Source organism: Streptomyces sp. PL-25, assembly GCF_058344915.1.
In genome coordinates this window covers 2,680,023-2,794,078 of sequence record NZ_CP136997.1, presented here as the reverse complement: position 1 = coordinate 2,794,078, position 114,056 = coordinate 2,680,023, and the positions used below count along the sequence as shown (strand labels likewise).

At 72.1% G+C, this 114,056-nt stretch carries 99 protein-coding genes, 2 tRNA genes, 1 other RNA gene and 1 riboswitch (2 of these 103 cut by a window edge); of the genes, 72 read left to right on the top strand and 30 right to left on the bottom strand.

What is annotated here, in order from left to right:
• From R4Z62_RS12400 to R4Z62_RS12390, 3 genes are all read right to left on the bottom strand, one after another.
• Positions 1–647 carry the 5' portion of a carbohydrate ABC transporter permease gene (locus R4Z62_RS12400; protein WP_064537456.1) on the bottom strand. Its footprint begins 634 nt before the window's first position, so the window shows 647 of its 1,281 coding nt (coding positions 1–647); its start codon is at positions 645–647; its stop codon lies off the left edge, out of view.
• 82 nt (positions 648–729) lie between these two features.
• Complete coding sequence (locus R4Z62_RS12395) at positions 730–2,238, bottom strand: ABC transporter substrate-binding protein (protein ID WP_491519831.1); 1,509 nt, start codon at positions 2,236–2,238, stop codon at positions 730–732.
• 210 nt (positions 2,239–2,448) lie between these two features.
• On the bottom strand, positions 2,449–6,066 hold the full coding sequence (locus R4Z62_RS12390) for an FHA domain-containing protein (RefSeq protein WP_491519830.1): 3,618 nt from the start codon (positions 6,064–6,066) through the stop codon (positions 2,449–2,451).
• A 507-nt stretch (positions 6,067–6,573) separates the two neighbouring features.
• Here R4Z62_RS12390 and R4Z62_RS12385 point away from each other — a divergent pair.
• The 4 genes from R4Z62_RS12385 to R4Z62_RS12370 all read left to right on the top strand — a co-directional run bounded on the left by R4Z62_RS12385 (position 6,574) and on the right by R4Z62_RS12370 (position 12,206).
• The gene (locus tag R4Z62_RS12385; RefSeq protein ID WP_491519829.1) at positions 6,574–8,367 is read left to right on the top strand and encodes a serine/threonine-protein kinase; all 1,794 of its coding nucleotides are present in this window, start codon (positions 6,574–6,576) and stop codon (positions 8,365–8,367) included.
• A gap of 135 nt (positions 8,368–8,502) precedes the next feature.
• The gene (locus R4Z62_RS12380; protein ID WP_491519828.1) at positions 8,503–9,747 is read left to right on the top strand and encodes a serine/threonine-protein kinase; all 1,245 of its coding nucleotides are present in this window, start codon (positions 8,503–8,505) and stop codon (positions 9,745–9,747) included.
• Between the two features lie 127 nt (positions 9,748–9,874).
• The gene (prfB, locus tag R4Z62_RS12375; RefSeq protein WP_064533401.1) at positions 9,875–10,990 is read left to right on the top strand and encodes a peptide chain release factor 2; all 1,116 of its coding nucleotides are present in this window, start codon (positions 9,875–9,877) and stop codon (positions 10,988–10,990) included.
• A gap of 298 nt (positions 10,991–11,288) precedes the next feature.
• Positions 11,289–12,206 carry a hypothetical protein gene (locus R4Z62_RS12370; protein ID WP_491519827.1) on the top strand — a complete coding sequence of 306 codons (918 nt, stop codon included), beginning with the start codon at positions 11,289–11,291 and terminating at the stop codon, positions 12,204–12,206.
• Between the two features lie 127 nt (positions 12,207–12,333).
• On the opposite strand, the gene R4Z62_RS12365 is transcribed toward R4Z62_RS12370, so the two are convergent.
• Positions 12,334–12,528: a hypothetical protein gene (locus R4Z62_RS12365; protein WP_064533399.1), complete on the bottom strand. Its 195-nt coding sequence runs from the start codon at positions 12,526–12,528 to the stop codon at positions 12,334–12,336.
• A 229-nt stretch (positions 12,529–12,757) separates the two neighbouring features.
• Here R4Z62_RS12365 and ftsE point away from each other — a divergent pair, with 229 nt between their 5' ends.
• The 3 genes from ftsE (at position 12,758) to R4Z62_RS12350 (ending at position 15,754) form a co-directional block, all read left to right on the top strand.
• Positions 12,758–13,447, top strand: coding sequence for a cell division ATP-binding protein FtsE (gene ftsE, locus R4Z62_RS12360; RefSeq protein ID WP_064533398.1), 690 nt, complete (start codon positions 12,758–12,760; stop codon positions 13,445–13,447).
• A gap of 33 nt (positions 13,448–13,480) precedes the next feature.
• A complete protein-coding gene (ftsX, locus tag R4Z62_RS12355; protein WP_382851257.1) occupies positions 13,481–14,398 on the top strand; it encodes a permease-like cell division protein FtsX in 918 nt (305 codons plus the stop codon).
• 90 nt (positions 14,399–14,488) lie between these two features.
• A complete protein-coding gene (locus tag R4Z62_RS12350) occupies positions 14,489–15,754 on the top strand; it encodes a S41 family peptidase (RefSeq protein ID WP_385504458.1) in 1,266 nt (421 codons plus the stop codon).
• A 46-nt stretch (positions 15,755–15,800) separates the two neighbouring features.
• Here R4Z62_RS12350 and R4Z62_RS12345 read toward each other — a convergent pair whose 3' ends face one another.
• Together R4Z62_RS12345 and R4Z62_RS12340 are read right to left on the bottom strand one after the other, a co-directional pair.
• On the bottom strand, positions 15,801–16,253 hold the full coding sequence (locus tag R4Z62_RS12345; protein ID WP_385504455.1) for a hypothetical protein: 453 nt from the start codon (positions 16,251–16,253) through the stop codon (positions 15,801–15,803).
• Between the two features lie 268 nt (positions 16,254–16,521).
• Positions 16,522–16,965, bottom strand: coding sequence for an ATP-binding protein (locus R4Z62_RS12340; protein WP_385504453.1), 444 nt, complete (start codon positions 16,963–16,965; stop codon positions 16,522–16,524).
• A gap of 164 nt (positions 16,966–17,129) precedes the next feature.
• Here R4Z62_RS12340 and R4Z62_RS12335 point away from each other — a divergent pair, with 164 nt between their 5' ends.
• The 8 genes from R4Z62_RS12335 to R4Z62_RS12300 all read left to right on the top strand — a co-directional run bounded on the left by R4Z62_RS12335 (position 17,130) and on the right by R4Z62_RS12300 (position 28,510).
• Positions 17,130–18,449 (top strand): NsdA family TPR-like regulatory protein, encoded by a 1,320-nt coding sequence (locus R4Z62_RS12335; protein WP_385504451.1) that lies wholly within the window; start codon positions 17,130–17,132, stop codon positions 18,447–18,449.
• Entirely contained in the window at positions 18,449–19,012 is a 564-nt protein-coding gene (locus tag R4Z62_RS12330) for a GNAT family N-acetyltransferase (RefSeq protein ID WP_382851273.1), read from the top strand. Before R4Z62_RS12335 ends, R4Z62_RS12330 begins: the two co-directional genes overlap by 1 nt.
• A gap of 133 nt (positions 19,013–19,145) precedes the next feature.
• Positions 19,146–19,625, top strand: coding sequence for an SsrA-binding protein SmpB (gene smpB / locus R4Z62_RS12325; protein ID WP_018565526.1), 480 nt, complete (start codon positions 19,146–19,148; stop codon positions 19,623–19,625).
• A gap of 157 nt (positions 19,626–19,782) precedes the next feature.
• Positions 19,783–20,183, top strand: a transfer-messenger RNA (tmRNA) gene (ssrA, locus tag R4Z62_RS12320).
• A 474-nt stretch (positions 20,184–20,657) separates the two neighbouring features.
• Entirely contained in the window at positions 20,658–25,508 is a 4,851-nt protein-coding gene (locus R4Z62_RS12315; RefSeq protein WP_491521863.1) for a ricin-type beta-trefoil lectin domain protein, read from the top strand.
• 45 nt (positions 25,509–25,553) lie between these two features.
• Positions 25,554–26,795, top strand: a complete 1,242-nt coding sequence (locus tag R4Z62_RS12310) for a hypothetical protein (RefSeq protein WP_491519826.1) — start codon at positions 25,554–25,556, stop codon at positions 26,793–26,795.
• Positions 26,796–26,876: 81 nt separating this feature from the next.
• Positions 26,877–27,167: an antitoxin gene (locus R4Z62_RS12305; RefSeq protein WP_491519825.1), complete on the top strand. Its 291-nt coding sequence runs from the start codon at positions 26,877–26,879 to the stop codon at positions 27,165–27,167.
• A gap of 173 nt (positions 27,168–27,340) precedes the next feature.
• Complete coding sequence (locus tag R4Z62_RS12300) at positions 27,341–28,510, top strand: uroporphyrinogen-III synthase (protein WP_064533391.1); 1,170 nt, start codon at positions 27,341–27,343, stop codon at positions 28,508–28,510.
• Between the two features lie 198 nt (positions 28,511–28,708).
• On the opposite strand, the gene R4Z62_RS12295 is transcribed toward R4Z62_RS12300, so the two are convergent.
• Positions 28,709–29,227 (bottom strand): anthrone oxygenase family protein, encoded by a 519-nt coding sequence (locus R4Z62_RS12295; protein WP_491519824.1) that lies wholly within the window; start codon positions 29,225–29,227, stop codon positions 28,709–28,711.
• Positions 29,228–29,429: 202 nt separating this feature from the next.
• Here R4Z62_RS12295 and R4Z62_RS12290 point away from each other — a divergent pair, with 202 nt between their 5' ends.
• The 4 genes from R4Z62_RS12290 to R4Z62_RS12275 all read left to right on the top strand — a co-directional run bounded on the left by R4Z62_RS12290 (position 29,430) and on the right by R4Z62_RS12275 (position 35,126).
• Positions 29,430–30,059, top strand: coding sequence for an ABATE domain-containing protein (locus R4Z62_RS12290; protein ID WP_064533390.1), 630 nt, complete (start codon positions 29,430–29,432; stop codon positions 30,057–30,059).
• A gap of 129 nt (positions 30,060–30,188) precedes the next feature.
• On the top strand, positions 30,189–32,624 hold the full coding sequence (locus R4Z62_RS12285; protein ID WP_355477106.1) for a HelD family protein: 2,436 nt from the start codon (positions 30,189–30,191) through the stop codon (positions 32,622–32,624).
• Positions 32,625–33,005: 381 nt separating this feature from the next.
• Positions 33,006–34,445 (top strand): NAD-dependent malic enzyme, encoded by a 1,440-nt coding sequence (locus R4Z62_RS12280; protein ID WP_064533388.1) that lies wholly within the window; start codon positions 33,006–33,008, stop codon positions 34,443–34,445.
• A gap of 399 nt (positions 34,446–34,844) precedes the next feature.
• Positions 34,845–35,126: an HU family DNA-binding protein gene (locus R4Z62_RS12275; protein ID WP_003990598.1), complete on the top strand. Its 282-nt coding sequence runs from the start codon at positions 34,845–34,847 to the stop codon at positions 35,124–35,126.
• Positions 35,127–35,325: 199 nt separating this feature from the next.
• On the opposite strand, the gene murA is transcribed toward R4Z62_RS12275, so the two are convergent.
• Positions 35,326–36,672 carry a UDP-N-acetylglucosamine 1-carboxyvinyltransferase gene (gene murA / locus R4Z62_RS12270; RefSeq protein ID WP_491519823.1) on the bottom strand — a complete coding sequence of 449 codons (1,347 nt, stop codon included), beginning with the start codon at positions 36,670–36,672 and terminating at the stop codon, positions 35,326–35,328.
• Between the two features lie 273 nt (positions 36,673–36,945).
• On the opposite strand from murA, the gene R4Z62_RS12265 reads away from it, so the two are divergent.
• The 10 genes from R4Z62_RS12265 to R4Z62_RS12220 all read left to right on the top strand — a co-directional run bounded on the left by R4Z62_RS12265 (position 36,946) and on the right by R4Z62_RS12220 (position 49,891).
• Complete coding sequence (locus tag R4Z62_RS12265; RefSeq protein ID WP_389598740.1) at positions 36,946–37,518, top strand: YqgE/AlgH family protein; 573 nt, start codon at positions 36,946–36,948, stop codon at positions 37,516–37,518.
• Between the two features lie 28 nt (positions 37,519–37,546).
• Positions 37,547–37,831 (top strand): DUF3039 domain-containing protein, encoded by a 285-nt coding sequence (locus tag R4Z62_RS12260; RefSeq protein ID WP_026252153.1) that lies wholly within the window; start codon positions 37,547–37,549, stop codon positions 37,829–37,831.
• Positions 37,832–38,065: 234 nt separating this feature from the next.
• Positions 38,066–39,376 (top strand): extracellular solute-binding protein, encoded by a 1,311-nt coding sequence (locus R4Z62_RS12255; protein WP_064533386.1) that lies wholly within the window; start codon positions 38,066–38,068, stop codon positions 39,374–39,376.
• On the top strand, positions 39,373–40,335 hold the full coding sequence (locus R4Z62_RS12250) for a carbohydrate ABC transporter permease (protein ID WP_064533385.1): 963 nt from the start codon (positions 39,373–39,375) through the stop codon (positions 40,333–40,335). The genes R4Z62_RS12255 and R4Z62_RS12250 overlap by 4 nt, the downstream gene beginning before the upstream one ends.
• A complete protein-coding gene (locus R4Z62_RS12245) occupies positions 40,332–41,177 on the top strand; it encodes a carbohydrate ABC transporter permease (RefSeq protein ID WP_355477100.1) in 846 nt (281 codons plus the stop codon). The genes R4Z62_RS12250 and R4Z62_RS12245 overlap by 4 nt, the downstream gene beginning before the upstream one ends.
• 4 nt (positions 41,178–41,181) lie before the next feature.
• A complete protein-coding gene (locus tag R4Z62_RS12240; protein ID WP_491519822.1) occupies positions 41,182–42,825 on the top strand; it encodes a beta-N-acetylhexosaminidase in 1,644 nt (547 codons plus the stop codon).
• 341 nt (positions 42,826–43,166) lie between these two features.
• On the top strand, positions 43,167–44,060 hold the full coding sequence (locus R4Z62_RS12235) for an FAD binding domain-containing protein (RefSeq protein ID WP_018565542.1): 894 nt from the start codon (positions 43,167–43,169) through the stop codon (positions 44,058–44,060).
• A complete protein-coding gene (locus tag R4Z62_RS12230; protein ID WP_491519821.1) occupies positions 44,057–46,261 on the top strand; it encodes a 2Fe-2S iron-sulfur cluster-binding protein in 2,205 nt (734 codons plus the stop codon). The genes R4Z62_RS12235 and R4Z62_RS12230 overlap by 4 nt, the downstream gene beginning before the upstream one ends.
• On the top strand, positions 46,258–48,582 hold the full coding sequence (locus R4Z62_RS12225; protein ID WP_491519820.1) for a xanthine dehydrogenase family protein molybdopterin-binding subunit: 2,325 nt from the start codon (positions 46,258–46,260) through the stop codon (positions 48,580–48,582). Before R4Z62_RS12230 ends, R4Z62_RS12225 begins: the two co-directional genes overlap by 4 nt.
• Before the next feature lie 136 nt (positions 48,583–48,718).
• On the top strand, positions 48,719–49,891 hold the full coding sequence (locus tag R4Z62_RS12220) for an SUKH-4 family immunity protein (protein ID WP_491519819.1): 1,173 nt from the start codon (positions 48,719–48,721) through the stop codon (positions 49,889–49,891).
• Between the two features lie 78 nt (positions 49,892–49,969).
• Here the strand turns inward: R4Z62_RS12220 and R4Z62_RS12215 are convergent, their stop codons facing one another.
• The gene (locus R4Z62_RS12215) at positions 49,970–50,701 is read right to left on the bottom strand and encodes a DUF4365 domain-containing protein (RefSeq protein ID WP_064533380.1); all 732 of its coding nucleotides are present in this window, start codon (positions 50,699–50,701) and stop codon (positions 49,970–49,972) included.
• Positions 50,702–50,872: 171 nt separating this feature from the next.
• Positions 50,873–51,268: a restriction endonuclease gene (locus R4Z62_RS12210; protein ID WP_491519818.1), complete on the bottom strand. Its 396-nt coding sequence runs from the start codon at positions 51,266–51,268 to the stop codon at positions 50,873–50,875.
• A 296-nt stretch (positions 51,269–51,564) separates the two neighbouring features.
• Here R4Z62_RS12210 and R4Z62_RS12205 point away from each other — a divergent pair, with 296 nt between their 5' ends.
• Positions 51,565–53,427: a DUF262 domain-containing protein gene (locus R4Z62_RS12205; RefSeq protein ID WP_491519817.1), complete on the top strand. Its 1,863-nt coding sequence runs from the start codon at positions 51,565–51,567 to the stop codon at positions 53,425–53,427.
• A gap of 30 nt (positions 53,428–53,457) precedes the next feature.
• Here the strand turns inward: R4Z62_RS12205 and R4Z62_RS12200 are convergent.
• Positions 53,458–53,529: transfer RNA gene (locus R4Z62_RS12200), tRNA-Cys, on the bottom strand.
• Between the two features lie 218 nt (positions 53,530–53,747).
• Here R4Z62_RS12200 and R4Z62_RS12195 point away from each other — a divergent pair.
• From R4Z62_RS12195 to R4Z62_RS12180, 4 genes are all read left to right on the top strand, one after another.
• A complete protein-coding gene (locus tag R4Z62_RS12195; RefSeq protein ID WP_491519816.1) occupies positions 53,748–55,298 on the top strand; it encodes an MFS transporter in 1,551 nt (516 codons plus the stop codon).
• A 118-nt stretch (positions 55,299–55,416) separates the two neighbouring features.
• Entirely contained in the window at positions 55,417–57,210 is a 1,794-nt protein-coding gene (locus tag R4Z62_RS12190; RefSeq protein ID WP_064533376.1) for a DEAD/DEAH box helicase, read from the top strand.
• A 349-nt stretch (positions 57,211–57,559) separates the two neighbouring features.
• On the top strand, positions 57,560–58,201 hold the full coding sequence (locus R4Z62_RS12185; protein ID WP_018565548.1) for an IclR family transcriptional regulator: 642 nt from the start codon (positions 57,560–57,562) through the stop codon (positions 58,199–58,201).
• A 30-nt stretch (positions 58,202–58,231) separates the two neighbouring features.
• Positions 58,232–59,026 (top strand): S16 family serine protease, encoded by a 795-nt coding sequence (locus tag R4Z62_RS12180; RefSeq protein WP_491519815.1) that lies wholly within the window; start codon positions 58,232–58,234, stop codon positions 59,024–59,026.
• On the opposite strand, the gene R4Z62_RS12175 is transcribed toward R4Z62_RS12180, so the two are convergent.
• The 3 genes from R4Z62_RS12175 to R4Z62_RS12165 form a co-directional block, all read right to left on the bottom strand.
• Positions 59,023–59,238, bottom strand: coding sequence for a hypothetical protein (locus R4Z62_RS12175; protein ID WP_491519814.1), 216 nt, complete (start codon positions 59,236–59,238; stop codon positions 59,023–59,025). The genes R4Z62_RS12180 and R4Z62_RS12175 overlap by 4 nt on opposite strands.
• Positions 59,239–59,249: 11 nt before the next feature.
• Positions 59,250–59,897, bottom strand: coding sequence for an ArsR/SmtB family transcription factor (locus R4Z62_RS12170; protein ID WP_237305352.1), 648 nt, complete (start codon positions 59,895–59,897; stop codon positions 59,250–59,252).
• A gap of 105 nt (positions 59,898–60,002) precedes the next feature.
• Positions 60,003–60,470 carry an Lrp/AsnC family transcriptional regulator gene (locus tag R4Z62_RS12165; protein ID WP_018565552.1) on the bottom strand — a complete coding sequence of 156 codons (468 nt, stop codon included), beginning with the start codon at positions 60,468–60,470 and terminating at the stop codon, positions 60,003–60,005.
• Positions 60,471–60,593: 123 nt separating this feature from the next.
• Here R4Z62_RS12165 and hppD point away from each other — a divergent pair, with 123 nt between their 5' ends.
• Positions 60,594–61,742: a 4-hydroxyphenylpyruvate dioxygenase gene (gene hppD / locus R4Z62_RS12160; RefSeq protein WP_064533373.1), complete on the top strand. Its 1,149-nt coding sequence runs from the start codon at positions 60,594–60,596 to the stop codon at positions 61,740–61,742.
• Positions 61,743–61,841: 99 nt separating this feature from the next.
• On the opposite strand, the gene R4Z62_RS12155 is transcribed toward hppD, so the two are convergent.
• On the bottom strand, positions 61,842–63,296 hold the full coding sequence (locus R4Z62_RS12155; protein WP_491521862.1) for a tetratricopeptide repeat protein: 1,455 nt from the start codon (positions 63,294–63,296) through the stop codon (positions 61,842–61,844).
• Between the two features lie 372 nt (positions 63,297–63,668).
• Between R4Z62_RS12155 and R4Z62_RS12150 the strand changes: the two genes are divergently transcribed.
• Positions 63,669–65,075, top strand: a complete 1,407-nt coding sequence (locus tag R4Z62_RS12150; protein ID WP_064533372.1) for an FAD-binding oxidoreductase — start codon at positions 63,669–63,671, stop codon at positions 65,073–65,075.
• Positions 65,076–65,124: 49 nt separating this feature from the next.
• On the opposite strand, the gene R4Z62_RS12145 is transcribed toward R4Z62_RS12150, so the two are convergent.
• Positions 65,125–65,538 carry an SsgA family sporulation/cell division regulator gene (locus R4Z62_RS12145; RefSeq protein ID WP_064533371.1) on the bottom strand — a complete coding sequence of 138 codons (414 nt, stop codon included), beginning with the start codon at positions 65,536–65,538 and terminating at the stop codon, positions 65,125–65,127.
• A gap of 291 nt (positions 65,539–65,829) precedes the next feature.
• On the opposite strand from R4Z62_RS12145, the gene R4Z62_RS12140 reads away from it, so the two are divergent.
• Positions 65,830–67,440 (top strand): RDD family protein, encoded by a 1,611-nt coding sequence (locus R4Z62_RS12140; protein WP_491519813.1) that lies wholly within the window; start codon positions 65,830–65,832, stop codon positions 67,438–67,440.
• Positions 67,441–67,606: 166 nt separating this feature from the next.
• On the top strand, positions 67,607–68,353 hold the full coding sequence (locus R4Z62_RS12135) for an RDD family protein (RefSeq protein WP_382848385.1): 747 nt from the start codon (positions 67,607–67,609) through the stop codon (positions 68,351–68,353).
• A 65-nt stretch (positions 68,354–68,418) separates the two neighbouring features.
• Here R4Z62_RS12135 and R4Z62_RS12130 read toward each other — a convergent pair whose 3' ends face one another.
• A complete protein-coding gene (locus R4Z62_RS12130; RefSeq protein ID WP_382848387.1) occupies positions 68,419–68,715 on the bottom strand; it encodes a hypothetical protein in 297 nt (98 codons plus the stop codon).
• Between the two features lie 450 nt (positions 68,716–69,165).
• Here R4Z62_RS12130 and R4Z62_RS12125 point away from each other — a divergent pair, with 450 nt between their 5' ends.
• Together R4Z62_RS12125 and R4Z62_RS12120 are read left to right on the top strand one after the other, a co-directional pair.
• On the top strand, positions 69,166–71,517 hold the full coding sequence (locus tag R4Z62_RS12125; protein ID WP_382848388.1) for an immune inhibitor A domain-containing protein: 2,352 nt from the start codon (positions 69,166–69,168) through the stop codon (positions 71,515–71,517).
• A gap of 121 nt (positions 71,518–71,638) precedes the next feature.
• The gene (locus R4Z62_RS12120) at positions 71,639–71,995 is read left to right on the top strand and encodes a hypothetical protein (RefSeq protein WP_064533366.1); all 357 of its coding nucleotides are present in this window, start codon (positions 71,639–71,641) and stop codon (positions 71,993–71,995) included.
• Between the two features lie 38 nt (positions 71,996–72,033).
• Here R4Z62_RS12120 and R4Z62_RS12115 read toward each other — a convergent pair whose 3' ends face one another.
• Positions 72,034–72,621, bottom strand: coding sequence for an isochorismatase family protein (locus tag R4Z62_RS12115; RefSeq protein ID WP_064533365.1), 588 nt, complete (start codon positions 72,619–72,621; stop codon positions 72,034–72,036).
• Between the two features lie 81 nt (positions 72,622–72,702).
• Positions 72,703–74,049 (bottom strand): nicotinate phosphoribosyltransferase, encoded by a 1,347-nt coding sequence (locus R4Z62_RS12110; RefSeq protein ID WP_491519812.1) that lies wholly within the window; start codon positions 74,047–74,049, stop codon positions 72,703–72,705.
• 88 nt (positions 74,050–74,137) lie between these two features.
• Between R4Z62_RS12110 and clpS the strand changes: the two genes are divergently transcribed.
• The 9 genes from clpS to R4Z62_RS12065 all read left to right on the top strand — a co-directional run bounded on the left by clpS (position 74,138) and on the right by R4Z62_RS12065 (position 82,395).
• The gene (gene clpS / locus R4Z62_RS12105) at positions 74,138–74,455 is read left to right on the top strand and encodes an ATP-dependent Clp protease adapter ClpS (RefSeq protein ID WP_026252159.1); all 318 of its coding nucleotides are present in this window, start codon (positions 74,138–74,140) and stop codon (positions 74,453–74,455) included.
• Between the two features lie 61 nt (positions 74,456–74,516).
• On the top strand, positions 74,517–75,122 hold the full coding sequence (locus R4Z62_RS12100) for a DUF2017 domain-containing protein (RefSeq protein WP_064533364.1): 606 nt from the start codon (positions 74,517–74,519) through the stop codon (positions 75,120–75,122).
• A gap of 401 nt (positions 75,123–75,523) precedes the next feature.
• The gene (locus R4Z62_RS12095; RefSeq protein ID WP_385501716.1) at positions 75,524–76,945 is read left to right on the top strand and encodes an amino acid permease; all 1,422 of its coding nucleotides are present in this window, start codon (positions 75,524–75,526) and stop codon (positions 76,943–76,945) included.
• A 183-nt stretch (positions 76,946–77,128) separates the two neighbouring features.
• Complete coding sequence (locus R4Z62_RS12090) at positions 77,129–77,551, top strand: M67 family metallopeptidase (protein WP_389598723.1); 423 nt, start codon at positions 77,129–77,131, stop codon at positions 77,549–77,551.
• 88 nt (positions 77,552–77,639) lie between these two features.
• A complete protein-coding gene (locus R4Z62_RS12085; RefSeq protein WP_018565569.1) occupies positions 77,640–77,735 on the top strand; it encodes a putative leader peptide in 96 nt (31 codons plus the stop codon).
• Between the two features lie 120 nt (positions 77,736–77,855).
• Entirely contained in the window at positions 77,856–78,134 is a 279-nt protein-coding gene (locus R4Z62_RS12080; RefSeq protein WP_018565570.1) for a MoaD/ThiS family protein, read from the top strand.
• 17 nt (positions 78,135–78,151) lie between these two features.
• On the top strand, positions 78,152–79,102 hold the full coding sequence (locus tag R4Z62_RS12075) for a PLP-dependent cysteine synthase family protein (RefSeq protein WP_355477065.1): 951 nt from the start codon (positions 78,152–78,154) through the stop codon (positions 79,100–79,102).
• Positions 79,103–79,479: 377 nt separating this feature from the next.
• Positions 79,480–81,552 (top strand): putative Ig domain-containing protein, encoded by a 2,073-nt coding sequence (locus R4Z62_RS12070; protein ID WP_491519811.1) that lies wholly within the window; start codon positions 79,480–79,482, stop codon positions 81,550–81,552.
• A gap of 252 nt (positions 81,553–81,804) precedes the next feature.
• Positions 81,805–82,395 (top strand): hypothetical protein, encoded by a 591-nt coding sequence (locus R4Z62_RS12065; RefSeq protein ID WP_491519810.1) that lies wholly within the window; start codon positions 81,805–81,807, stop codon positions 82,393–82,395.
• Positions 82,396–82,437: 42 nt separating this feature from the next.
• Here R4Z62_RS12065 and R4Z62_RS12060 read toward each other — a convergent pair whose 3' ends face one another.
• On the bottom strand, positions 82,438–82,902 hold the full coding sequence (locus tag R4Z62_RS12060; RefSeq protein WP_018565574.1) for a type II toxin-antitoxin system PemK/MazF family toxin: 465 nt from the start codon (positions 82,900–82,902) through the stop codon (positions 82,438–82,440).
• A gap of 211 nt (positions 82,903–83,113) precedes the next feature.
• Between R4Z62_RS12060 and R4Z62_RS12055 the strand changes: the two genes are divergently transcribed.
• Complete coding sequence (locus tag R4Z62_RS12055) at positions 83,114–83,866, top strand: MBL fold metallo-hydrolase (RefSeq protein ID WP_064533358.1); 753 nt, start codon at positions 83,114–83,116, stop codon at positions 83,864–83,866.
• Between the two features lie 101 nt (positions 83,867–83,967).
• On the opposite strand, the gene R4Z62_RS12050 is transcribed toward R4Z62_RS12055, so the two are convergent.
• Together R4Z62_RS12050 and R4Z62_RS12045 are read right to left on the bottom strand one after the other, a co-directional pair.
• Positions 83,968–85,224 (bottom strand): PTS transporter subunit EIIC, encoded by a 1,257-nt coding sequence (locus R4Z62_RS12050; RefSeq protein ID WP_018565576.1) that lies wholly within the window; start codon positions 85,222–85,224, stop codon positions 83,968–83,970.
• 238 nt (positions 85,225–85,462) lie between these two features.
• On the bottom strand, positions 85,463–86,767 hold the full coding sequence (locus R4Z62_RS12045) for a PTS transporter subunit EIIC (protein WP_491519809.1): 1,305 nt from the start codon (positions 86,765–86,767) through the stop codon (positions 85,463–85,465).
• 192 nt (positions 86,768–86,959) lie between these two features.
• Here R4Z62_RS12045 and R4Z62_RS12040 point away from each other — a divergent pair, with 192 nt between their 5' ends.
• The 4 genes from R4Z62_RS12040 (at position 86,960) to rdgB (ending at position 89,198) form a co-directional block, all read left to right on the top strand.
• Positions 86,960–87,193: a PTS sugar transporter subunit IIB gene (locus R4Z62_RS12040; RefSeq protein ID WP_018517946.1), complete on the top strand. Its 234-nt coding sequence runs from the start codon at positions 86,960–86,962 to the stop codon at positions 87,191–87,193.
• Between the two features lie 93 nt (positions 87,194–87,286).
• Entirely contained in the window at positions 87,287–88,024 is a 738-nt protein-coding gene (gene rph, locus R4Z62_RS12035) for a ribonuclease PH (protein ID WP_491519808.1), read from the top strand.
• 141 nt (positions 88,025–88,165) lie between these two features.
• Positions 88,166–88,573, top strand: a complete 408-nt coding sequence (locus tag R4Z62_RS12030) for a hypothetical protein (protein WP_064533354.1) — start codon at positions 88,166–88,168, stop codon at positions 88,571–88,573.
• 22 nt (positions 88,574–88,595) lie between these two features.
• Positions 88,596–89,198 (top strand): RdgB/HAM1 family non-canonical purine NTP pyrophosphatase, encoded by a 603-nt coding sequence (gene rdgB, locus R4Z62_RS12025; RefSeq protein ID WP_382847859.1) that lies wholly within the window; start codon positions 88,596–88,598, stop codon positions 89,196–89,198.
• Between the two features lie 40 nt (positions 89,199–89,238).
• On the opposite strand, the gene R4Z62_RS12020 is transcribed toward rdgB, so the two are convergent.
• The 3 genes from R4Z62_RS12020 to bcp form a co-directional block, all read right to left on the bottom strand.
• Positions 89,239–89,321, bottom strand: a tRNA-Leu gene (locus R4Z62_RS12020).
• Positions 89,322–89,357: 36 nt separating this feature from the next.
• Positions 89,358–90,008, bottom strand: a complete 651-nt coding sequence (locus tag R4Z62_RS12015) for an HNH endonuclease signature motif containing protein (protein ID WP_491519807.1) — start codon at positions 90,006–90,008, stop codon at positions 89,358–89,360.
• Between the two features lie 159 nt (positions 90,009–90,167).
• Positions 90,168–90,635 (bottom strand): thioredoxin-dependent thiol peroxidase, encoded by a 468-nt coding sequence (gene bcp, locus R4Z62_RS12010; protein ID WP_064533350.1) that lies wholly within the window; start codon positions 90,633–90,635, stop codon positions 90,168–90,170.
• A gap of 142 nt (positions 90,636–90,777) precedes the next feature.
• Here bcp and R4Z62_RS12005 point away from each other — a divergent pair, with 142 nt between their 5' ends.
• The 3 genes from R4Z62_RS12005 to sugE all read left to right on the top strand — a co-directional run bounded on the left by R4Z62_RS12005 (position 90,778) and on the right by sugE (position 92,017).
• Positions 90,778–91,107: a DUF3618 domain-containing protein gene (locus R4Z62_RS12005; protein WP_064533349.1), complete on the top strand. Its 330-nt coding sequence runs from the start codon at positions 90,778–90,780 to the stop codon at positions 91,105–91,107.
• Positions 91,108–91,150: 43 nt separating this feature from the next.
• Positions 91,151–91,507, top strand: coding sequence for a GroES family chaperonin (locus R4Z62_RS12000; protein WP_018565584.1), 357 nt, complete (start codon positions 91,151–91,153; stop codon positions 91,505–91,507).
• Positions 91,508–91,570: 63 nt separating this feature from the next.
• Positions 91,571–91,634: riboswitch (guanidine-III (ykkC-III) riboswitch) on the top strand.
• A gap of 62 nt (positions 91,635–91,696) precedes the next feature.
• On the top strand, positions 91,697–92,017 hold the full coding sequence (gene sugE, locus R4Z62_RS11995; RefSeq protein WP_018565585.1) for a quaternary ammonium compound efflux SMR transporter SugE: 321 nt from the start codon (positions 91,697–91,699) through the stop codon (positions 92,015–92,017).
• Positions 92,018–92,114: 97 nt separating this feature from the next.
• On the opposite strand, the gene R4Z62_RS11990 is transcribed toward sugE, so the two are convergent.
• Positions 92,115–94,931, bottom strand: a complete 2,817-nt coding sequence (locus R4Z62_RS11990; RefSeq protein WP_491519806.1) for a transglycosylase domain-containing protein — start codon at positions 94,929–94,931, stop codon at positions 92,115–92,117.
• 215 nt (positions 94,932–95,146) lie between these two features.
• Here R4Z62_RS11990 and R4Z62_RS11985 point away from each other — a divergent pair, with 215 nt between their 5' ends.
• From R4Z62_RS11985 to R4Z62_RS11960, 6 genes are all read left to right on the top strand, one after another.
• Positions 95,147–95,947, top strand: coding sequence for an ABC transporter permease (locus R4Z62_RS11985; protein WP_078510157.1), 801 nt, complete (start codon positions 95,147–95,149; stop codon positions 95,945–95,947).
• Between the two features lie 161 nt (positions 95,948–96,108).
• Entirely contained in the window at positions 96,109–96,912 is an 804-nt protein-coding gene (locus R4Z62_RS11980; protein ID WP_382847896.1) for an ABC transporter permease, read from the top strand.
• A gap of 18 nt (positions 96,913–96,930) precedes the next feature.
• Positions 96,931–98,070 carry an ABC transporter ATP-binding protein gene (locus R4Z62_RS11975; protein ID WP_491519805.1) on the top strand — a complete coding sequence of 380 codons (1,140 nt, stop codon included), beginning with the start codon at positions 96,931–96,933 and terminating at the stop codon, positions 98,068–98,070.
• 33 nt (positions 98,071–98,103) lie between these two features.
• Positions 98,104–98,961 carry a DUF1707 SHOCT-like domain-containing protein gene (locus tag R4Z62_RS11970; RefSeq protein WP_491519804.1) on the top strand — a complete coding sequence of 286 codons (858 nt, stop codon included), beginning with the start codon at positions 98,104–98,106 and terminating at the stop codon, positions 98,959–98,961.
• 332 nt (positions 98,962–99,293) lie between these two features.
• Positions 99,294–100,640 carry a DUF445 domain-containing protein gene (locus tag R4Z62_RS11965; RefSeq protein ID WP_491519803.1) on the top strand — a complete coding sequence of 449 codons (1,347 nt, stop codon included), beginning with the start codon at positions 99,294–99,296 and terminating at the stop codon, positions 100,638–100,640.
• Between the two features lie 75 nt (positions 100,641–100,715).
• Positions 100,716–102,245, top strand: coding sequence for an MFS transporter (locus R4Z62_RS11960; RefSeq protein ID WP_064533346.1), 1,530 nt, complete (start codon positions 100,716–100,718; stop codon positions 102,243–102,245).
• Between the two features lie 227 nt (positions 102,246–102,472).
• On the opposite strand, the gene R4Z62_RS11955 is transcribed toward R4Z62_RS11960, so the two are convergent.
• Positions 102,473–102,778 carry a hypothetical protein gene (locus tag R4Z62_RS11955; RefSeq protein WP_064533345.1) on the bottom strand — a complete coding sequence of 102 codons (306 nt, stop codon included), beginning with the start codon at positions 102,776–102,778 and terminating at the stop codon, positions 102,473–102,475.
• Positions 102,779–103,024: 246 nt separating this feature from the next.
• Here R4Z62_RS11955 and R4Z62_RS11950 point away from each other — a divergent pair, with 246 nt between their 5' ends.
• The 5 genes from R4Z62_RS11950 to R4Z62_RS11930 all read left to right on the top strand — a co-directional run bounded on the left by R4Z62_RS11950 (position 103,025) and on the right by R4Z62_RS11930 (position 106,104).
• Positions 103,025–103,498 carry a carboxymuconolactone decarboxylase family protein gene (locus R4Z62_RS11950; RefSeq protein WP_491521861.1) on the top strand — a complete coding sequence of 158 codons (474 nt, stop codon included), beginning with the start codon at positions 103,025–103,027 and terminating at the stop codon, positions 103,496–103,498.
• 158 nt (positions 103,499–103,656) lie between these two features.
• Positions 103,657–104,517: an alpha/beta fold hydrolase gene (locus R4Z62_RS11945; RefSeq protein WP_491519802.1), complete on the top strand. Its 861-nt coding sequence runs from the start codon at positions 103,657–103,659 to the stop codon at positions 104,515–104,517.
• 87 nt (positions 104,518–104,604) lie between these two features.
• Positions 104,605–105,024: an Hsp20/alpha crystallin family protein gene (locus R4Z62_RS11940; protein WP_064533342.1), complete on the top strand. Its 420-nt coding sequence runs from the start codon at positions 104,605–104,607 to the stop codon at positions 105,022–105,024.
• Between the two features lie 123 nt (positions 105,025–105,147).
• Positions 105,148–105,636, top strand: a complete 489-nt coding sequence (locus tag R4Z62_RS11935; RefSeq protein ID WP_491519801.1) for a DUF2267 domain-containing protein — start codon at positions 105,148–105,150, stop codon at positions 105,634–105,636.
• A gap of 153 nt (positions 105,637–105,789) precedes the next feature.
• Complete coding sequence (locus R4Z62_RS11930; RefSeq protein WP_355477035.1) at positions 105,790–106,104, top strand: DUF2568 domain-containing protein; 315 nt, start codon at positions 105,790–105,792, stop codon at positions 106,102–106,104.
• 252 nt (positions 106,105–106,356) lie between these two features.
• Here R4Z62_RS11930 and R4Z62_RS11925 read toward each other — a convergent pair whose 3' ends face one another.
• Positions 106,357–107,343: a helix-turn-helix domain-containing protein gene (locus tag R4Z62_RS11925; RefSeq protein ID WP_491519800.1), complete on the bottom strand. Its 987-nt coding sequence runs from the start codon at positions 107,341–107,343 to the stop codon at positions 106,357–106,359.
• A gap of 369 nt (positions 107,344–107,712) precedes the next feature.
• On the opposite strand from R4Z62_RS11925, the gene R4Z62_RS11920 reads away from it, so the two are divergent.
• From R4Z62_RS11920 to R4Z62_RS11905, 4 genes are read left to right on the top strand one after another with little or no spacing between them, the layout of a single operon-like run.
• A complete protein-coding gene (locus R4Z62_RS11920; RefSeq protein ID WP_491519799.1) occupies positions 107,713–108,369 on the top strand; it encodes a KpnI family restriction enzyme N-terminal domain-containing protein in 657 nt (218 codons plus the stop codon).
• 18 nt (positions 108,370–108,387) lie between these two features.
• Positions 108,388–109,809, top strand: a complete 1,422-nt coding sequence (locus R4Z62_RS11915; protein WP_491519798.1) for a hypothetical protein — start codon at positions 108,388–108,390, stop codon at positions 109,807–109,809.
• Positions 109,806–111,623, top strand: coding sequence for a DEAD/DEAH box helicase (locus tag R4Z62_RS11910; protein WP_491519797.1), 1,818 nt, complete (start codon positions 109,806–109,808; stop codon positions 111,621–111,623). The genes R4Z62_RS11915 and R4Z62_RS11910 overlap by 4 nt, the downstream gene beginning before the upstream one ends.
• A gap of 44 nt (positions 111,624–111,667) precedes the next feature.
• Positions 111,668–112,135: a very short patch repair endonuclease gene (locus R4Z62_RS11905; RefSeq protein WP_355477025.1), complete on the top strand. Its 468-nt coding sequence runs from the start codon at positions 111,668–111,670 to the stop codon at positions 112,133–112,135.
• Here the strand turns inward: R4Z62_RS11905 and R4Z62_RS11900 are convergent.
• Together R4Z62_RS11900 and R4Z62_RS11895 are read right to left on the bottom strand one after the other, a co-directional pair.
• Positions 112,061–113,368 carry a DNA cytosine methyltransferase gene (locus tag R4Z62_RS11900; protein WP_355477023.1) on the bottom strand — a complete coding sequence of 436 codons (1,308 nt, stop codon included), beginning with the start codon at positions 113,366–113,368 and terminating at the stop codon, positions 112,061–112,063. The two genes, R4Z62_RS11905 and R4Z62_RS11900, sit on opposite strands and share 75 nt — an antisense overlap.
• Before the next feature lie 451 nt (positions 113,369–113,819).
• Positions 113,820–114,056, bottom strand: partial view of an SEC-C domain-containing protein gene (locus R4Z62_RS11895; RefSeq protein WP_491519796.1) — the 3' portion only. Its footprint extends 891 nt past the window's final position; 237 of the gene's 1,128 nt are visible here — the last part of the coding sequence; the start codon falls outside the window, past its right edge — the gene reads right to left on this strand; it ends in the stop codon at positions 113,820–113,822.

Below are 114,056 nucleotides of genomic sequence, written 5' to 3'. Positions count from 1 at the left end.
CCGCGGGTGAAGTCCTGCCAGGCGGTGCCGGTGATCTTCCCCGGATCGGCCGTCGCCTCGACGGCCCGCTTCGCGCCGTCCGGCATCTGGTCGGGGGCGACCCCGACCAGCGGCAGCGCCACCGGCCGGCCGGTGTGCACCGGCTCCGTGGTGAGGAAGCCGCCGTGGTCGGGCCTGAGCGGCGAGTCGCGGCCCGGGTGGGCCTTCGGGAACGCCGAGGACCGCGCGAACGTGTCATGGACGCCGACCCACACCGCGTTGGCGACGCCCTTGTCCGGGTCCTGGTCGTAGACCAGCCGGAAGATGATCCCGGCCGCGAGCATCGAGATGGCCATCGGCATGAAGACGACCAGCTTGAACGCCGTGCCCCAGCGCACCCGTTCGGTCAGCACCGCGAAGACCAGCCCGAGCGCGGTGGCCACCGCCGGGGCGGCCACCACCCAGATGATGTTGTTCTTCAGCGCGGTGCGGATGCCGTCGTCGGTGAACAGGGCCCGGTAGTTGTCGAACCCGGCGAAGGAGTCGCCCGAGGAGTCGTAGAAGCTGCGGACGAGCGAGTACCCGATCGGGTAGACCACGAGCGCGCCGAGCAGTACCAGGGCGGGCAGCAGGAACAGCACCGCCACGGTCCTGCGGGTGCCGGTCACGCTCTTGCGCTTCGGCGGAGGGGCGGAGGGGGACGCGGTGCTCCCGGCGACCCCCTCGGCGGCGGCCGGCGTCATCGCCGGATCAGCTCCCGCCGCCGTACGCAGCCGCCGCGTCCTTCTCCAGTCTCGCCTGGGCGCCCGCGACGTCCGACGGGTTCTTCAGGAAGTCCTGGAGGTCCTTCCACTCGCCCTTGCCGGGCGTGCCGCCGAACGCCTGCGGGGCCTGGTCGGACATGTCGAAGCGGAAGTCGTCGCCCGACGCGACCAGCGCCTTGGCGATCTTGCGCTGCACGTCGTTCGGGTACGCCGACTCCGGCACGTTCTTGTTCGGCGAGAGATAGCCGCCGAGCTTCGCCTGGATGGTCGCCGCGTCCGACGAGGCCAGGAAGGTGACCAGGGCCTGCGCCGCCTTGGAGTCCTTGAAGATCACCGCCGCGTCGCCGCCGGAGACCACCGGTGCGCTCGCGCCCACGGCCGGGAACGGGAACACCTTGGCGTCCGTGCCCACCTTCGCCTTGGTCTCGCCGATGTTGACCTGCGCGAAGTCGCCCTCGTAGACCATGGCGGCCTTCGGCTGGTCGCCGCCGGTGAAGGTCTGGGTGACCGACGCCGGGAACTCCACCTGGAGCGCGCCGCTCTGCCCGCCCGCGACATAGTCCTTCCTGGACCAGATCTGCGCGAGCGTGGTGAGGGCCTGCCTGACGGACGGGTCCGTCCACTTGATCTTGTGCTGGGCGAGCTGGTCGTACTTCTCCGGGCCCGCCTGGGACAGATAGACGTTCTCGAACCAGTCGGTGAGGGTCCACCCGTCGGCGCCGCCCACGGAGAACGGGGTCACCCCGGAGTCGTAGACCGTCTGCGCGGTGGCCAGCAGGTCCTTCCAGGTCTTGGGCTCGCCCGCCCCGGCGTTCTCGAAGACCTTGGCGTTGTACCAGATCAGCGACTTGTTGGCGGCCTTGTAGTAGGCGGCGTACTGCTTGCCGTCGACCTTGCCGATGTCCTGCCAGCCCTGCGAGTAGTTCTTGGCGAGCTGCGCCTGTGCCTCGGCGCCGAGCGGCTTGGCCCACTTCTTCTCCACGGCCTGCCTGACGGCGCCCGGCTGCGGGAGCAGCGCCACGTCCGGCGGCTGGCCGCCGGCGATCTTCGAACCGAGGAAGTTGACGATCGGGTCCTGCGCGGGGACGAAGGTGACCTTGGCGCCGGTGCGCCGGGTGAACTCCGCGAGGACCTTCTTGAAGTTGGCCTGCTCGGCGCCGGTCCAGACGGCGGCGACCTCCAGGGAGGCGCCGTCCAGCCTGGGCAGGGTGACGGTGGCGCCGCTCCCGCCGTCCCCGCCGGTCGCGCCGCTGCTGGGGCTCGCGTCGGTCTTCTTGTCGTCGTCCGAACCGCCGCACGCGGTCAGGGAGAGCGCCAGCGCCCCGGCGACGGCGACCGCCGCGAGCCTGGCGGAGGATCGGCTGGTGCGGCTGGTGCGGCTGGTGCGGCTGGTGCGGCTGGTGCGGCTGGTGCGGGTGGACCGGCTGGATCGGGTGGTTCGGGTGGTGGACCTGGCGGACCGCACGGTCCGGATGGTGCCGCTCGTGCTGCGCATCACTGCCCCGTTCTTCGTCCTCGTCGAACGTCCGAGCACTGTCCCGTGGTGCACTGTCCTACGCCGGGGCCCGCGGGTCGGCAAGAGCGCCCGGCACGTCAACGCCCCGATCGTGACCAGGTCGTGACGGCGCGTCAGCGCAGTTCGAGAGGGAATCGCGCGCGGCTCGCCGGGGCGACGAGCCGCACCGGAGCGGCGCTCGCGATTCCCTTAGATCAGGGACGGCACCCGGGCCGCCGACACCTCACGCGCCGCCCGCTCCAGCGCGCTCGCCAGCAGCGCCAGATCGGTCGGGCCGTTGCCCAGCTCCCGCACCGAGCGGCGGGTGGGCGGATCGCCCATGCGGTGCCAGTCCAGCGGCACCACCGTGGGGCGCTGGGTCGCGGTGCGCGGGATACGGCCCGTCACCCGGCCGCCCTGGAAGGGCGTCGCCCGCCCGTCGGCGGTGGTCAGCCGGCCCCGCCCCGGCGCCGGGCTGCCCGCGGCCTCCGGGCCGGGCGCACCCGCCGGGGCACTCCCGCGGCCGGACACCGGCGGCTCCAGCAGGACGCGCAGCGTGGCCCGGCGGACCGGTTCGGTCCGCTCCGTCCGGCCGCCCGGCGCGGTGGCCGCCACCAGATGGACGCCCAGCCGCTCGCCCTCCCGGGCCACCGCCTCCAGCGCGCGGACCACCGAACCGGCGGCGGGCCGGCCGGGCGAACCGAGCGCCGGGGAGACCAGGGCGTCCAGATCGTCGACGACCACCACCAGCCGGGGCAGCGGCGGCGCCGCCTCGGCCCGCGCCCGCGCCGCCGCGGGCCGCAGCCGCAGGGTGGAGCTGGGCGGCGTGTCGAGATCGGCCGCTCCCGCCCCGGCGCCCGCCGGGGTGCCCGGGGGCGCGGTGCGCTGGGCGACGACCCGGCCGCTTCCCGTCCGCCGCCCGTGCCAGGCGGCGAAGTCGGTTATCCCCAGCAGCTCCGCCCGCCGCTTCAGCTCGGCGCTCAGCGACTGCGCGAACTCCCGCATGCGCACCGGGTCGTTGGCCGTGAGATGGGTGGTCACATGCGGGACGTCCGTGCACACCCGCAGGCCCTCGGCGGGTCCGCCGGTGCCGGTGCCGTCGCGGCCGTCCACCAGCACCACGCCGAGCCGGTCGGGACGCTCGGCGGAGGCCAGCGAGGCCACGACCGAGCGCAGCAGCTCCGTACGGCCGCTGCCCGCCGGTCCCTCGACGAGCAGATGCGGCCCGTCGGCCACCAGGTCCGCGCAGACCGGCCCGCGCGGACCGGCCCCGAGTATCGCGCAGGCCCGGCCGCCCACGGCCCCGCTGTCGTCGGCGGCGTCCGCCCAGCGCGCCTGGAGGGAGGCCGGGGTGGCACGGGCCAGCCCCAGCTCGTCCAGCAGGCGGGCCGACAGCGGCAGCGGGGCCGACACCCGTGCGGGCCGGTTCCCCTCCGGGCCCTCCGGCCCGTCCGCCGGCCGCAGCGGCGCCAGCGCCCGCGCGAACCGCTCGGCCCAGGCCGGGGAGACGGCGTCGAGCACGGCCACGGTGCCCGGAGCCACCGGCCCGCGCGCCCGGCCGTCCGCGCGCGCCACCCGCATCAGGTGCAGCGCCGTCGCCACGTCACCGCTGAGCAGGGCGACGGCTCCGCACTCCCGGAACACCGGCGACACCGCGCACGCCGCCTCGTACGTCTCCGTCACCGGCGAGGCGGGCGAGGCGGCCTCCGCCTCCGCGAGGCAGACCACGTGGATCCCGGCCCGGGGGCCCTCCTGCGCCAGCCGGACCAGCGCGTCGCGCACCGTGGCGCCGCCGGGGTCGCCGTCCACGACGACCACCGTGTACGGCCCGGTGTGACCGGCACCGGCTCCGGTGGCCTCCTCGTCCCGCGCCCAGGAGGGACGGCGGGCGGGCGGGGCGGAAGCGGGGCCGGCCTCCGCCGGGGTGCCGGGGGCGGAGTCGGCCGCGGTCCGCGGTGCGGGCACCGCTTCCGGCGCGTACGGCGTGATCGCCTCGGCTCTTCCGGCTCCCTCGGCGGGTGCCGCCCGGCCGGTGGCCGGATCCGCGGCCCGGTCCGCGGCCTGGCCCGTCGCTCGGTCCGTGGTCCGGTCCGGGGTCCGGGTGTCGGTGAGGTGGTCCTCCAGGCGGCGCAGCAGTTCGCCGGTGCGGGCCGCCGCCTGCTCGCGGTCGTAGGCCAGCAGGAGCCGGCAGTCCTGGCCGTGGCCTGGACGCACCTGGGGGAGCCAGCCGAGCCAGGACCACTCCGCCGCGCGCTCCTGCGGCGAGCGGGCCCGGTCGGTGCTGAGCAGCACGATCTCCAGCGTGCCGGGGGAGTGCAGCGCGGCGAGCTGGGCCAGCACCGCGCGGGCCAGCCCGGACAGGCGGGCGCGCGGCCCGGCCAGGCCCAGCGCCCCCACCTCGCGCAGGTCCGCGGTCACCGGCACCGCGGGCAGCAGCCGCCCCGAGCCGTCGGGGGCCGGCCGGTCGGCCGTGCCCAGGCGCACCGTGAGCGCCTCGGGGTGGCCGGGGCCGCGCTCCCACAGCCGGGGGCCGGGGCCCAGCGCGGTCAGCAGCAGCGCCGCCGGGTCCGGCCAGGTCTCCGGCAGCCGGCCGGCCGTCCCCGTCCCGGGCACGGCCGGGTCGGGCAGGCCGGCCGCCTCGGCGTCGTAGTCGTCGTAGCCGCCGTAACCGTCGTACGCCTCGCCGCGGGCCGCCGCCGGTTCGCCGCGCCCGCCGGTCAGCCGCCGCGCCCAGGCGCCCAGCCCGCCGCGCCTGCGCAGCCCCTGGGGCACGTCGGTCCCCCGGAGGGGCGTGCCCTTGCGGCCGCTCCCGCCGAGGCCGCCGTCCGGAGCACCGGCCCGGTCCGCCGGATCGCCGTACTCCGCCGGATCGCCGTACTCCGGGTGGGCGCCCGGTTGGGTGCCCGGGTGGGTGGCCGGCCGGCCGGTGGCTCCGAAGCGTCCCGCGTGGGTGTCCCCGCCGCGGCTCTCGATCCGCGGCGCGCCGCCCTGCGTGGGCACCACGGTGGGGTCGGAGGGGGTGTGCGCGGGGGCGGCCCAGGCGGCGGTGCCGGTGCCGGACGTGGTCACCGCGCCCGCGGGCACACCGGCCTCCGGGCGGTCCGCGGCGCCGTCCCCGGCTCGGGCGTGCGCCGTGTGCGCCACGCGCGCGTGGCCCTCGCCGTCCGGGGCCGTCTCCAGGCGGTCGGCGGGGCCCGCCGACGGTGTCAGCCGCAGGACCGACTCGCCGACGCGCAGCAGCGCGCCGGGGACGAAGCGGACCGGGCGCGGGTCCACGGGCCGGCCGTCCAGCACGGTGCCGTTGGTGGAGCCGAGGTCGGCGACCGAGACCCGGCCGTCCGGGGCCAGGGTGACCGCGCAGTGCACGCGGGACACGTCGGGGTCGTCGAGCGGGACGTCCGCGTCGGCGGAGCGGCCGACCGTGATCTGGCCGCCGTGCAGCAGATGGACACCGCCCGCGTCCGGACCGGCGACCACATGCAGCCGGGCCGGGGCCTCGTCCAGCTCGGGGTGCGGCTCGGGCTGGGCGGGGGCGCCCACGGACAGCACCGCGCCGTCCAGCAGCGGGGGCTCGCCTAGCGTGCAGCGCTGGGCGTCCAGCCGGTCCGCGCCCGCGTACAGCACCACCGGTCCGGCTCCCGGCTCCCGGGCGCCGCGCTCGGACGCCGCGCCGCCGTCCCCGGCGACGGCGGCGGCCAGGGCGGACACCACCGCGGCAAGGGCCGTGCCCGCGGGGGCCGTGACCAGCACGTCTCGGCTCGCGGCGCGCCCTGGGGCCATGGGGGAGGGCGGGCCCAGCGGGTCTACGACGGTCAGCCGGATCTGCATCGCCGTCAGCGGTCCCTTCTGCGCGGGCGCCCGCGAACGGGGGAGGGACGATGCCGCTCCGCGGCCCCCCAACCGCGGACATTCCCCCCACCGCCGCACGGGCACGTCGGCCAGTACTGGGGGCATCCTCGCACCTGCCACTGACACCGCGCCCGCCGCCCACCGCGAAGTGATCTTGAATGGTCGGCTCTGCCCCCAAAAGTGCCTGGCCGATGCCCCGTGGCCGACCGTTTGAGATCGGTCACGTCCGCTTTCCGGCAACCTGAGGGCCCCGATCGGACGTCTTGCCTTCGAACGACGACAGCGGACGACGACAGCGGACGGCGGCGTCGGACAGCGGCGTCGGACGGTGGGACCGGACGGCGGCAGCGGCATCGGACAGGTCACCGACGGTGTCGCCGCCCGGCACCGCGGCGGAGCCGGGCACCGGATCTCCGACAGGTCGGTGCCGGGCAGGACGGCACTACAGTGTGTCGGAACGTAGGCAAGCGACAGGGAGCGCATGACGTGCGGCCGGTAGGCAGCAAGTACCTCCTGGAGGAACCGCTCGGACGCGGCGCCACCGGGACCGTCTGGCGAGCCCGCCAGCACCAGAGGGCCGGAGCCGAGGCGGCCGTGCCCGGCCAGCCCGGCGAGACCGTCGCGATCAAGGTCCTCAAGGAGGAGCTGGCCAGCGACGCCGACATCGTGATGCGCTTCCTCAGAGAGCGCTCGGTGCTGCTCCGGCTCACCCACCCGAACATCGTGCGGGTGCGCGATCTGGTCGTCGAGGGCGATCTGCTGGCGCTCGTCATGGACCTCGTCGACGGCCCGGACCTGCACCGCTACCTGCGCGAGAACGGCCCGCTCACCCCGGTCGCCGCCGCGCTGCTCACCGCCCAGATCGCCGACGCGCTCGCCGCGAGCCACGCCGACGGCGTGGTCCACCGGGACCTGAAACCGGCCAACGTGCTGCTCAAGCAGGACGACGGCCGGATGTACCCGATGCTGACCGACTTCGGCATCGCCCGGCTGGCCGACTCGCCCGGACTGACCCGCACCCACGAGTTCGTCGGCACGCCCGCGTACGTCGCGCCCGAGTCCGCCGAGGGCCGCCCGCAGACCTCCGCCGTGGACATCTACGGCGCCGGCATCCTGCTGTACGAGCTGATCACCGGGCGCCCGCCGTTCTCCGGCGGCTCCGCCCTTGAGGTCCTGCACCAGCACCTGAGCGCCGAGCCGCGCCGCCCCTCCACCGTGCCCGACCCGCTGTGGACGGTCATCGAGCGCTGCCTGCGCAAGAACCCGGACGAGCGGCCGAGCGCGGAGAGCCTGGCGCGCGCCCTGCGCGTGGTCGCCGAGGGTGTCGGCGTGCACGCGAACGCCGCGCAGATCGCCGCCGCCGACGGCGTCGGCGCGCTCCTCGCCCCCGATCCCGCGCCCGCCACCGTGCCCGCGCCGGACGGTGTGCCCGGCGCCGCCGACCCCACGACGGTGCTGCCGCAGGGCGCGGCGGGCGCGCCGCCGGCGTACGACCCGAACGGCGCGACCAGCGTCCTGCCGCACACCGGCGGCCCGCAGGGCCCGGACGGCGTGCCCGGAGCGGCCGACCCGACCACGGTGCTGCCGCAGGGCGCGGCGGGCCCCACCCGCGTGATGCCGCCCGTGCCGCCGGGTCAGCAGAGCCAGCAGGGACAGCACGGCCAACAGGGGCAGCACGGCCAACAGGGACAACAGGGACAACAGCCGGAGGAGCCGCACCCCTGGCAGTCTCAGCTGCGCGCGGCCCGCGACCGCAACGACCAGACGCAGGTCCAGTACCTCGACCCGGCCGAGGACCCGCTGCGCCGCCGCCCCCAGCGGCAGGTCGCCCGGCCGCAGCAGCAGCCGCCGCAGCGGCGCCCCCAGGGCCCGCCGCAGTCGCAGCAGCCCGGCTACGGCTATCCGCAGCAGCCCGGCCAGGGATATCCGCAGGGGCAGCAGCCCCGGTACGCGACCCCGCAGCCGCAGCAGTACGCCCCGGCCCCGCAGCAGCCCCGCGAGCCCCAGCGGTACGCGCCGCCGCCCGCCCCCGAGCCGCAGCGGCCCGCGCGCGAGCCGAGGGAGCCGCGCCGGCGCGGCGCGAACCCGATGAAGATCCCCGGGCTCGGCTGCCTGAAGGGCTGCCTGTTCACGGTCGTCATCCTGTTCGTCGCGGGCTGGCTGGTGTGGGAGCTGAGCCCCCTCCAGAGCTGGATCGGGACCGGCAGGGGCTACTGGGAGCAGCTGGGCGACTGGTTCGGCCGGGCGGCCGGCTGGGCCAAGGACCTCGGCCGCGGTTGAACCGGTGCATGGCGGCCGCCGTCGACGCGGGTTCATGGATTTGTCGACACCCGGCGGGTGATTTCGGCCGCCGCGGTGAAGGTCGCCCCGCCGGACGCGTAGTTTTGTCGGCAACACGCGTCTGTAGGAGCAGTCTTGGCACGGAAGATCGGCAGCCGGTACACCGCGCACCAGATCCTGGGGCGGGGCAGCGCCGGGACGGTGTGGCTGGGCGAGGGACCGGACGGGCCCGTCGCCGTGAAGCTCCTGCGCGAGGACCTCGCGTCCGACCAGGAGCTGGTGGGCCGCTTCGTGCAGGAGCGCACGGCCCTGCTGGGCCTCGAACACCCGAACGTGGTCTGTGTGCGCGACCTGGTGGTCGACGGCAACGACCTGGCCCTCGTGATGGACCTGGTCCGCGGCACCGACCTGCGCACCCGGCTGGAGCGCGAGCGGCGGCTGGCGCCCGACGCGGCGGTGGCGATCGTGGCCGACGTCGCCGACGGGCTGGCCGCCGCGCACGCCGCCGGGGTCGTGCACCGGGACGTCAAGCCGGAGAACGTCCTGCTGGACATGCAGGGCCCGCTCGGTCCCGGCGGTGCCCACCCGGCGCTGCTGACGGACTTCGGTGTGGCCAAGCTCATCGACTCGCCCAAGCGCACCCGCGCCACCAAGATCATCGGCACGCCGGACTACCTCGCCCCGGAGATCGTGGAGGGGCTGCCCCCGCGCGCGGCGGTGGACATCTACGCCCTGGCCACGGTCCTCTACGAGCTGCTGGCCGGCTTCACCCCGTTCGGCGGCGGCCACCCCGGCGCGGTGCTGCGCCGCCATGTCACCGAGACCGTGGTCCCGCTGCCCGGCATCCCCGACGAGCTGTGGCAGCTGATCGTGCAGTGCCTGGCGAAGGGGCCCGCCTCCCGGCTGCGCGCCTCCGAGCTGGCGGCCCGGCTGCGCGAGCTGCTGCCGCTGCTCGCGGGCATGCCGCCCCTTGAGGTGGACGAACCGGACGCCGACGCCGCCGGGGACGGTGCGGACGAGGCGCCCGAGGAGACGGCGGCACCGGCCGGGGACCGGGCCCGCCGCCGGGGCGCGGTCCCGCTGGTGCCCGGCGCGCAGCCGGACTCCAACCGCGACACCCACACCTCGATGCGCGTGCCCGCGCCGGACGAGCTGGCCGGCGGCGCCCGCGGCACCGCCCGCGCGCCCCGGGCGCCGGGCGCGCCCCGCCCTGGGTCGGCCCGCCACCGCACGGCCGCCCGGCGCCGCCGGATCACGCTGAGCGTGGCCGGTCTCGTGCTGGTGGGCGCCGTGGGCGCGGGCGCCTGGTGGGCGTCCTCGGGCGACGACGCGGACGGCCCGGCCCGGGACACGGAACACTCGGCGCCCGCCGCGCCCTGACCCCGCGGGCCCCCGCCGCCCGAGGCGCCCCGGCCCCGCGGCCCCGCCGCCCTCCGCGGCCCGTCCCCGCGGGCACCCCCGCCCCGGCCCGGCGCTGGCCGCCCGGCGGAGCCGTTACGCTGGAGGCGTGGCAGTCGTCGACGTATCCGAAGAGCTCAAGTCCCTCTCCTCGACCATGGAGTCGATCGAGGCCGTTCTGGACCTCGACAGGATGAGGGCAGACATCGCCGTGCTCGAGGAGCAGGCGGCAGCGCCCTCCCTGTGGGACAACCCGGACGAGGCGCAGAAGATCACCAGCAAGCTCTCCCACCTCCAGGCCGAGGTCAGGAAGGCGGAGGGGCTGCGCGGACGGATCGACGATCTCGCTGTGCTGTTCGAGATGGCCGAGGAGGAGGACGACCCGGACACCCGCGCCGAGGCCGAGTCCGAGCTGGCCTCCGTGCGCAAGGCGCTGGACGAGATGGAGGTCCGCACCCTCCTGTCCGGCGAGTACGACGCCCGTGAGGCCCTGGTCAACATCCGGGCCGAGGCCGGTGGCGTGGACGCCGCCGACTTCGCCGAGAAGCTTCAGCGCATGTACCTGCGCTGGGCCGAGCAGCACGGCTACAAGACCGAGATCTACGAGACGTCGTACGCCGAAGAGGCCGGCATCAAGTCGACCACCTTCGCCGTGCAGGTGCCCTACGCCTACGGCACCCTCTCGGTGGAGCAGGGCACGCACCGCCTGGTGCGCATCTCGCCCTACGACAACCAGGGCCGTCGGCAGACCTCCTTCGCGGGCGTCGAGATCCTCCCCGTGGTGGAGCAGACCGACCACGTCGAGATCGACGAGTCCGAGCTGCGCGTGGACGTCTACCGCTCCTCCGGCCCCGGCGGCCAGGGCGTGAACACCACCGACTCCGCCGTCCGCCTCACCCACCTGCCCACCGGCATCGTGGTCTCCTGCCAGAACGAGCGCTCGCAGATCCAGAACAAGGCCACGGCGATGAACGTCCTCCAGGCCAAGCTGCTGGAGCGGCGCCGCCAGGAGGAGCAGGCCAAGATGGACGCGCTCAAGGGCGACGGCGGCAACTCCTGGGGCAACCAGATGCGTTCGTACGTCCTGCACCCGTACCAGATGGTCAAGGACCTGCGCACCGAGTTCGAGGTCGGCAACCCGGAGGCCGTGTTCAACGGCGAGATCGACGGGTTCCTGGAGGCCGGGATTCGCTGGCGCAAGCAGCAGGAACAGCAGAGCAAGTAGAGATCGGACGCTTTGTCGACAAGGCAACTGCTGCCCTCGTGGCGGCAGTTGCCTTTTCTGTGCCCGATGTCTGGGTTTTGCGTCACACTCACATCGCTCTTCCTCCGGCAAAGAACGCTTACCCGGACATCGCGGTCGCAACGGCCTTGACGTTGCTTTGAAATATGGGAAGGGTGAGGCGCGGCATGCGTAGGTACGGGGCGCATGTGAACCGGGGGGCTTCATCTTTCAGTACCTCCGTCGATCACTGCCCCCGGCGCGGCCTCATTGACGATCGGCTACTGGGGGTAGCGAACATATGACGAAGAAGACGCGGGTCCGGGTCGCGCGCATAGCCGCCGGCGCGGTGATCGCCGCGGGTGCCTCGCTGACCGCCGCGGGCGCGGCTTCCGCGCTGGACGCGAACGTGCAGGTCGGCCCGGTCAGCCTCGGCGTCGCCGCCGGCGGTGACGACGAAGGCACCAGTGAGGGCACCGACCAGGGCGGCACCAACGAGGGCACCTCGCTGGGTGTGACCGAGGGCCAGTCGGAGGGCACCTCCACGGGCTCGGAGGGCACCTCCACCGGGTCGTCGGAGGGCACCTCGGAGGGTACGTCCACGGGTACGTCCGAGGGCACGTCCACCGGTACGTCCGAGGGCACGTCCACGGGTACGTCGGAAGGCACGTCCACCGGCACCTCGGAGGGCACGTCCACCGGCACCTCGGAGGGCACCTCCACCGGCACCTCGGAGGGCACGTCCACCGGCAGCTCCGAGGGCACCTCCACGGGTACGTCCCAGGGCGGCGACAACAGCGGCAACGGCAACGGTGGCAACGGAAACGGCGGCTCCGGCGACAACGGGGGCGGCAACGGCGGCAACGGCGGCGGTTCCGGCAACAACGGCGGGAACGGCAACGGCGGGAACAGCGGCGGCAACGGCGGGAACGGCGGCGGTGACACCACCGGCGGCACCACCCCCGACGGCAGCAGCGGCGGCAACGGCGGCGCCGCCCCGCAGGAGCAGGGCTCCTCGGCCCTGACCGACACCGGCACGGACACGCCGGCCGGCACCCCGGCGAACACCGCGCCCCAGGGCAGCGGCAAGCAGCTGGCGGAGACCGGTGCCGGCCAGACCGCGTTCCTGCTGATCGGTGCCGCGACGATGATCGCCGGCGGTATCGGCTTCCGGATCCTGCCGCGCATGATGGCGGGCCGCGGCGGCGCCACCGCCTGAGTGTGCCCACGACCTCACGGGGCGTGAGCGACACATGCTGAGAGGCCCGGAGCGCACCGCTCCGGGCCCCTCAGCCCTGTCCTGTCCATCCGCTCCCGCGGTGCCCCGCCGGCCGCGGCTCCGTACGCTAGGCGGTCCGCTGCGCCAGCAGTGCCACCCCGGCGATCAGCACCGCCAGCAGCGCGATCAGCGCCATCGGGTTCAGCCCCGCGAGGAAGTTGTTCTCCTGCTGGAGCCGCTCGCGGTTCGCGCGGCACACCGGGCAGCGGCCCTCGCTCACGGGCGCCGCGCAGTTCGCGCACACCAGCCGGTCGTACGTCATGCGCTCGCCCTCCTTGCACCGGTTACATCCGAACAACGCCCGCGGGCACGCGAACGTTCCCCTCTCCACCATGCCAGGTTCCCCGGATTTCAGCGCGGGGTCCTCCCGGATCCGGGCCGCGGGCACGACAAAACGCACAACTGTCCCCAACCCCGACCGGTGACTGCGCACCCACACCCGACTCGCGTATGGTCACGCTCATCTACCCCCGGCGACCCGTGGTGCATCCGTGATCCGATTCGACAGTGTCTCCAAGGTCTACCCCAAGCAGACCCGCCCCGCCCTCAGGGATGTCTCCCTGGAGGTCGAGAAGGGCGAGTTCGTGTTCCTCGTGGGGTCCTCCGGCTCCGGAAAGTCCACCTTCCTGCGGCTGATCCTCCGCGAGGAGCGGTGCAGCCACGGCCAGGTGCACGTCCTGGGCAAGGACCTCGCGCGGCTGTCCAACTGGAAGGTGCCGCAGATGCGCCGCCAGCTGGGCACCGTCTTCCAGGACTTCCGCCTGCTGCCGAACAAGACGGTCGCGGAGAACGTGGCCTTCGCGCAGGAGGTCATCGGAAAGTCGAAGGGCGAGATCCGCAAGTCCGTGCCGCAGGTGCTGGACCTCGTCGGACTCGGCGGCAAGGAGGACCGCAGACCGGGCGAGTTGTCCGGTGGTGAGCAGCAGCGCGTCGCCATCGCGCGGGCGTTCGTCAACCGGCCCAAGCTGCTGATCGCCGACGAGCCCACCGGCAACCTCGACCCGCAGACCTCCGTAGGCATCATGAAGCTGCTCGACCGCATCAACCGGACGGGCACCACCGTGGTGATGGCGACCCACGACCAGAACATCGTGGACCAGATGCGCAAACGCGTCATCGAGCTGGAGAAGGGCCGCCTCGTCCGCGACCAGGCGCGCGGCGTCTACGGCTACCAGCACTGAGAAGTCCACGACGGAAAGGCTTGACCAGACGCCATGCGCGCCCAGTTCGTCCTGTCGGAGATCGGTGTCGGTCTCCGCCGCAACCTGACGATGACGTTCGCCGTCATCGTCTCCGTGGCCCTGTCCCTGGCCCTGTTCGGAGGATCCCTCCTGCTGAGCGACCAGGTGACGAAGATGAAGGGCTACTGGTACGACAAAGTCAACGTGTCGATCTTCCTCTGCAACAAGAACAACGCCGAGTCCGACGCGAAGTGCGCCAAGGGCGCGGTCACCGAGGACCAGAAGAAGGCGATCCTCGCCGACCTCCAGAAGATGTCGGTGGTGGAGAAGGTCACGTACGAATCCCAGGACGAGGCGTACAAGCACTACAAGGAGCAGTTCGGCAACTCGCCGCTGGCCTCCTCGATCACCCCGGACCAGATGCAGGAGTCGTACCGGATCAAGCTGAAGAACCCGGAGCAGTACCAGGTCATCGCCAGCGCCTTCAACGGCCGTGACGGCGTGCAGACCGTGCAGGACCAGAAGAGCATCCTGGACAACCTCTTCACCCTGCTCGGCTATCTGAACTGGGCGGCCCGGGGCGTGATGGCGGTGATGCTCACGGTGGCGACGCTGCTGATCGTCAACACCGTGCGGGTCTCCGCGTTCAGCCGCCGCCGGGAGACCGGGATCATGCGCCTGGTGGGCGCCTCCGGCTTCTACATCCAGGCGCCGTTCATCATGGAGGCCGCCGTCTCCGGACTGATCGGCGGACTGCTGGCCTCCTCCTTCCTGGTGGCCGTGCAGTACTTCGTGATCGACAACGGAGTGGCGCTGTCCTCGAAGCTCCAGCTGATCAACTTCGTGGGCTGGGACGCGGTCCTCACCAAGCTGCCGCTGATCCTCGCCGCGAGCTTCCTGATCCCCGCGCTCGCCGGTTTCCTCGCGCTGCGCAAGTATCTGAAGGTGTGACGCTCGTCCATCTGATGATGTGACACACGTCGGCAGGGCCGCACCGCCAAGCGCGCGTGCGGCCCTGCGCGTTGTCCTAGACTCACCGCCATGTCAGGCCGTGACCCCTTCTGTCAGCCCCGCCGCAGCCGCTCCGGCGCCGGTCTGACACTGGTCTTCGTGGGCGTCCTCGTGGCGGGCGCGGCGACCGGTTCGCTGCCCGGACACGAGCGCGGGTCCGCGGCGTCCGCGCACCGCGGGGTCCCGGTCCCGTCCGCCCCCGTCGGCCCGCCCGCTCCCGGCTCCGCCCCCGGTTCCTCGACCCCCGACTCCGCCGCCGCCTCCGCGCACCGGTCGTCGTCCCCCGTGAGCCCGTCCGAACAGGTCGCGCGGGCCGCCGCCGAGGCCATGGCCGCGGGCAAGTCGCCGGTGGAGGCCGCCGAACACGCCGTCAGCCGCAGCGGCGACCGCTGGGGCGCCGTCTACTCCCCGGGCGACTACGAGGAGTTCCAGGACGCCCTGGACGGCCGCTACACCGGCGTCGGGCTGTGGGCGCGGCGCGCGCGGGACGGCCGGATCGACGTGACCGAGGTGCAGACCGGCTCACCGGCCGCCGACGCGGGGATCCGCGCGGGCGACCGGCTGCGCAGCGTGGACGGCGAGAAGGTGGACGGCCGGCCCGTCACCGACGTGGTCTCCCTGCTGCGCGGCGACGCCGACGACGCGCCCGCCGGCACCTCCGTCACCCTGGGTCTCCAGCGCGGCTCGCACACCTGGACGCGGACGCTGCGCCGGGCCCGCCTGTCCACCGACTCCGTCTCGGTGCGGCGCCTGTCCGACGGTACGACCGTCATCAAGATCACCGCTTTCACCAAGGGCGCCGGGGACAAGGTCCGCACGGCCGTGCGCGGCGCCCCGGCCCGCTCCGGGATCGTCCTGGACCTGCGGGGCAACTCCGGCGGCCTGGTCACCGAGGCGGTCACCACCGCCTCCGCCTTTCTCGACGGCGGCCTGGTCGCCACCTACGACGTCGACGGCAGCCAGCGCGCCCTGCACGCCGAGCCCGGCGGCGACACCACCCGGCCGCTGGTCGCCCTGGTCGACGGCGGCACGATGAGCGCGGCCGAACTGCTCACCGGCGCGCTCAAGGACCGGGGCCGCGCCCTCGTCGTCGGCTCCCGCACCTTCGGCAAGGGCTCGGTCCAGATGCCGACCCGGCTGCCCGACGGCTCCGTCGCCGAACTCACCGTCGGCCACTACCGCACCCCCGCCGGCCGCAGCGTCGACGGCCACGGCATCACCCCCGACCTGGACGCGGGCACGGACCCGATGTCCCGCGCCCGCACGGTCCTGACGGGGCTGGGGGACCCTTCGTGACGTCGGAAGACCGCCCGGTGCCGATGGTCCCGGTCGGCCGCGGGCTTCACACGGCGCCGGTCAGCGCCGCTATCCGCGCGAACTCGTGCTCCAGCCGGTCCCGGCCGAGACGGGCCCACTCCCTCTCCAGGGCCGTCCGGGGCAGAGGGGTGACGTGCTGGAGTTCGACGAGCATGCGGTGGGCGACCGTCCAGCGGACGGCCGAGGACTCGGCCTGGATCTCCACCCGCACCGCGCGCGGCGCCAGCGTCCGCGGGTCGTGGACGTCACCCGTGACACCCCAGTAGGGGGCGTGCCGCGCCCACGCCGCCGTCCAGCAGCCCCGCAGGTCCGGGCAGACCTGGACGGCGACGGCGGCGCAGGGCAGGTGAAGGGGCGGGCTGCCGGTGTGCTCCCCCTCGCAGACGGGACCGCCCTCGGCCCCGCGGAGGAAGAGGTAGGGGCCGGTGTATCCGGGATCCACCGGCCGCTTGCAGATCCGGCACCACAGATCGAGCATCGCGCGGCGCTGCCGGTACGGATGGACGACCTGGGGCCGCGGACTCCCACGCCGGCCCCTCGGCGGCATCGCCGTCCGCGTCCACAGCTGTCCCGGTCGTACGGCGTCTCGTCCGCGTAGGCCAGCCGGCCACGGACCGGATCCGCGACCAGGGCGAGCGGCAGCGGTGTCTCGCGGCTGTAGCCCGCGATGCAGGGGGTGATTCCGGCGGGGACGGGGGGCAGGACCGAGGGGACCCCGGTCGGACCGGGGCGGCGCTCGGTGCCGGTCATCCCGTTCCCACCTCGGCCCACACGCTCTTGCCGCGGCCGCAGGGCGCGGCGCCCCAGTCCCGGGACAGACCCTCGACCAGACGCAGTCCCCGGCCCGTCTCGGCCAGCAGGCCCGCGACCCGCAGGCGCGGCAGCAGCGGACTCCCGTCCGTGACCGCCACGCACACCCTCGCGTGTCCCGTCCGGGTCACCGTCATCCCCACGTCCGGGCCAAGCGCATGCCGCACGGCATTGGTCACCAGCTCCGAGGCGACCAGTTCGGCGTCGGCCACGAGCCGGGGCAGATCCCACACGGCCAGCACGGTCGCCACCACCACCCGCGCCTCCCCGGCGGCCCGCTCGTCCCGTGGGAACACTCCGCTGTAGGACGGGTGTCCGGTGGCCGAGGCGACCGGGTGCCAGGTCGGCCGCAACCTGGCGTCCTCACTCAAGCTGTTCACGTTGGGGCTCCTCCCATGATCCCTCGATACCAAGCCAACGCCTCCTGACCGAGCCCGTGAGGACATACGGGCGGACCTTTGGGCGGACATTTCGAGAGAGCACCCGTCCGATGTCCGGGCCGACCGCTACGGTCAGTGCACAGCCGGAATACCGGGGGTACGGCATGGCCGTTGAGATGACGTTGTTCGAACAGGCCTGCACTGCGCAGGGTTTGGACTCGCCCAGTAAGTTCATCCGTCGTTTCGAAGACACAGCAGAGTTGCTCGGTGAACCAGTCACTGTGACTACTCGCCATGTCCGCCGCTGGTGGCGGGAGATCCCTCCGCCGACTCCGCGCATCCGGGCTTGGCGCGTGATCCACGCCATGCTCGGTGTAGACCCCATCGAGTTGGGTTTCCTCAATCCCCCGCTCGGTGCCACCGTGGGAGGCGCACCACTGTTCCCACAGGAAGGCACCAGTGTGGACCGACGGGCGTTCCTTGCCGATTCGATCGGCGCCGCGACAGCAGCAGCCGCGATTCCTCCCTCACTGAACAGGCTCACTCCTCCAGGTAGCCAGGGGGCAGTTGGCACTGCCCATCTCATCGAGCTACGGGAGGGCCTGCGGTCCCTGTATCACCTTGACAACGCCTACGGCGGTGGTGACGTACGCTCGTTGGCCGTCCGCCACCTTCGTCGGGTCCAGCGCATCATCAACACCAGCCGGTACCCCGAGACCATCGGGCGGCAACTTCAACTCTTGGTGGGAGAGACCGCCGAGCACTGTGCCTGGCTGTACTACGACGCTGATGATCAGGATTCAGCCCGCCGCTACTGGGGGGAGGCGCTGACCACTGCCACCGTGCTCAGGGACAGCTCTTTGGAGATCCTGGTGCTTGCTTCGCTCAGCATGCAGGCCAGCTACGAAGGCCGCCCGCGTGATGGCTACGACCTCGCTCGGGCAGCGAGGGAGCGCGCCGCACGCCTCGGTTCCCCAATTCTGCAGTCTCTTCTCGCGTCCCGAGAAGCACGTGCCCTGTCCCTCTTGGGCGACGACACTGCCGCGCGCCGGAGCCTCACGGAGTCCATGCGTCTCACGGAGCGCGAGCGCTGCGACCGAGGCCGGCCTGCACCGGAGTGGGCGGCCTTCCACGGAGCGGCTGAGCTCGACTACGCCCACGGCCTCCTCTACACCGAGAGTGGCCACCACGAACGGGCCGTGCACTTTCTGCACGCCGCTCTGGCCCATCAGGACCGCACATACGGCCGCAACCGAGCCCTGTACCGGCTCACCCTCGCCCGAAGCCTGGTCAACGCCGACAGCGTCGACGAGGGCGCTGCCCACGCAGTAGAGAGCCTCGAACACCTGGAAGAGGTTGAATCCGGGCGTGTGATGCGGCGCCTGACCGAGGTGATCGACCTGCTCGACAAGCGGGACGCGATCAGCGCCCGGGACGCCAAACAGGAGCTACGCGACTACCTCCATGAGCGAAGGGCCGCCTGATGACCGACGTGGTGTTCCACCGGTACGAGGGGACAGCCGCGGCCGGACAGCTCGACGCCTTTCTGCCGGCGTACGCGGAGGTCTACGCCGAGCCGCCCTATCTGGAGGGGCCGCGCGACGTCGCCGAGTTCGTCGAGCACTACCAGGTGCACGTGCGCCGCTCCGGAATGCGCCTCGTCATCGCCCGGGACGGTGACGAGGTGGCGGGCTTCAGCTATGGGTACTTCCTCGCCCCCGACACCCGCTGGTGGCGCAACCTCCAGGACGTCACCCTGCCCGAGGCGTACGTGCGCGAGGACGGGCGCCGGACCTTCGTGATCATCGAGCTCGCCGTGCGCAGGGCATGGCGCCGCCGTGGCGTCGCGACAGGTCTGCACGCCCGCCTCCTCGACGGCATCGACGCGGAGCGGGTCACGCTCACCGTGCGGCCCGAGCCGGAGACCGCCCCGGCCCGCTCCGCATACCTCGCGTGGGGGTACCGGAAGGTCGGCATCTCCCACCCGTGGGAGGACGCTCCGCTGTACGCATGCATGGTGCGAGGGCGGGCAGAGGAGGGCCGGTGATCCGGAGCCAGCCGCCGGGGTCGGCTCCGGCCGGGCCCTGGGCGTCCTGGGCCACGCCCGCCACCGGGCCCGCCCGCCCCGCCGAAATGGACTTCCCGTCCACCCCCCGTCTAGTGCCAAAATGGCAGGCACTATGGCTAAGGAAAAAGGGCGCAAGCTGATCGCGCAGAACAAGAAGGCGCGGCACGACTACCTCATCCTCGACACCTACGAGGCCGGTCTGGTGCTGACGGGTACCGAGGTGAAGTCGCTGCGTCAGGGGCGGGCCTCGCTGGTCGACGGGTTCGTGCAGCTGGACGACCACGAGGCGTGGCTGCACAACGTGCATGTGCCGGAGTACACGCAGGGCACCTGGACCAACCACAGCGCCCGGCGCAAGCGGAAGCTGCTGCTGCACCGCGAGGAGATCGACAAGCTGGAGTCGAAGTCCCAGGAGACGGGGCACACCATCGTGCCGCTCGCCCTGTACTTCAAGGACGGCCGGGCCAAGATCGAGATCGCGCTGGCGAAGGGCAAGAAGGAGTACGACAAGCGGCAGACGCTGCGCGAGAAGCAGGACCGCCGCGACGCGGAGCGGGTGATGTCGGCGGTGCGCCGCAAGCAGCAGGCGTGACGCGCGACGGGACCGGGCGGGGTGCCGGGGCAGCGGGAATAAGCTGGCAAGGAACCGCGTTGGTCACGTACGATGGCATCCGCACCGCACAGCCGGTGCACGCCACCTCTGCGGAGGGCCTCTGAGGGCCTCTTCGGAGGGATTGAAAAATCAACATGGGGATGATCGGTTTCGACAGCGGCTGTCGAAGCAGGGGAAGCGTGTCGAGGAAGCGGCCATGATCTCGTAAACCACAGGCCGAAAAAAATAATCGCCAATACCAAGCGCGATTCCTCCCAGCAGGCCTTCGCCCTCGCTGCCTGATCTCAGGTAGCGATCGCGAGCCTCCTATAAAGGGAGTGTCAGCCCGGGGCTGTTCCCGACCCGGATCCTGGCATCAGCTAGGGGACTAAACCTTGATCCCGGTCACGGGGTGAAGAGGGAAACCAAACAGTGACTGAGCCCGTCGGAGACTTGTCCGCGTGATCTCCGGGGCCGAGAAAATCGTAGCGGACTGCACACGGAGAAGCCCTGGTTCCGCACCGTTGGACGCGGGTTCGATTCCCGCCATCTCCACTCACCCGTCCGCGGGTACCCCATGTGAGACCAAGGCCCTGCCGCTTTCGAGCGGTGGGGCCTTTGTCGTGGGTCGTGCGTGCGCCTGCGGGCGGGGACGGTTCAGGGGGCCGGATGGTTCCCGGGTGCGCTGATGTGATTCGGCCAATCTGGGCCGGGTCCGGATGTCCGGAAACCGCTGGCTTCACATGTGCTGCACGGGTCCTGCGGGGCATCTCCTTGTTTCGGTGAGGGGGGCGTTTTCGGCCACCGGGTGATCCGGTTCTTGTCATGTACGCCTATGACCTGCCTAGAGTTGCCGGCGCGCCCGGCCGGAACTGACCCTTCCGGCGGCGGGCGCATCGGCCTGCGGTCGGGGGAATCGCCGGCAAGTGTCTGCTCGCGTCCCGCGCCTTCGGACTCTCCGGACGGGCTCCCGCCCGCCCGTTCACGAAGCAGGGATGCACTTTGAAGTCCAGAACAGGCCCGAGACCGCCTGTGCGGCGCGGCCGGCGCGGACCAGGACGGTCCGCGCGACTCGTACCCGCCCTTCTCACCCTCGCCGTCCTGACCCCGCTCGCCGCGCGGTCCGATCTGATCGGCCGGTGGGCCGAGGACGCGGTCCCCGTGGCCGACAGCTACGACGGCTTCGACGCCGCCGCGGCCGAGCAGCTGCGCCAGGACCAGTGCCTGATGGCCGGTGTCCTGCGCCTGGGCGGCCCCGGGATGTACGGCGTCGCCCAGAACGCGCTGAACCAGACCCCCGAGCAGCTGCACACCGCGGCGAACCAGGAGTACTGGAACAAGACCCCGCTGTCCGAGGCGTACGAGGCGGACCGCAGCGCCGCCGACAAGGAGGGCTCGGCCCTCTACGACCGGGTCAAGGACTGGAAGATCTCCGGCCTGCCCACGCCCGGCGGCTTCAAGTCGGTCGCCGACTTCGAGGACCCGCCCGGCCTGCCCGGCGACAACCGCAAGGACTTCTTCGACCAGACCGGTCTGGGCCAGTGGACCGCGGCCCAGTTCTGGAAGGACGAGGACGGCTTCTACGAGGACCCCACGCCCAAGGCCGACGCCGAGACCGTCAAGGCGGTCAAGGACCTCGGCACCCCGCTCTACGGCAAGGACCCCGACCCCACGGTCCCCGGCCAGGACTGGCAGCAGGCGACGGCCGAGCACGCCGCCTGGGACGACCTGGTCAACTGGGACATGGAGCCGACCGGCGCGGACAACGCCCGGCTCTTCCTGTCCTCCGGCGGATTCGCGCGCACCGCGCCCGAGCCCGGCAGCCTGGAGTACCGCATCGCGGTCGAGGACCTGAAGACCCGCTTCGCGGCCTGCGGCTGGCGCACCCCCGTCGACCCGGACAAGGTGCTGGGCAAGGAGGTCGCCGACGCCTCCGCCGAGTGGCAGCAGGAGATCGCCGCCCAGGCCGTCCAGCGCAACCAGATCCTGACCGCCAACAGCGACGCCACCAAGGCGCTCGCCGCCGGCGCCAAGGCGCTGGGCGAGATGCTCGGCCAGTCCTGGTACGCCGACCACCTCACCCGCTGGCAGGACTACTGGTCCGCGGGCGGCCCCGGCTGGATCGGTGACAGCCCGCTGGTGCTGCACGCCCACGGCTCCTCCGCCAACTGCCTCGACGTGGAGGGCGGCAAGAAGGACAACGGCACTCCGGTGCAGATCTACACCTGCAACGGCTCCGCGGCCCAGCAGTGGCAGATCCGCGACGGCGCGCTCGCGAACGTCGCCTCCGGCAAGTGCCTGGACGTCAAGAGCGCCGGCACGGCCGACGGCACCGCCATCCAGATCTGGACCTGCAACCAGAGCCCGGCCCAGAACTGGACGTACACCTCGCACGCCACCACGAGCCTGGTCAACGCGGGCTCCGGCAAGTGCCTGGACCTGAAGGCGTACACCAAGGGCCAGAACAGCCGGCTGCTCACGTGCAGCACCGCGGGCGTGCAGAAGTTCGACATCGTGCCGTCCGGCCACAAGGGCACGGACAGCCTCGAATACCCGAAGACGGCCCAGTTCAACACGGCCAAGAAGGGCGTCACCGACGCCCAGGCCGCCGCGAAGAAGCAGCTCGACCTGCTGAAGGCGCAGGCCGCGGCGGCGAAGAAGGACGCCACCGACACGGACACCGCAGAACAGGCCGCCTACGCCATCGCCGACAAGGCGGGCGCCCCCCGGGGCCGCGCGCTGCTCGTCGGCCAGCAGAAGGCCCAGGTCACCAAGGCGTCCGCCGCGGCGCTGGACGCGATGGCCAAGGCGGGCGACACCGCCTACGCCGCCACCCGCGCCGCCGCCGGTGACAGCGCCACCGTCGCCGCCCGCGCCCTGACGCAGGCCGCCGAGTCGAAGGCCGCCTTCCGTACGGCCGCCGCGCAGGAGGCCAACGCGCAGGCGAAGGCCGCCGCCGACGCCGCCGCCGTACAGGCGCAGACCGCCAAGACCGCCCGCGACACCGCCCGCGCCAAGCTCGCCGAGACGCGCAAGGCCGAGGCGGACGCCAAGTCGGCCGCGGCCACCGCGCACGCCAAGCGGCTCGCGGCCGAGGCCGAGGAGGCCACCGCCAAGGCGGAGAAGGCGACCGCCGCGCAGAAGCAGGCGGAGGCCGCCCAGCACCGCAAGAACGCCGAGGGCTACGCCAAGACCGCCGAGGAGGCCAAGGGCCGCGCCGAGACGGCCGAGTCCACCGCGCGCGAGAAGCGGCAGGCCGCCGAGCAGGCACGGGACGGCGCCAAGGCCAAGCGGGACGACGCCTGGGACGCGGAGAGCAAGGCGAACGCCGCCCGCGCCAAGGCCGACGCCAAGGACGCCTACGCCGACGCCCACGCCTCCGCCGACGACGCCAAGGACGCGCGCGCCGCGGCCGACGCCGCCGACCAGGCCGCCGACGACGCCGAATCCGCCGCGCGCTCGGCACGCGGCGAGGCGAACGCGGCCACCCAGGCCGCCGCCGACGCCGACGCGGCCGCCACCCGCGCCGAGGCCGCGGCCGAGCGGGCCCGCTCCGACTCCGACGCCGCCCAGGCCGCCAAGCTCAAGGCGGACGCCGCGGTGCGCACCGCGACCAGCTCGGCGGCGGACGCCATCAAGGCGTCCCAGGACGCGGCCACCGCGGCCCGTACCGCCGTACAGCTGGCCGACGAGGCGGAGAAGCACGCCGCCGACGCGAAGAAGCAGGCCGACGCGGCCAAGGCGGAGGCCGCCAAGGCGGTCTCCGGCGCGGCGGACGCGGCCGGACACGCCCACGTCACCGCGCAGGCGGCCGAGGACGCCCGCAACTCCGCCCAGCAGGTGGCCGCCCCGGCCAACGACGCGATCCAGCTCGGCTCGCCGTACATCACCACCGACGCCGCCGCCGGGCTCGCCGTGCTGACGGGCCAGTCGTCCAAGACGATCGCCGAGCAGCAGCAGGCGGTCGCCGAGGCGCACGCCCAGAACGCGCAGCAGGCCGCCGCGCAGGCGCAGTCCACCGCGAACGCGGCGACCGGCGACGCCAAGGCCGCCTACACGATCGCGGCCGAGGCCGCCGGACACGCGGCGGACGCCCGCAAGTCCGCGAAGGAGGCCCTGGGATACGCGGCCGAGGCGGCACAGGCGGCCGCCGACGCCCAGACGTCACTGGCCAACACCCTGGAGTACGACCGCCAGGCCGGTGAGGACGCGGCGGCGGCCGACAAGGCCGCGGGACGCGCCGAGGGCTACGCCAAGGACGCCCGGGACTCCGCCGACCAGGCGGCCCTGGACGCCGAGGCCGCCCGTACCGCCGCGACCGAGGCGGAGCAGGCGGCCAAGGACGCCCGTGCCGCCGCCGACCGCGCCGACGCCGAGGCCACCGCGGCCGAGGAGGCGGCCAAGGACGCGCAGAAGTACGCGGACTCGGCCCAGCAGGCGGCCGACGAGGCACAGCGCAACGACGCCAACAAGCAGGTGCAGGCCGGTGCCGCCACCGGTGCCGGTGGCGTGTTCTCCGTCATCGACGAGATCAAGCAGAGCGGGGACCCGGAACGCCTTCCGGACGACTGCTCGCGGCTGCCCTGCGACCTGGTGTTCAAGGCGCACTTCGACGCGGTCGTCAGCTTCTACCTCTGCACCGACCCCGATGTCCCCGCCACCGAGTCCGGCTGCCCGGCCGAGGACACCGTCTTCCTCACCACGCAGACGATCAAGGGCCTGACCAAGACGGTCAAGGTCTCCTCGTGGCAGGCGACCAAGGACCTGTGGAAGGGCATCTTCGACTCGGTCGTCGGTGACTTCACCGGCTGCTACCACAAGGTCAAGGGCGACGGCAGCGGCAGCTACGGCGACTGCGCCTGGGCCGCCACCTGGCTCCCGCTGGGCGGCCCCATCGCGAAGATCACCGAGGCGATCCGCGGGGTGGACGCCGCGCTGCGCACCGGCGTCGGGGTCTCCGACGCGCTGAAGGCGCTGAAGGCCCTCGACGTGGACGCGCACACGCTCGCCGACATCGAGCGCACGGTGTCCGTCTACGAGGACGCGCGGACGGCGTGCCGGATCAACAGCTTCCCCGGCACCACGGACGTCGTCCTGGCCGACGGGAGCCGCAAGCCGATCCGCGACGTGCGCCTGGGCGACCGGCTCCTGGCCGCGGACCCGGCCACCGGACGCAACCGGTCCGAGCCGGTCACACGCACCTTCCGGCACACCACCGAGGACCTGCTGGACGTCACCCTGGCGGGCGGCGGGCACCTCACCAGCACGCCGGGCCACCGCTTCTACGTCACCGGCCGCGGCTGGACCCTCGCGTCCGACCTGCGCGCCGGAGACCGGCTGCGCACCCCGGACGGCGGGACGCGCACGGTGGCCGCGCTGCTCGGCCGTGACTCCGCCGCGCCCCGGACCGTGTACGACCTGACCGTGTCGGGTCTGCACACCTTCTACGCCGTGGCGGGCGACGCCCCGGTCCTGGTCCACAACTGCAACGACCTGATCGCCGACGAGGGCAAGTTCCCCGGTCTCGCGCACGTCCTGGACGAGCACGTGGACCCGAGCAGGGCGGAGGCGGTCGCCCTGGCCGCCGGCAAGTCGGCCAAGGCCGGCCGGGACACGCCCAACAGCGTGTTCTCCGACGGCGTGACGGCCCAGCAGGTCGTCGACTACGCCATCGCCGGCAAGGCGGGCGCCATCGCCAAGTGGCTGCGCGGGTCGAAGCAGGAGCTGGAGTGGAGCGGTACGTTCGGGGCGAAGAACTCCCTGGGCACCGTCTACTACGCCAACAACACCGAGAAGGCCGCCGGCAACGGCTTCTACATCATGCTCAAGCGGGCCAAGGGCCACCCGCACGGCTACTACGTGTACACCGCGTACCCGAAGTAGGAAGAAGCAGGGAAGCAGGAAGAAGCAGGAAGGAAGCGGAACGAGATGCAGCGCTTCACCGACTTCGAGTTCGGTGTGCCGTGGGTGATGGGCTTCTTCCACGCGGACTGGACCCACTCGGGGGACACCCCCGCCGAGGTGGTGGCCAATCACTTCGCGGAGGAGGACGACCGGGAGGTCCTGGCCGTCCGGAGGGACGCCCTGACCCTGCTGGACGGCCTCGCCCCGGAGGCGGTCGGAGCGCTGTGGTCGGCCGGCGCGGAGTACCTGCCCGGTGCCGCGCCGGCCGACGGGACCGCGTGGACGCGGACGGTCGTCGCCCTGTGCGACGCACGGCTGTCCGCGGCCACGGAACCGGCCGCCCTGTCCGGGGCCGACCTGGAGGACGGACGGGACCAGGAGGAGGCGGTCGTCGCCGAGATCGCGGGACTGTCCTTCCTGGCCGCGGATGTACGGGACGCGCTCACCGCGTGCGCCCGCCGCGGCACCCCCGACCTCGCGTTCCGGATCCTGCTGCGCGTCCTGCGCGGCACTCCGGGCGCGTGGCTGGCGCCGGACCGGTACGCGCGGATGGAGGCGATCGGTACGGCGCTGCGCCTCGGCGAGTTCGTGGTGGACGCGGTCCAGTACCTGGTCGACGACGAGCCCCCGCCGGACCCGCCGACGGAGCGCTTCACCGACGGCGACTTCGGCATGAGCGGGCTGATGCGCGCCTTCGCTCCGGACGGCGGGGCAACAGCGCCGGTCGCCGTCGTCCGGGACCTGCTGGCCGAGGCGTCCGACCCGCGGGCGGTGCTCGCCGTCCGCCGGGACGCGCAGGCGCTCCTGGACTACCTCCCCGGCCGTACGGGCGAGGTGCTGTGGTGCGCCGGTACGGGGCTGGGCCCCGGCTTCTTCGCCGGGGACGACCCCGGGAGGGCCTCGGGCAAGGCGTGGCTGCGGACCGTCGTCGCGGAGTGCGACGCCCGGCTGTCCGGCCTCGACGTGCCGCCGCTGGACGGAGGCGACCTGGTGGGCGGCAGCGCCAGGAACGGCCCGGCGACCCGTGAACTGGGCGAGTTCGCCGCGGTCCTGGACCCGGAGACCGCCCAGGCCCTCACCGACTGCGCCTGGCTCTACGACCCGGAACTGGCCCTGCGCCTGCTGCTGCGGACGCTCGTGCGGACGCGGACACCGCTGACCGCCGGGCAGTACGAGCTGCTCGCGGCCCGCGCGGCGGCCTGTCTCCACGGCCCCCGCCTGCTGGCGGACGTCCGCCGCCTGGTGCCCGAGCACGCGGAGGGCTGACCCCGCCCGCGCCCGGGGCGCGTCCGGCGATGAGAACATGAGGTCTCGGCAACTACACCGCTGTAGAAGGACGTCAGGCACATGTTCGAACAGCTCAAGAACCTGAAGAACCTCAAGGACAAGGTCGAGGACCTGGCCGAGACCCACGGGGACAAGATCTCCGCCGGTCTGGAGAAGGCCGGTGACTTCATCGACGGCAAGACCGGCGGCAAGCACCACGACAAGATCGACAACGCCGTCGACAAGGCCCAGGACTACATCGGCAAGCTCGGCGAGAAGGAGAGCGGCAAGAAGCCGGAGAACCCGGAGAACCTGGAGAAGTCGGAGAAGCCGGAGAGCGCGGGGGACGGGAAGGGCGGGGAGAAGTCCTGAGCCTCCCGGGAAGGGGGCGGGCGGCCGGTCCCGCGAAGCCCGCCCTCTCGGCCCGCCCCCGCCCCGCCCCCGAGTGGGCGGGGCGGGCGACAATCGGGGGGCGAGGTCGCGGCGCCGCGACGGCACGTGACACTGGTGGCAGGCACGATGAGGCGGGCACGGGACGATGAGCCATGAGTGAGGTCGAGGAACAGCAGCAGCCGGGGCACGGGCCCCTGGCCGGGTTCACCGTGGGGGTGACGGCCGCGCGGCGCGCCGACGAACTGGGCGCGCTGCTCGGGCGGCGCGGCGCGCTCGTCGTGCACGCGCCCGCGCTGCGCATCGTTCCGCTCGCCGACGACAGCGAACTGCTGGCCGCCACCGAGGAGATCGTCGGCCGGGCGCCCGACATCGTGATCGCCACCACCGCGATCGGCTTCCGCGGCTGGCTGGAGGCCGCCGCCGGCTGGGGCCGGGGCGAGGCCCTGCTCGACCGGTTGCGGCAGGCGGAACTGCTGGCCCGCGGACCCAAGGTCAAGGGCGCGATCCGGGCCGCCGGACTGACCGAGCAGTGGTCGCCGGCCTCGGAGTCGATGGCCGAGGTGCTGGACCGGCTGCTCGAACAGGGCGTGGACGGACGGCGGGTGGCCGTCCAGCTGCACGGGGAGCCGCTGTCCGGGTTCGTGGACGCGCTGCGGGCGGCCGGGGCCGAGGTCGTCCCGGTGCCGGTGTACCGGTGGCTGCCGCCCGAGGACCCCGGCCCGCTGGACCGGCTGCTGGACACCACCGTCGCGCGCGGCCTCGACGCGCTCACCTTCACCAGCGCCCCGGCCGCCGCGTCCCTGCTGTCCCGCGCCGCCGAACGCGGGCTGCTGGCCGAGCTGCTGGCCGCGCTCGCCCACGATGTGCTGCCCGCGTGCGTCGGCCCGGTGACCGCCGTGCCCCTGGAGGAGCACGGGGTGGCCACGGTGCAGCCCGAGCGCTTCCGGCTGGGGCCGCTGGTGCAGGTGCTGTGCCGGGAACTGCCGGGCCGGGCGCGGACGTTGCCGGTCGCCGGGCACCGCGTGCAGCTCCGGGGGCACGCGGTGCTGGTGGACGACGACCTGAGGCCGGTGCCGCCCGCCGGTACGGCGCTGCTGCGGGCGCTCGCGCGGCACCCCGGCCGCGTGGTCTCCCGCGCCGACCTGCTGCGCGCCCTGCCCGGCACCGGCCGAGACGAACACGCGGTGGAGACCGCCATGACCCGCCTGCGCACCGCACTCGGACACCCCGACCTGATCCGGACGGTGGTCGAACGCGGCTACCGGCTGGCCCTCGACCCGACGCCGGACGCGAAGCACACGGACGACTGGCCCCGCCCCTAGGCCGCCCGCCCGCGCACTGCTGTCCCCGGCGGGGCGGCGTCCCCGCCACGCCCGGCGGCCCGGCGGGGCGGCGTCGCCCCCGGCCGGGCGGTGTCGGCGCTGGTACGGGCCGGGCTGCCGGTCGGTCACGGTCGTGCCCCGCGCGCCGTACGGTCCGCCGCCCCCACGCCGCACGGCCCCGCCCCGCCCGCCGCCCGCTCACCCGCGCCGCTCCGCCCGCCCGCGCAGCAGCAGCGCCCGTGCCAGGCACGCCAGGGCCAGTGTCACCAGTACGGTCCGGACGGCGTTCCAGGCCACCCACGGGTTCTCGAAGTGCTCGCGGGCCGCGCCCGGGGCGGTGGCGCGGGCCAGCGCGTCGTTGAGGGGGACGTTGCACGCCGCGGTGACCGCGAAGGCGAGGACGTGCGCCGCCAGGGCCGCCCACACCCACGGGCAGGGCGGCCGGGTGCCGCGCAGTTGCCACGCCGAGACGCCGGTCAGCAGCGGGGCGCCGAGGAAGGCGAGGAGGAAGAGCGGGTTCTGGATCACGTCGTTGACGTCCCGCATGACCTCGACGTACGTGCGGTCGCCGCTGCGGGCCAGCGCGGGCATCACCGCGCAGGCGAAGACGTAGTAGACGCCCGCCAGCAGCCCGGTGGCGACGGCGGCTGCGCCCAGCACGCCCGCCGCGGCGCCGCGCCGCACCCCGTCCCCGCCGCCGATCTCGATGTCCGTCATACCGTCCAGTCAACGCACCCGCCCGGCCCGCGCCCATCGCCGAGACGCGCGGGCGCATACGCGGCCGTCCACGCGCGGGGGGTTCCGGCCGGGGGGACGGGCGGGCACTGTGGGAGGGAACGCTTCCCCCAGCCCTGACGAGCACCCCGCCGCCCGGTCCGGCGACCGGCCGGGGTGTCGCCCCCTAGGCGGTGACAGGCACATGGCACTGGGTACGGCTCCGCACACGGCCACGGTCCTTCCCGAACTGCGCTTCGACACCGGGCGGATCTGTCTGGACCTGCTCGCCACCACCCACCCGGCGGAACGGCTCGGCACCCCCGCGCCGCTGCGCGCCTGGATCACGGGCTCGGGCCTGGTCCCGCCGGGCACCGGCCTCGCGCACGCCGACCACACCTGGGCGGCGGCCTTCCGCGAACTGCGCGGGCAGGTGGCGTACCTGGTGAACGCGCACCTGGACGGACCGCCGCGCGACCCGCGCGACCCGCGCGCCCACGGCCTCGCGCTCGCCCTGGCCCGCGTCAACGACACCGCGCGCGCCGCCCCGCCCGCCCCGCGCGCCGTGCGCGGCGCGGACGGCGCCCTCGTACGGGCGCTGGCCGCCCCGCCCGAGCGCGCCGCGCTGCTCGCGGCCGTCGCCCGTGACGCCCTGGACCTGCTCACGGACCCCGCCGCGCGCGCCGCGCTGCGCCGGTGCGCGGGCGACAACTGCCCCCTCGTGTACCTGGACACCTCCCGGGGCCGGCGGCGCCGCTGGTGCTCCAGCGAGGTCTGCGGCAACCGCGAACGGGTCGCCCGCCACCGCCGCCGCGCCGCCCTCGCCCGCACCTGACGGCCCGCCCCGCCCCCGTCGGCCGGGCCGCTGCGGGCGGCGGCCCGGCCGACGGCCGGGTCCGGCTTCCGCCAGTGGGCTCCCTTCGCGTACGGTTGACGGCTGCCCAGCACGTCAGAAGGGGGCCCGGTGGCCGCTCAGGCTCAACAGGATTCCGCGGTCGGTTCGGTTCACGACGCAGCGCACGACACCGTGCGCGACCGAGAGATCAGCATGGAGCAGGACCACCTGGACCGGGTGTACCGGCGGCTCGAGGTGAAGATCCACGAGGCCGAGTTCCTGATGCGGGACGCGGCCGAGCGCGGCCAGGTCGGCACGCCCGGCGCGCTGGCCGAACGGGACGCCCAGGTCTTCCGCGCGGGCATCCATCTCAACCGGCTGAACAACGAGTTCGAGGACTTCCTCTTCGGCCGCATCGACCTACTGCCGGGCAAGGACGGCAAGAAGGGCCCGGACGGCGCCTACACCGCCGTGGAACCGGCTGAGGGCGCGGTGCGCGAGGACAGCACCGCCGACATCGCCGAGACCCTGCACATCGGCCGCATCGGCGTCCTGGACGAGGACTACTCCCCGCTGGTCATCGACTGGCGGGCGCCCGCCGCCGCGCCGTTCTACCGCTCCACCCCGGTCGACCCCGGCCGGGTCGTGCGCCGCCGGGTGATCCGCTCCAAGGGGCGGCGGGTGCTCGGCGTCGAGGACGACCTGATGCGGCCCGAGCTGACCGCCCGGCTGGACGGCCGCGAGCTGCCCGCCGTCGGCGACGGCGCGCTGATGGCCGCGCTCGGCCGGGCCCGCAGCCACAGCATGCGGGACATCGTCTCCTCCATCCAGGCCGAGCAGGATCTCGTCATCCGGGCGCCCGCCGCCTCGGTGACGTATGTCGAGGGCGGTCCGGGCACCGGCAAGACGGCGGTCGCCCTGCACCGCGCCGCCTACCTGCTCTACCAGGACCGCCGCCGGTACGCGGGCGGCATCCTCATCGTCTCGCCGACCCCGCTGCTCGTGGCGTACACCGAGGGCGTGCTGCCCTCCCTCGGCGAGGAGGGCCAGGTCGCCGTCCGGGCGATCGGCTCGCTCGTCGACGGCGTCGAGGCCACCGTGTACGACGCGCCGTCCGTGGCCCGCGCCAAGGGCTCGTACCGGATGCTGAAGGTGCTGCGGAAGGCGGCGCGCGGCGCGCTGGAGCTGGGCCCCGGCGCGCGCGGCGGGGCGCGGACCTCGGCGGGCACGCCCGCGCACGCGCCCGCGGGACAGCTCGCCCTCGGCGAGGACCCGGAGGAGACGGAAGAGGCGGCGGAGGCGGCGAAGATCCCGGCCGGGCCGCCGACCCGGCTGCGGGTGGTCGCCTTCGGCCGCCGCCTCGAACTGGAGGCCGCGGAGCTGGAGCACGTACGGCGCACCGCCCTCGGCGGCACCGCCCCGGTCAACCTGCTGCGCCCGCGCGCCCGCAAGCTGCTCCTGGACGCCCTGTGGGAGAAGTCCGGGGCCGGTACCCGGCACACCGACCCGGAGCTGGCCGCCGAGCTGCGCTCCTCCTTCGACGACGACGTCACGGACGAGGACTCCTTCATCGCCTTCCTCGACGCCTGGTGGCCCGAGCTGACCCCGCGCGCGGTGCTCGCCGCCATGGCCGACGAGCGGCGCCTGGGCCGCTGGGCCCGCCGGGTGCTCAACCCGGGCGAGGTGCGCAAGGTCGCCCGCTCGCTGCGGCGGGACGGGTACTCGGTGCACGACATCGCGCTGCTCGACGAGCTCCAGGCGATCCTCGGCACCCCGGCCCGGCCGCGCAAGAAGCGCGACCTGGACCCGCTGGACCAGCTCACCGGCCTGGAGGAGCTGATGCCGGTGCGCGAGGAGTCGCAGCGCGAGCGCGCCGAGCGGCTGGCCCAGGAGCGCGTCGAGTACGCGCACGTCATCGTCGACGAGGCGCAGGACCTCACGCCCCTCCAGTGGCGCATGGTGGGCCGCCGCGGCCGGCACGCGACCTGGACGGTGGTGGGCGACCCGGCGCAGTCCTCCTGGTCCGACCCGGACGAGGCGGCCGAGGCCCGCGACGAGGCGCTGGGCACCCGTCCGCGCCGCCGCTTCGAGCTGACGGTGAACTACCGCAACCCGGCCGAGATCGCCGAGCTGGCCGCCCGGGTGCTGGCCCTGGCCATGCCCGGCTCCCGCGCGCCCTCCGCGGTGCGCTCCACGGGCGTACAGCCGCGCTTCGCCGTCGTCCGGGACTCCCTGGCCGCCACCGTGCGGGCGGAGGCCGAACGGCTGCTGGAGCGGGTGGAGGGCACCGTCGGCGTGGTCGTGGCCATGAACCGGCGCGAGGAGGCCCGCCGCTGGCTGGCCGGTCTCGGGGACCGGGTGGTGGCGCTGGGCAGCCTGGAGGCCAAGGGCCTGGAGTACGACGCGTCGCTGGTCGTCTCGCCCGCGGAGATCGCCGACGAGTCGCCGGCCGGGCTGCGGGTGCTCTACGTCGCGCTGACCCGCGCGACCCAGCAGCTCACCGTGGTCTCCGGCGAGCGCGACGAGCCGGACGCGTCCGGGGTGCCGGACCTGCTGCGGGACTGAGCGAGGAAAGGAACCTCGCCCGGAGGAATGGTCTCACCGGATCCGTTTGTTAGCCTTGGTGTGGCACCGGCCCGATCCAAGCCCCCGGGCCCAACCTTCGTCGCTACGAGCGACCACTTGCCGCGAGGCGAGCATGGCGGGTCGGTGTCACAAAGCTCAGTGGAGGCCCACGGCACAGCGAATGTGACGTGGGCCTCTTTTGCTGTGTCCGCCCCTACCGCGACCCCTGCTCTTCTCGTATGGTGGAAGTCACTTTCCGAAAACAGCGCCTCCCGGTGAACACAAAGTCCGCAATACGGGGCGGCTACCACGTACTCAGGGGTAGGTGCGACGATCGGACGGCACAACTTCGCGACACGGTGAAAGCAGAGGAAGTCGGCCATGGCAACGGCGCCCAGCGTCTCCTACTCGATGACCATCCGGCTGGAGGTGCCCGCGAGCGGAACGGCAGTCTCGCAGCTCACCACCGCTGTGGAGTCCTCCGGAGGCTCGGTCACGGGCCTCGACGTCACCGCGTCCGGCCACGAGAAGCTCCGTATCGACGTCACCATCGCGGCGACGTCCACCGGCCACGCCGACGAGATCGTCGAGCAGCTCCGGGGCATCGAGGGTGTCACCCTCGGCAAGGTCTCCGACCGTACGTTCCTGATGCACCTCGGCGGCAAGATCGAGATGCAGTCCAAGCACCCCATCCGCAACCGTGACGACCTCTCCATGGTCTACACGCCGGGTGTGGCCCGCGTCTGCATGGCGATCGCCGAGAACCCCGAGGACGCCCGCCGCCTCACCATCAAGCGCAACTCCGTTGCGGTCGTGACGGACGGCTCCGCGGTGCTGGGCCTGGGCAACATCGGCCCCAAGGCCGCGCTGCCCGTCATGGAGGGCAAGGCGGCCCTCTTCAAGCGGTTCGCAGGCATCGACGCCTGGCCGATCTGCCTGGACACCCAGGACACCGACGCCATCGTCGAGATCGTCAAGGCGATCGCCCCCGGGTTCGCCGGCATCAACCTGGAGGACATCTCCGCGCCCCGCTGCTTCGAGATCGAGGCCCGGCTGCGCGAGGCCCTGGACATCCCGGTCTTCCACGACGACCAGCACGGCACCGCGATCGTCGTGCTCGCCGCGCTCACCAACGCCCTGCGCGTGGTGGACAAGCCGATCGAGAACGTCCGGGTCGTGATGTCGGGCGCCGGCGCGGCCGGCACCGCCATCCTCAAGCTGCTGCTCGCCGCGGGTGTGAAGAACGCCGTCGTCGCCGACATCCACGGCGTGGTGCACGCGGGCCGCGAGGACCTGGTCGACGCGGCCCCCGAGTCGGCGCTGCGCTGGATCGCCGACAACACCAACCCGGAGAACCTCACCGGCACCCTGAAGGAGGCCGTGCGCGGCGCGGACGTCTTCATCGGCGTGTCGGCGCCCAACGTGCTCGACGGCGCCGATGTGGCCGCCATGGCCGACGGGGCGATCGTGTTCGCGCTCGCGAACCCGGACCCGGAGGTCGACCCGGCGGTCGCCCGCCGGACGGCCGCGGTGGTGGCCACCGGCCGCTCCGACTTCCCCAACCAGATCAACAACGTGCTGGTCTTCCCGGGTGTCTTCCGCGGCCTGCTGGACGCGCAGTCGCGCACCGTCAACACCGAGATGATGCTCGCCGCCGCCCAGGCGCTGGCCGACGTCGTCACCGAGGGCGAGCTGAACCCGAACTACATCGTCCCCAGCGTCTTCAACGACAAGGTCGCCGGGGCCGTCGCCGGAGCCGTCCGGGAGGCCGCCAAGGCGGCCGGTGCGAGCGCGACGGCCGGCTCCGCCGCCGGAGTCTGACAAACGGCACGCATCAGTCGGAACGGACGTTCGGGGACGGCGGTTCCCGGGCGTGATGATCGCCACGACGCGCCGGGACCCGGCGCGTCGCGGCGGACGCTGTCAGTGGGGCGCCCTATCGTGGCTGGCCGGAGTCTGCGGCTGGAGCCGGACGGCAGGCCCTGGCCGGCAGACCCTCTTTTCGTGTGACTCCCAAGGGTGTTCTCACGACTCCTACGGGTGCCGGATTGGCTTTCCCGCCGCAGGTGGGGGCAGGATGCCACCCTGGGCGCGAGGGTCTGACGAGGGACCCGGGTCCGGGGACCCCCGAGGACCCTGGCAGCATCGGCTTGGCTGGCCCAACATGCGGCTTCGCCGCGTGGCACGCCTCAACGGCAAGAAGAACACGGGAGTAACAACATGAACCGCAGTGAGCTGGTGGCCGCGCTGGCCGACCGCGCCGAGGTGACCCGCAAGGACGCCGACGCCGTGCTGGCCGCGTTCGCCGACGTCGTCGGCGACATCGTCTCCAAGGGGGACGAGAAGGTCACCATCCCTGGCTTCCTCACCTTCGAGCGCACCCACCGTGCCGCTCGCACCGCCCGCAACCCGCAGACCGGCGAGCCGATCCAGATCCCGGCCGGCTACAGCGTGAAGGTCTCCGCGGGCAGCAAGCTCAAGGAAGCCGCCAAGGGCAAGTGACCTCGCCTTCCGTACGCCACGGGACGGCGTACGGGGCCCGCTAGGGCCGACAACGTCCATGGGGCGGCCCCCTTCACCGGGGGCCGCCCCATCGTCGTCGTACGCACGCACCACGCCGCCCCCTCCAGGAGGGGACGACCCCCGGACCCCCGGCCGGAGGGTGGGTCCGTGTGGGCCGGGGTCGGGTGGTCGGTGTGGTTCAGCCGAGTGCCTGGCCCGGCAGCTCGACCTTCGCGCCCAGCTCCACGAGCTTGTCCATGAAGTTCTCGTAGCCGCGGTTGATCAGGTCGATGCCGTGGACACGGGAGGTGCCCTGGGCGGCCAGGGCGGCGATCAGGTAGGAGAAGCCGCCGCGCAGGTCGGGGATGACCAGGTCGGCGCCCTGGAGCCGGGTGGGGCCCGACACCACCGCGGAGTGCAGGAAGTTGCGCTGGCCGAAGCGGCAGTCGGAGCCGCCCAGGCACTCGCGGTAGAGCTGGATGTGCGCGCCCATCTGGTTGAGCGCGGAGGTGAAGCCGAGGCGGGACTCGTAGACCGTCTCGTGGACGATCGACAGGCCGGTCGCCTGGGTGAGCGCGACCACCAGCGGCTGCTGCCAGTCCGTCTGGAAGCCGGGGTGCACGTCCGTCTCCAGCGCGATGGACTTCAACTGCCCGCCGGGGTGCCAGAACCGGATGCCCTCGTCGTCGATCTCGAAGGCACCGCCCACCTTCCGGTAGGTGTTCAGGAAGGTCATCATCGACCGCTGCTGGGCGCCGCGGACGTAGATGTCGCCCTCGGTGGCCAGCGCCGCCGACGCCCAGGACGCCGCCTCCAGGCGGTCCGAGAGGGCGTGGTGGGTGTAGCCGCCGAGCTTGTCGACACCGGTGACGCGGATGGTGCGGTCGGTGTCCATCGCGATGATCGCGCCCATCTTCTGCAGTACGCAGATCAGGTCCTCGATCTCCGGCTCGACGGCCGCGTTGGACAACTCGGTGACGCCCTCGGCGAGTACGGCCGTCAGCAGCACCTGCTCGGTCGTGCCCACCGACGGGTAGGGCAGCCGGATCTTGGTGCCGCGCAGCCGCTGCGGTGCCTCCAGGTACTGGCCGTCCGCCCGCTTCTCGATCGTCGCGCCGAACTGCCGCAGCACGTCGAAGTGGAAGTCGATGGGCCGGCCGCCGATGTCGCAGCCGCCCAGGCCGGGGATGAAGGCGTGGCCGAGCCGGTGCAGCAGCGGGCCGCAGAACAGGATCGGGATGCGGCTGGAGCCCGCGTGGGCATCGATGTCGGCCACGTTGGCGCTCTCCACCCGGGTCGGGTCGAGCACCAGCTCGCCCGGCTCCTCACCCGGACGGACCGTCACCCCGTGCAGTTGCAGCAGACCGCGTACGACCCGCACGTCACGGATGTCCGGAACATTGCGCAGCCGGCTCGGTTCGCTGCCCAGCAGAGCGGCGACCATGGCCTTCGGTACGAGGTTCTTCGCACCGCGGACACGGATCTCGCCCTCCAGCGGGGTTCCGCCGTGGACAAGCAGTACGTCATCAGTGCCGTTGACGGTCATGTATCTCGCGTTCCGATGAGGTGGGGCAGGGGCGCGGCCGGTCACTCGGGCAGGGGCCGGACAGACAGACTAGTCGCGGCGGAGCTTCCTTTCGTAAGCCTGTGCACCACCCGCACGTCATGGCTGTGTCACAACACGCAGTGTCGGGCGCCGGGCACGTGCGGTGACCGTCGCGGCCGTGCGCCCGTGACGCTCCCGTGCCCCGGGCGCGCCCTCACTCCGGTAGCCGGATTGGCTCCCCACGCCCGGGGAAGATGCGGGATCATGTCTGGCATGACCGAGGTGTCCTCGCTCACAGGGCGGCTGCTCGTGGCCACGCCCGCCCTGGCGGACCCGAACTTCGACCGTGCGGTGGTGCTCCTTCTCGACCACGACGAGGAGGGTTCCCTCGGTGTCGTCCTCAACCGGCCCACCCCGGTGGACGTCGGCGACATCCTGGCCGGCTGGGCGGACCTGGCCGGGGAGCCGGGCGTCGTCTTCCAGGGCGGGCCGGTCTCGCTGGACTCCGCGCTCGGTGTCGCCGTCATCCCGGGCGGCGGCGCGGGCGGCGGCGCCCCGCTGGGCTGGCGCCGGGTGCACGGCGCGATCGGCCTGGTCGACCTGGAGGCGCCGCCGGAGCTGCTGGCCTCCGCCCTCGGCTCGCTGCGCATCTTCGCCGGGTACGCGGGCTGGGGCCCCGGCCAGCTGGAGGGCGAGCTGGGGGAGGGCGCCTGGTACGTCGTCGAGTCGGAACCGGGCGACGTGTCCTCCCCGTTCCCCGAGCGGCTGTGGCGCGAGGTGCTGCGCAGGCAGCGCAGCGAGCTGGCGATGGTCGCCACCTACCCGGACGACCCGTCGCTCAACTGATGCCCGCGCACTTCAGTACCCTTGGCGTATGAGCACTCTCGAGCCCGAGCGCGGCACTGGTACGGGGACCCTCGTAGAGCCGACGCCGCAGGTGTCCCACGGAGACGGCGACCACGAGCGCTTCGCCCACTACGTCCAGAAGGACAAGATCATGGCGAGCGCCCTGGACGGGACACCCGTCGTGGCGCTGTGCGGCAAGGTGTGGGTGCCGGGCCGTGACCCGAAGAAGTACCCGGTCTGCCCGCTGTGCAAGGAGATCTACGAGTCCATGAGCGGCGGCGGCGACCAGGGCAAGGGCGGCGACAAGAAGTAGGCCACCGGCTTTCCCCGCCCGTCCCGCGGGCCTTCGGGCCGACTGGGCCCCCGAGTGCGTTTCGCGCGCTTCGGGGGCCTTTGTGCGTTCCCGCGTTGCACGGGGTGCGTCGGGCGGTCACAGAGTGGTTGAGACCTCTTGTCGTCGCGTTCATGGAGTACCTAGCCTCCGTGGTGTTGTGCAGAGCAAAACCGCCATTGCATATGTTGCAACACTGACCGGAGGAACCGCTCCATGAAGCTCTCCGCAAGACTCCCCGGCCGACTGGCCCTGCTGGCCGCCGCGGCCGTCGTCACCGCCACCGCCTGCGCCCCGCAGACCTCCGACAACTCCTCCTCCGGCAAGGACGAGAAGTCCGGCACCGTGCGCCTCTGGATGTTCCAGGAGGTCAACAACAAGCCGAAGGAACAGGTGGTCGCACAGGTCCTCGCCGACTTCCGCACGGCCCACAAGGACACGAAGGTCACCGTCGAGTACATCCCCGTGGAGACCCGCGCCCAGCGGATCAAGGCCGCCTTCAACGACCCGAAGAGCGCCCCCGATGTCATCGAGTACGGCAACACCGACACCGCCGGCTACGTCAAGGACGGCGGACTCGCCGACATCACCGCCGAGTTCGGCGCCTGGAAGGAGGCCAAGGACACCGACCCCACCGCCCGCACCTCGGTCACGGTGGACGGAAAGGTCTACGGAGCCCCGTACTTCGTCGGCGTCCGCGCCCTGTACTACCGCACGGACGTCTTCCGGGAACTGAACCTCCAGCCGCCGAAGACCCTGGACGAACTGGCCCGCACCGCCAGGAAGATCCGGTCGGAGAAGCCCGACCTGTACGGCCTCGCCGTCGGCGGCGCCTACACCTACGGCGCCCTGCCGTTCATCTGGGCCAACGGCGGCGCCCTCGCCACCGGCCAGGGCGGCTCCTACGCCTCCGCGATCGACACCCCCGCGGCCCGCAAGGGCATCGAGCAGTACACGGGCCTGTTCGGCGACGACAACTGCCCCGCCGCCAAGTGCGCCGGGATGACCGGCAACGACACCATCACCGCCTTCGCCGCAGGCAAGGCCGCCATGGCGGTCGGCGGCGACTTCAACCACCAGGCCGTGGAGGCGGGCAAGGCCAAGGGCAAGTACGCGGTCGTGCCGCTGCCGGGCGTCAAGGCCGGCTCCGTCGCCCCGGCCTTCGCGGGCGGCAACAACATCGGCGTGCTCAAGAGCACCGCCCACCGCAGCCTCGCCGTGGACCTCATGGAGCGGCTCGCCTCGAAGAAGACCCAGGCCCAGACGTTCGACGCGATGGGCTTCCTGCCCACCTTCACGGACGTGCGCCGGGAAGTCGCCGCCAAGAACCCCTTCGTGAAGCCCTTCGTCGACACCCTCGCCGCGGGCACCGAGTTCGTGCCGGCCTCGCCCGCCTGGGCGCAGATCGACTCCTCGCTGGTGCTGCCGACCATGTTCCAGGAGGTCGTCAGCGGCAAGAAGGACGTCGCGGCGGCCGCCGGGGACGCGGCGAAGAAGATGAACGACGCGTTCGGCTCCGTCGGATGACCGCTTCGCCCACGAGCCCGCAGGGCGTGGTGCGCGGACGGCCGCGGGTGCTCCGCGGCCGCCCGCGCGGCGCCCCGCGCCCCGGCGGGCGCGCCGTCACCCCCTGGCTCTATCTCGCCCCCGCCCTCGTCGTCCTCGGCGGACTGCTCGTCTACCCCGTCTACCAGCTCGGCCTGATCTCCTTCCTGGAGTACACCCAGGCCCAGGTCAGCGGCGGACAGCCGGCCACCTTCCAGGGCCTGGGCAACTACGCCGAGCTGTTCGGCGACGACCAGTTCTGGCGGGTCCTGCTGGCCACCGTGGTGTTCGCGGCGGCCTGCGTGCTGTGCACCCTCGCCGCCGGCTGCGCGCTCGCCGTGCTCCTCACCCGGGTGCGCGCCGTGCCGCGGCTCGCGCTGATGCTCGCCGCCCTCGGCGCCTGGGCGACCCCCGCGGTCACCGGCTCCACGGTCTGGCTGCTGCTGTTCGACGCCGACTTCGGGCCCGTCAACAAGATCCTCGGCCTGGGCGACCACTCCTGGACGTACGGGCGCTACAGCGCCTTCCTGCTCGTCCTGCTCGAAGTGGTCTGGTGCTCCTTCCCGTTCGTCATGGTGACCGTCTACGCCGGGATCCGCGCCGTCCCCTCCGAGGTGCTGGAGGCCGCCGCGCTGGACGGCGCCTCCCAGTGGCGGATCTGGCGCTCGGTGCTGGCACCGATGCTGCGGCCGATCCTCGTCGTGGTCACCATCCAGTCCGTCATCTGGGACTTCAAGGTCTTCACCCAGATCTACGTCATGACGAACGGCGGCGGCATCGCCGGGCAGAACCTCGTCCTCAACGTCTACGCCTACCAGAAGGCGTTCGCGTCCTCGCAGTACAGCCTCGGCTCCGCCATCGGCGTCGTGATGCTGCTGATCCTGCTGGCCGTGACGCTGGTCTATCTGCGGCTGCTGCGCCGCCAGGGGGAGGAGCTGTGAGCCTGGTGCGCACCTGGGTGCGCCGCCCCTGGCGGCTCGCCGCCGAGGCGTCGGCGCTGCTGATCGCGGCCGTGGTCGCCTTCCCGCTGTACTGGATGGTGCTGAGCGCCTTCAAACCGGCCGGGGAGATCGAGTCCACCGAACCGCGCCCCTGGACGGCGTCCCCCTCCCTGGACTCCTTCCGGCGGGTCTTCGGGCAGCAGGAGTTCGGCCGCTACTTCCTCAACAGCCTGCTCGTCGCGGGCACCGTGGTGATCGCCTCCGCGCTGATCTCGTTCCTGGCGGCGACCGCCGTCACCCGGTTCCGCTTCCGCTTCCGGACCACCCTGCTGATCATGTTCCTGGTGGCCCAGATGGTGCCCGTGGAGGCGCTCACCATCCCGCTGTTCTTCCTGATGCGGGACTTCGGCCAGCTCAACACCCTGGGCTCGCTGATCCTGCCGCACATCGCCTTCTCGCTGCCGTTCGCGATCTGGATGCTGCGCGGCTTCGTCAAAGCCGTACCCGAGGCCCTGGAGGAGGCCGCCTACCTCGACGGCGCCGGCCGGGCGCGCTTCCTGTGGCAGATCCTCTTCCCGCTGGTCTTCCCCGGACTCGTGGCGACCAGTGTGTTCTCCTTCATCTCGACCTGGAACGACTTCCTGTTCGCGAAGTCCTTCATCATCAGCGACACCTCCCAGTCGACGCTGCCGATGGCGCTGCTGGTCTTCTACAAGCCCGACGACCCCGACTGGGGCGGGGTGATGGCGGCGTCCACGGTGATGACGATCCCGGTACTGATCTTCTTCGTACTCGTACAACGACGACTCGTCTCCGGCCTCGGCGGAGCGGTAAAGGACTGACGTGATGGACGTGATCCCCCAGCCAGGGCGTGCGACGGCCGACGAGGAACGCTTCCTCGAACTGGGCCCGGACACCACGGTGTCGGCGGGCGAGGGCACCGGGCGCACCGAACGCTGGCTGCGCACCGCCCTCGGCGCCGCCACCGGACTCCCGCTGGCCCCCGCCCCGGCCGGTGACGACGGCACCCTGCGCCTGCGCCTGGACGACACCGTCGCCCGCGACCTCGGGCCCGAGGGCTACCGCCTGACGGTCACCGCGCGGGGCGCCGACCTCGCGGGCGGCGGCCCCGCCGGGCTCTTCTGGGGCGCCCAGACGCTGCGCCAGCTCCTCGGCCCGGCCGCCTTCCGGCGCGCGCCGCTGCCCGGCGGCCGCTGGCGGCTGCCGCTCACCGAGATCGAGGACACCCCGCGCTTCCGCTGGCGCGGCGTGATGCTGGACGTCGCCCGGCACTTCATGCCCAAGGACGGCGTCCTGCGCTACCTCGACCTGATGGCCGCCCACAAACTCAACGTCCTCCACTTCCACCTGACGGACGACCAGGGCTGGCGCGTCGAGATCAAGCGCTACCCGAAGCTGACCGGGACCGGCTCATGGCGCCCCCGCACGAAGTACGGCCACCGGGCCTCCCCGCTGTGGGAGGACAAGCCGCACGGCGGCCACTACACCCAGGACGACATCCGGGAGATCGTCGCCTACGCCGCCGAACGGCACATCACCGTCGTCCCCGAGGTGGACGTACCGGGGCACTCCCAGGCCGCCATCGCCGCCTACCCGGAACTCGGCAACACCGACGTGGTCGACACCGCCGCCCTCGGCGTCTGGGACGACTGGGGCGTCAGCAAGAACGTGCTCGCCCCGACCGACGCCACCGTGCGCTTCTACGAGGGCGTCTTCGAGGAACTGCTCGACCTCTTCCCGCCGGACGCCGCGCCGTTCTCGGACTTCTTCCACATCGGCGGCGACGAGTGCCCCAAGGAGCAGTGGCGCGCCTCGGCCACCGCGCAGGCCCGGATCAAGGAGCTCGGTCTGGCCGACGAGGACGAGCTGCAGTCCTGGTTCATCCGCCACTTCGACACCTGGCTCGCCGCGCGCGGACGCCGGCTCATCGGCTGGGACGAGATCCTGGAGGGCGGCCTCGCCGAGGGCGCGGCCGTCGCGTCCTGGCGCGGCTACGCGGGCGGCCTCGCCGCCGCGCGCGCGGGACACGACGTCGTCATGTGTCCCGAGCAGCATGTGTACCTGGACCACCGGCAGGACGGCGGCGCCGACGAACCCGTACCGATCGGCTTCGTCCGCACCCTGGAGGACGTCTACCGGTTCGAGCCGGTTCCGGCCGGTCTGGAACCGGAGTTCACCGGCCATGTGCTGGGCACCCAGGCCAACCTGTGGAGCGAGGTGATGGAGAACCCCGCGCGCGTGGACTACCAGGCCTTCCCCCGGCTGGCCGCCTTCGCGGAGGTCGCCTGGAGCGCCCTGCCCGCGCCCGAGCAGCGGGACTTCGCCGGTTTCGAGGAGCGGATGACGGCCCACTACCGGCGTCTGGACGCGCTGGGGGTCGGCTACCGGCCGCCCGCCGGACCGCACCCCTGGCAGCGCAGGCCCGGCGTCCTGGGGCGGCCGATCGACGGCCCGCCGCCGGTCAGGTAGCGGGCGGCCCCTCCCCGGGGGAGAGCGAGTGAGGGTGCGGTGCGGGCGGCGTGGCCGTCCGCACCGCACCGCCGTGTCGCCGCACCGTCCGTGCCACCCGGCTGTCTCGAACTGGCGGCGGAAAAACACCGCAAGAGTCAGCGAACGCCGGTAATTCGCTCGCATCGGTGATCCCGCGCCAAAACGGACCGGGCCCCCGATGAGGTGGCCGAACGCCTCCGCGCGGACCCGTGTCCGCGAGCCCTGCGAAGATGTGCCAGAGTTGCCACGTCCGCCCTGTCAGGCCGTACCGTACGGCAGCACGGGTGGGACCAGTGGGGCAGCGGGAAGGGGCAGCCGGTTTGACCACGCACGCACCACAGGCGGCGCAGGCCGTCACGCTGCCCACGACACTCGACGAGGCCGTGGCGGCACTCGCGGCCATGCCCGCCGCCGTGCCCGTGGCCGGCGGCACCGACCTCATGGCCGCCGTCAACTCCGGGCAGCTCAGGCCCGCCGCGCTGGTCGGCCTCGGCCGGATCAGCGAGATCCGCGGCTGGCAGTACCAGGACGGGCACGCGCTGCTCGGCGCCGGTCTCACCCACGCCCGGATGGGCCGCCCCGACTTCGCCGCCCTGATCCCGGCGCTCGCCGCCGCCGCCCGCGCCGCCGGACCGCCGCACATCCGCAACGCCGGCACCCTGGGCGGCAACATCGCCTCGGCCGCCCCCACCGGGGACGCGCTGCCGGTGCTGGCCGCCCTGGAGGCGACCCTGATCGTCGCGGGCCCGGACGGCGCCCGCCGCGAACTGCCGGTCTCGCACCTGCTGGCCGGCGTGGAGATGCTCCGCGGCGGCGAACTCATCGGCTACGTACGCGTCCCGCTGCTGCACGCGCCGCAGGTCTTCCTCAAGGCGACCGGCCGCACCGGCCCCGGCCGCGCGGTCGCGTCCGTGGCGCTGGTCCTCGACCCGGCCCGGCGCGGGGTGCGCTGCGCGGTGGGCGCCATAGCGCCGATGCCGCTCAGGCCGCTGGACGCCGAGCAGTGGGTGGCCTCGCTCATCGACTGGGACAACGGCCGCGCGATCGTCCCGGAGGCGCTGGACGCCTTCGGCGAGTACGTGGCCGCGGCCTGCATCCCCGACCCGGTTCCGGCCGAGGACGGCTCGGTGCAGCAACTTCCGCCCGCCGTACTGCACCTGCGGCGGACCGTCGCCGCACTGGCCCGACGAGCACTGGGGAGGGCGCTGTCGTGACCGACGACCAGCACGGACAGGGCACGCCTCACGGCGGCGGCCGGTGGGACCCGCTGCCGCAGGGCGACTACGACGACGGCGCCACCGCGTTCGTGCAGCTCCCCGAGGGCGGTGTCGACGCCCTGCTGGCCGCCGACAGCCCGCTCGCCGCGCCCGGCCACGGCTATGTGCCGCCGCAGATAACGGTCGCCGCCGCCCCGGCCGAGGCCACCGACCCGGCGGCCACCGGCACCTGGGCGGTGCCCGGCGTGCCCGCCGCCCCCGCCCCGGGAACGGGCTGGCCCGACCCGAACGCGGTGCCCCGGCAGGACGAGGGCGCCGGCGGCGACCCGGGCGCGGGCGACCCGTACGCCTACCGGCCGGACGCGACCCAGCAGTGGAACTTCCAGGAGGTCCACGGGCATCAGGAACACCCGGGCCACCACCAGGAGGCGGCGGTGCGGGGAGCGGTGCCCGGACACGATGTGACCGGGCAGTGGTCGATCCCCGTGGCCGGGGGTGACATCCCGGACGAATCCGGCGAGTTCACCACGTCGGCCCTCATCGAGCAGTGGGGCGGCACCCCGCCGGCCACCCTGCCCGGCGGTGCCCCCGCCCCGTGGGCCACGGAGGGCGCCGGCCAGCCGTGGGGCCGGACCGCCCAGGAACCCGCCCCGGCGGAGCCGTACGCGAGCGACGGCCGGCCCTACAGGATCGACCGGCCGTACGAGGGTGACCGGCCGTACGAGGGTGACCGGCCGTACGAGGGTGACCAGGCGTACGGGAGCGACCCGTCCGGGCACTCGTACGGAGCCGGTCTGCCGGCCCCGGCGCCGGAGCACCCGACGCCCGACCACCCGGGGGCCGCCTCCGGGCGTCCGGGGCACCCTGCGCCGACTGAGGCGGCCGTACCGGAGGCACCGGCGGAGGAGTCCGCCGAGGCGCCGGAGGCCACGCGGCCCGCGCAGCCCACGGAAGCAGGCCACCCGGCCGAGCCCGCCGCCGGACAACTCCCCGAGGAGACCCCGGCGGAGGACGGCGAAGACCCCGTGGAGGCCGCCGAGGGCGCCACCGAGCCGCCCGCGGACCCCGCCCCGGCCGACGATGCCTCCGCCGCGTCCCAGGCCGCCCAGGAGCCGCCCACGGCCCCGGAGGACACCCCCGCCCCGGCGGCCGGACCCGCCCCCGGCCCCGACACGGCCACGGACGACACGGACACCGGACCGACCGAAGCGACCGGACCGGCGGGGACGACCGGACCGGCAGGGACGACCGAATCGGCCGAGCCGGACGTGGTCGCGGCCGCGTCCGCGACCACGGAGGCGGCCGCCGAAGCCGTCGCGCCCGAGGACGGCACCGGCACCGACACCCCCCACCCCGGGACGGCGGCCGCACCGGACCCCCAGGGCCCGCCCCCCGTGCCACCGCAGGACGAACACCCGCTCGCCTCCTACGTGCTGCGCGTCAACGGCGTGGACCGCCCCGTCACCGACGCCTGGATCGGCGAGTCGCTGCTCTACGTGCTGCGCGAGCGGCTCGGCCTCGCGGGCGCCAAGGACGGCTGCTCGCAGGGTGAGTGCGGCGCCTGCAACGTACAGGTGGACGGCCGCCTCGTCGCCTCCTGCCTGGTGCCCGCCGTCACCACGGCCGGCAGCGAGGTCCGTACCGTCGAGGGCCTGGCCGCCGACGGGCGGCCCTCGGACGTGCAGCGGGCGCTCGCGCGCTGCGGCGCGGTGCAGTGCGGCTTCTGCGTGCCCGGCATGGCGATGACCGTGCACGACCTGCTGGAGGGCAACCCGGCCCCGAGCGAGCGCGAGGCCCGGCAGGCCCTGTGCGGCAACCTGTGCCGCTGCTCGGGCTACAAGGGCGTCCTGCGGGCCGTCGAGGAGGTCGTCGCCGAACGCGAGGCACAGGCGGCGGCGGAGCACGCGGCGGCCGAGTCCGCGGGCGCGGACCACCGCACCGCGCGGCACCCCGCCGACGGCGGCGGCGCCCCGGACGCCGACGAGCCCCGTATCCCGCACCAGGCGGGCCCCGGAGCGGGCGGCGTCCACCCGTCCGCCTTCGACACGCCCGACACGCCCGACGCGCACGGACACCCGCGCCCGCACCCGGATCCGCAGGGCCACGGCGAGGCGCACACCCCGCACGAACCACCGCGCGACACGCACGATCCGCACCACCCGCACGACCCCTACGGCCAGGACGGAGGCCAGGCGTGAGCAACGAAGCCGGCACCGCTGCCACCGCTGCCACCGCTTCCGCCGCGGAGACCACGCCCGCGCCGGAGCCGCTGCCGCACGGGATCGGGTCCTCGCTGCCGCCCGCCGACGCCCGCGCCAAGACGGAGGGCACCTTCCCGTACGCGGCCGACCTGTGGGCCGAGGGCCTGCTGTGGGCGGCCGTGCTGCGCTCACCGCACCCGCACGCGCGCATCGTGTCCATCCACACCCGCCACGCGCGCGAGATGCCCGGTGTCCGCGCCGTCGTCACCCACGAGGACGTGCCCGGCAGCCCTCTGTACGGCCGGGGCCGGGCCGACCGGCCGGTGTTCGCCTCCGACGTCGTACGCCACCACGGCGAGCCCATCGCCGCCGTCGCCGCCGACCACCCGGACACCGCGCGGATGGCCGCCGCCGCCGTCATCGTCGAGTACGAGGTGCTCGACCCGGTCACCGACCCCGAGCAGGCGTTCGAGGCCGAACCACTGCACCCCGACGGCAATCTGATCCGGCACATCCCGCTGCGCCACGGCGACCCGGAGGCGGCCGGAGAGGTCGTCGTCGAGGGCCTGTACCGCATCGGCCGCCAGGACCCGGCGCCCATCGGCGCCGAGGCCGGGCTCGCGGTGCCCCGCCCGGACGGCGGCGTCGAGCTGTACGTGGCCTCCACCGACCCGCACGCCGACCGGGACACGCTCGCCGCCTGCTACGGCCTCGCGCCCGACCGCGTCAAGATCGTCGTCACCGGGGTGCCCGGCGCGACGGCCGACCGCGAGGACCAGGGCTTCCAGCTCCCGCTGGGCCTGCTGGCGCTGCGCACCGGCTGCCCGGTGAAGCTGACGGCGACCCGCGAGGAGTCCTTCCTCGGCCACGTCCACCGCCACCCCACCCTGCTGCGCTACCGCCACCACGCCGACGCCGAGGGGCGGCTGGTGAAGGTCGAGGCACAGATCCTGCTGGACGCGGGCGCCTACGCCGACACCTCCGCCGAGGCCCTGGCCGCCGCCGTGTCCTTCGCCTGCGGCCCGTACGTCGTCCCGCACGCCTTCATCGAGGGCTGGGCGGTACGCACCAACAACCCGCCCTCGGGCCATGTGCGCGGCGAGGGCGCCCTCCAGGTGTGCGCCGCCTACGAGGCGCAGATGGACAAACTGGCCAGGAGACTCGGCGTCGACCCGGCCGAACTGCGCCTGCGCAACGTGCTGGCCACCGGCGACGTGCTGCCCACCGGCCAGACGGTGACCTGTCCGGCACCGGTCGCCGAACTGCTCCAGGCCGTACGGGACCAGCCGCTGCCGCCGCTGCCCAAGGACACCCCCGAGGACGAGTGGCTGCTGCCCGGCGGTCCCGAGGGCGCGGGCGATCCGGGCGCGGTGCGCCGGGGCGTGGGCTACGGCCTGGGCATGGTCCACATGCTCGGCGCGGAGGGCGCCGACGAGGTGTCCACGGCCACCGTGAAGGTCCACGACGGCGTCGCGACCGTGCTCTGCGCGGCCGTCGAGACCGGCCAGGGATTCACCACGCTCGCCCGGCAGATCGTCCAGGAGACCCTGGGCGTCGACGAGGTGCGCGTGGCCCCGGTCGACACCGACCAGCCCTCGGCCGGCGCGGGCTGCCGAGGCCGCCACACCTGGGTGTCGGGCGGCGCGGTGGAACGGGCGGCGAAGATGGTCCGCACCCAGCTCCTGCAACCGCTGGCGCACAAGTTCGGCATGTCCACCGAACTCCTCCAGATCGCCGACGGCAAGATCACCTCCTACGACGGCGTGCTGTCGACCACGGTCACCGAGGCGATGGAGGGCAAGGAGCTGTGGGCCACCGCGCAGTGCCGGCCGCACCCCACGGAGCCGCTGGACGAGTCGGGCCAGGGCGACGCCTTCGTCGGCCTCGCCTTCTGCGCGATCCGCGCGGTGGTGGACGTGGACATCGAACTGGGCTCGGTGCGGGTGGTGGAGCTGGCCGTGGCCCAGGACGTCGGACGCGTCCTCAACCCCGCGCAGCTGGCCGCCCGGATCGAGGCGGGCGTCACCCAGGGCGTGGGCATCGCCCTCACGGAGAACCTGCGCGCCCCGCGCGGCCTGCTCCGCCACCCCGACCTCACGGGCTACGCCCTGCCCACCGCCCTGGACACGCCCGACATCCAGATCGTGCGACTGGTCGAGGAACGGGACGTCGTGGCCCCCTTCGGCGCCAAGGCGGTCAGCGCGGTCCCGGTCGTCACCTCCCCGGCGGCGATCGCCTCCGCCGTGCGCGCCGCCACCGGCCGCCCGGTCAACCGCCTGCCGATCCGCCCCCAGGCCGCGGTCGTCACCGGCGGGTGACCACCCGTTCCCCGGGTGTTTCCCCAGGCCGGGGGCGTTGTCAGTGGTGCGGCGTAGTGTGCTGGGCAGTGGGGAGGACGGCTTCGGCGATCCGACCCGCACCGGGACACACGGAAACACGGGACACGGGGGACAGATGAGCACGACCGGCGCCGCCACCGCGGTGATCACCCTGCCCGAGGCCGCCCTCGACCCGTACGTCACACACGCGCCGACCCGTCGCCGGCTGACCGGCCCCGGCCTGCCGGCCGACAGTGCCTACCTGACGTTCGCTCCGCTGCGCCGCGACGGCCTGCGCACGGTGGCCGACTCCACCGGTGACCCCGGCGGGCTCGACGCCGAGCTGCGCGACCAGCTGGTGATAGGCGGTCTGCTGGGCCCCGGCGGTCTGGAGACGGACACGCTGCTGCTGGACGGCGGCACCGGCGAGGTCTCCACGACGTACTTCCTGCACGACCGCCCCGACCTGATGGACGCCGCCCCGCTGGCCCCGTCCCTGGACGCCCTGGTCCGCTTCGCCGCGGTCACGGAGGAACTGGCGGGCCTGCGCGGCCAGTTCGCCTCCTACGCCGGACGGTACGGCCCGGAGGCGGTGGCGGAGGCGTCCCGTCAGCTCCTGGCCGTGTTCGAGGAGGGCACGGACGGCGAGGTGCCGCCGTTCTGGAAGGCCGCCGCCCTCATCCGCCCCCTGGCCCTGATCGCGGGCCCCGGCACCCGCTCGGGCCTCGCCCTCGACCTGCCCGTCCGCCTCCTGGAGACGGAGTTCGGCTCCGGTCGCGTCGCCCGCTTCGAGGACGTCGACTTCCCCGCCGCCCTCACCCACGAGCCGACCCGCCGCTTCCTGCGCGAGACGGGCCTCCCCGAGGACGGCATCCTCTTCCAGCTGGACACCGACGTCCCCCTGCCCACCCTCACCGAGCACCACACCGACGCCGGCCGGCCGCCCCTGCCGCCCACCGGACTCCCGGTCCCCGCCGACCGCCTGATACGCCTCGGCCACCTCGTCGCCGACAACAGCCTGGTCGTCGACGGCGCCACGGGCACGGTCTGGGACTGGAGCGAACAGGAAGCCCTGCTCCGCCCCCTCAACACAGACGTCTCCACCCTCGCCTACACCCTCTGGCTCCTGCACCGCGAGAAGCAGATCGACGCCGACCTCGACGCCGAACTCACCACCGACGCCTACGACCAGCTCGCGATGCTCATGATCCAGGCCCTCACATCCATCGACCCGACGGGCACCGCCCCGGACACCGACTGGCACTACTGGACAGAAATGTTCCAGGACGAGGCAGGCGGAGTCCTGTGACCCTCCACCTGCCCCGCCCTCATCCGGAGGCCGTGCGGCGATCAGCCCTGGGAATCTCCTGCGGAGGCACGGTGGAAGTCAGACGGGGTCATGCCGCTCGATCGGCCGGCGCCACCACTCGGTGGACTTGAAGCAGCCCATCAGCCAGTGGGCTTCGGCGATGTCGAGGATGACATCGCCGACCGAAGGGATCGGTCGGAAGCGGAGCATCGACTCCTGTACGATCCTGGGCTCCCAGTCGAGGTCGTGGTGGAGCAGGACCGCATACGGCTGACCGCGGCGCTGCCAGAAGACCATGGGCTCGAAAACCTCGTTCTCGAAGGGTTTGACGATGTCGTCCGGGGCGAATTCGACATCTGCCATATCCCCCCACCTGCCGACTCCCTCGCGTTCCCGGGCCAGGTAGTGCCGCATGCCTTGTACGAACGCATGGAGGCTCACGTCGTCCAGTACAGACTCCCTGGAGACGACGATGGATTTCGCCGCTCTGCGCAGCGCCCTGGCCCGACGAAGCTGACGGGTCGCATTGGCCCAGAACAGGCCTCCGCGATCGGGGTCGTGGACCACGCAGAGCACAGGGAGGCTGCCGTCGCGCCAGTTGTCCCCGTGATCGCCGACCGGGACGCGGTGCCCGCGTCGGGTGCGGGTCGAAACTCCCCCCTTCACCTGCACGGCTACCGAGTCCTCCGTCCGCTGCCCGTCCTGGACGAAGGTGACGTGCAGATCCTCGCCGTGGTCGTTGCCGCCGTCGATCTCCTGCACGATGTGGCCGTGCCGCTCCAACAGCGCACGCAGCTCATTGACTGCCATGCGTCCGATACGCCGGCTCTCCGGCACCTTTGGCATCGATCCCCCCATGCTGTGCGGAGACCAGGTTATGGCCGGGCAGAGGCGAAAGGGCAGGGCGGCCGTTTGCGCGGCGCACCGGCCCGCACCGCGTCGCCGCGTCTGACGGAGCTCCGAACAGGTTGTGCGGCCCGGTCAGGGTCCGCCTTCGGGCGGCAGCGGAGCGCGGCTCTGATGCCAGGGCGGCCGGTCTCTTCCGTCGGCCCACCGGTCGAGCCGGTCGGCGTGCACGATCTCGATGCCCGCAGCCTTGGTCAGGTGAGCCGCGGGGGTGGTGACGGTTCCGGTGGTCAACAGCACCGCCCCGTCGGCACGGTGGATGTCGAACGCGGTTCCGGCGAACCTCTGCAGATCGGGGCTGGTGACTTTGCTCCGGTACTGCTTGCACTGGACCACCACCTTGCTCCCGCCAGGGGTGCAGGCGACGACGTCCGCCCCAAGGTCCCCGGCCCCGCCGACGGCCTGCACCCGGGTACAGCCGTCCTCGCGGCACAACTCGGCGACGGCGTACTCGAACTCGGCCGGAGACAAGGCGAACCAGTCGGGTACCGCACGGGGCTCGGCCGGGGCGGGTGCGGTCGTCTCCAGGGCACGCGCCTGCTCTTTCAGGGACGCGGTCAGCCGGAGAAGAGCCTGGTAGCGCTCTGCACGGCCGGCGGCCCTCCTCTGCTCTCTCGGACGTCAGGGCGAACCGCTCATGATCCAGTCCGAGGGCCGCCAGCTCACTCGGCGTCACGAGTGCGGGCGTTCACAGGAAGGGCGTCCGGATCCGGCGCCGCGCCGATACGCTGCGATGACCATGCAGGTGCTGGGGGACCGGAGGGGCGATGCAGGCCGGCGACGTCAAGCTGGGGAAGGTTTTCGCGAACGACCACCAGAGCGTGATCCCGATCTTCCAGAGGCCCTATGTATGGGACCAGGAGAGCAACTGGGAACCCTTGTGGACGGACGTTCGGACGGCGGCGGAGGAAGTGGAGGCGGAGACAGAGTCCCAGAGTGGTACGGGGCAGTCGAAGCCGCGCACCTACTTCCTGGGCGCCGTGGTCGTACAGGAGCGCTACCGGCCGCCCCGGCGCCTCGGTTCGTCCCACATCATCGACGGTCAGCAGCGTATGACCACGCTGCAGATCCTCTTCGCGGCAGCTCGGGCTGTCGCCCACGGCATTGCCGCCGACAGCGTCGTCGGGCGTTTCACGAGTCTGCTGGAGAACCGGGCGGAGACGGTTCACGAGGCGTTCCCGGACGACCGCTACAAGGTCTGGCCGCTGCCTCAGGACCGTGCGGCATTCCTCTGGGCCGTACGCGGGGGCGGCGACGACGGTACGGCACCCGCACCCGACCACCGGCTGGTCCGAGCCCGCGTGTGGTTCGAGCAGGAGATCGGCGACTGGGCCAAGGCCGCGCCCAACCCGGCCCAGCGGCTCGACGACCTGTTCTACACGCTTCAGGAGCGCATGCAGCTCGTCGAGATCGTCCTGGACGCGGGTGACGACCCGCAGGTGATCTTCGAGGCGCTGAACCACCGTGGAGTGCGCCTCGACGCCGCGGACCTCGTGAAGAACCTCCTTTTCCAGACCGTCGAGTCGCAGGGGGAGCACCAGCACTCCGAAGAGCTGCTGATGAACGCCTGGCTGCCGCTGGATGCCGAACCCTGGCGCGGTCAGGTCACCACCGGACGCATCAGACGTGCCCTGATCGACCTGCTCCTGGCCTACTGGCTGACCGTTCAAAAGCGTCAAGACGTCCTGGTGGACCATCTGTTCGCCGACTTCAAGAAGTGGCTGCCGGAAAGCGGCCGACAGGCTTCGGACGTGATCCGGGACATCAGGCACTACGCCGAGACGCACCAGCGGGTTCGAGGGCTGCCGCTGACCGATCCCACCGGCCGGTTGCTCGACCGAATGCAGACCATGACGACGACGCCGTGGCCGGTGCTGCTCTATCTGCACGCGACAGACGGCGTACCGAGCGATCAGCGGGCGATCGCGGCCCGCGCCATCGACTCTTTTCTCATGCGGCGAGCCGTGTGCCTGATGACGACGAAGGACTACAACCGACTCTTCGTCCAGGTACTGGCCGACGTTCAGCAGAGCGATCCCGCTCGGGCAGGTGACGCCGTCGTGCGCAGCCTGTGGAACCAAACGGCCGACGCCCGGCTGTGGCCTGACGACCGGACGTTCTTTGCCGCCCTGATGGCGGACGATCTCTACCGTCGTTCCTACCGTGCCCGGTTGAAGGCCCTGCTGGTCGGACTGGAGAATCACCTGCGGACGCCGAAGACCGAGCACGCGCCGGCACTCTCCAGTGCGGACCCCCGGCTGAACATCGAGCATGTTCTGCCGCAGAAATGGGAGACGCACTGGCCGCTGAACGACGGTGACAGCGAGGAAGGCCTGAAGAAGCGACATGAGGCGGTGCATCAGCTCGGCAATCTCACGCTCACCACCACGAAGCTCAACCCGTCGTTGAGCAACCGGGAATGGCCTCATAAGAAGGACAGCCTGGGTGCCCACAGCCTTTTGCGGCTGACGACCTCGTCAGTGCTCTCCGCACCGGAGGAGCTCCGGGACAAGTGGAGCAACGAGCAGTGGGCCGAATGCTGGGACGAGGACCGGATTCAGCTGCGCACCTTGTGGCTTGCCCGTATCGCCCTCCAGGCGTGGCCGAAGCCCGAGGGCGACACCGGCTGACGAACGGGAGCTGACTGGTCAGGCAGTCGGAGGCCGTGGCGGGAATCGAACCCGCGTAACTCGCTTTGCAGGCGAGTCCCTCAACCACTCGGGCACACGGCCGGGTCGGCGGGGCCGTGAGGCGGGCCGCCGTGTCGGTGTGATGACCGTAGGGCGGGTGGGGCGGGGGGCTCAAGGGGAGAGGCGGGGGTGCAACGGGACTGCCATACGGCGTTCATGAAAGGAGGGAGGCGGGGGGTCGGGTCGTACGACCAAGGTCCCGTCGCGGGGGCGACTCCGGACAGGGGTCGAAGCGGGCTGCGGACCTTACGCTGGCGACCATGACCGCCCTCGAACCGCGCGACGCCGATGTCGCCGACACCCCTGGCAGATCCCAGACGCCTGCTCCGCCGCCCGTCCGGGAGGCGGCGGAAGGGTCGGTGCTGGGCCGGGCCTACCGGGCGCTCAGTATCGGGATCGTCTCCGTCGTGCTGCTGATCGCCTTCGAGGCGACCGCCGTGGGCACGGCCATGCCGGTCGCGGCGCGGGAACTGCACGGGGTGCCGCTGTACGCGTTCGCGTTCTCGGGGTACTTCACCACCAGCCTGTTCGGGATGGTGCTCGCCGGGCAGTGGGCGGACCGGCGCGGTCCGCTGGCCGCGCTCACCACGGGCATCGGGGCGTTCGCCGCCGGGCTGCTGCTCGCCGGCACCGCGGGCACGATGTGGGTGTTCATCCTGGGCCGGGCGGTCCAGGGCCTGGGCGGCGGACTGGTGATCGTCGCGCTGTACGTGGTCGTCGGCCGGGCCTATCCCGAGCGGCTGCGTCCGGCGATCATGGCGGCATTCGCGGCGGGCTGGGTGGTCCCCTCGATCGTCGGGCCGCTCGCCTCCGGCGCGGTGACCGAACACCTGGGCTGGCGCTGGGTGTTCATCGGCATCCCCGTTCTGGTGGTGCTCCCGCTGGCGATGGCCCTGCCGCAGATACGCCGCCGCGCCTCGGGCCCGGTGAACGAGGGCGGGGCCGGGGGCGGGGGTGCCGTGCCGGCCTTCGACGCCCGCCGCATCCGGCTCGCCCTCGTCCTCTCCCTCGGCGCGGGGCTCCTCCAGTACGCGGCCCAGGATCTGCGCTGGATCTCGCTGCTCCCGGGTGCGGCGGGCGCCGCGCTGCTGGTGCCGGCCGTGCGCGGGCTGCTGCCGCACGGCACCTGGCGGGCGGCGCGCGGCCTGCCCTCCGTGGTGCTGCTGCGCGGCGTGGCCGCCGGGTCGTTCATCGCCGCCGAGTCCTTCGTCCCGCTGATGCTCGTCACCCAGCGCGGTCTGTCCCCGACCCTGGCCGGTTTCTCGCTCGCCGCGGGCGGGGCCACCTGGGCGCTGGGCTCGTGGGTGCAGTCCCGGCCGGGCCCGGCGGCGTACCGGGAGCGGCTGATGACGCTCGGCATGGTGCTGGTCGCGGTCGCCATCGCGGCCGCGCCGAGCGTGCTGATCCAGTCCGTCCCGGTGTGGACGGTCGCCGTCGCCTGGGGCTTCGGCTGCTTCGGCATGGGCCTGGTGATCTCCTCCACCAGCGTGCTCCTGCTGAAGCTGTCCGCCCCCGAGGAGGCGGGCGCCAACTCCGCCGCCCTCCAACTGTCCGACGCCCTCTCCAACGTGCTTCTGCTCGCCGCGGGCGGCGCCGCCTTCGCCGCGCTGGGCGGCGGCACGGTGGCCCACACCACGGGGGCGGCCACCGGCACCGCCGCCCATCCCGCCGCCTTCGCGGCGGTCTTCCTGCCGATGGCGGGGGTGGCGCTCGCGGGCGCGTGGGTGACGCGGCGGCTCCGGACCCCCGAGGGCACGGGCGGACACCCCATCACGGCCGATGTCACGGAAGACGTCACGGATGATCTGTGACCCGTGTCGCACCCGCCCCCGGTGGGGTGTCGTCGGCTCAGGGCAGGGGTGAGGGCACCGGTAGGGTGGCCCGGTTGTCATACGTAGCCGAGCCCCCCAGCACAGCGAACCGGAGACCGTGACTACCACCGCCGCCGCCGCCTCCCATCACCTCTCGCCCGCCTTCCCCGGCCGTGCTCCGTGGGGAACCGCCAGCAAGCTGCGTGCCTGGCAGCAGGGCGCGATGGAGAAGTACATCCAGGAACAGCCGCGCGACTTCCTCGCCGTCGCCACCCCCGGCGCCGGCAAGACCACCTTCGCGCTGACGCTCGCCTCCTGGCTGCTGCACCACCACGTCGTCCAGCAGGTGACCGTGGTCGCGCCCACCGAGCACCTGAAGAAGCAGTGGGCGGAGGCCGCCGCACGCGTAGGCATCAAGCTGGACCCCGAGTACAGCGCGGGCCCGCTGGGCCGCGAGTACCACGGAGTGGCCGTCACCTACGCCGGTGTCGGCGTCCGCCCCATGCTGCACCGCAACCGCGTCGAGCAGCGCAAGACCCTCGTCATCCTCGACGAGATCCACCACGCCGGTGACTCCAAGTCGTGGGGCGAGGCCTGCCTGGAGGCGTTCGAGCCGGCCACCCGGCGGCTCGCGCTGACCGGTACGCCGTTCCGCTCCGACACCAACCCCATCCCCTTCGTCACGTACGAGGAGGGCGACGACGGCATCCGCCGCTCGTCCGCCGACTACACCTACGGCTACGGTTCGGCGCTGGGCGACGGCGTCGTCCGGCCGGTCATCTTCCTCTCCTACAGCGGCAACATGCGCTGGCGCACCAAGGCGGGCGACGAGATCGAGGCCCGGCTCGGCGAGCCGATGACCAAGGACGCCGTCAGCCAGGCGTGGCGCACCGCGCTCGATCCGCGCGGCGAGTGGATGCCGTCCGTGCTGCGCGCCGCCGACCAGCGGCTCACCGAGGTCCGCAAGGCCATCCCGGACGCCGGTGCGCTGGTCATCGCCTCCGACCAGGACTCCGCGCGCGCCTACGCCAAGCTGATCCGCGAGATCACCGGCGAGGGCGCCACCGTCGTCCTGTCCGACGACACCGGCGCCTCGCAGCGCATCGACGACTTCAGCCACGGCGACGACCGCTGGATGGTCGCCGTGCGCATGGTGTCCGAGGGCGTCGACGTGCCCCGGCTCGCGGTCGGGGTGTACGCGACGACGATCTCCACCCCGCTCTTCTTCGCCCAGGCCGTCGGCCGTTTCGTACGGTCCAGGCGGCGCGGCGAGACCGCGTCCGTGTTCCTGCCGACCATCCCCGACCTGCTGACTTTCGCCAACGAGATGGAGGTCGAGCGCGACCACGCCCTCGACAAGCCGAAGAAGGAGGGCGAGGAGGACCCCTACGCCGAGTCCGAGAAGGAGATGGACGAGGCGAACAAGGAGCAGGACGAGGACACCGGCGAGCAGGACATGCTGCCCTTCGAGGCGCTGGAGTCCGACGCCGTCTTCGACCGGGTCCTCTACGACGGCGCCGAGTTCGGCATGCAGGCCCACCCGGGCAGCGAGGAGGAGCAGGACTACCTCGGCATCCCGGGGCTGCTGGAGCCCGAGCAGGTGCAGATGCTGCTCCAGAAGCGGCAGGCGCGGCAGATCGCGCACAGCCGCAAGAAGCCGGACGACGAGGCGGATCTGCTCGAACTGCCCGCCGAGCGGCGCCCGGTGGTGACCCACAAGGAGCTGATGGAGCTGCGCAAGCAGCTCAACACCATGGTCGGCGCCTACGTCCACCAGAGCGGCAAACCGCACGGCGTGATCCACACCGAGCTGCGCCGGGTGTGCGGCGGTCCGCCGAGCGCGGAGGCCACCGCCGGACAGCTGCGCCAGCGCATCGCCAAGGTGCAGGAGTGGGCGACCCGGATGCGCTGACGGCACGGGTGCGCGGCGGCCGGAGGGCGGTCGTGGGGCCCCGGGGGCCTGTGAGGGATGTGTGCAGGCGGGTGCGGTACGTATCGGGACGAACGCGAGCAGTTCCTTTCGGTCGTTGACCGGATTCTGGACGGAGCCTTCCGCTCAGCGAACCGGCTTCGCTACTGTCCCGCTACGCACACGCCCCGTGGCAGCGCCGCCGCGGAGCGCAGCCGTGAAGCGACCGAGTCCGGGAGCGCCCCCGGACCCGCCGGCCGATCGGCGGCCTCTGTCGCGCGTCACTGACGGGACTCGGTGACGCCCCGCCGCGATGAGCGCCGCCGACCTCACCACTGAAGGAGTGGGCGTCGTGACCGCGGAGACATCCCAGACGCTCGACCGGGGACTGCGGGTCCTCAAACTGCTGGCCGACACGGACCACGGACTGACCGTCACCGAGCTGTCCCAGAGACTGGGCGTGAACCGGACCGTCGTCTACCGCCTGCTCGCCACTCTCGAACAGCACGCGCTGGTCCGCCGCGACCTGGGCGGCCGGGCCCGGGTCGGGCTCGGGGTGCTGCGGCTGGGCCGCCAGGTGCACCCGCTGGTGCGCGAGGCGGCACTGCCCGCGCTGCGGTCGCTGGCCGAGGACATCGGGGCGACCGCGCATCTGACGCTGGTGGACGGCGCGGAGGCGCTCGCGGTCGCCGTGGTCGAGCCGACCTGGACCGACTACCACGTGGCCTACCGGGCCGGTTTCCGCCACTCCCTGGAGCGGGGCGCCGCGGGCAAGGCGATACTGACCGCCCGCCGCCAGCCGTCGGCCGAACCCGGCTACATCCTCACCCACGGCGAACTGGAGGCGGGCGCCTGCGGTGCCGCCGCGCCGCTGCTCGGGGTGACCGGCGTCGAGGGCAGTGTGGGGGTGGTGATGCTCGCCGACGCGGTGCCCGAGCGGGTGGGGCCGCGGGTGGTGGACGCGGCCCGTGAGGTGGCCGAGGCACTCAGATGAGGGTGCAGCGCGGTCGCGTAGATTGATTCCGTGCTCTCTCGCCTCACACGTCCCCAGGCCCTCACCGTCTGCGCGTTGCCCGTCGTGGCCCTGATCGCCACGGCGGTCTTCGCGCCGCTGCCGTTCTCGGTGGCGCAGCCGGGGTCGACGGCGGACGTGCTCGGCAGCTACAAGGGCAACCAGGTGATCACCATCTCCGGGGCCCCCGTGCGGAGCACGACCGGACAGCTGCGGATGACGACGATCGAGGCGACCGGCCCGGACGCGCGCATCTCGCTGAGCGATGTGATCGACGGCTGGTTCGCGACCGACCGCGCGGTCATGCCGCGCGACGCGGTCTACCCGAGCGGCGACACCGTACGGCAGATCGAGCAGCACAACGCCGCGCAGATGAAGGAGTCGCAGGACTCGGCGACCCAGGCGGCGCTGAAGTACCTCGGCAGGTCCGGCGAGAAGATCGACGTCAAGCTCGATCTCGCCAACGTCGGCGGTCCCAGCGCGGGGCTGCTGCTCTCCCTGGGCATCGTCGACAAGCTGCACGGCGCCGGCGGCGGCGCCGATCTCACCGGCGGCCGGACGATCGCGGGCACCGGCACGATCACCCCCGACGGCACGGTGGGCGCGGTCGGCGGGGTCGGCCTCAAGACGCAGGCGGCGCGGCGGGACGGCGCCACGGTCTTCCTGGTGCCCAGGGCCGAGTGCAAGGACGCCGGGGCGGAACTGCCCGCGGGGCTGCGCCTGGTCCCGGTGACCACGCTGAAGGGCGCGATCACCGCCCTGACCGCCCTGCGCGAGGGCAAGGAGTCCGCCGTACCGAGCTGTTAGGCGGCCGTACCGAGCTGTCGGGCCGTCAGCGGGGCGGCGGGGGCGGCCGTGGCCAGCCGCAGGCCGACCTCCACCAGGGTCCAGCCGAGCCGGCCCCTCAGGTCACGGGGCTGCCGCTGCCGTGCGCCGTCGGCCAGGCGGTCGGCGTCGGCCTCCGCGCGGAGTGCGGCGGCGCGGTCGTGGTGCAGGGCGAGATGGATCTCGGAGTGCATCGGGCTGCCTCTCAGGCCGTACGGGTGGGGAGGACGTGCGTGTGGATGCGGACCTGCTCGCTGCCCGGGGTGTTCTCCTCCGGGGCCAGGGCCCGGTAGCTGTTCAGGAGCGCGTGCATCTTCTCGACGAGGTCGCGGGCGAGGTCGGGCGTCAGGCGCAGCGTCCAGTCGCTCATGTCCGAGGCCCTGCTCCAGCCCTCGCCCCAGTCGTTCCTGGTGGCGAGCCAGGTCGCCAGTTCCTGGGTGTGGTGGTTGGCGATCCCGTGCAGGAACAGGTCGGCGGCGCCGCGCACGGCCGGGTCGGGGTCCTTGAGGAGCTGTTCGTCGAAGCTCACGCCGTCGTGCGCGGCCCGCCACCAGCGCTCGCGGCCCTTGCCGTGCTCGGGCGCGTCCTCGATGAAGCCGTGCGCGGCGAGCTGGCGCAGGTGGTAGCTGGTGGCGCCGCTGGACTCGCCCAGGCCCGCGGCGAGTTGGGAGGCGGTGGCGGGGCCGCCCTGGCGCAGCGCGGTGAGCAGCTGCATCCGCAGGGGGTGGGCCAGCCCGCGGAGCGTCCGGGCGTCGAGGCGGCGGACCTCGGGCAGTTCGGGCTCGGGCAGTTCGGATTCGGGCGGCAGTGCGGATTCGGGCAGTTCGGATTCGGGCAGTCCAGGTTCGGCCATGCATGCAAAGGTAGCCTTGCAAAGGAATCCTTGCAAGGGCTTCTTTGCAACTAAGTCTTTGTATGCGGCCTGGGGGGCCTCCGTGAGCGCGGGACCCCCGCCGGGTCACTCCTCCGCCGCCTGCTCCACCAGCGGGATGATCCGCATCGGCACCGGGTTCTCCATCACGATCGCCGTGGAGGCGCGGACGATGCCCTCGATGCCCACCACCCGGTCGATCACCCGCTGGAGGTCGGCGTTGGAGCGGGCCACGAGACGGCACAGCATGTCGCCGGTGCCGGTGGTGGTGTGCAGCTCCAGCACCTCCGGCACGGTCGCCAGATGCGCCCGCACCCCCGCCCCCTGCCCCTGCCGGATCTGGAGCGTGGCGAAGGCGGTGACCGGATAGCCGAGCGCCGCCGGATCCACCTCGGGACCGAAGCCGCGGATGACGCCGCCCGAGCGGAGCCGGTCGAGCCGGGCCTGCGCCGTCCCGCGCGCCACCCCCAGCCGCCGGGACATCTCCAGCACACCGATCCGCGGCTCGCGCGCCAGCAGCACGATGATGCGGCCGTCCAGATGATCGATCGCCATCAGCCCGCCTCCCGGTGGTCATCCTGTACAGAAAGCCCGACGTCCCCGGGCGTTCACTGGACACCTTGCCCAGCGATTGTGCGAACTATTGCGCACCTTGCGGAGCCGGGTGACGCTTCGCCTATGACGCAGACCACACAGCACACTCCCGACGCGACCGCACGGCAGGCCGACCCCTTCCCGGTCAAGGGAATGGACGCGGTCGTCTTCGCCGTGGGCAACGCCAAGCAGGCGGCGCACTACTACTCCACCGCCTTCGGCATGACCCTGGTCGCCTACTCCGGACCGGAGAACGGCAGCCGCGAGACCGCGAGCTACGTCCTGGAGAGCGGCTCCGCCCGGTTCGTGTTCACCTCCGTGATCAAGCCCTCCACCCCCTGGGGCCACTTCCTCGCCCAGCACGTGGCCGACCACGGCGACGGCGTCGTCGACCTCGCCATCGAGGTCCCGGACGCGCGGGCCGCGTACACCTACGCCGTCGAGCACGGCGCGCGCTCGGTGACCGAGCCGTACGAGCTGAAGGACGAGCACGGCACGGTCGTCCTCGCCGCCATCGCCACCTACGGCGAGACCCGGCACACCCTGGTCGAGCGCAAGGGCTACGACGGCCCCTACCTGCCGGGCTTCACCTCCGCCGAGCCCATCGTGGCGCCGCCCGCCCAGCGCTCCTTCCAGGCGGTCGACCACTGCGTCGGCAACGTCGAACTCGGCCGGATGAACGAGTGGGTCGAGTTCTACAACAAGGTCATGGGCTTCACGAACATGAAGGAGTTCGTGGGCGACGACATCGCCACCGAGTACAGCGCGCTGATGTCGAAGGTGGTGGCCGACGGCACGCTCAAGGTCAAGTTCCCGATCAACGAGCCCGCCATCGCCAAGAAGAAGTCCCAGATCGACGAGTACCTGGAGTTCTACGGCGGCGCCGGCGTCCAGCACATCGCGCTGAACACCAACGACATCGTGCACACGGTCCGCCAGATGCGCGACGCCGGAGTCCGCTTCCTGGACACCCCGGACTCGTACTACGACACCCTCGGCGAGTGGGTCGGCGACACCCGGGTGCCCATCGACACCCTGCGCGAGCTGAAGATCCTCGCCGACCGCGACGAGGACGGCTACCTGCTCCAGATCTTCACCAAGCCGGTCCAGGACCGCCCGACGGTGTTCTTCGAGATCATCGAGCGGCACGGCTCCATGGGCTTCGGCAAGGGCAACTTCAAGGCCCTGTTCGAGGCGATCGAGCGCGAGCAGGAGCGCCGCGGCAACCTCTGACCGCACCGCACCTGACCGCACCGCACCGCGGTGCGCAGCGCTGCACCGCACCGCAGGCCCGGCCGCCCGTCCCGGCGGCCGGGCCTCGCCGTTGCGGGCCTATCCGGTGGCGTCCGCCGCCACCTCCACCCCCGCGGGCGCCTCCGCCGGCACCGGCTCGCCCAGTTCCGCCAGCGCCCGGCCGGCCTCCGGCGCCCAGAGCGGGGAGAAGGCCGGGGCGGTGCGCAGCGCCTGCTCCAGATGGCGGCGGGCCGGTCCGCTCAGCCCCAGCTCCACCTCGACCGCCCCCCGGTGGAACTCGTACAGCGCGTCGCGCACCCCGCCGCCCTGCGCCTCCTCCGTCGCCGTCGTCGCGAACTCCAGCGCCTCCTGGTCCTGCCCCGCCCGGTGCAGCGCCCAGCCCAGCGCGTCGGCCACCGCCGTGCCCGGCTGGCGCCGCCACTCCTCGCGCAGCCCGCGCACCGCCTCCTCGGGGTCCCCGTGGTCCGCCTCCAGCCGCCCGAGGGCCAGCGCGGTGTCCACCCCGGCCGCCTCCTCCTGCCCGGCCCGCTCCCGCACCCGCTCGTACTGCGCCCCGGCCGGTCCGTCCTGCCCCAGCGACTCGTACAGCTCGCCCAGTTCCAGCAGGTGTTCCGGGCGCGGCCGGTCGCCCAGCGCCCGCCGGTAGGCGGCCACGGCCTCCTCGGACCGGCCCAGCGAGGCCAGCGTCCGGGCCCGCCCCGCCAGGGCGTCCCGCCGGGCCGGGTCCAGGCGCAGCGCCGCCGTGAAGGAGCGCTGTGCCTCGTCGAGATCGCCGCGCTCCCAGGCGTAGCGCCCGGACTGCTCCAGGTACGCGGCCCGTTCCGCCGGTCCGGTCGCGGCCGCCACGGCGTCCGTGAGCTGGGCCGCCGCGTCCTCGCGCCAGCCGCGGTCCCGGTAGACGGCCGCGGCCCGCGCCCGCGCGGCGGGGGAGTGGTCCGCCTTCAGCAACTGCTCCAGATAGCGGCCGACGGCCTTGTGGTCACCGGTCCCGGTGCAGGCGGCGATGAGCAGCGCGTACGCCGCCCCGCGCCCCGGCGCCGACGCGAGCGCCTGCTGGGCCCAGGTGCGCGCCGTGGGGAAGTCCCGCCGCCCAAGGGCCAGCGCCGCCAGGGCGGCTGTCGCGTCCGCGTTGTGGTCCGGGCTCAGCCGCAGCGAAGTGCGCAGCGCCCGCTCGGCCGCCGGGAAGCCGGCCGGGTCCGCCGTGCGCCGCGCCCGCTCGACGTACGCCGCACCCAGCACCGCCCACGCCCGCGCATCCCCCGGGTGCGCCCGCACCCGCCGCTCCCGGTCGGCGATCAGCTCCGTCAGAGCGGGCAGTGCGGCCGGGACCCCGGCCGTGACCGCGTCCAGCGCCCCCGCCGGGCGGGCCGTCCGCGCCTCGCCCGGCGCCCCGGGCGTGGCCGGGCGCACCGCGGGGCGCTCAGCGGGCCGCGCGAGCAGGACCGCGCCCGCCGCACCGCCCAGCACGGCCAGCGCGACGAGGATCCGCGCCGCCGTCCGGCGCGTCGGGCGTCCCCCGCGCGCCGGGCGCATGGCCGGGTCCGGGGCCGGGGCGGGTTCCGGGGTCCGGTCCGGGGCCGGGGCGGGTTCCGGGGTCCATGCAGGCTTCTCCATGGCGCACACTGTGCGCCGCCGCGCCCGCGCACGCCCGGCGCGACCCGGTGGCGGCGCCGAGGGCCACCCGGCGGACGCAACCCGGCCGCCACCGGGCAGGGGCACCAGCAGGCCAGCCACCCCGCCGGGCCACCGGGCAGGGGTACGGGGCAGGCCCCCGCCGGGCCACCCGATAGGACCACCGGACAGGCCACCCCGCCGGGCCGCCCGACAGGACCACCAGGCAGGCCACCCGGCGGGCGGAGGGATCACGTCCGCGGGGTTCCCACCGGTCGCCGCGGGTGTCACGCTGTGATCATGAGCCGTATCCAAGCCGCACCCGACGCAGTGGAGGCCAACCTCACCGACCGGCTCCTCGCGGGCCTGCCGGCCGAGGCGGTCCTCACCGATCCCGACGTCACCGCCGCCTACGCCCAGGACATGGCGAGCTTCTGCCCGTCCGGCGCCCCGGCCGTGGTCGTCCTGCCGCGCACCGTGGAACAGGTCCAGCACGTCATGCGGACCGCCACCGAGCTGCGCGTCCCGGTCGTCCCGCAGGGCGCCCGCACCGGCCTGTCCGGCGCGGCCAACGCCTCTGACGGCTGCATCGTCCTCTCCCTGACCAAGATGGACCGCATCCTGGAGATCAACCCCGTCGACCGGATCGCGGTCGTCGAGCCCGGCGTCGTCAACGCCACCCTCTCCCGCGCGGTCAACGAACACGGCCTGTCCTACCCGCCGGACCCCTCCAGCTGGGAGATGTGCACCATCGGCGGCAACATCGGCACCGCCTCCGGCGGCCTGTGCTGCGTGAAGTACGGGGTCACCGCCGAGTACGTCCTCGGCCTGGACGTGGTGCTCGCCGACGGCCGCCTGCTGTCCACCGGCCGCCGCACCGCCAAGGGCGTCGCCGGGTACGACCTCACCCGGCTCTTCGTCGGCTCCGAGGGCTCGCTCGGCATCGTCGTGCGGGCCGTCCTCGCGCTCAAGCCGCAGCCGCCGCAGCAGCTCGTGCTGGCCGCCGAGTTCTCCTCCGCGAGTGCCGCCTGTGACGCGGTGTGCCGGATCATGGAGGGCGGCCATGTGCCCTCCCTGCTCGAGCTGATGGACCGTACGACGGTCAAGGCCGTGAACGACCTCGCCCGCATGGGCCTGCCGGAGACCACCGAGGCGCTGCTGCTCGCCGCGTTCGACACGCCCGACCCGGCCGCCGACCTCGCCGCCGTCGCCGCGCTGTGCGAGGCGGCCGGCGCCACCCAGGTCGTCCCCGCCGACGACGCCGCCGAGTCCGAACTGCTGCTCCAGGCCCGCCGGATGTCGCTGACCGCGCTGGAGGCGGTCAAGGGCACGACGATGATCGACGACGTGTGCGTGCCCCGCTCCCGGCTCGGCGAGATGCTCGACGGGGTCGAGCGGATCGCCGCGAAGTACGGGCTCACCATCGGCGTCTGCGCGCACGCCGGTGACGGCAACACCCACCCGACCGTCTGCTTCGACGCCCAGGACCCGGAGGAGTCGCGGCGCGCCCGCGAGTCCTTCGACGAGATCATGGCCCTCGGGCTGCGGCTGGGCGGCACCATCACCGGCGAGCACGGCGTGGGCGTCCTGAAGAAGGAGTGGCTGGCGCGCGAGATCGGGCCGGTCGGGGTGGAGATGCAGCGGGCCGTCAAACAGGTATTTGACCCGCTGAACCTCCTCAACCCCGGCAAGCTGTTCTGACCGCCGCCCGGTCCCCGTCCGCCTCGCCCGCTCTTCCTGCCCCTCCGGCTCACTGAGCGAGCAGTCCGGCCAGCCCCGCGTCGATGCCGAGCTGCTCGCCCTCGCTGCCCGGCGGCACCACCCGCAGGGTGCGCTCCAGCCAGGACGACACCTGCGCGGAAGGCGCCTCCAGCAGCGCCGTACCGGACGGCGAGCTGAGCGCCATCAGCACCACGCTGCGGCCCTCCGTCTTCGACGGCCACACCCGTACGTCGCCGTGGCCGCACGGCCGGAACACCCCCTCCACCAGCAGATCCCGGGCGAACGCCCAGTGCACCGGCTGACCGGAGTCGACATGGAAGTCGATGTGCACGGCGTACGGGTCGGCGGTGCGGTAGGAGAGCCGGGCCGGTACGGGGATCCCCCGCTCGGGCGACAGGATCAGCCTCAGCTCCAGTTCACGTTCCACCACGGTGTGTCGCATGGTTCTCGTCCTCTCCACTCATGACGCGTGACTCATGACGCGTGTCGCGTACGGCCCCGGGTGCGGGCCCGCACAGGGGGAGAGGCGCCCGGACGCCGGGCATTACGCGGGTCCGCGGAACTTTTTCCGCACCGGTCCGGGCAGCGGCGCTCGTGTCCGGGAGGTGACGCACATGTACGAGGGAGTGCCCGGAAAGGGGTGGGTCCGGCGGGACGGGCCGTGCCGGGTGCGCCGGTCTGATAGATGTGGAGGCCCCCAAGACGGCCCCCGAGCAGATACGGGACGACGGACATGAGCGCCCCAACCCCCGCACCAGGCGACGACAGGCCCCGCGAGGGGTACTACCCGGACCCGTCCATCCCCGGATACGTCCGGTACTGGAACGGTTCCTCCTGGGTGCCGGGCACCAGCCGGCCGGCCCCCGCCGACGGCGAGCCGCTCAGCCCGCCGCCCGGCGCGCGGCCCGCCGCGTCCGCGACCCCTGCGGTCGAGGAGACGGGCCCGCACTTCTTCGACGAGGACCCGCCCCCGGCGGCCGCCCGCCCGGAACCGGCGGCCGCGCCGTGGTCCGGCGACCCGGATCCGCACACCCCGTGGACCGCACCGGCCGGTCCCGACCCCCGGGTGGCCCACGCGAACTCCCCGGCGGGGGAGGGCGATCGGGGCCAGGGCCAGGGCCAGGGCCAGGGTCAGGTGCAGGGCCAGGTGCAGGGCGGTGGCGCCGCTCCGGCCCAGGACGGCGGCGGATCCGCCGGTACGTTCATGTTCCGGCGGCCGACCGCCGCCGACGCCCCGGCCAACGCTGCCGCCCCCGCTGCCCCCGCTGCTCCCACCGGTCCCGCTGCTCCGGCCGGTCCCGGCATCCCCGGGCCGGGCGGTCCCGTGGACGACGGCACCATGACCTTCCGGCCCGTCCCGCGCTCCGACCCGCCTCAGGCCGCGTCCGGGCAGCCCTCCGTGCCCGCCCAGGGCGCTCACAGTCCGGCCCCCGCACAGGCACAGGTCCAGCCGCAGCCGCAGGGTCCGGCCCAGCAGCAAGGCCCGGTGCGCGCCCAGCCCCCGAGCCCGGCACAGGGACACCCGCAGACCCACGGCCCCGCCCAGGCAGCAGGGCCCGCCCCGGCGCACGTACCCGCTCCCGCGTCGCCCGCCCCCGCGCCGGCCGCGCCCGTCGCCCCCGTGGCGCCGCTGCCCCACCAGGCCGCAGCGCCCCCGCACGCCGCCGCGGTGCCCGGCTCCCTCCCCTCCCCGGTGGCCGGCGGCCCCGGCGGCGGCCAGGCGTCCTGGGCGCAGCAGGTGCACCAGCTCGCGGGAGCCGGGGCCGGAGCGGGCCCCGGCGCGGCGGCCGAGGAACAGCCCGTGGCGCCCTGGAAGCCGCCGGTGGAGGACGTGTTCCAGGCCGCGGCGCGGCGGCAGGCGGCGGCCCGGCCGGCGGGCCTCGGCAAGCGGCTGGCCGCCCGCCTGGTCGACACCGTGCTGCTCGCGGGCGTCACCGCCGTGGCCGCCGTGCCGCTCGGCACCCGGGCCGTCGACCATGTCGACGCGAAGATCGACGCGGCCAAGCTCACCGGGCGCACGGTCACCGTCTGGCTGCTGGACGGTACGACGGCGGCGTACCTGGGTGTCGTCCTCGCCGTCCTGCTGCTCGCCGGGGTCCTCTACGAGGTGCTGCCCACCGCCAAGTGGGGCCGCACGCTCGGCAAGAAGCTCTGCGGACTCCAGGTGCGGGACATCGAGGGCCACGAGCCGCCGTCGTTCGGCCCGGCGCTGCGCCGCTGGCTGGTGTACAGCGTGCCCGGACTCCTGGGCGTGGGGATCGTGGGCGTCCTGTGGTGCCTGTTCGACCGGCCGTGGCACCAGTGCTGGCACGACAAGGCGGCGCACACCTTCGTGGCGGACTGAGCCGGCTGCGGGCCGGGGCGCCCACGGCCGTGCGCCCGCCGCTTGCCGCCTGCCCCCTGTCCCCTGCCGTCCGCCACCTGCCACCTGCCATCCGTCACCTGTCGTCCGTCATCCGTACGGATGCTCGCCGGATGCGCCCCGCCCGCGTTCGGGTTCCACTCGGCGCATGAGCACCGAACCGCCGCCCCCCGGCTCCGAACCGCCCGCGGGCTCCGGACCCCCGCCCGGAGGCGGGCCGCCGCCGGGCGGCCCGCCTCCGGGAAGCGGCAACCCGTACAGCGGCGGCGGCAATCCGTACAGCGGGGGAGGCGGCCCGTACGAGGGCGGCGGCGCCCACGAGGGCGGCGGCCCCTACGGTGGCGGAGGCGGCCCGTACGGCGGTGCCGGCGGGCCGTACGGCGGTGGGCCCTACGGCGGCGATCCGTACGGCGGTGGCCCGCCCCCCGGAGGCCCGCTCGCGGGGATGCCGCCGCTGGCGGAGAGCGGCAGGCGCACCCTCGCCCGGATCATCGACCTGGTCCTGGTCGGCATCGTCACCTGGGTGATCACCTGGGCGCTGCGCGTCAACGAGACGACGATGAACGCCGATCAGGTCGAGGTCGGTACGTCCATCGCGCAGTCGGTCGTCGGCGTCGTGCTCTACGTCGCCTACGACACCTTCATGATTTCCCGGTCGGGGCAGACGCTGGGCAAGAAGTGGCTGGGCATGCGGGTGGCGAACCTGAGCGACGGGTCGACGCCGTCCGCGGCCACCGCGCTGGGGCGCTCGGCGGTGCTCTGGGTGCCGTTCTGGTTCTGCTGCGCCTGCGTCTGGCTCGCGGTGTGCGGTGGCTGGAGCTACTTCGACCGGCCCTACAAGCAGGGCCTGCACGACAAGGCGGCCAAGACGGTGGTGGTCGGCACGGACCGGTGAGCCGGCGCGGCGTCAGGGACGCGCGAGGGTGCGGCGGTCCGGTCCGGCGGGCCCGACGACGGCTGCTAGCGGCGGGCCGGTGTCCGGGGGCGTCCGGTGGTCCGAGCCGCCGCGGCGGCGGCCACCGCGCCGGAGCCCGGCACCGCCGGGGCACCGGCCGCGGCGCTGCCGGCGGCGGCCGACGCGCGTGACTTCGGCAGCGGCACCGTCATGGCGACCAGGAGCCCCAGCGCGAGCGCCGCGAGGGCGATGACGGCGATCCCCACCCCCGAACTCGTCTGCGACAGCAGCAGCATGGCGAGCGTCGAGCAGATCACGGTGCAGGAGCCGTAGGCGAGCTGTGCGGCGGTCGGACGAGGCATGGCAATCGTGTCCTCGGAAGGATTGGGGGGTGCGACGGGGGCCGGCCTGGCGTCCCGTCCGCCGACTTCCGGGCGTTCCGCCACATCGACTGTAATCTCCTGGATGCCCCCGCGGAACGGCCGGTAAGCGTGACCTAACCCACGGTGCCGGTGCACAGGGGGCGCACGGATTCACGGTGCGCCCTCCCGGGCCCGTTCCACGCGCCGGGACGGTCACGGGCCCGCGTCCCGGCCGCGTCCGGGCCACCCGCGGCGCACCCCTGACCGTCCGTAAAGCGAACGAACGCTCCGCATAGTGCACTTGAACTGTCCAAGTCAAGGTCTGTCTTTTCTCGTAAACCTCTAGTCAAATGTCGTCACTTGACTAACACGCGTTGATCGCGCGCGGACTTTCTCGTGCCTCAGAGACCCCCCTTCCGCGCGTACGGACGCGTCAGGGGAGGACAGCAAGTGACCAGTAGACCCTGGACTTTCAGAGCTGCCGCGATCGGCGTCTCGCTCGCGGCGGCCGCCGCGACGTTCTCGACGTACGCCGTCGCGGAGGCCGCCACCACGGCCGGCTCTCCCGCCGCCGTGAACCGGCACGACCCGCAGCCGGTCGGGCAGCACGAGCACAACCTCGACGGACCGCTGAGCAAGACCCAGGAGGCCCAGCGCCAGGAGGCCCTCAGCCAGGTCATCTCCGGCAAGGCCAAGGTCCAGAACCGCAACGGTTCCAAGGTCGTCGGCCTCAAGAGCAAGAAGGGCGACACCAAGTACGTCGAGCTGGGCCGGGAGAAGACCGACAAGATCTTCACCATCCTGGTCGAGTTCGGCGACCAGACCGACCCGAAGTACGGCGGCACCGCCGGGCCGCTGCACAACCAGATAGCCGCGCCGGACCGCAAGAAGGACAACTCCACGGCCTGGCAGAAGGACTACGACCAGAAGCACTTCCAGGACCTGTACTTCGGCACCGGCAAGAACACCGAGTCGGTCAAGAAGTACTACGAGAAGCAGTCCTCGGGCCGCTACTCGGTGGACGGCGAGGTCTCGGACTGGGTCAAGGTCCCCTACAACGAGGCCCGTTACGGCTCGAACTACTGCGGCTCCACCAACTGCTCCAGCGTGTGGAACGTCGTCAGCGACGGCGTCAACGCCTGGGTGGCGCAGCAGAAGGCGGCCGGCAAGTCGGACGCCGCGATCAAGGCGGACCTGGCCAAGTACGACCAGTGGGACCGCTACGACTACGACGGCGACGGCAACTTCAACGAGCCGGACGGCTACATCGACCACTTCCAGATCGTGCACGCGGGCGAGGACGAGTCCGCGGGCGGCGGTGTCCAGGGCACCGACGCGATCTGGGCGCACCGCTGGTACGCGTACGGCACCGACGCCGGTTCCACCGGTCCGTCGGACAACAAGCTCGGCGGCGCGCAGATCGGTGACACCGGCGTCTGGGTCGGCGACTACACCATCCAGCCGGAGAACGGCGGACTCGGCGTCTACGCGCACGAGTACGGCCACGACCTCGGCCTGCCCGACGAGTACGACACCGCGGGCGGTGACAACTCCACCGGCTTCTGGACGCTGATGTCCTCCGGTTCCTGGCTGGGCCGGGGCGAGGACGCCATCGGCGACCTGCCCGGCGACATGAACGCCTGGGACAAGCTGCGTCTTGGCTGGCTGAACTTCGACACCGCCAAGGCCGGTGTGAAGTCCTGGCACAAGCTGGGCGTCTCCGAGTTCAACACCAAGTACCGGCAGGCCGTGGTGGTCTCGCTGCCCGACAAGGCGGTCACCACCGAGGTCGTCAAGCCCGCGCAGGGCGCCACCCAGTGGTGGAGCGGCAGCGGCGACGACCTGAAGAACACCCTGACCCGGTCCGTCGACCTGACCGGCAAGAAGTCGGCCACTCTCAGCCTCGACGGCTGGTACGACATCGAGGCCAACTACGACTTCCTCTACACCGAGGTCTCGACCGACGGCGGCGCCAACTGGACCGCCCTGGACGGCACCGTGGACGGCCAGGCCATCCCGCGTGACGGCAGCGACAAGCCGGCCCTGACCGGTTCGGTCGACGCGTACAAGAAGCTGGCGTACCCGCTGGACGCCTACGCGGGCCAGAAGATCCAGCTCCGCTTCCGCTACCAGACGGACGGCGGCGCCGCGCTCAAGGGCTTCGCGGCCGACGAGATCGCGGTGACCGCGGACGGCACGGCGCTCTTCTCCGACAACGCCGAGACCGAGGACGCCGCCTGGACGGCGAAGGGCTTCTCCCGCATCGGCGCGTCCTTCACCAAGGACTACGAGCAGTACTACATCGCGGAGAACCGCCAGTACGTCTCGTACGACACCACGCTGAAGACCGGTCCGTACAACTTCGGTTCGGCCAAGCGCCCCGACTGGGTCGAGCACTACCCGTACCAGAACGGTCTGCTGATCTGGAAGTACGACACCTCCCAGGCGGACAACAACACCAGCGTCCACCCGGGCACCGGTCTGATCCTCCCGGTCGACTCGCACCCGACGGCCCTGCGCTGGTCGGACGGCACCCTGCTGCGCAACCGCGTCCAGGCGTACGACTCGCCGTTCAGCCTGTACCGCACGGACGGCATCACCCTGCACAAGGCGGACGTCAAGACCAAGATCAAGTCGTCGAAGGGGGTGCCGGTCTTCAACGACCACACCAGCACCTACTACGACGCCTCGAACCCGACCGGCGGTGTCAAGATCACTGACACCAACACCCGGATCCAGATCACCAAGGAGGCCCACGACGGCTCCACGATCGAGCTGGAAGTCGGCCGCGCGGTGAAGTAAAGGTAAAAAACCCAGGTCAAAAGCGTATCGGCGGCAACCCCCTGGCGGGTTGCCGCCGATCGTGTTTAGGTGCCTGCTGTGGCTCTCTTATTGACACCGACCGGAACGGGGAAGTGACCGCATGGCCGCAGGAGGCTTCAGCAAACTGCCGAACGGCACCGTCGTGGTCGCCCTCAACCTGCCCAGTCCCGCCCCCGGGGGCACCGGCGGCGTCCGGGTGCTCGTGCTCGCCCGCAACCGCGCCCGCGCCCTGACCCGGCTGCGCAACCTCGGTCTGCGCGCCGTCTACCTGCGGGGCAACGCCGCCCCGCCCACCCCGGACGAGATCACCGCGGTGCTGCACCACCCCGACGGCCTCATCTGGCGCACCTCGCCCGCCGGCGGCGCCCCCGCCGGCCCCCCGGAGCTGTGGCACCCGATCAGGGCCCTGCTGCGCCCGCGCACCCCCGGAGCGGGCGTGAGCCCCGCCCAGGTCTGAGCGCGCCCGGAGCCGCTCGCCCGCCCCGCATCACCGCCCTAGGCGACGACGGGCTTGCCGGTCAGCTCGACGCCCGCCCGGCGCAGCTCCTCCAGGGCCCGCTCGGTGGTCTGCCCGGCCACGGCCGCGGTGAGGTCCAGCAGCACATGGGTGCGAAAGCCCTCGCGCGCCGCGTCCAGGGCGGTGGCGCGCACACAGTGGTCGGTGGCGATCCCGACCACGTCGACCTCCTCGACCTCCCTGGCCCGCAGCCAGTCGGCCAGGGACACGCCGTTCTCGTCGAAGCCCTCGAAGCCGCTGTAGGCGGCCGAGTAGGCGCCCTTGTCGAAGACGGCGTCGACCGCGCCGGAGGCGACGGCGGGCGCGAAGTTCGGGTGGAAGCCCACGCCCTCCGTGCCCGCCACGCAGTGCGGGGGCCAGGAGTCGACGTAGTCGGGGTGGTCCGAGAAGTGGCCGCCGGGCGCGATGTGGTGGTCGCGGGTCGCCACCACGTGCCGGTACCCGGCGGGGGCCTGCCCGATCAGTTCGGTGATCGCGGCGGCCACGTCGGCGCCGCCGGCCACCGCGAGGCTGCCTCCCTCGCAGAAGTCGTTCTGCACATCGACGACGATCAGGGCGCGGCGCATGTCGGGTGTCCTTCGGTTCCGGGGATCAGCGGGCTGGGCGGGGCCTGAGGGGCCTGGTCGGGGCAGAGGCGGTCATGCGCTCTAGCTACCCGACGCTCCGGTGGCGTACTCCGTCGGAAGGACGGGTTCCCCGCGCGAGAGCTGGGTGGCCGACAGCGGCAGCCCCGCGCGGGCCGCCACATGCCGGTCCCGTACGGCGTCCAGCGGCTCGCGGCGGACCACCTCGCCGCCCTTGACCAGCTCGACCTGGAGCTGCCGGTCGGCCAGCTCGACGGGGACCGGCCCGGTGCCCACCACCTCGGCCTCGGCGACGCCGTACGCGTCCAGGCGCCGGGCCGCCCACTTGCGGCCGCCGATGGAGGTCTTGCCGCCGCTGGACCGTTTCGCCACCGGCTTCAGCGGCGCATTCGGGTCGGCGGACTCGGCGCGGGCGACCAGCTTGTAGACCATGGAGCAGGTCGGGTGGCCGGAGCCGGTGACCAGCTGGGTGCCGACGCCGTAGGCGTCCACGGGCGCGGCGGCCAGCGAGGCGATGGCGTACTCGTCCAGGTCGGAGGTGACGACGATCCGCGTGTCGCGGGCGCCCAGCTCGTCGAGCTGCTGGCGCACCCGGTGCGCGACCAGCAGCAGGTCGCCGGAGTCGATGCGCACCGCGCCCAGCTCGGGCCCGGCCACCTCCACGGCTGTGCGCACGGCCTCGGTCACGTCGTAGGTGTCCACCAGCAGCGTCGTGTCCCGGCCCAGCGACTCCACCTGGGCGCGGAAGGCGTCCCGCTCGTTGTCGTGGACCAGGGTGAAGGCGTGGGCGGAGGTGCCGACGGTGGGGATGTTGTAGCGGAAGCCCGCGGCCAGGTCGGAGGTGGAGGCGAAGCCGCCGACGTAGGCGGCGCGGGAGGCGGCGACCGCGGCCAGCTCGTGGGTGCGCCGGGCGCCCATCTCGATCAGCGGCCGCTCCCCGGCCGCCGAGGACATCCGGGAGGCGGCGGCCGCGATGGCGGAGTCGTGGTTGAGGATCGACAGGATCACGGTCTCCAGCAGCACGCACTCGCCGAAGGAGCCCTCCACCCGCATGACGGGGGAGCCCGGGAAGTAGACCTCGCCCTCGGGGTAACCCCAGATGTCGCCGCTGAACCGGTAGTCGGCCAGCCACTGGAGCGTCGGCTCGTCCACGACCTGCTTCTCGCGCAGATAGCCGAGGACGTCCGGGTCGAAGCGGAAGTTCTCCACCGCGTCCAGCACCCGGCCGGTTCCGGCCACGACGCCGTAGCGGCGGCCCTCGGGCAGCCGCCGGGTGAAGACCTCGAAGACGCTGCGCCGCTCGGCCGTCCCGGCCTTCAGGGCGGCCCGCAGCATCGTCAGCTCGTAGTGGTCGGTGAAGAGCGCCGTAGAGGGAACATCCACCGGCAGCCCAAGGTCCGCTGTGTTCATGACCGAGAAGCGTACTCCCATTTCGTCAGTCTGACGATTTAGGGATGCGGCCAGCTCGTTTGTGCTCCCGCGCCCCGGTAGTGGCAGCATGGGCCTTGTGACGTCAGCCGCACCCATCGAGATCGAGAAGACCGAGTCGGCACAGGAGGTCTTCGCCGTACCCGAGCCCGACGTCCCCTGGGTGACGATCGTGCACAACGATCCCGTCAATCTGATGAGCTACGTCACCTATGTCTTCCAGACGTACTTCGGGTACTCGAAGGACAAGGCGACCAAGCTCATGCTCGACGTCCACCACAAGGGCCGGGCGGTCGTCTCCAGCGGCACCCGCGAGGAGATGGAGCGGGACGTTCAGGCCATGCACGGCTACGGCCTGTGGGCCACCCTCCAGCAGGACCGCAAGTAGCCAAGCGGCCGGTGGCGCACGCGCCGACGACGGCCCGGACCGGAAGCAGCGAATCCCCTCCATGCCCGGACACTTCGAACCGCTCCCCGGCGGCGGCGCGGCCGTCGCCCTCGACGACGTCGAGATCTCCATCATCCGTTCGCTGGCGATCCAGCTCCTGGAGCTGATCGGCCCCGGGCCCGCCGAGGACGAGGGCGGCGACCCGCTCGCCGAGCTGTTCGCCGAGGGCCCGAGCGAGCCGCCCGCCGACCCGGTGCTCAGAAGGCTCTTCCCGGACGCCTACGGCGACCCCGGGCAGCCGCCGGCCAGCGCCGAGGAGGCCGCCGAGCAGCGTGCGCACGCGGCCGAGTTCCGCCGCTTCACCGAGAACGACCTGCGGGCCGGCAAGCGCGAGAACGCCCTCGCGGTGATCCACTCGCTCAACGCCCTCGCCGCCTCCGGTGAGGGCGGCGCGGTGCTGAAGCTGTCCCCGGAGGAGTCCCGGCGCTGGCTCGGCGCCCTGAACGACCTGCGCCTGGCCATCGCCTCCCGGCTGGAGATCGGCGACGAGGACGACGCCGACGACCTCTACCGGCTGCCGGACGAGGACCCGCGCAAGCCGATGGTGATGGCGTACCTGTGGCTGGGCGGCCTCCAGGAGACCCTGGTCTCCACCTTCATGCCCTGAGGTGTCCCGAGGCGCCCCGGGTGTCCCGAGGTGTCCTGGGCGCTCTTCCCCCGCCTGCCCGGATCGTCCTGTTCCGGGCAGATTCGCCGTCCGCTCAGAGGATGCTCAAATCCGGATAACGATCGCGTCACCGCGACCGGCTCATATCGGCCGGTCGCGAGTGTTTTGTCCGCTTTTCCTGGTTCTCCTGGTGTCGTGAACCACACGTACGTCCTGCGATCAGTGGTTCGAGCGTGATAAATCTTCACGACCGCCCGGCGAACACCACCCACGTTCGCCCGGGTGCGCCACCGAGCCGCCCACCAGCGGCCAGGCACAACTCCATTTCAGTCCGGGGGGATCGCGACCCGATCCGCGGCCGACAGACGGCCCGGGTCGGCATGGAGAAAGGCGCACGACACATGACCTCAGCGCGGGTCGAGAAAGAACGCGCCGGCACGGAGGCCGTGCCGGACGGCGAGGGGTATCAGCGCGGGCTCGGTGCCCGGCAGATCCAGATGATCGCCATCGGCGGTGCCATCGGCACCGGTCTGTTCCTCGGTGCGGGCAAGAGCATCTCCAAGGCCGGACCCAGCATCATCCTGGCGTACGCGGTCGCCGGCTTCGTCATCTTCCTCATCATGCGGGCGCTCGGCGAGCTGCTGATGTACCGCCCGGTCTCCGGTTCCTTCTCGGAGTACGCGCGCCAGTTCATCGGCCCCTTCGCGGGCTTCGTGACCGGCTGGACCTACTGGCTGTTCTGGGTCGTCACCGGCATCACCGAGGTCACCGCGGCGGCGGCGTACATGACGTACTGGTTCGAGATCCCGCAGTGGGTCTCGGCGCTGGTCTTCACCGTCGTGCTCTACGGCGCCAACCTGATCTCCGTGAAGCTCTTCGGCGAGCTGGAGTTCTGGTTCTCCATGGTCAAGGTCACCGCCATCATCGGCATGATCCTGATCTGCGTGGGCGTCCTCACGATCGGCTTCTCCGACGCGGGCGACACCGCCTCCGTCTCGCACCTGTGGAACGAGGGCGGCTTCTTCCCGCACGGCGTCGGCAACACGCTGATGACCCTCCAGATGGTGATGTTCGCCTTCCTCGCCGTCGAGCTGGTCGGTGTGACGGCGGGTGAGTCCAAGGACCCCAGGACCGTGCTGCCCCGGGCGATCAACACCGTGCCGTGGCGCATCGCCGTCTTCTACGTCGGCGCGCTGATCATGATCCTGTCGGTCGTGCCGTGGACCGCCTTCCACGCCGGCGAGAGCCCCTTCGTGGTCGCCTTCCAGAAGATGGGCCTGCCCGCCGGCGCCGGCATCGTGAACTTCGTGGTGCTCACCGCCGCCCTGTCCTCCTGCAACTCGGGCATGTACTCCACCGGCCGCATGCTGCGCGACCTCGCGCTCAACAGCCAGGGACCGCGCTTCTTCACCAGGCTGACCAGCAGCGGCACCCCGCTGATCGGCACGACGTTCTCCGCCGCGCTGATGCTGGTGGGCGTCTGGATCAACTACCAGTGGCCGGGCAAGGCGTTCGACTACGTGGTGTCCTTCGCGACCATCTCCGGCATGTGGGCCTGGATCGTCATCCTGGTCTGCCAGATCCGCTACCGCCGCAAGTCCGACCGCGGCGAGCTGCCCGTCTCGGAGTTCCGCGCCCCCGGCGGCGTCTGGGCCAGCGTGTTCGCGCTCGCCTTCATCGGCATGGTGATCGTGCTGATGGGCATCGACAAGGACGCCCGGGTCTCGCTGTACTGCGCGCCGGTGTGGGGCCTGGTCCTCGCCGTCGCCTACCTGGTGCTCAAGCGCCGCAACCCGGAGGCCGCCGCCTTCAGCAGGCGCTGACCTCCTCCCGCAGGACGTCCGGCCGGAGCGGCCGCTCGTGGGAACCGCTCCGGCCGCCGCTCAGGGCGTCCGGCATATGGGCCGTCCCGTACCACTCACCGGTACGGGGCGGCCCGTCCGCCTTCCGCCGGGCGTGACCGGCGCGCCGCGGGCCGTTCTGCTTTCCTGCTTATCCTGTGGCCCATGCTGACCATCACCCAGTCGCTCCACGACCAGATCGTCGCCCACGCCCGCGCGGACCACCCCGACGAGGCGTGCGGAGTGGTCGCCGGACCCGTCGGCACCGGACGCCCCGAGCGGTTCGTCCCGATGCTGAACGCGGCCCGCTCGCCCACCTTCTACGAGTTCGACTCGCAGGACCTGCTCAAGCTCTACCGCGAGATGGACGACCGCGACGAGGAGCCGGTGATCATCTACCACTCCCACACCGCGACCGAGGCGTACCCCTCGCGCACCGACGTCTCCTACGCCAACGAGCCCGGCGCCCACTACGTCCTGGTGTCCACCGCCGACACCGACGAGGCGGGCCCGTTCCAGTTCCGCTCGTTCCGCATCGTGGAGGGCGAGGTCACCGAGGAGGAGGTGACGGTCGTGGCGGCGTACTGACAGGGCGCGTCTCGCACCGCGGATGCCGGGCGTCCGCAGGGTGAGATCACATTCCAGGGTGCGGACCGGGAATCGATACGATGAGCCCATGGTTCTCCACGACGTGAGCGACGAGATCCCGGGCACGCTGCTCGTGGCGCGGCTGCACGTCGACCTGTGCAGGTTGAACAGCGCCATCTGTTGACGTTCCCTGCCGCCGCCGTACGGCCGTGAGCCGCGGCGCTCCCCGGGGGCCGAACGCCCGGGGGCCCTTTCTCGCGCGCCCCCCGATCCGACGACATCTTCCTGACAGGAGCCCGCACCCATGGCCATCGAGGTCCGCATCCCGACCATCCTCCGCACCTACACCGACGGGCAGAAGGCCGTGGAGGGCAACGGGGAGACCATCGCCGCGCTCTTCGCCGACCTGGAGGTCCGGCACCCGGGCATCCAGGCGCGCATCGTGGACGGCGAGCAGCTGCGCCGCTTCGTCAACGTCTACCTGAACGACGAGGACGTCCGCTTCCTGGACGGCATCAGCACCAAGCTCGCCGACGGCGACAACGTGACGATCCTGCCGGCGGTCGCCGGCGGCATGCGCTGAACGGCCGCTGAGCAGCGATGCGCTACGACTCCCCGCTGGCCGCGGTGGGCAACACCCCTCTGGTGCGCCTGCCGCGGCTCTCGCCGTCCGCCGACGTCCGTATCTGGGCGAAGCTGGAGGACCGCAACCCGACCGGCTCGGTCAAGGACCGCCCCGCCCTGCACATGATCGAGCAGGCGGAGAAGGACGGCCGGCTCACCCCGGGCTGCACGATCCTCGAACCCACCTCGGGCAACACCGGCATCTCGCTGGCCATGGCGGCGAAGCTCAAGGGCTACCGCATGGTGTGCGTGATGCCCGAGAACACCTCCCAGGAGCGCCGCGACCTGCTCGGTATGTGGGGAGCGGAGATCATCTCCTCCCCGGCGGCGGGCGGCTCCAACACCGCCGTGCGCGTCGCCAAGGAGCTGTCCGCCGAGCACCCCGACTGGGTGATGCTCTACCAGTACGGCAACCCGGACAACGCGGGCGCGCACTACGCGACCACCGGCCCGGAGATCCTGGCCGACCTGCCCTCCGTCACCCACTTCGTGGCGGGCCTGGGCACCACCGGCACCCTGATGGGCGTCGGCCGCTATCTGCGCGAGCACAAGCCGGACGTGCGGATCGTCGCCGCCGAGCCGCGCTACGACGACCTGGTGTACGGCCTGCGCAACCTCGACGAGGGCTTCGTCCCCGAGCTGTACGACGCCTCCGTGCTGACCACCCGCTTCTCGGTCGGCTCCGCCGACGCCGTCACCCGTACCCGGGAACTGCTCCAGCAGGAGGGGATCTTCGCGGGCGTCTCCACCGGCGCCGCGCTGCACGCCGCGATCGGCGTGGGCCGCAAGGCGGTCGCGGCGGGGGAGAGCGCCGACATCGTCTTCGTCGTCGCCGACGGCGGCTGGAAGTACCTGTCCACCGGCGTCTACACCGCGGCCACCACACAAGAGGCCATCGAGACGCTCCAGGGCCAGCTCTGGGCCTGACCACCGCGTCGGCGCCCCGCCCGCAGGAGCCGTGAGGCCGGTCCTGGAAGGGCCGTGAGGCCGGTCCCGGAAGGGCTGTGAGAGCGGTCCCGGAAGGGCCGTGAGCCCGGTCCGGACCGGGCCCGGCCCGTCTCAAGCACGTCCCAGCCCCCTCCCACGAGGGGGCCAATCTCATCCTATGGAGGGGCAAAGAAATCCCTCCGGTACTGCCGTCCCCCGGCGGCCCGGGGCTACGTTCCTGGCGCACCCTGTCATGTCACGATCACGCGGCGTACAGGGTGTGGAGTGTCATGCTCATGACTGCGCGGCTACCGCCGCACGCGCGTCACGGGCTGCCCGACCAGTGCGATCCCCACGTCAACGGAGGCAGTACCCCCATGCGTGAGTCACGCCCGAGCAGCCGGAGACGGAGTCCGCGCCGACTCCTCGCCGTCGCCTTCCCCGCCCTCGCCCTCACGGTCACCGGGTTCGTCGCGGCACCGACCGCAGGGGCGGCCCAGCCCGCCGCCGCGCACCCGGACACCGGCAGGACCGCCCAGAACGCGCACGCCCTCACCGCCCCCGAGCGGCAGGTCCTGCACAGCACCGGTACCGCAGGACAGAAGGTCCCCACGACCCGGCTGTGCGCCGACGCCCGGCCCGGCGAGGCCAGTTGCTTCGCCCAGCGCCGCACCGACATCCAGCAGCGGCTGGCCTCGGCGCTCGCCGCCGCGCCCTCCGGCCTCTCCCCGGCCAACCTGCACAGCGCCTACAACCTGCCCTCCTCGGGCGGCTCCGGCCTGACGGTCGCGGTGGTCGACGCCTACAACGACCCCAACGCCGAGTCCGACCTGGCCACCTACCGCTCGCAGTTCGGCCTGTCCGCCTGCACCAAGGCCAACGGCTGCTTCAAGCAGGTCAGCCAGACCGGCTCCACCACCTCCCTGCCGACCAACGACAGCGGCTGGGCCGGTGAGGAGGCGCTCGACATCGACATGGTCAGCGCGGTCTGCCCCAACTGCAACATCATCCTGGTGGAGGCCGACTCGCCCACCGACGCCGACCTCGGCACCGCCGAGAACGAGGCCGTCGCGCTCGGCGCCAAGTTCGTCTCCAACAGCTGGGGCGGCGACGAGGAGTCCTCGCAGACCAGCCTGGACAGCCAGTACTTCAAGCACCCGGGCGTCGCGATCACCGTCTCCTCGGGCGACTCCGGCTACGGCGCCGAGTACCCGGCGACCTCCCAGTACGTGACCGCCGTCGGCGGCACCGCGCTCACCACCGCGTCCAACTCCCGCGGCTGGAACGAGACGGTCTGGAACACCAACTCCACCGAGGGCACCGGCTCAGGCTGCTCCGCCTACGACCCGAAGCCGAGCTGGCAGACCGACACCGGCTGCGCCAAGCGCATGGAGGCCGACGTCTCCGCGGTCGCCGACCCGGCCACCGGCGTCGCCGTCTACGACACCTACGGCGGCAGCGGCTGGGCCGTCTACGGCGGCACCAGCGCCTCCGCGCCGATCATCGCCGGCGTCTACGCCCTGGCGGGCACCCCGGGCGCGGGCGACTACCCGGCGAAGTATCCCTACGGCCACACCGGCAACCTGAACGACGTGACCAGCGGCTCCAACGGCTCCTGCTCCACCGCCTACTTCTGCCGGGCGGCCGCCGGCTACGACGGCCCGACCGGCTGGGGCACCCCCAGCGGCACCGCCGCCTTCACCGCGGGCGGCTCCACCGGCAACACGGTCACCGTCACCGACCCCGGCAGCCAGTCCACCACCGTCGGCGGCTCCGTCAGCCTCCAGATACACGCCACCGACAGCGCGGGCGCGGCCCTCACCTACACCGCCACCGGCCTGCCGGCCGGCCTGTCCGTCAACGGCTCCACCGGCCTGATCACCGGCACCGCCTCCACCGCCGGGACCTACCAGGTCACGGTCACCGCGAAGGACTCCACCGGCGCCACCGGCTCCGCCTCCTTCACCTGGACCGTCGGCACCGGCGGGGGCGGCACCTGCACCGCCGCCCAGCTGCTCGGCAACCCCGGCTTCGAGTCGGGCGGCTCCTCCTGGACCGCCTCCAGCGGCGTCATCACCACCGACAGCGGTGAGGCCGCCCACGGCGGCTCGTACAAGGCATGGCTCGACGGCTACGGCACCACGCACACCGACACCCTGTCCCAGACGGTGACGATCCCGGCGGGCTGCAAGGCCACCCTCACCTACTACCTGCACGTCGACACGGCGGAGACCACCCGCACCACCGCCTACGACAAGCTGACGGTGACCGCGGGCGGCAAGACCCTGGCCACCTACTCCAACCTGGACGCGGCCACCGGCTACGCGCAGAAGACCGTCGACCTGTCGTCGCTGGCGGGCTCCAGCGCCACGCTGAAGTTCAGCGGCGCCGAGGACGGCTCCCTGCAGACCAGCTTCGTCGTCGACGACGCGGCCCTGACGACCGGCTGACCGCCCCGCCCGCCGCGCACCGGCACACAGCCGGTCACCCACCGGCACACCGCTGATCACGCGTCCGTACACCTGCTGGTCACGCGCGTCCGTACACCTGCTGGTCACGGACCCGCACACCGCGACCCCGGCCGGAGCCACCGGCCGGGGTCCCGGCGTGCGCGGGGCCGGGGATCCTGATGTGCTGGAGAAACGTCACATCGGCACCAGGGCACCGGCCACCGGGAACGGGACAGCAGAAAGGCGGCCCCCATGCGCCGTACGACGCTCCACCGCACCACCCTCGCCACCGCCGCGACGGCGACGGCCCTGCTCCTCGCGTCCTGCGGCACACCGCAGGACGGCAAGGGCGGCGGCGGATCCCCGGGCACCACGGCCCCCGCCTCCGCACCGGCCGCGACAGCCCCCACGAACCCCAGGACCCCCGCGACCCCCACGGTCTCCGCGAGCGGCGGGAGCACCGCGCCCTCCGCCCCGGCCTCCCCGCCGGCCTCCGCCTCCGCGCCGACCCCGCCCGGCTGCACCGGCCACGCCGACCTGACCGCCGCCGACGGCGGCCGCACCGTCTGCCTCACCGTCGGCGGCTATCTGCGGCTCACCCTGGACGGCACCGAGGACCGCCCCTGGACACCCGTGACGCTCAGCGGTGGCGGTGGCGTCCTCAAGGGCGCCGACGCCGGCATCGTGATCCTGCCGGGCGACGCGCTCGCCGCCTACACCGCCACCGCCCCCGGCACGGCCCGCCTGACGTCCTCGCGCCGCTTGTGCGCGAACTCGCCCGGCACCATGGCCTGCCAGGGCATCGCGCAATGGACGGTCACCGTACGGGTGGCCCGGCCGTGAGAGCGTTCGGCGCGGCGCCGGTTCCGGGCCCCGGCCCGCGGCTCACCCGGCCAGGTAGCGCACCTGGTCCCAGAGCACCGGATCCACGACCCCCACCCGGCGCCGGAAGTCCCACACCGGCACCTCCCGCACCTCGTCGGTCTCCAGGAAGCTGGTACGGCCCCGCGCGTCCCCCACCGAACCGGGCGGCAGCGGGATCACCCCGGCCCGCTCCTCGTGGTACCGGCTGGTGATCTTGGCGACCCGGGCGCGCTTGCCGTGCACGGACAGCACCAGGCAGGGCCGGTCCTTCGCCCCGGGGCCGTCCTCGTAGGGCACGTTCGCCCACCAGATCTCCGCCGGGCGCGGACGCGCGGGCGCACCCCGGTCCTCCCGGCCCCTCGGCCGCGCCGGCGGACGCGACCTGCGCCCCGCGGGCCGGCGCCCCCGGCCCCACCCGTCGACGAGCGTGGCGACGAGCGCGAGCAGCACCACCGCCGCGAGCGCCAGCCACCAGGACGTGTCCATGAGAACGACGTTACCGGCGCGCGAGCGTCCCTGCGCGCCCTCTTCCACACCTCGTGCGCCCCACGTCCAGCCGAACCGGTGACACCACAGGTGAGTTCGCCCACAACCCACCTGTGCAAAGGAGCGACCGGCCGTCGCGCGCCGTACTCTCGACGGACCGCACGACCCCCGTCACCTTCTGTATCCACCCGCCAGCGGAGGTTTCTGCTCCATGAAGCTCACCGTCGTCGGCTGCTCGGGGTCGTTCCCGTCCGCGGAATCGGCCTGTTCGAGCTACCTCGTAGAGGCCGACGGCTTCCGGCTGCTCCTCGACATGGGCAACGGCGCCCTCGGCGAACTGCAGCGCCACTGCGGTCTCTACGACCTCGACGCGATCTTCCTGAGCCATCTGCACGCCGACCACTGCATCGACATGTGCGCCTACTTCGTGGCCCGCTACTACCGGTACGACGGCGGACGCTGCGCCCCGCTGCCGGTCCACGGCCCCGAGGGCACCGAGCACCGGCTGACCACGGCCTACGCCGACACCCCCTCGGCCTCCTCCATGAGCGAGGTCTTCGACTTCCACACGGTCAAGCCGGGCACGTCCGAGATCGGCCCCTTCACCGTGCACACCGAGCGGGTGGCCCACCCGGTGGAGGCGTACGCCATCCGCCTGGAGCACGGCGGCCGGTCCCTCACGTACTCCGGTGACACCGGCGTCAGCGAGGCCCTGGACGAACTGGCCCGGGACGCCGACCTGTTCCTGTGCGAGGCCGCCTTCACGGACGGCAAGGAGAACATCCCCGACCTCCACCTCAACGGCCGCGAGGCCGGCGAGTCCGCCACCCGCGCCGGCGCCCGCCGCCTGGTCCTCACTCACGTCCCCCCGTGGACCGACCCGCAGATCAACCTCGCCGACGCCCGCGCGGTCTACGACGGGCCGGTGGAACTGGCGGCGCCGGGAGCGGTCTACGAGATCTGACGGACATGAGAAGCATGATCTGACGGACATGAGAAGACGGACATGAGAAGGAGGCCCCCCGGCCTGACGGCTCGGGGGGCCTCCTCACGTCCTGCGGACACTCACGCCTTGGTGAGGTCCTCGACCTCCTCCTCGGGCTCGCGGCCCGGGGTGGGGAGGTTGAACTTGGTGATGGCGAAGCGGAAGGTCACGTAGTAGATCGCCGCGAAGACCAGTCCGATCGGGATGATCAGCCAGGGCTTGGACGCCAGGTGCCAGTTGAGCGCGTAGTCGATGAAGCCGGCCGAGAAGTTGAAGCCGTCGTGCACGCCCAGGCCCCAGGTGATGGCCATCGACGCGGCGGTGAGCACGGCGTGCAGCACGTACAGGATCGGCGCGATGAACATGAACGAGAACTCGATCGGCTCGGTCACACCGGTGACGAACGAGGTCGCGGCCAGCGAGATCATCATGCCGAGGACGGCCTTGCGGCGCTCCGGACGGGCGCAGTGCGCGATGGCGAGCGCGGCGGCCGGCAGACCGAACATCATGATCGGGAAGAAGCCGGACTGGAACAGGCCGGCGGACGGGTCGCCGTGCAGGAAGCGCGGGATGTCACCCTGCCAGACCTGGCCGGAGGCGTCGGTGAAGCTGCCGAGCTGGAACCAGGAGACGGTGTTGACGAACTGGTGCATGCCGACGGGGATCAGCGCGCGGTTCACACCGCCGAAGAGCGCGGCACCGCCCGAGCCGAGGCCGGTCATCCAGTCGCCGAAGTTGGTGATGCCGGTGCCGATGGGCTTCCAGATCAGGGCGAAGACGACACCCATCACGATGCCCACGAAGGCCATGATGATCGGCACCAGCCGGCGGCCGTTGAAGAAGCCGAGCCAGTCCACCAGCTTGGTGCGGTGGAACCGCTGCCACAGGACGGCGGCCAGCAGACCCATGATGATGCCGCCGAGCACCCCCGGGTTGTTGTAGCTGGCCTCGACTATCTTCCCCTTCTCGATGTGCTGCTCGGTGAGGGGGAAGGCCTCCAGGACCTTGCTGTAGACGAGGAAGCCGACCACCGCGGCCAGAGCGGTCGAACCGTCCGACTTCTTGGCGAAACCGATGGCCACGCCGATGCAGAACAGGATCGGCAGCGAACCGGTCAGCGCGCCGCCCGCGTTGTTGAACACGGCGGCGACCTTGTCCCAGCCCAGGCCGTCCTTGCCGAAGATGTCGTCCTGGCCCAGTCGGACCATGATGCCCGCCGCCGGCAGCACGGCGATCGGGAGCTGCAGGCTTCGGCCGACCTTCTGCAGGCCCTGGAAAAGGCCAGATCCCCGCTTCTTCGCGGGTGCCGCCGTCGATTCGGCGGTGGCGGTGCTCATACGTCCGTCCTCCATCGGGTGGTGGTCTACACCACTCAGTGGTGTAGACCTGTTGTAGCACGATGAAGGTGGCGTAAGGAACCCGCGAAAACGCGACCGAACCGCTACGCGCCGTTCGGACTCCGGCTGCCGGTGACAAGCCGATTTCACGCCGGTCTCAGACCGATATCAGCCTTGTCCGAGAGCTGTGCGCACCCCGCCGAGAGCCCGGCGGAAGGCCCGCCACCCGCCGCGGACGTCAGGGCTTCGTGGTGTCCTCGACCTCGTCCGCGGGCTCCCGCCCCGGAGTCTTCAGGTCGAACTTCGTGATGGCAAATCGGAAGACCGTGTAATAGACGGCGGCGAAGCACAACCCGATCGGGAGGATCGCCCACGGCCGGGTCGCCAGATTCCAGTTGATCACGTAGTCGATCAGCCCCGCCGAGAAGCTGAACCCGTCGTGCACCCCCAGCGCCCACGTCACCGCCATCGACACCCCCGTCAGCACCGCGTGCACCGCGTACAGCACCGGCGCGATGAACAGGAACGAGTACTCCAGCGGCTCCGTGATCCCCGTGACGAACGACGTCAGCGCCACCGACAGCATCAGCCCGCCGACCTCCTTGCGCCGCGCCGGCCGCGCCGTGTGCGTGATCGCCAGCGCCGCCGCCGGCAGCGCGAACATCATGATCGGGAAGAAACCCGAGGTGAACTGCCCCGCGTGCGGATCGCCCGCCAGGAACATGTTGATGTCGCCGTGCACCACCGTCCCGTCCGGCTTGGTGTAACTGCCGAACTGGAACCAGATGGGCACGTTCAGGAACTGGTGCAGCCCGATCACCAGCAGCGCCCGGTTCGCCAGCCCGAACACCCCCGCGCCCCACGCGCCCGCGTCGCTCAGCCAGTCGCTGAAACTCTCCAGCCCCCGCCCGACCGGCGGCCACACCCACAGGCACAGCGCCGCGAACAGGATCGCCACGAACGCCATGATGATCGGCACCAGCCGGCGCCCGTTGAAGAAACCCAGCCAGTCCACCAGCCTCGTCCGGTGGAACCGCCGCCAGAAGAAGGCCGACAGCAGCCCCATCACGATCCCGCCGAAGATTCCCGGATTCTGGAAGGCGAACGCCGTCACCGTCCCGTCGGCCGCCCGGCACCCGGCCGCCGTCGCCACCGCACCCGCCCCGCAGCCCACCGGGAACTGGTGCAGCACGTTGTAGTAGACGAGGAAGCCCGCCACCGCCGCCAGCGCCGTCGAACCGTCAGCCTTCTTCGCCATGCCGATGGCCACCCCGACACAGAACAGCAGCGGCAGCCCCAGCGAGCCGTCGAGCAGCGCGCCGCCCGCCCCCGCCATCACCTTCGAGACGCCGATCCAGCCCAGCCCGTCCTTGCCGAACACATCCGGCTGCCCCAGCCGGTTCAGGATCCCCGCCGCCGGGAGCACCGCGATCGGCAGCTGAAGACTGCGGCCCATCTTCTGCAACCCCTGGAACAGGCTGTTCCAGTGCTCCCGCAGCGGCGAGGCCCCCGTCCCCGCACCGCCCGCGCTGTCGGCACTCATGGCGTCCTCCCGAGGCTCCGCTCCGTCGTGCGGCACCGCGTTTGGCCACCGCGCCAACGGTGGTGTAGACCAGTTGACGGACGGTTCCGCTGTCGTGAACGCCATCATCGGCCACCCACGGCACGACCGCTCGCGAAGATGGGCCAACTGTGGGTTACTGCGACAAAGCGGTTCGGATCAGGGAGACAGAACATGGCCAGCAAGGCTGAGAAGATCGTTGCCGGTCTCGGCGGCATCGAGAACATCGAAGAGGTCGAGGGCTGCATCACCCGCCTCCGCACCGAGGTCATCGACCCCAGCAAGGTCGACGAGGCCGCCCTCAAGGCCGCCGGCGCCCACGGCGTCGTCAAGATGGGCACCGCCATCCAGGTCGTCATCGGCACCGACGCCGACCCGATCGCCGCGGACATCGAAGACATGATGTGAACCACCGGTCCCACGGGACCGCGATTCACCCCCCAAGGGGCTCTTCCCGACGCGGGAGGAGCCCCTTGACCATGGGGCACTACGCTCGACCCCATGTCTCGAACCGACGGCCGCACCGCCGAACAGCTCCGCCCGGTCACCATCGAACGCGGCTGGAGCAAGCACGCCGAAGGCTCCGTCCTCGTCTCCTTCGGCGACACCCGGGTCCTCTGCACCGCCTCCGTCACCGAAGGCGTCCCGCGCTGGCGCAAGGGCAGCGGCGAGGGCTGGGTCACCGCCGAATACTCCATGCTGCCCCGCGCCACCAACACCCGCGGCGACCGCGAGTCCGTCAAGGGCCGCATCGGCGGCCGCACCCACGAGATCAGCCGCCTCATCGGCCGCTCGCTGCGCGCCGTCGTCGACTACAAGGCCCTCGGCGAGAACACCGTCGTCCTGGACTGCGACGTCCTCCAGGCCGACGGCGGCACCCGCACCGCCGCCATCACCGGCGCCTACGTCGCCCTCGCCGACGCCATCACCTGGGCCCAGGGCCGCAAACTCGTCAAGGCCGGCCGACAGCCCCTGACCGGCACCGTCAGCGCCGTCTCCGTCGGCATCGTCGGCGGCGTCCCCCTCCTCGACCTCTGCTACGAGGAGGACGTCCGCGCCGACACCGACATGAACGTCGTCTGCACCGGCGACGGCCGCTTCGTCGAGGTCCAGGGCACCGCCGAGGCCGAACCCTTCGCCCGCGACGAACTGAACGCCCTGCTCGACCTCGCCGTGGCCGGCTGCACCGACCTCGCCGCGATCCAGCGCGCCGCACTCGACCAGCACCACGAGAAGTAGAGAGCAGACCGAAAGTAAAGAGCAGACCAAGGAAGGGGCCGCCGGGGCGCAACCCGCACCGCACACCCGGCGTCCCTACCGGTACGGGCGTACGGCACGACAGCCGCACGCCCGGCCACCGACCGGGGAGGGAACCCAGCCATGGCCGCGAGCCGACGCCGACGACCGGGCCGCACCACCGCCATCGCCGCCACCACGGCCGCCATCGCACTCGCCACCGCCGCCCTCACCGGCTGCGACGCGGTCGGCAAGGCCCTGGACTGCGTACAGACCGCCGACGCCATCGCCGACAGCGTCACCGACCTCCAGCAGGCCGTGCAGAACGCCGCCGACGACCCCGGCAAGACCGACGACGCCCTCCGCGCGATCGAGGACAAGCTGGACAAGATCGGCGACAAGACGGACGACACCGACGTCAACAAGGCCGTCGACGACCTCGACAGAGCCGTCGGCAACGTCCGCACCGCCGTCAAGAACGGCGACCACACCCCCGACCTCACCCCCGTCACCGACGCCGCCGGCGAACTCACCAAGGTCTGCACCCCCTGACCCGCCCGCGATACTGGTGACCATGACCCGCCTGATCCTCGCCACCCGCAACCCCGGAAAGATCACCGAACTCCGGGCGATCCTCACCGACGCGGACCTGCCCCACGAACTCGTCGGCACCGACGCCTACCCGGAGATCCCCGACGTCAAGGAGACCGGCGTCACCTTCGCCGAGAACGCGCTGCTCAAGGCACACGCCCTGGCCCGCGCCACCGGCCTGCCCGCCGTCGCCGACGACTCCGGCCTCTGCGTCGACGTCCTCGGCGGCGCGCCCGGCATCTTCTCCGCCCGCTGGTCCGGGCGCCACGGCGACGACCAGGCCAACCTGGACCTGCTCCTCGCCCAGCTCTCCGACATCGCCGACGGTCACCGCGCCGCCCACTTCGCCTGCGCCGCCGCCCTCGCCCTCCCCGACGGCACGGAACGCGTCGTCGAGGGCCAGCTCCGCGGCACCCTCCGCCACACCCCCGCCGGCACCGGCGGCTTCGGCTACGACCCGATCCTCCAGCCCGACGGCGACACCCGCACCTGCGCGGAACTGACCCCCGCCGAGAAGAACGCCATCAGCCACCGCGGCAAGGCGTTCCGCGCGCTGGTACCGGTGGTGCGGGAGTTGCTGGGCTGAAAAGAGAGGGGCTGCCTGACCGGCAGCCCCTCTCCACCCGTGCGGCCGGTGGGAGTCGAACCCACATGGGCAAACGCCCCGAGGCACCTAAAACCTCTGCTTATACCGTTCAGCAACGGCCGCATGCCTGCCCCATGCTACCGGGGAGGCACGGCGGATCTACTCCCGACGCCGTTTCCCTCCCCTGCACCAGGTACTGGTGACCGCATGGCAGTTGGGGCAGAGCAGGCGCAGGTTCTCGATGCGGTTGTCACGCCAGTTCCCGTCGATGTGGTCGACCTCCAACGGGAGCGGTTCCCCGAGCCAGACGGGGCCCGTCCCGCACAGGGCACAGTGTTCCTCAACGCCGAGTTCGGCCATGGCCCTCTTGAGCCGGATGCCCGGGACCCGGGTCGTGTGTGCCGAGGTGTCCTCCACGAGGATCTCCCCGGCAGTGCGGCGTCGTTGGTTGTGCCGCATCCTCTCCGTGCGGACCGATGGCGTGAAATGGGAGGTGTCGATGCCGTACGCCTTGATCTTGCTGCTGATATGGGCGTGATGGCCGCCGACAGGTTCCAGCCCCAGATGCCGCAGTACGTCGAACACGCTGGTCGAGGCCGAAACCGCAGCCTGCAGGACTTCCCGCGTCCATTTCACCCCCTCCCGCTCGAAGTGGGACGTGTCGACGCCGAGCTTCTTCATCCGCTGCCGGATGTAGTCCCGTCTCCCGCTTCGCGGATCCACCCCCAGTCTCTCCAGCGCCTCCGACAGCGTCCGCGCGCCGCGTGCCGCTTCCTCCAGGCGGTCCCTGGTGTACGCACTGGCCCCCATCGAGTCCCCTCCGGTCCGTGTCGGGCGTGTGTTCTTCGCCCGTACGGAGCAACGAACCGGATGCCGGTCGGTCACGCACGGCACACCGCAGGGGAACGGCCCGTGCCGGGGGTGCCGGGACGGGCCGTTCGGGAAGGGAGGGGTGGGGCGAGGGCCGGGTCAGATGCCCAGGTCGCGGATGATCTTGGCGACGTGGCCGGTGGCCTTGACGTTGTAGAGGGCGCGTTCGACCTTGCCGTGCTCGTCGACGACGACGGTGGAGCGGATGACGCCGGTGACCGTCTTGCCGTAGAGCTTCTTCTCGCCGAAGGCGCCGTACGCCTCCAGGACCTTCTTGTCGGGGTCGGCGAGCAGCGTGACCCTGAGGGACTCGGTGTCGCGGAACTTGGCGAGTTTCTCGGGCTTGTCGGGGGAGATGCCGATGACGTCGTAGCCCGCGCCGGCCAGCACGTCGAGGTTGTCGGTGAAGTCGCAGGCCTGCTTGGTGCAGCCGGGGGTGAGGGCGGCCGGGTAGAAGTAGACGATGACCTTGCGGCCCTGGTGGCCGGCCAGCGACACCTCGTTGCCGTCGGCGTCGGGGAGGGTGAAGGCGGGAGCCGTGTCCCCGGGCTGGAGTCGCTCGCTCATCGAAGGTGCTCTCCTCGTGCGTGTCCTCGTGGGGGCCAATACCGTGTCGGTCCGAGGGTAACCGGGGGTGCCGACGGTGCGGTCGCGGTGAGAGCTGACAGACTGTGCTGGACAGGCATCAGTTGACTTCGGAGGCGCTACGGTGGCGGACACGGCGGACACCAGAACCCCGGCTGAGATCGAGGCGGACATCAGGCGTCGCCGCGCGGTGCTGGCCGAGACCCTCGACGAGATCGGGGTGCGCGTGCACCCGAAGACGCTCGTGGGGGACGCCAAGGCCAAGGTCGCCTCGAACGTCGACCACACCCTCGGGCGGGCGTACGTGCAGGTGAACCGGGTGGTGAGCGAGGTGCGGGCGCAGTTCACGGACGAGGCGGGCGCCCCCCGGCTGGAGCGGATCGTGCCGGTCGCGCTCGTCGCCGTGGGTGTCGTGGGCCTGCTCGCCGTGAGCGGGCGCAGGCGCCGGCGCTGACCCGCCGAGCAGGGACATCGGTCGAGGCAGGTAGGTTTCAGGCGTGAGCGCCAACAGAAACGAGCACAGCACCCATCAGGACAAGCTGCCCATCCGCATGCTGCACGACCGGGTGCTCGTCCGGCAGGACACGAGCGAGGGCGAGCGGCGGTCGGGCGGCGGGATCCTGATCCCCGCGACGGCCGCGGTGGGCCGCCGGCTGGCCTGGGCGGAGGTCGTCGCGGTCGGGCAGAACGTACGGACCGTGGAGCCGGGTGACCGGGTGCTGTTCGACCCGGAGGACCGGGCGGAGGTCGAAGTGCGGGGCACCGCGTACGTGCTGATGCGCGAGCGCGATCTGCACGCCGTGGCCGCGGACCGGTTCGAGGGCTCGGAGGACTCCACAGGTCTGTACCTGTGACGGAGTGAGCTGCTTCCCGAAGGGGCCGGTGACCAGGGTCACCGGCCCCTTCGGCGTTCCTTTGCTAGCCTCGGTGGGGAACCCGACGAGACGCGCCGTACCGGGACGAAGGCAAAGACGACGCACCTGGTGTCCGTCGCAACGCCCGGCCGTGGGGCAGGCGTTGCCGTTGTCTCGGAGGTGCCCGTCGTGGCCTGGGTTCTGCTTGTCGTCGCCGGTCTGCTGGAGGTCGGCTGGTCGATCGGGATGAAGTACAGCGAGGGTTTCACCCGGCCGGTGCCCAGCGTCCTGACCGGCGCGGGGATCGTCGTGAGCATGCTGCTGCTGTCCTACGCCGCCCGTTCCCTGCCGATCGGTACCGCCTACGGCGTGTGGGTGGGCATCGGCGCGGCCGGTGCGGCGGTGCTCGGCATGGTGGTGCTGGGGGAGCCGGCGACCGCCGCCCGGATCTTCTTCGTCTGTCTGCTGCTGGTGTCCGTGGTGGGCCTGAAGGTCACCTCGGGGCACTAGCGCCTCTCGTTTGGATCATGCCGGGCTCGTGGGGTCTGGTGCCTCATCCGGCCTGGTCCGAACGAAAAGCCCTAGCGGCAGGCGTCACCCGGTGTCCTCACTGGCCGGTGCCGGTGTTCGTCCCGGTGTTCGTGCCGGTGCCGCCCGCGGCCGGTCCCGTGCCGGTGCCGCCGTCGGCGCCCGCGCCCCCGCCGCCGGGTCCGCCCGTGGTGGGGGTGCCGCCCCCGCCGGGTGTGCCGCCGCCCTCGGTGGTGCCGCCGGTGGGCGGGGTGCCGCCGGTGCCGTCCGTGGCGCCGGTGTCGCCGCCGCCGGGCCCGCCCGGGGTGCCGCCGCCGGTGCCGCCGTCCGTGGGGGTGCCGCCGGTGGAGTCGCCCGGCGTCCCGGTGCTCTGTCCGGGGTCCTGGCTCTGGCCCTGGGTGCTCTGCCCGCGGGTGTCCTGGCCGTCGTCGCCGGTCCCGGGGCTTGCGCCGGTGTCGTCGCCGGTGCCGGGGCTCTGGGCCGAGCCGCTGGGCGGTGCCTGGGACTCGTCGGCGCCGGGCTGGAGCTTGAGGTCGAAGTCGCTGACCGGGGTGCCCTTGAGCGCGTCGCCCATGTACTGCGCCCAGATGCTGCCGGGCGCGCCGCTGCCGTTGATGCGGGGCAGGCCGAGGGCGCCGTAGAGCGGCTTGTGCGCGGCGGTGTCGGGGTCCTGGCCCATGACGGAGACGACGGTGGCGAGGTCGGGCGTGTAGCCGGCGAACCAGGCGGCCTGGTCGTTCTCGGCGGTGCCGGTCTTGGCCGCGGCGGGGCGGTCGATGGCCTGGGCCGGGGCGCCGGTGCCGTTCTGCACGACGCTCTGCAGGACGGCGGTGGTGGTGTCGGCGGCCTCGCGGCTGACGGCCTGCGACGCGGTGCTGCCGTGGCCGGGCAGGGCCACCGCGTTGGCGCCGTCCTTGGTGATCTTCTTGATGATCGTGTAGGTGCCGTGCTTGCCGTGGTTGGCGAGGGTCGCGTACGCCTGGGCCATGTCGAGGACGCTGGCCTGGGCCACGCCGAGCGCGATGGACGGGGAGCCGATCAGCTCGGGGGTGTCGGCCGGCAGGCCGAGGGCGAGCGCGGTCTCCTTGACCTTGTCCGAGCCGACGTCGACGGCCATCTGCGCGTACACGGCGTTGACGGACTTGTCGGTGGCCTCGCGGACGGTGATGTCGCCGTAGGACTGCTGGTCCTCGTTCTCGGGGGCGTAGTGGCCGCCGTTCCAGCCCTGGACCGGCCGCTTGTTGGTGCCGTCGTAGAGGGTGTTCGGGGTGATGGTGCGGGAGTCCTGGGTGGTGGACTCGTTCTGGACGGCGGAGGTGAGCACGAAGGGCTTGAAGGTGGAGCCGACCTGGAAGTCCCGGCGGGTGGCGTTGTTCGTGTACTGCTTGACGTAGTCGATGCCGCCGTACATGGCGACGACCTCGCCGGTCTTCGGGTCGACGGAGGCGCCGCCCGCGCGGACGTAGCGGTCGGTCTTGTTGTTCTTCTTGTCCAGCTTGTCGATCAGCTGTTCGTCGACGGCCTTGACGAAGGCGTCCTGCTTGCTCTTCTGGAGCGTGGTGGTGATGCGGTAGCCGCCCGCGGACAGCTCGTCCTCGTCGAGGATCTTGTTCTTGGCGAGGTAGTCCTTGACCGCGCGCACGAGGTAGCCGCGCTGGCCGGACATGCCGGTGGGCACGGTGGCGGACCTGGGCGCGGGGAACTTGAGCCCGGTCCGTTCGGAGGCGCTGAGCCAGCCCTTCTTGACCATGCCGTCCAGCACGTAGTTCCAGCGGGCCTCGGCGGCGTGCCGGTTCTCCGGGTGGGCGCTGACGTCGTACTCGCTGGGCGCGTTGACGAGGGCGGCGAGGTAGGCGGCGCGGGCCGGGTCGAGATCCTTGGCGTTGACGCCGTAGTACGCCTGGGCGGCGGCCTGGATGCCGTAGGCGTTGCGGCCGAAGAAGCTGGTGTTGAGGTAGCCCTCCAGGATCTTGTCCTTGGACTCGTTGCGGTCCAGCTTGATCGAGATGAAGAACTCCTTCACCTTGCGGGTGACGGTCTGCTCCTGGCCGAGGTAGTAGTTCTTCACGTACTGCTGGGTGATGGTGGAACCGGACTGCTTGCCCTTGCCGGTGACGGTGCGCCAGCCGCCGCGGAGCACGGCCTTGGGGTCGATGGCGGACTCGCTGTAGAAGTCGCGGTCCTCGGCGGCGAGCACGGCGTGCTGGGCGGCCTGGGAGACCTGGTCCAGCGGGACGCTCTCGCGGTTGACCTCGCCGTCGCGGGCGATCTCGGTGCCGTCGGCATAGAGGTAGATGTTGGCCTGTTTGACGGCGAGGGCGTTGGCGTCGGGGATCTTCACGAGGGAGTAGCCGAGGAAGAACAGGCCGACGCCGACGAGGACCAGGGTGAGGAACCCGCCGAGCGTCATCCGCCAGGTGGGGAACAGCCGCCGCCAGCCGGTCCGCCTGCGCCGGGGCTTCTTGCCCTTGCCGCCCGCGCCGGCCGTGGCGGCGGAGGCGGTGGTGACGTCGCGGTCGGCACGGCCCGCGCCACCCTGGCCCTGGCCCTTGCTCTGGCTCTGGCCCGGGGCGGGGGAGGGCGTGGCGGTGCGGGGGGCCGCGGGTCCGGCGGTGACCTCCTGGCGGCCGGGGGTGCCGGGGGGCGTCGGCGCCGCGCCGGAGCCGGTGCCGGTCTCCTTCGCGGCCCAGGCGGGCGTCGTCGTACGGCGGTCCGCCGCGCCCCCCGCGGCGGTCTCCGACGAGTCCCGGCCCGAGTCCCGGCCCGATCCTCCGTCCGATTCGCCGCCCGTCTCCGGTCCCGCGCCGGGTCGCGCTCCTGACTGCGCCCCCGGCTTCCCCTCCGGTTCCCCGGCGGGACGCGGTGCCTCGGCCTTCGGCTGCGGCTCGTCGCTCATCTCGTGCACGGACTCCGTTTCGCGTGTTCACGTTTCGCGGCATACGTTCGCGTACGCCCTCATGCGCCTTCTGCGCCCCTCGATGAAGACTCTCGCACCAAGCGTTCCGTTCCCACGCCCGGGAACTTCTCGTCCACGGAAAATGCGTGGCACATCACGTCCGGCGCGTACTAGGCTCCTGCGCTTCGGTGTCGGCTTGGCGGGAGGGGCGTGGCGTGGGCGCTGGGCGGTTGTACGCGGCCGTCGCGGCGGGCGGATTCAGACGGTACGCGACGTATCGGGCGGCCACCGCGGCCGGGGTGTTCACCAACACGGTCTTCGGGCTGATCCTCGTGTACACGTATCTCGCCCTGTGGGACATCCGGCCGCATCTGGGCGGCTACGACCGCTCCCAGGCGGTGACGTACGTATGGCTGGGGCAGGCGTTCCTGGCGACCCTCGCCATCGGGGGCGGCGGGGCCGAGGAAGAGCTGATGGAGCGCATCCGTACGGGGGACATCGCGACCGATCTGCACCGCCCGGCCGACCTCCAGCTGTGGTGGCTGGCGGCGGACGTGGGCCGGGCGACGTTCCAGCTGCTGGGCCGCGGGGTGGTGCCGTTCGTGTTCGGGGCGCTGTTCTTCCCGGTGGCGCTGCCCACCGACCCGGTGACCTGGGCGGCGTTCCTCGGCGCCGTGCTGCTGGCGATGCTGGTGAGCTTCGGGATCCGCTTCCTGGTGGCGCTGAGCGCGTTCTGGCTGCTCGACGGGTCGGGCGTGACCCAGATCGCCTGGCTGGCCGGAGTGTTCTGCTCGGGGATGCTGCTGCCGCTGAACGTCTTCCCGGGCGCCCTCGGCGAGGTCGTCCGGGCGCTGCCGTGGGCGTCGCTGCTCCAGGCCCCCGCCGACGTCCTGATGGGGCAGGCGCGGCCGCTGGGCACGTACGCCCTCCAGGGGGCGTGGGCGGTGGCGCTGCTGGCGGCCGGACGGCTGCTCCAGACGGTGGCGACCCGGCGGGTGGTGGTCCAGGGTGGCTGAGCGGTCCACCGGGGCAGCGGCGGCCGGTACGACGGCCGGTACGACGGCCGGTGCGGCGGCTGGTACGACGGCCGGGAACGGCGGCTGGTCCGGCGGCTGGTACGACGGCCGGGGCCGGCTTCCGCGCGGAGCACGGCGGGCGGGGCGGCGCGCGCGGCCGGCTGGCGGACGGGCTGCGCGCCTACCGCATGATCGCCGGGATGTGGCTGCGCTCCACGATGGCCTACCGGGCGTCCTTCGTGATGACGACGCTGGGCAACTTCGCGGTGACCGCGCTGGACTTCGTCGCGATCCTGCTCATGTTCTCCCGGGTGGACGCGCTGGGCGGCTACTCGCTGGGGGAGATCGCCCTGCTGTACGGGCTGTCGGGCACCTCCTTCGGCCTGGCGGACCTGGCGATCGGCTCGATGGACCGGCTGGGGCGGCGGGTGCGCGACGGCACGCTGGACACGCTGCTGGTCCGCCCGGTGCCGGTGCTCGCGCAGGTCGCCGCCGACCGGTTCGCGCTGCGCCGCCTCGGCCGGGTGACGCAGGGGCTGCTGGTCCTCGGGTACGCGCTGGCCACGCTGGACGTGCACTGGACGGTGCTCAAGGTGGTGCTGCTGCCGGTGATGGTGGTGAGCGGCTGCGCGATCTTCGGCGCGGTGTTCGTGGCGGGCGCCGCCTTCCAGTTCGCGGCGCAGGACGCCTCCGAGGTGCAGAACGCGTTCACCTACGGCGGTACCACGCTGCTCCAGTACCCGCCGACGGTGTTCGGCAAGGAGCTGGTGCGCGGGGTGACGTTCGTGCTGCCGCTGGCCTTCGTCAACTGGCTGCCCGCCGCCTATGTGCTGGAGCGGCCGTACCCGCTCGGGCTGCCGCACTGGACGGGGTTCCTCTCGCCGCTGGTGGCGTTGGTCTGCTGCGCGCTGGCGGGGCTGGCCTGGCGGGTGGGCCTCAGGTCGTACCGGAGCACGGGAAGCTGAAGGGACACGGAGGACGGCATGGTGACGGGCGGAGCGCACGGACCGGGCGGACCGGAGGGGACGGGCGGACCGGACAGGGCGGACAGGACGGGCGGGCCGGACAAGACGGGCAGGGCGGACGGGGCGTTCATCGAACTCGACCGGGTCGAGAAGGTCTTCGACGTACGCAAGAAGACCGGGTTCCTCAAGCGGGAGCGGCGGCAGGTGCGGGCGGTCGACGCGATCTCCTTCACCGTGGCGCGCGGCGAGATGGTCGGCTACATCGGCCCGAACGGCGCGGGCAAGTCGACGACGATCAAGATGCTCACGGGCATCCTCACCCCGAGCGGCGGCCGGCTGCGGGTGGCCGGCATCGACCCCTCGCGCGAGCGCACCCGGCTCGCGCAACGTATCGGGGTGGTGTTCGGACAGCGCACGACCTTGTGGTGGGACCTGCCGCTGATCGACTCCTACCGGTTGATGCACCGCATGTACCGGATCCCCGACGCCCGTTACCGGGAGAACCTCGACCGCTGCGTCGAACTCCTCGAACTGGCCGAGCTGCTGGACGTCCCGGTGCGCCAGCTCTCGCTGGGCCAGCGCATGCGCGGTGACATCGCGGCGGCGCTGCTGCACGACCCGGAGGTGCTGTACCTGGACGAGCCGACCATCGGCCTGGACGTGATCAGCAAGTCCCGGGTCCGCTCCTTCCTGCGCGACCTGAACGCCGAGCAGGGCACGACGGTGCTGCTGACCACCCACGACCTCCAGGACATCGAGCAGTTGTGCTCGCGGGTGATGGTGATCGACCACGGGCGGCTGATGTACGACGGCTCGCTGCCCGGCCTGCACGAGGCGGCCCAGGGCGAACGCACCCTGGTGGTGGACCTGGAGCGGGAGCTGCCGCCGCTTGAGGTGCCGGGCGCGCGCGTGGTGCGGGTGGAGGGGCCGCGGCAGTGGCTGTCCTTCCCTGCGGGCGAATCGGCGGCGCCGCTGGTGGCCCGGGTCGCGGACCGCTACCCGCTGGTGGACCTGTCGGTGCGCGAACCGGACATCGAGGCGGTGATCGCCGAGATGTACGCGGCGGGCGCCACGGTCGCGGGCGCGGTCGGCGCGGTCGGCGCGGTCGGCGCGGCCGACGGGGACGGTGCGGACGGCGTGGAACGCGCGCTCTCATAGCCTGCGGCGCGGGGATTTCGTAGGCTGCTCCACATGACCGACGATGCCCCCGAACTGCGCGCCTCAGACGCCGATCGCGAACGGGTCGCCGAGACCCTGCGGGACGCCCTCGCCGAAGGCCGCCTGGACATGGCGGAGTTCGAGGAACGGCTGGACGCCACCTACAAGGCGCGCACGTACGGCGAGTTGGCGCCGATCACCCGTGACCTGCCCGTCGCGGGGGGCGCGCCGGCGGCGCCCGCGGTGTCCCTGCACAAGGAACCGGCCGAGCCGGGCAACTGGGCGTCGCGGATCACCGGCGGCGAGGGCTCGTCGTCGTGGGCGGTGGCCGTGATGTCGGGCTTCCAGCGCAAGGGGCGGTGGACGGTCCCGAAGCGGTTCAGCTGCTTCTCCTTCTGGGGCGGCGGCGAGATCGACCTGCGGGAGGCGAACTTCGCCGACCGCGAGGTGGAGATCAACTGCATCGCGATCATGGGCGGCGCGCAGGTGATCGTGCCGCCCGGCGTCGAGGTCGTCGTCCGCGGCATCGGCATCATGGGCGGCTTCGACCACCGCGAGGAGGGCGTGCCGGGAGAGCCGGGCGCCCCGCGCGTGATCGTCACCGGGTTCGCCTTCTGGGGCGGGGTGGCCGTCGAACGCAAGCTCACCAAGGCCGAGCGGCTGCTCCAGAAGGAGCAGCGCCGCCAGGAGAAGCTGGACCGCCGGACGGAGCGCCGCGAGCTGCAGTCCTCCCGGCACGAGGAGCTGCGCGACCGCTGGGAGCGGCACTGGGACCGCCAGGAGGAGCGCATGGAGCAGCACCGGCAGCGCCACGAGGAGCGCTGGGAGCAGCACCGCGAGCGCCGGGAGCAGCGCCGGGACCGGCGCGGGCGCCGGGACTGGGACTACTAGGACCAGGACTGGGCCGGGCAAGGCCGGGGCAGGCCGGGTCAGGCCGGGTCCTGGCCGGATCCGTCAGCGCGGTGCGGCCGGGGCCACCGGCGGCTTGCGGCAGGCTCACGGACACTTCGCGGGGCCGGGGACCCGCCCCGGGCCGCAGGCGTCCGGGGCCGGGGATCCGCCCTGAGCGCCTGCGGCCCGTCCCCGCGGGAACTCCTGGTCCGCTCCGGGAGTAGGTCAGAGGGGACAATCGGGTACGGGATGTGCGCCGGGTGCGCGCCGCCCGTACGGACCGCTCACCTCAGCGGCGCGGCGCGTACGGGAACACGGAACGGGTGGAGCGGATGGAACGAACGACGGAGGCCGAGCCTCAGGCGGACCCCGCGGCGGCGGACCCGGCGGCGGAGCCCGCCACGGCCCGCCGCACGATGACCGTGTTCAGCCCCGCCGACGAGGAGCGCCGGCGCGGGGTGCGCCGGATGAAACTGACCGCGACCGGGCTGCTGCTGTTCGTCGCGGTGGTGTACGTCCTGGCCAAGTGGGCCGGGCACAGCGGCGCGGGCCCCTGGGCGGGCTATGTCGCGGCCGCGGCGGAGGCGGGCATGGTCGGTGCGCTCGCCGACTGGTTCGCGGTCACCGCCCTCTTCCGTCACCCGCTCGGCCTGCCCATCCCGCACACCGCGATCATCCCCACCAAGAAGGACCAGCTCGGTGTCTCGCTGGGCGAGTTCGTCGGCGAGAACTTCCTCTCCGAGGACGTCGTACGCCAGCGGCTGCGCGCCGTCGGCATCGGCGGCCGGCTGGGGACCTGGCTCGCCCGGCCGGAGCACGCCGACCGGGTGACCGCCGAACTGGCCACCGCGCTGCGCGGCGCGCTGACCGTGCTGCGCGACTCCGATGTGCAGGCGGTGGTGGGGGAGGCGATCACCCGCCGGGCCGCCGTGCAGGAGATCGCGCCCGGCCTCGGCAAGATGCTGGAGAAGATCGTCGCCGACGGCGGTCACCGGCGCGTCGTCGACCTGGTCGTCACCCGGGCGCACGACTGGCTGGTGCTGCACGGCGACTCCGTGATGGACGCGGTGCAGGGCGGCGCGCCCGGCTGGACGCCGAGGTTCGTGGACCGCAAGGTCGGCGAGCGCGTCTACAAGGAACTGCTCCGCTTCGTCACCGAGATGCGCGACATGCCCGGCCACCCCGCGCGCGGGGCGCTGGACCGGTTCCTCGGCGACTTCGCCTCCGACCTCCAGTCCGACAGCGAGACCCGGGCCCGGATCGAACGCCTCAAGAGCGAGGTCCTCGGCCGGGGCGAGGTCCAGGACCTGATCGCCTCCGCCTGGACGGCCGTACGGTCCATGATCGTCTCCGCGGCGGAGGACGAGCGCAGCGAGCTGCGCCTGCGGGTGCGGGCCTCGCTGCTCTCCCTGGGCCACCGGATGGCCGAGGACCCGGGGGCGCGGAGCAAGGTGGACCGCTGGGTGGAGGGCGCCGCGGTGTACGTGGTGACGACGTACCGCAAGGAGATCACCTCGCTGATCACCGACACGGTGGCGGGCTGGGACGCCGAGCACACCACCCGCAAGATCGAGGCCCATATCGGCCGCGACCTCCAGTTCATCCGCATCAACGGCACGGTGGTCGGCTCGCTGGCCGGGTTGCTGATCTACACGGTGTCGCGTCTCCTCGGAGCGTAGGCGGACCGCCGCCGTGCGTGACGTCCCCGCTTCGGGGGCACTCGCAGGGCGTTCCGCTCGTCGAGGAGGGAGCCCATGGCCAGTGCTGAGACCGCGGGTGCCGGGACCGGCCGCACCGTGACCACCGACATCCCCGCCAGACTCGACCGCCTGCCGTGGTCGCGCTGGCACTGGACCATCGTCGTCGGGCTGGGCACGGTGTGGATCCTCGACGGCCTGGAAGTGACCGTCGTCGGCAACATCGCCAGCCGGCTGTCGGAGCCGGGCAGCGGCCTGGCGATCAGCTCCGGGCAGGTGACCGGTGTGGCCGCCGCGCTGTATGTGGCGGGCGCCTGCGTCGGTGCCCTGTTCTGGGGGCGGCTGACCGACCGCTACGGCCGCCGGAAGCTGTTCATGATCACCCTGGCGGTGTACCTCGCGGCCACCGCCCTGACCGCCTTCTCCTTCCAGGCCTGGTGGTTCTTCCTCTTCCGCTTCCTGACCGGCTTCGGCATCGGGGGCGAGTACGCGGCCATCAACTCCGCCATCGACGAACTGATCCCCTCGGACTACCGAGGCCGGGTCGACCTGATCATTAACGGCAGTTTCTGGGTGGGCGCGGTCGGCGGCTCGCTGCTGTCGATCCTCGCCCTCAACACCGATCTGCTCGCCGCCGACCTGGGCTGGCGGCTGACGTTCGCGCTCGGTGCCGTCCTCGCCCTGGTGATCCTCCTCGTACGGCGGCACGTCCCGGAGAGCCCGCGCTGGCTGCTGATCCACGGCAGGGACCGCGAGGCCGAGGAGGTGGTGGCCGGGATCGAGGAGCGGATCGTGGCCGAGAAGGGCGCACCGCTGCCCGCGCCGCACGGGGAGATCACCATCCACCAGCGCCGTACGGTCTCCTTCGCGGAGATCGGCCGCACCGTCTTCGCCCGCTATCCCAAGCGGGCCGTCCTCGGCTTCTCCCTCTTCATCGGCCAGGCATTCCTCTACAACGCCATCACCTTCGGCTTCGGCGCCATCCTGACCACGTTCTTCCAGGTCCCCTCCGACCACACCGGCTACTACTTCGCCGTCATCGCGGCCGGCAACTTCCTGGGCCCGCTGCTGCTCGGCCGGCTCTTCGACACGGTCGGGCGCCGGGTGATGATCTCGTCCACGTATCTGCTGTCGGGGCTGCTGCTGTTCGGCACGGCGTGGCTGTTCGACCGGGGCACGCTGGACGCGACCACGCTCACCGCCTGCTGGTGCGCGGTGCTGTTCTTCGCCTCCGCGGGCGCCTCCAGCGCCTATCTGACCGTCTCCGAGATCTTCCCGATGGAGACCAGGGCGATGTCCATCGCCTTCTTCTACGCCCTGGGCACCGCGGCCGGCGGCATCAGCGGCCCGCTGCTCTTCGCCGACCTCACCGGAACCGGCGAGGTCGGTGACACGGTCCTCGCGTTCTGCATCGGGGCGGCGCTGATGTGCGCGGCGGGCCTGGTCGCGGCGTTCCTCGCGGTGAACGCCGAGCGGCGGTCCCTGGAGGACATCGCCACCCCGCTGACGGCGGTGACGGGCAAGCCGGGCCCGGCCGCGCAGAACGGCCGCCCCGACGTCACACCGCCGTCGTCGAGCCCTGCGTGAGGCGTCGCCCGCCCTCCTCCCGAGGCGCGGGTGTCGGGGGCGGTCGCTTGCGTGGCGCGCGGGTCGCCTGCGTGGGCGCGCGGGTCGCTTGTGTGGGCGCGCGGATCGCTTGTGTGGGCGCGGGTCGCGCGCGGCGCGAGATGGGTCGCGCGGCGCGCGTGACTCGCTCACGCCGTACGCAACTCGCTCACGCCGTACGCGGCTCGCGCACGCGGTACCCGGCTCGCCTACGCGGCGCGCCGGTCGGCGACGGCCCAGGAGGCGAGGGCGACCGCGCCGGCCACGCCGAACACGGACGGCCAGGCGCCCACCTTCTTGGCCAGCGGGTGCGATCCGGCGAACGCGGCGACATAGGCCGCCGTGAGGGCGCCCGCCGCCCGGCCGCCCGCCTGCCGCCGCCACTGCTGCGCGGCGGCGGCACCGGCGACGGCCAGCACGGCCCCGCCGAGCTGCCGCTTCTTGGTCCAGCGGGCCACCCCGTACCCGCCGACGAGCCCGGTCGCGGCGACCGCCGCCGTAGGAATCCTCGCCATCACTGTCTCCCTGTCTCCCCCGATGACCTGCGGACGCCCGGGTGCGGACGCCGAACGGACCGAGGCTAACCCCCGCATGCGCGGCACCCGGAAGCGCGGGGCACGCGGGGCACGCGGGTGAGACCCAGCTCACACCACAAACATCTCCGGACCCGTCACACATGGCTCCCGCGCCCCGTCATGTCTGTGCAACCGAGCGAGCGAACGACGAGCACCAGCACCAGCACCAAGACCTAGGAGCCCATGATGGAAGCCCGCCTCAGCCTTTTCGGCAACCCCGTCGCCGGCAAGTTCATGCGCCACGTCAACTCCGCGGGCAAGGTCCTCACGGACTCGACGCTCCCGGCCGCGACCCAGGAACTGGTGAAGATCCGCGCCAGCCAGATCAACGGCTGCGGTTTCTGCACCGACATGCACACCAAGGACGCCATGGCCGCCGGTGAGACCGCCGACCGCCTGAACCTGGTCGCGGTGTGGCGGGAGGCGAAGGTCTTCACCGAGGCCGAGCGCGCCGCTCTGGAACTGACGGAACAGGGCACCCGTATCGCGGACGCGTCCGGCGGCGTCACCGACGAGGCGTGGGAGAACGCCGCCAAGCACTACGACGAGGACCAACTCGCCGCCCTCGTGAGCCTGATCGCCCTGATCAACGCCTACAACCGGCTGAACGTCATCGTCCGGCAGCCCGCGGGCGACTACCGGCCGGGCATGTTCGGCTGACCGGTCCCGCGCCCCGGGGGGAAAGAGGGACCTCGGGGCGCAGGCGAAGGAGACCCTCCGGGCGCAGGCGGAGGGATGTCCTGGCCCAGGACCCCCTGGCCTAGGCTGACGCCGGACCGAACGGCAGCAGTGACCACGCGCTGGGGGACGAACGGACGATGCCCGACGGACGACCGGACACGACCCCCGCCGCCCCGCGCACCCGTCCGGGCCGGCTGCCCCGCCCGGACGGCACACACCTCGCCTACGAGGACCACGCGCCCCCGCCCCTGCCCTCGCCCCCCACGCCCTCGCGCCCGTCCGTCCTGCTCCTGCACGGACTGGCGGGCCACCGGGGCGAGTGGGACGACCTGGCCACGCGGCTGCGGGCGGACGGCCACCGGGTGGTGGCGTACGACGCCCGGGGCCACGGCGGGAGCACCCGCCGCCCCGGGGACGTGACCCGCGAGGCACATGTCGCGGACGCGGCGGCCCTGGCGGACGAACTGGCCCTCGCCCCGGCCGTGGTCGTGGGCCAGTCCTTCGGCGGCCACACCGCTCTCCTGCTGGCCGCCGCCCGCCCCGACCTGGTGCGGTCCCTGATCCTCGTCGAGGCGGGCCCCTCGATCGCGCCCCCGGACCTCCCCGCCCGGATCGGAGCCTGGCTGGACTCCTGGCCGGTCCCGTTCCCCACCGCCGAGGCGGCGGCCCGCTTCCTCGGCCACGAGGCGTGGGCGCGGGGCCTGGAGCAGCGGGCGGACGGCTGGTGGCCGAGGACCGACAGGGACGTCATCGTCTCCACGATCGCCGAACTGACCCGGCGCGACCACTGGCGGGAGTGGCAGGCGATCACCTGCCCCGTGCTGGTGGTGCGGGGCGCCGACGGCACGATGCGCGAGGCGGAGTCCGCCGAGATGCACACCCGCCGCCCCGCCGCGACGCGCCTCCTGACCCTCCCCGCGGCGGGCCATGACGTCCACCTGGACCAGCCGGAGGCCCTGTACGAGGCGGTGCGGGCGTTTCTCGCCGACCAGACCTGAGTCGGGGCTTGTCAGCTTTCATTCCGCGAGCTATATAAAGAGAGGTAGGGCATCGCACCCAGTTCCACAGGAAAGGAGTGACCTGTGATGCTCATGCGCTCCGACCCCTTCCGCGAGTTCGACCGCCTCGCGCAGCAGGTCTTCGGCCCCGCCCGGCCCGGCGCCATGCCCATGGACGCCTATCGCTCGGGAGACGACTTCGTCGTCCACTTCGACCTCCCCGGGGTCGACCCGGAGACCATCGACCTGGACGTCGAGCGGAACGTGCTGAACGTCCACGCCGAGCGGAGGTCTCCCGCCCCCGAGGGCGCGGAGATGATCGTCGCCGAACGCCCCACGGGGACGTTCACCCGGCAGTTGTTCCTCGGCGAGACCCTCGACACCGAACGCATCGACGCCTCGTACGAGGCCGGTGTCCTCACCCTGCGCATCCCGGTCGCCGAGCAGGCCAAGCCCCGCAAGATCCAGATCACCGGCGGCAGCGACCGCAAGCAGCTGAGCAGCTGAGATCCCGTAGGAGACGCGTCCTGTGAGCCCATGGCCGCCACCGGCCGCTCACGGGACGCGCCCACGCGCCCGGCGACCGAACCCACGTCACCCACGCGACCCACGCGGAGGAGATCCCACACGATGACCGCGACGGCGGCCCCCACCAAGACGACGCCCCGCACGGCCACGGCCCGTTGCGCCACCGCCCCGTGCACCTGGCTCACACTGACCGAACGCGTACGGAACGCGGGCGGATACCGGACCGCGGCGGAGGCGGAACACCGCACCCGCGTCGTCCTCTCGGCCCTCGGCTCCCAGGTGACCGGCGAGGAACGCGTGTCCCTGGCCCACGCCCTCCCCGAGGAAGCGGCCGGTCTCATCGCCGCCCAGATCCCGGCCCTCCACCCCCTCCCGGCCCGCGACTTCGTGGAATCGGTGGCCTCCCGCCTCGACAACGCCACGACCGCAACGGCCCGTTGGGACACCAGCACGGTCCTCACCGTCCTGGCGGACCTCCTGCCCCCACCCCTCCTGACGAACGTCCTGACGCAACTCCCCCGGGGGTACGCCCTGCTGTTCGGACGAACAGAACTGAACCCCACCCACCCACCGACACCCCGAGCACGATGACCTGACGACCGGAGCCCTCTGGGCTCTGGACGCGCCCGCCGCCCTTGCCGTAGCCCGCCAAGCGGATGAGGCCCGTCCATACCCGCCGTGTCAGGCTGACCTCCGGGCGGCCCGCCGAAGCGGAGGACCGCAGCCGGAGGAGGTGCGGACGGCATGACGGGGAACGATCCTGTGGACACGGCAACCGCTCCGCCCGGACTCCGCCCCTGGTACGCCTCGGACGGACTCCTCGCCTTCCTGGCCTTCCTGCTCGAACTCACGGCCCTGGCCGCCCTGGCCTGGTGGGACTTCACCACCGGCCACGGCGCGACCCGCGTCCTCCATGGCCTCCTCGTCAAGGCCCTGGTCCTGGGCGGCGGCGCAGCGGCCCTGCACGGCACTGGCCACCCCGCGGCGGCTCTCGCGATGGCCGGCCCGGTCATCGCGAACACGACACTGGCGGAATCCTTCCGGCGGTCTCGGGACTGACGGCGCCGTGAGAGCCTTTCGGCGCTGCCGGAGCATGGGCCAGAATCACGCAGCCGAGTGAGACCCCCCTTCGAGTCGCGTGTCCAGGCGTCCTCGCCGGTGTACGCGCACCCCACGCACTCTGTGGCGTTGCCGCCGTTGTACGAGGACTTGAACTAGGCGGACCCGGATACGGGCCGGGGACCGACGCGCATCCGTAGCTCCTTGCAGGCGCGGTGGATCATGAAAGGAAGCCTCCATGTCCAACGCTTCTTACATGGGAGGTTCGCTTCCTTCGGTCCGGGAGAGCGCAGAACCCGGGTGGGTGGCGGCCGTACGCAGGAGCGCCTCCGCGTCCGCGATGGCCTGTTGCTCGTGCAGTACTAGTGCAGCCCGCACTACCTCGTGGTCGTTACGGTCGCGCGCATAGATATGCACCAGGTTGGCGGTCAGCTCGTCCTGCCCCTGAGCCCGCAACAGCGCCACCAGCAAGGCCACTTCCAGGGGCGTGCAAGCCTCTGCCGTATGCCGCAGCAGCGCTAGAGTGCTGTCCGGCCGGCTGGCGTGGAGCAGTGCTTCAGCGCGGCGGCCGACGTCGCGGGCTGCCAAGGCTCCGTTTTTGCTCTGTTGCCGGTCCCCCTGTCGGCGGGGGACCGGCAACAGAGTTGCGGAGCGTGCCGCAGTCGGGACTTTTCGCGGGCCGGCTTCACTTACCGGTATCGGCTGGGCGGCCTCCACCCGCTGGGTCTCCTGCTTCAGTGTGGTGACGCGCTGGCGGAGTTCTCCGAGTTCCCGGGCTTGCTCTTCAGCCGACCGCTCGAGCCTTTCATTGGTGTCCTGCAAAGCGCGGAGCTTCTGGCCAGCGGCATGCACCGCATCCCTGTGCCGGGAGCAGTTAGCGCATCGTTCCTGCTCGGCTCTTGCGCGCAGCTCCAGAAACGCTTCTCTCGTCATGCCGAAGTTCCGACTGTCTCCCGCATCCTTGCAGGCGGTGTCGAAGAGGTGAGTGGCCGTCGCCTCCGGCGGGACACGCTGGCCCTGGAGGTACCTCGTCAGCGTGGTCTCGCTGACGTTCAGATACCGGGCGGCCTGGGCCTGTGTCGGATGGGTCGGCGTCAGCCCTTCTGGAGTCGTGACGATCAGATGACGGCAGACCCGTTGCAGCGTCACCGCCAGTTGTCGCTTGTCCGGCATCACGTCCTTGTCGAGTTTCTTCTCCGTCCAGGCGAACGGACGGCGACTGCTGCTGCGTACTGCCATGGGTGACAAACCTTCGCATATTCGGCGGAAACGGCCATTCGTGCCGCCAGTCGGCGACGTTGTCCGTCATTGTGCCGGAGCGCGGCTGGCCGCTGCCTGGCCGTTTCTGCTTCCTCTCTTGCCAGTTGGTGCGCAAGTTGCATCGAGAGAGTTCAAAGTGGTTTCGATGTGCCACGATTTAAGAGTCAGCCGCCGGTGGTGTGAGGGCGGCGTGAGCGCGGCTTATGCTGGCGCGTTCATGTCATTCATCCTATTCAGTGTCATGTGCGGCAGACCGCCTGATTTCACGTTTTCTATGGGAGGGGACCCACAGTCATGACGTTGCCGTCTTGGCAGGACACCAGTGTCGGAAACCACAAGCTGGGAAGCATGGCGCGTGCCGCTCTCTGGCTGATCCAGGTAGTCGGGGAGGGCGAGAGGTTCACTGTGGCCAAGCTGCGGGAAGCCTTCCCGGACGTCGCGCAGATCGACCGGCGGATGCGCGGTCTGCGCGACTACGGGTGGGAGATCGCGACGGCCCGCGAGGACCCGGAGCTGCTTCCGCAGGAGCGCCGGTTCGTGACGCGAGGCAAGGATGTGTGGGTGCCGGGCCAGGCGAAGAGCCCGAGCCACAAGGCGAGCATCACCAACGCCCAGCGGGCCAAGGTGATGCAGGCTGACGGGTACCTGTGTCGCACGTGTGGCATCGCGGCTGGCGAGGCATACGACGACGGCGTCACGCAGGCGGTGCTCAACGTCGCCCGGCGGCAGGTAACGCTGGTGGACGGCAGCATCACCCATCAGTTGGTCACCGAGTGCCAGCGGTGCGGCCGGGGCACCGTGGACCGGACCGTTCACCTGGCGGAGGTGCTTTCCAGGATCGAGTCGCTGGCTCCCCTTGAGCGGAGCGTGCTGAGTGGCTGGGTGAAGAACGACCAGCGCACGTACAGCTCGCTGGAGGTGCTGTGGGGTATGTACCGGACCCTGCCGGAGGACTCGCGTAAGGCAGTGGCCGATGCACTTGGCCTTGACGGTACGGACGACTGAGACAGGACGGGATAGCTTATGATGCGCGAGTTTCCAGATCCGCCGCGGGCGGCCGAGTTCAGCGAGCTGATCAGCAAGAAGGTCGAGGAGGTCAGGGCGGCCGGCGGTACCCGGGAAACCGTGACTGTCGACTGGAGCGGGCAGCAGGCCCACGTCGAAGTGATCGACCTGCCGCTCAGCAGCCTCTTCTACAACCCCGGCACTCACCGGATCCGGGCCCAGCGCAGCCACGACGCCGTGCGGGACGATGCGTTGGACAAGGACCCCTGGTGCGCGGAGAGCCAGGACTACCTCGGGTTCCTGCTCAAGGCGGACCCTGAGAACACCAATGTGCGGGACAAGGACTTCGATGTCCTGAAGGACAGCCTTCACCAGTTCGGGCAGAACGACCCCGGGCTGGTGACCCGGCACGGGGTGCTGGTCAACGGCAACACCCGGGCTGCCGCGCTTCGCGAACTCGGCGCGCAGTCGATGCGTGTCGGAGTGCTGCCGGCAACGTTCAGCTGGGCTGACATCAACGCCGTCGAGCTGTCCCTGCAGCTTCGCAAGGACCACCGGCGTGACTACTCCTACATCAACCGCCTCATCGCCATGGAGGAGCAGGCGGCGCTGGGCCGGACACCTGAGCAGATCGCGAAGGACTTCCGGATTCAGGTGCGCACCTATCACCAGGAGCGGTGGATCCTCAGCACGATCCGCGAGGTGAACGAGCGCAGCCGCACCGGCGGCGGCAGCGGACTGCGCTTGGTGGACTGGGAGGGTGCGCAGGAGCGGCTCAAGGAGCTCCACCGGCTGTACGTGAAGCTGGAGACGGTGGACCGTGACCAGGCCGAGGTTCTGAAGGAGCTGCGCCTGGCCGCGATCCTGCTTGACTTCTCCAAGACCGACGTACGTCATATCAACGAGGACTTTCTGAAGGCGGGGCTTGACCGGCAGTTGCCCATGGGCGGTACGACAGCCGCGCAGCCCCAGTCGGTGTCCATCCCCGGTCTGGGCTTGGAGGTGCCCGCTGCCTCCTCCGCCGTCACGGCAGCCCGGGTGATGAACGACGAGATCCTCCGCACCGCAGCCGTGGTAAGGAACGAAGCCGCAGACCTTGGTGATGAGCGGAAGGCTGCCGCGCAGGACACCTGGGACAGCACGAAGAAGGCGTTCGACGAGGCGATCGAGGCGGCGGGCCGCAGCGCCCGGCTGCGCAAGCGCAAGCAGCTTGCTCCGGCCCGGCTGGCGGAAGCCTGCGCGAGCATCGATCAGTGTGTGAGCGACCTGGTACAGGCGCGGACCTCACGCAGCCTGGACGAGGAGGCGTTCGATGACGCTGTGGTCAAGCTGCGAGGCAGCCTGCTCAAGCTCGCACAGCAGGCCGGCCGCGGGCTGCCGCAGCCCGGAGACGGTGTGAGCTGGCTGCTGGAAGCGGTCACGGCGGAGGGTTCTAAGTGAGCAGTTCCGTCAGTGAGAAGTCGCTGCGTCTCGGGTTCGACGAGACCCGGACCCGAGTGGTGCTGCGAACCACGGAATCGTTCCAGCAGGAACTCGTACAGCTGGCCGCCCGCTTTCGTACCGGTGGCCAGCTTGGCCCGCTGAGCGTTTCGGTCTCCCTGGATGAGCTGCTCGCGGACCTCGGTCTGCTCGGCAGCTGGTCGGATCCCGCTGGTGTGGAGTGGTCGGTCGACCTCCGGGACCTGGTGTCCGGGGTAGTCCAGGATGCCCACACCGTGCAACAGCGGCTGGCTGGGCGGCAGACCGCTGGCGAGGTCGCGTCCGATGACGTGCCTTTGCTTCTCGGTGATTCCTGGAAGGGCGAACTCAGCGAGTTCCAGCGCAGGGACATCGCGAAGCTCCTGTCGCTTCAGCACGGCGCCAACTTCAGTGTGCCCGGTGCCGGCAAGACCCGGGTCGCGCTCGCTGTGTACGCCGCTCAGAAGGCGGCTGGCCGGGTGCGCCGTCTGCTGGTTGTGTGCCCGAAGTCGGCATACGAGTCATGGCGTTACGAGACTGCGGAGTGCCTTGTCCATCCGCTGCGCATCAATGTCCTGGACGGGTCGCTGGACCAGTGGGCTGAGGTACTCGTGGTGAACTACGAGCGTCTCGACCGGTCACTCTCCATGCTGGCTGGATGGCTGAAGTCGGCTCCCTCCATGATCATCCTGGACGAGGCGCACCGGATGAAACTGGGTGCCCGGGGAACCTACGGGGCTGCCTGCATGGCACTGGGGCCTCTGGCCGCACGCCGGCTGATTCTGACCGGCACGCCGGCTCCGAACGGTTCACGGGACCTCGAGAACCTCTTGGGCTTCGTCTGGCCCGGCCACGGCCAGCGCACGGTGGTCCAGGCGGTTGCCGGGGGAGACCTCGCGCACGCCAGCACGGTCCTCCGCCCGCTGTTCACCCGCACGACGAAGCATGAACTCGGCTTGCCCCCCGTGCATCTGGGCCTGCGGTACGTTGACATGCCACCGTTGCATGATGAGATCTACACGGCCATCGTGGGCGGAGAGAGGAGCGGCGCGGCGCGCGAGGACCTGAGTTCCCTCGGGAAGACGGCTCTCCGCCTTCTCATGGCCGCCACGAGCCCCGCCCTTCTCCTTGAAGGAGGCAGCCGCTACGAACCACTCGCGTATCAGCTGCCGCCGATGGAGATCCCCGAAGGGGGTTCGCTGTACTCGCTCATGCAGAACCTGCCCGACTACGAGCTTTCGCCCAAGTACAAGGAAGCCGTGGCGATCATCGCGGAGAACGCCGCCCAGGGCCGGAAGACGCTGGTCTGGACGACGTTCGTCCGGAGTCTCACCACGCTGGAGCACATGCTGGAGAAGTACAGTCCGGCTGTCGTTTACGGCGGTACGCCTGACCGCGAGGAGCAGATCCGCCGGTTCAGGGAGGACCCCGGGTGCATGGTGCTTATCTCGAACCCGGCCACTCTGGGGGAGGGGATCAGCCTGCACCACGTCTGCCATGACGCTGTCTATGTGGATCGTGACTTCATGGCGGGCCGGTTCCTCCAGAGCCTGGACCGGATCCACCGTCTCGGTCTCGCCCCCGGAACGGAGACCCGGGTGACGGTACTGGCGGTACGGAACTCCGTTGACGAGGTTGTGGCCGCGAGCCTGGAGCGGAAGCTGGAATTCATGGGACGCATCCTGGACGACCCCACCGTGCAGCAGCTCGCCGATCTAGAAGAGGAGCCTTCGGTGGCGGCTGGGCTGGCACCGGGTGACATCGAGGCGCTGCTGAGCCACATGGGAGGCCGCTAGGGCGGCCGTGCGCTTGAGGGACCAGCGGTACTACGCTCTGCGGTGTGTCCCCCGAAGCCGAATGGGAGGCCCCGGAAGGTTCCTGGGCTTCCTCCGCAGCACGTCGCCGCAACATGCAGGCGATCCGCAGCCGTGACACGAAGCCGGAGATTCTGATCAGGCGGCTTGTGCATGCCACAGGGCTGCGGTACCGGGTGGCTGCCCGTCCACTCCCTGATCTTCGCCGGACAGCGGACATGGTCTTCCGTTCGGCGAAGGTCGCGGTATTTATCGATGGGTGCTACTGGCACGGTTGCCCTGAGCATTATGTTCCGCCGAAGACCAATTCCGGTTACTGGTCGGAAAAAGTCGTTCGCAATGTCAGCAGAGACCAGGATACGAATGAGAGGCTGAGGGAAGCTGGCTGGCTCGTGCTCCGCTTCTGGGAGCACGAGCCGTCAGACGCCTGTGCGAGCGAGATCGCCGTGACGGTCTTGGCTCGGCGTGCGGGAGGCGTGACTTGCGGCGACTGAAATCTCCAGTTGCTGCGGAACGTCCTCGACCAGCCCCGATCCTGCTGGCTCCATCTCGTAGTCCCGGGTGAGGGCGTCACTGTATTCAGGACGCAGAACTGCGGCGATAGCACGTCCTACGGCCTCGGCTACCGGTGGCGGGAAAGCATTCCCCACCTGACGGTAACGAGCCGTCTTACGTCCCTGGAATGCCCAGTCCTTTGGGAAACCCTGGATGGAAGCTGCCTGAGCGACGGTGAGCATAGGACCAGCGGGGCGGAAGAGATCGCGTTCGGGATCGCAGCCTTCTGGGTCGTTGGCGATACCCATTCCATCGATTCCCAGTTCTGCCCACGCACGCTTGGCGCGGGTGGGACCCAGGTCGGCTCCGCCGTGCTTCCTGGAGCCGCCGACGAGTGTCGGGGCAACGGTCTTGCCCGCTGCTGCAGCCCGCGTGATGTTCTTCTTCCACTCTTCGAAAACGGATCTCCCGGTCGGCTCGCCGGGCCGGGGAGGCTTTCCTTCCGCGTTCACGTCCCAGAACGCCCTGCAGCGAGCAAGCATGCTTTTCTCAAGCTTCTTGAAAACCGTTACTTCGTCACCCTTTATCCCGATCGGCCATTGGAAACCTGCATTTCCCGGCCTTACTGCGGAGCGGTGAATGGCTACCAGGATTGCGCGCGGCCGTAGTTGCGGCACGCCAAAATGCTTCGCGTCAAGTCGTCGCCAGACTTTTCGCATGGCTACGTCTTGGGTGCTTGCTGACTGGTGCGGGTCAATGTCAGGAACTAGGTAGCCGAGATCGCGCAGCGTGTCCAGGATTGAATTTCTGTACTCAATGAAGACTTCTGGAGGTTCAAGAATGCCTCTGACATTCTCAATCATCACTGCTTTCGGCAGGAGAGTCGAGATGATGTCGAGTGCTGCAGGGAAGAGGTCCCGCTCATCGTCCGGGCCAAGCCGGTGCCCGGCTAGGGAAAACGGCGGACATGGCACGCCACCCGCAAGCAAGTCGAGGTCTCCGGGCTTAAGGCCGAGCTTTTTCCTGACCTCGGACCCTAGGAAATCCTTGACATCCATAGGGCGAAGCTCGTCAGCCTTGCGCTGATCCCAGCCGGGCCAGCCCCCCACGTTGGCCCGCAAGGTGTCCACCGCGTGTGAGTCCCATTCAACGAGGGCACGGTGATCAAAACCGGCGTTGTGGAGTCCGACGGCTTGCCCCCCAGCGCCCGCGCAGATCTCGATCGAGGTCAATGGCGAGGCGAACCGCGGTCGCGTCTGGCCGCTGCGGGGCATGCCGCTACTCCTAAGATGGTCGTCCGGGGAGAGGCGATGATCATGTGCGAGCCTCTCGGCATCAAGAGTCTCGCACTTTTGCTGAGTCACTGAGGCATCACCCGTGAGGCGAGACCGCCGGAGCGAGGAGCCAGCGACTCTCTGTGACCACCCGCGTTCGCGGTCCGTGACGTCCATTTCCACGGAGCCGGGGACAGCGCGGGATCACTGGGAGTACTGGCCGGGGGTGGTCCAGGTCTGCCAGGCCGGGGCAGAGCGCAGGAGCAGGCGCGTCGGCCGCAGTGGGCGTCTGCTCGATGCTCGTGCGGCCGTGTTTCCTTGGGAGACGGCACCGCCCGTCGCCGGCGAGGCCTTCGCATGTGCAGGCGACCGGCGGCACCCCATCTCATCGGCCCGCAGGGAGCGGATCTCAGCGCCCGTGGCACTCGCCGTACGGCTGCTGTGAGCCGCACCAGCAGGTCGCCGTCTGCTGCGGGGGCCACGCCACCGCGCGTCCCCGGGCCGCCAGGGTCGTCGCGTACTGGGGGAGGAGGGCGGTGTCGGTGGGGGAGGTGCCCTCGGAGGCGGCGAAGGCCTCGTAGGAGGGGACCGTGCCGGTGACGATGCCGAGGTTGGGGGTGCCGGAGGCGGCCAGTTCGCGCAGGGA

What these genes read in the sequence shown, in the direction of transcription:
- R4Z62_RS12295 (WP_491519824.1), bottom strand. Translation starts at nt 29,227, where the DNA reads ATGACGGACATCGAGATCGGCGGCGGGGACGGGGTGCGGCGCGGCGCC.
- R4Z62_RS12310 (WP_491519826.1), top strand. Translation starts at nt 25,554, where the DNA reads ATGCAGCGCTTCACCGACTTCGAGTTCGGTGTGCCGTGGGTGATGGGC.
- R4Z62_RS12090 (WP_389598723.1), top strand. Translation starts at nt 77,129, where the DNA reads ATGCTGACCATCACCCAGTCGCTCCACGACCAGATCGTCGCCCACGCC.
- R4Z62_RS12305 (WP_491519825.1), top strand. Translation starts at nt 26,877, where the DNA reads ATGTTCGAACAGCTCAAGAACCTGAAGAACCTCAAGGACAAGGTCGAG.
- R4Z62_RS12220 (WP_491519819.1), top strand. Translation starts at nt 48,719, where the DNA reads ATGAGCACGACCGGCGCCGCCACCGCGGTGATCACCCTGCCCGAGGCC.
- R4Z62_RS11970 (WP_491519804.1), top strand. Translation starts at nt 98,104, where the DNA reads ATGACCGACGATGCCCCCGAACTGCGCGCCTCAGACGCCGATCGCGAA.
- R4Z62_RS11940 (WP_064533342.1), top strand. Translation starts at nt 104,605, where the DNA reads ATGCTCATGCGCTCCGACCCCTTCCGCGAGTTCGACCGCCTCGCGCAG.
- smpB (WP_018565526.1), top strand. Translation starts at nt 19,146, where the DNA reads ATGGCTAAGGAAAAAGGGCGCAAGCTGATCGCGCAGAACAAGAAGGCG.
- bcp (WP_064533350.1), bottom strand. Translation starts at nt 90,635, where the DNA reads ATGAGCGAGCGACTCCAGCCCGGGGACACGGCTCCCGCCTTCACCCTC.
- R4Z62_RS12175 (WP_491519814.1), bottom strand. Translation starts at nt 59,238, where the DNA reads ATGCACTCCGAGATCCATCTCGCCCTGCACCACGACCGCGCCGCCGCA.
- rph (WP_491519808.1), top strand. Translation starts at nt 87,287, where the DNA reads ATGTCTCGAACCGACGGCCGCACCGCCGAACAGCTCCGCCCGGTCACC.
- R4Z62_RS12170 (WP_237305352.1), bottom strand. Translation starts at nt 59,897, where the DNA reads ATGGCCGAACCTGGACTGCCCGAATCCGAACTGCCCGAATCCGCACTG.
- R4Z62_RS12130 (WP_382848387.1), bottom strand. Translation starts at nt 68,715, where the DNA reads ATGCCTCGTCCGACCGCCGCACAGCTCGCCTACGGCTCCTGCACCGTG.
- R4Z62_RS12260 (WP_026252153.1), top strand. Translation starts at nt 37,547, where the DNA reads ATGAGCACTCTCGAGCCCGAGCGCGGCACTGGTACGGGGACCCTCGTA.
- R4Z62_RS12195 (WP_491519816.1), top strand. Translation starts at nt 53,748, where the DNA reads ATGACCGCCCTCGAACCGCGCGACGCCGATGTCGCCGACACCCCTGGC.
- murA (WP_491519823.1), bottom strand. Translation starts at nt 36,672, where the DNA reads ATGACCGTCAACGGCACTGATGACGTACTGCTTGTCCACGGCGGAACC.
- R4Z62_RS12065 (WP_491519810.1), top strand. Translation starts at nt 81,805, where the DNA reads ATGCGCCGTACGACGCTCCACCGCACCACCCTCGCCACCGCCGCGACG.
- R4Z62_RS12055 (WP_064533358.1), top strand. Translation starts at nt 83,114, where the DNA reads ATGAAGCTCACCGTCGTCGGCTGCTCGGGGTCGTTCCCGTCCGCGGAA.
- R4Z62_RS12140 (WP_491519813.1), top strand. Translation starts at nt 65,830, where the DNA reads ATGAGCGCCCCAACCCCCGCACCAGGCGACGACAGGCCCCGCGAGGGG.
- R4Z62_RS12370 (WP_491519827.1), top strand. Translation starts at nt 11,289, where the DNA reads ATGACGAAGAAGACGCGGGTCCGGGTCGCGCGCATAGCCGCCGGCGCG.
- R4Z62_RS12275 (WP_003990598.1), top strand. Translation starts at nt 34,845, where the DNA reads ATGAACCGCAGTGAGCTGGTGGCCGCGCTGGCCGACCGCGCCGAGGTG.
- R4Z62_RS12045 (WP_491519809.1), bottom strand. Translation starts at nt 86,767, where the DNA reads ATGAGTGCCGACAGCGCGGGCGGTGCGGGGACGGGGGCCTCGCCGCTG.
- R4Z62_RS11975 (WP_491519805.1), top strand. Translation starts at nt 96,931, where the DNA reads ATGGTGACGGGCGGAGCGCACGGACCGGGCGGACCGGAGGGGACGGGC.
- R4Z62_RS12350 (WP_385504458.1), top strand. Translation starts at nt 14,489, where the DNA reads ATGTCAGGCCGTGACCCCTTCTGTCAGCCCCGCCGCAGCCGCTCCGGC.
- R4Z62_RS11960 (WP_064533346.1), top strand. Translation starts at nt 100,716, where the DNA reads ATGGCCAGTGCTGAGACCGCGGGTGCCGGGACCGGCCGCACCGTGACC.
- R4Z62_RS11930 (WP_355477035.1), top strand. Translation starts at nt 105,790, where the DNA reads ATGACGGGGAACGATCCTGTGGACACGGCAACCGCTCCGCCCGGACTC.
- R4Z62_RS12075 (WP_355477065.1), top strand. Translation starts at nt 78,152, where the DNA reads ATGCGCTACGACTCCCCGCTGGCCGCGGTGGGCAACACCCCTCTGGTG.
- R4Z62_RS12365 (WP_064533399.1), bottom strand. Translation starts at nt 12,528, where the DNA reads ATGACGTACGACCGGCTGGTGTGCGCGAACTGCGCGGCGCCCGTGAGC.
- R4Z62_RS12095 (WP_385501716.1), top strand. Translation starts at nt 75,524, where the DNA reads ATGACCTCAGCGCGGGTCGAGAAAGAACGCGCCGGCACGGAGGCCGTG.
- R4Z62_RS12030 (WP_064533354.1), top strand. Translation starts at nt 88,166, where the DNA reads ATGGCCGCGAGCCGACGCCGACGACCGGGCCGCACCACCGCCATCGCC.
- R4Z62_RS11935 (WP_491519801.1), top strand. Translation starts at nt 105,148, where the DNA reads ATGACCGCGACGGCGGCCCCCACCAAGACGACGCCCCGCACGGCCACG.
- clpS (WP_026252159.1), top strand. Translation starts at nt 74,138, where the DNA reads ATGGGCCTTGTGACGTCAGCCGCACCCATCGAGATCGAGAAGACCGAG.
- R4Z62_RS11925 (WP_491519800.1), bottom strand. Translation starts at nt 107,343, where the DNA reads ATGGCAGTACGCAGCAGCAGTCGCCGTCCGTTCGCCTGGACGGAGAAG.
- R4Z62_RS12115 (WP_064533365.1), bottom strand. Translation starts at nt 72,621, where the DNA reads ATGCGCCGCGCCCTGATCGTCGTCGATGTGCAGAACGACTTCTGCGAG.
- R4Z62_RS12395 (WP_491519831.1), bottom strand. Translation starts at nt 2,238, where the DNA reads ATGCGCAGCACGAGCGGCACCATCCGGACCGTGCGGTCCGCCAGGTCC.
- R4Z62_RS11945 (WP_491519802.1), top strand. Translation starts at nt 103,657, where the DNA reads ATGCCCGACGGACGACCGGACACGACCCCCGCCGCCCCGCGCACCCGT.
- R4Z62_RS11965 (WP_491519803.1), top strand. Translation starts at nt 99,294, where the DNA reads ATGGAACGAACGACGGAGGCCGAGCCTCAGGCGGACCCCGCGGCGGCG.
- R4Z62_RS12070 (WP_491519811.1), top strand. Translation starts at nt 79,480, where the DNA reads ATGCGTGAGTCACGCCCGAGCAGCCGGAGACGGAGTCCGCGCCGACTC.
- R4Z62_RS11915 (WP_491519798.1), top strand. Translation starts at nt 108,388, where the DNA reads ATGATGCGCGAGTTTCCAGATCCGCCGCGGGCGGCCGAGTTCAGCGAG.
- R4Z62_RS12085 (WP_018565569.1), top strand. Translation starts at nt 77,640, where the DNA reads ATGGTTCTCCACGACGTGAGCGACGAGATCCCGGGCACGCTGCTCGTG.
- R4Z62_RS12120 (WP_064533366.1), top strand. Translation starts at nt 71,639, where the DNA reads ATGGCCGCAGGAGGCTTCAGCAAACTGCCGAACGGCACCGTCGTGGTC.
- rdgB (WP_382847859.1), top strand. Translation starts at nt 88,596, where the DNA reads ATGACCCGCCTGATCCTCGCCACCCGCAACCCCGGAAAGATCACCGAA.
- R4Z62_RS11990 (WP_491519806.1), bottom strand. Translation starts at nt 94,931, where the DNA reads ATGAGCGACGAGCCGCAGCCGAAGGCCGAGGCACCGCGTCCCGCCGGG.
- ftsX (WP_382851257.1), top strand. Translation starts at nt 13,481, where the DNA reads ATGCGCGCCCAGTTCGTCCTGTCGGAGATCGGTGTCGGTCTCCGCCGC.
- R4Z62_RS12135 (WP_382848385.1), top strand. Translation starts at nt 67,607, where the DNA reads ATGAGCACCGAACCGCCGCCCCCCGGCTCCGAACCGCCCGCGGGCTCC.
- R4Z62_RS12345 (WP_385504455.1), bottom strand. Translation starts at nt 16,253, where the DNA reads ATGCTCGATCTGTGGTGCCGGATCTGCAAGCGGCCGGTGGATCCCGGA.
- R4Z62_RS12300 (WP_064533391.1), top strand. Translation starts at nt 27,341, where the DNA reads ATGAGTGAGGTCGAGGAACAGCAGCAGCCGGGGCACGGGCCCCTGGCC.
- R4Z62_RS12205 (WP_491519817.1), top strand. Translation starts at nt 51,565, where the DNA reads ATGCAGGCCGGCGACGTCAAGCTGGGGAAGGTTTTCGCGAACGACCAC.
- R4Z62_RS12335 (WP_385504451.1), top strand. Translation starts at nt 17,130, where the DNA reads ATGGCCGTTGAGATGACGTTGTTCGAACAGGCCTGCACTGCGCAGGGT.
- R4Z62_RS12100 (WP_064533364.1), top strand. Translation starts at nt 74,517, where the DNA reads ATGCCCGGACACTTCGAACCGCTCCCCGGCGGCGGCGCGGCCGTCGCC.
- R4Z62_RS12265 (WP_389598740.1), top strand. Translation starts at nt 36,946, where the DNA reads ATGACCGAGGTGTCCTCGCTCACAGGGCGGCTGCTCGTGGCCACGCCC.
- R4Z62_RS12215 (WP_064533380.1), bottom strand. Translation starts at nt 50,701, where the DNA reads ATGGCAGTCAATGAGCTGCGTGCGCTGTTGGAGCGGCACGGCCACATC.
- R4Z62_RS12050 (WP_018565576.1), bottom strand. Translation starts at nt 85,224, where the DNA reads ATGAGCACCGCCACCGCCGAATCGACGGCGGCACCCGCGAAGAAGCGG.
- R4Z62_RS12290 (WP_064533390.1), top strand. Translation starts at nt 29,430, where the DNA reads ATGGCACTGGGTACGGCTCCGCACACGGCCACGGTCCTTCCCGAACTG.
- R4Z62_RS12240 (WP_491519822.1), top strand. Translation starts at nt 41,182, where the DNA reads ATGGACGTGATCCCCCAGCCAGGGCGTGCGACGGCCGACGAGGAACGC.
- R4Z62_RS12060 (WP_018565574.1), bottom strand. Translation starts at nt 82,902, where the DNA reads ATGGACACGTCCTGGTGGCTGGCGCTCGCGGCGGTGGTGCTGCTCGCG.
- R4Z62_RS11950 (WP_491521861.1), top strand. Translation starts at nt 103,025, where the DNA reads ATGGAAGCCCGCCTCAGCCTTTTCGGCAACCCCGTCGCCGGCAAGTTC.
- R4Z62_RS12390 (WP_491519830.1), bottom strand. Translation starts at nt 6,066, where the DNA reads ATGCAGATCCGGCTGACCGTCGTAGACCCGCTGGGCCCGCCCTCCCCC.
- R4Z62_RS12155 (WP_491521862.1), bottom strand. Translation starts at nt 63,296, where the DNA reads ATGCGCCCGGCGCGCGGGGGACGCCCGACGCGCCGGACGGCGGCGCGG.
- R4Z62_RS11955 (WP_064533345.1), bottom strand. Translation starts at nt 102,778, where the DNA reads ATGGCGAGGATTCCTACGGCGGCGGTCGCCGCGACCGGGCTCGTCGGC.
- R4Z62_RS12145 (WP_064533371.1), bottom strand. Translation starts at nt 65,538, where the DNA reads ATGCGACACACCGTGGTGGAACGTGAACTGGAGCTGAGGCTGATCCTG.
- R4Z62_RS12255 (WP_064533386.1), top strand. Translation starts at nt 38,066, where the DNA reads ATGAAGCTCTCCGCAAGACTCCCCGGCCGACTGGCCCTGCTGGCCGCC.
- R4Z62_RS12110 (WP_491519812.1), bottom strand. Translation starts at nt 74,049, where the DNA reads ATGAACACAGCGGACCTTGGGCTGCCGGTGGATGTTCCCTCTACGGCG.
- R4Z62_RS12015 (WP_491519807.1), bottom strand. Translation starts at nt 90,008, where the DNA reads ATGGGGGCCAGTGCGTACACCAGGGACCGCCTGGAGGAAGCGGCACGC.
- R4Z62_RS12040 (WP_018517946.1), top strand. Translation starts at nt 86,960, where the DNA reads ATGGCCAGCAAGGCTGAGAAGATCGTTGCCGGTCTCGGCGGCATCGAG.
- R4Z62_RS12080 (WP_018565570.1), top strand. Translation starts at nt 77,856, where the DNA reads ATGGCCATCGAGGTCCGCATCCCGACCATCCTCCGCACCTACACCGAC.
- R4Z62_RS12280 (WP_064533388.1), top strand. Translation starts at nt 33,006, where the DNA reads ATGGCAACGGCGCCCAGCGTCTCCTACTCGATGACCATCCGGCTGGAG.
- hppD (WP_064533373.1), top strand. Translation starts at nt 60,594, where the DNA reads ATGACGCAGACCACACAGCACACTCCCGACGCGACCGCACGGCAGGCC.
- R4Z62_RS11920 (WP_491519799.1), top strand. Translation starts at nt 107,713, where the DNA reads ATGGCGCGTGCCGCTCTCTGGCTGATCCAGGTAGTCGGGGAGGGCGAG.
- R4Z62_RS12330 (WP_382851273.1), top strand. Translation starts at nt 18,449, where the DNA reads ATGACCGACGTGGTGTTCCACCGGTACGAGGGGACAGCCGCGGCCGGA.
- R4Z62_RS12250 (WP_064533385.1), top strand. Translation starts at nt 39,373, where the DNA reads ATGACCGCTTCGCCCACGAGCCCGCAGGGCGTGGTGCGCGGACGGCCG.
- R4Z62_RS12165 (WP_018565552.1), bottom strand. Translation starts at nt 60,470, where the DNA reads ATGGCGATCGATCATCTGGACGGCCGCATCATCGTGCTGCTGGCGCGC.